The 115343-nt window shown below is 47.9% G+C and carries 89 protein-coding genes and 2 tRNA genes (2 of these 91 running past the window's edge); 45 read left to right on the top strand and 46 right to left on the bottom strand.

What is annotated here, in order from left to right; translation table 11 throughout:
- Positions 1-558, top strand: the 3' portion of a protein-coding gene (gene trxB / locus K0H60_RS10335) for a thioredoxin-disulfide reductase (protein ID WP_220055655.1). It extends 396 nt beyond the left edge of the window; the window shows 558 of its 954 coding nt (coding positions 397-954); its start codon lies beyond the left edge, outside the window; it ends in the stop codon at positions 556-558.
- 193 nt (positions 559-751) lie between these two features.
- Here trxB and rplT read toward each other — a convergent pair whose 3' ends face one another.
- The 4 genes from rplT to thrS form a co-directional block, all read right to left on the bottom strand.
- Entirely contained in the window at positions 752-1108 is a 357-nt protein-coding gene (gene rplT, locus K0H60_RS10330) for a 50S ribosomal protein L20 (protein WP_006081652.1), read from the bottom strand.
- 16 nt (positions 1109-1124) lie between these two features.
- Entirely contained in the window at positions 1125-1319 is a 195-nt protein-coding gene (rpmI, locus tag K0H60_RS10325) for a 50S ribosomal protein L35 (protein ID WP_011072303.1), read from the bottom strand.
- An 84-nt stretch (positions 1320-1403) separates the two neighbouring features.
- Positions 1404-1946: a translation initiation factor IF-3 gene (gene infC / locus K0H60_RS10320; protein ID WP_084294816.1), complete on the bottom strand. Its 543-nt coding sequence runs from the start codon at positions 1944-1946 to the stop codon at positions 1404-1406.
- A gap of 3 nt (positions 1947-1949) precedes the next feature.
- A complete protein-coding gene (thrS, locus tag K0H60_RS10315; protein WP_011622724.1) occupies positions 1950-3878 on the bottom strand; it encodes a threonine--tRNA ligase in 1929 nt (642 codons plus the stop codon).
- Between the two features lie 373 nt (positions 3879-4251).
- On the opposite strand from thrS, the gene K0H60_RS10310 reads away from it, so the two are divergent.
- A complete protein-coding gene (locus K0H60_RS10310) occupies positions 4252-4512 on the top strand; it encodes a hypothetical protein (protein WP_258405731.1) in 261 nt (86 codons plus the stop codon).
- Between the two features lie 219 nt (positions 4513-4731).
- On the top strand, positions 4732-4932 hold the full coding sequence (locus K0H60_RS10305; RefSeq protein WP_011622722.1) for a CPXCG motif-containing cysteine-rich protein: 201 nt from the start codon (positions 4732-4734) through the stop codon (positions 4930-4932).
- Between the two features lie 9 nt (positions 4933-4941).
- Here the strand turns inward: K0H60_RS10305 and K0H60_RS10300 are convergent, their stop codons facing one another.
- Positions 4942-5562, bottom strand: a complete 621-nt coding sequence (locus K0H60_RS10300; RefSeq protein ID WP_220055654.1) for a riboflavin synthase subunit alpha — start codon at positions 5560-5562, stop codon at positions 4942-4944.
- A gap of 33 nt (positions 5563-5595) precedes the next feature.
- Between K0H60_RS10300 and K0H60_RS10295 the strand changes: the two genes are divergently transcribed.
- The 4 genes from K0H60_RS10295 (at position 5596) to lacZ (ending at position 11198) form a co-directional block, all read left to right on the top strand.
- Positions 5596-6975 (top strand): MATE family efflux transporter, encoded by a 1380-nt coding sequence (locus K0H60_RS10295; RefSeq protein ID WP_220055653.1) that lies wholly within the window; start codon positions 5596-5598, stop codon positions 6973-6975.
- 251 nt (positions 6976-7226) lie between these two features.
- Positions 7227-7303, top strand: a tRNA-Val gene (locus tag K0H60_RS10290).
- A 50-nt stretch (positions 7304-7353) separates the two neighbouring features.
- Positions 7354-7430, top strand: a tRNA-Val gene (locus tag K0H60_RS10285).
- Positions 7431-8060: 630 nt separating this feature from the next.
- Positions 8061-11198 carry a beta-galactosidase, LacZ type gene (gene lacZ, locus K0H60_RS10280; RefSeq protein WP_220058095.1) on the top strand — a complete coding sequence of 1046 codons (3138 nt, stop codon included), beginning with the start codon at positions 8061-8063 and terminating at the stop codon, positions 11196-11198.
- A 94-nt stretch (positions 11199-11292) separates the two neighbouring features.
- Here lacZ and soxR read toward each other — a convergent pair whose 3' ends face one another.
- The gene (gene soxR, locus K0H60_RS10275; protein WP_086904318.1) at positions 11293-11733 is read right to left on the bottom strand and encodes a redox-sensitive transcriptional activator SoxR; all 441 of its coding nucleotides are present in this window, start codon (positions 11731-11733) and stop codon (positions 11293-11295) included.
- 195 nt (positions 11734-11928) lie between these two features.
- Here soxR and K0H60_RS10270 point away from each other — a divergent pair, with 195 nt between their 5' ends.
- The 3 genes from K0H60_RS10270 to K0H60_RS10260 are packed head-to-tail and all read left to right on the top strand — an operon-like array spanning position 11929 to position 17568.
- Positions 11929-13056 (top strand): efflux RND transporter periplasmic adaptor subunit, encoded by a 1128-nt coding sequence (locus K0H60_RS10270; protein ID WP_220058094.1) that lies wholly within the window; start codon positions 11929-11931, stop codon positions 13054-13056.
- A 5-nt stretch (positions 13057-13061) separates the two neighbouring features.
- Positions 13062-16139 (top strand): efflux RND transporter permease subunit, encoded by a 3078-nt coding sequence (locus K0H60_RS10265; protein WP_220058093.1) that lies wholly within the window; start codon positions 13062-13064, stop codon positions 16137-16139.
- Positions 16132-17568 (top strand): efflux transporter outer membrane subunit, encoded by a 1437-nt coding sequence (locus tag K0H60_RS10260; protein ID WP_220058092.1) that lies wholly within the window; start codon positions 16132-16134, stop codon positions 17566-17568. The genes K0H60_RS10265 and K0H60_RS10260 overlap by 8 nt, the downstream gene beginning before the upstream one ends.
- Positions 17569-17749: 181 nt before the next feature.
- Here K0H60_RS10260 and K0H60_RS10255 read toward each other — a convergent pair whose 3' ends face one another.
- From K0H60_RS10255 to K0H60_RS10245, 3 genes are all read right to left on the bottom strand, one after another.
- Entirely contained in the window at positions 17750-18661 is a 912-nt protein-coding gene (locus K0H60_RS10255; RefSeq protein ID WP_220058091.1) for a LysR family transcriptional regulator, read from the bottom strand.
- Positions 18662-18904: 243 nt separating this feature from the next.
- Positions 18905-19858 carry a TIGR03571 family LLM class oxidoreductase gene (locus K0H60_RS10250; protein ID WP_220058090.1) on the bottom strand — a complete coding sequence of 318 codons (954 nt, stop codon included), beginning with the start codon at positions 19856-19858 and terminating at the stop codon, positions 18905-18907.
- An 8-nt stretch (positions 19859-19866) separates the two neighbouring features.
- On the bottom strand, positions 19867-20349 hold the full coding sequence (locus K0H60_RS10245; RefSeq protein ID WP_220058089.1) for a nuclear transport factor 2 family protein: 483 nt from the start codon (positions 20347-20349) through the stop codon (positions 19867-19869).
- A gap of 432 nt (positions 20350-20781) precedes the next feature.
- Between K0H60_RS10245 and K0H60_RS10240 the strand changes: the two genes are divergently transcribed.
- Positions 20782-22413, top strand: a complete 1632-nt coding sequence (locus K0H60_RS10240; protein ID WP_220058088.1) for a methyl-accepting chemotaxis protein — start codon at positions 20782-20784, stop codon at positions 22411-22413.
- A 231-nt stretch (positions 22414-22644) separates the two neighbouring features.
- Here the strand turns inward: K0H60_RS10240 and K0H60_RS10235 are convergent, their stop codons facing one another.
- From K0H60_RS10235 to K0H60_RS10225, 3 genes are read right to left on the bottom strand one after another with little or no spacing between them, the layout of a single operon-like run.
- On the bottom strand, positions 22645-24123 hold the full coding sequence (locus K0H60_RS10235; protein ID WP_220058087.1) for a sigma-54-dependent transcriptional regulator: 1479 nt from the start codon (positions 24121-24123) through the stop codon (positions 22645-22647).
- An 8-nt stretch (positions 24124-24131) separates the two neighbouring features.
- Positions 24132-27491, bottom strand: coding sequence for a PAS domain S-box protein (locus K0H60_RS10230; protein WP_220058086.1), 3360 nt, complete (start codon positions 27489-27491; stop codon positions 24132-24134).
- A gap of 1 nt (position 27492) precedes the next feature.
- Positions 27493-28395, bottom strand: a complete 903-nt coding sequence (locus K0H60_RS10225) for a phosphate/phosphite/phosphonate ABC transporter substrate-binding protein (RefSeq protein WP_220058085.1) — start codon at positions 28393-28395, stop codon at positions 27493-27495.
- A gap of 310 nt (positions 28396-28705) precedes the next feature.
- On the opposite strand from K0H60_RS10225, the gene K0H60_RS10220 reads away from it, so the two are divergent.
- The 12 genes from K0H60_RS10220 to K0H60_RS10165 all read left to right on the top strand — a co-directional run bounded on the left by K0H60_RS10220 (position 28706) and on the right by K0H60_RS10165 (position 43233).
- Positions 28706-29941, top strand: coding sequence for a PP2C family protein-serine/threonine phosphatase (locus K0H60_RS10220; protein WP_220058084.1), 1236 nt, complete (start codon positions 28706-28708; stop codon positions 29939-29941).
- On the top strand, positions 29938-30333 hold the full coding sequence (locus K0H60_RS10215) for an ATP-binding protein (RefSeq protein ID WP_220058083.1): 396 nt from the start codon (positions 29938-29940) through the stop codon (positions 30331-30333). Before K0H60_RS10220 ends, K0H60_RS10215 begins: the two co-directional genes overlap by 4 nt.
- 211 nt (positions 30334-30544) lie before the next feature.
- Positions 30545-30886 carry an STAS domain-containing protein gene (locus tag K0H60_RS10210; protein WP_086904305.1) on the top strand — a complete coding sequence of 114 codons (342 nt, stop codon included), beginning with the start codon at positions 30545-30547 and terminating at the stop codon, positions 30884-30886.
- Between the two features lie 35 nt (positions 30887-30921).
- Positions 30922-32190 (top strand): polysaccharide biosynthesis/export family protein, encoded by a 1269-nt coding sequence (locus K0H60_RS10205; RefSeq protein WP_220058082.1) that lies wholly within the window; start codon positions 30922-30924, stop codon positions 32188-32190.
- 81 nt (positions 32191-32271) lie between these two features.
- On the top strand, positions 32272-33684 hold the full coding sequence (locus K0H60_RS10200; RefSeq protein ID WP_220058081.1) for a GumC domain-containing protein: 1413 nt from the start codon (positions 32272-32274) through the stop codon (positions 33682-33684).
- The gene (locus K0H60_RS10195; protein ID WP_258405813.1) at positions 33639-34973 is read left to right on the top strand and encodes an O-antigen ligase family protein; all 1335 of its coding nucleotides are present in this window, start codon (positions 33639-33641) and stop codon (positions 34971-34973) included. Before K0H60_RS10200 ends, K0H60_RS10195 begins: the two co-directional genes overlap by 46 nt.
- 217 nt (positions 34974-35190) lie before the next feature.
- Positions 35191-36519 carry an oligosaccharide flippase family protein gene (locus K0H60_RS10190; protein WP_220058080.1) on the top strand — a complete coding sequence of 443 codons (1329 nt, stop codon included), beginning with the start codon at positions 35191-35193 and terminating at the stop codon, positions 36517-36519.
- Positions 36516-37571, top strand: coding sequence for a glycosyltransferase family 2 protein (locus K0H60_RS10185; RefSeq protein ID WP_220058079.1), 1056 nt, complete (start codon positions 36516-36518; stop codon positions 37569-37571). Before K0H60_RS10190 ends, K0H60_RS10185 begins: the two co-directional genes overlap by 4 nt.
- Positions 37572-37963: 392 nt before the next feature.
- Entirely contained in the window at positions 37964-39913 is a 1950-nt protein-coding gene (locus K0H60_RS10180; protein ID WP_220058078.1) for an exopolysaccharide biosynthesis polyprenyl glycosylphosphotransferase, read from the top strand.
- A gap of 10 nt (positions 39914-39923) precedes the next feature.
- On the top strand, positions 39924-41417 hold the full coding sequence (locus tag K0H60_RS10175) for a sugar phosphate nucleotidyltransferase (protein WP_220058077.1): 1494 nt from the start codon (positions 39924-39926) through the stop codon (positions 41415-41417).
- Complete coding sequence (locus K0H60_RS10170) at positions 41414-41842, top strand: adenylyltransferase/cytidyltransferase family protein (protein ID WP_220058076.1); 429 nt, start codon at positions 41414-41416, stop codon at positions 41840-41842. The genes K0H60_RS10175 and K0H60_RS10170 overlap by 4 nt, the downstream gene beginning before the upstream one ends.
- 50 nt (positions 41843-41892) lie before the next feature.
- Positions 41893-43233: a CDP-glycerol glycerophosphotransferase family protein gene (locus K0H60_RS10165; protein WP_220058075.1), complete on the top strand. Its 1341-nt coding sequence runs from the start codon at positions 41893-41895 to the stop codon at positions 43231-43233.
- 61 nt (positions 43234-43294) lie between these two features.
- On the opposite strand, the gene K0H60_RS10160 is transcribed toward K0H60_RS10165, so the two are convergent.
- Positions 43295-43732, bottom strand: coding sequence for a hypothetical protein (locus K0H60_RS10160; RefSeq protein ID WP_220058074.1), 438 nt, complete (start codon positions 43730-43732; stop codon positions 43295-43297).
- 337 nt (positions 43733-44069) lie between these two features.
- Here K0H60_RS10160 and eco point away from each other — a divergent pair, with 337 nt between their 5' ends.
- Positions 44070-44621, top strand: a complete 552-nt coding sequence (gene eco / locus K0H60_RS10155; protein WP_220058073.1) for a serine protease inhibitor ecotin — start codon at positions 44070-44072, stop codon at positions 44619-44621.
- Positions 44622-44704: 83 nt separating this feature from the next.
- Here the strand turns inward: eco and K0H60_RS10150 are convergent, their stop codons facing one another.
- The 3 genes from K0H60_RS10150 to K0H60_RS10140 all read right to left on the bottom strand — a co-directional run bounded on the left by K0H60_RS10150 (position 44705) and on the right by K0H60_RS10140 (position 47748).
- Positions 44705-46681, bottom strand: coding sequence for a RecQ family ATP-dependent DNA helicase (locus tag K0H60_RS10150; RefSeq protein ID WP_220058072.1), 1977 nt, complete (start codon positions 46679-46681; stop codon positions 44705-44707).
- A gap of 82 nt (positions 46682-46763) precedes the next feature.
- On the bottom strand, positions 46764-47090 hold the full coding sequence (locus K0H60_RS10145; protein WP_220058071.1) for a hypothetical protein: 327 nt from the start codon (positions 47088-47090) through the stop codon (positions 46764-46766).
- Positions 47091-47247: 157 nt separating this feature from the next.
- Complete coding sequence (locus tag K0H60_RS10140) at positions 47248-47748, bottom strand: hypothetical protein (RefSeq protein WP_220058070.1); 501 nt, start codon at positions 47746-47748, stop codon at positions 47248-47250.
- Between the two features lie 627 nt (positions 47749-48375).
- Between K0H60_RS10140 and K0H60_RS10135 the strand changes: the two genes are divergently transcribed.
- Both K0H60_RS10135 and K0H60_RS10130 read left to right on the top strand, forming a co-directional pair.
- Positions 48376-49485 (top strand): tyrosine-type recombinase/integrase, encoded by a 1110-nt coding sequence (locus K0H60_RS10135; RefSeq protein ID WP_220058069.1) that lies wholly within the window; start codon positions 48376-48378, stop codon positions 49483-49485.
- A 198-nt stretch (positions 49486-49683) separates the two neighbouring features.
- Positions 49684-51741, top strand: coding sequence for a PhoX family protein (locus tag K0H60_RS10130; RefSeq protein WP_220058068.1), 2058 nt, complete (start codon positions 49684-49686; stop codon positions 51739-51741).
- A 50-nt stretch (positions 51742-51791) separates the two neighbouring features.
- Here K0H60_RS10130 and K0H60_RS10125 read toward each other — a convergent pair whose 3' ends face one another.
- From K0H60_RS10125 to K0H60_RS10110, 4 genes are all read right to left on the bottom strand, one after another.
- On the bottom strand, positions 51792-53279 hold the full coding sequence (locus K0H60_RS10125) for an efflux transporter outer membrane subunit (RefSeq protein ID WP_350354859.1): 1488 nt from the start codon (positions 53277-53279) through the stop codon (positions 51792-51794).
- On the bottom strand, positions 53272-56439 hold the full coding sequence (locus K0H60_RS10120) for an efflux RND transporter permease subunit (RefSeq protein ID WP_220058067.1): 3168 nt from the start codon (positions 56437-56439) through the stop codon (positions 53272-53274). The genes K0H60_RS10125 and K0H60_RS10120 overlap by 8 nt, the downstream gene beginning before the upstream one ends.
- Complete coding sequence (locus K0H60_RS10115; protein ID WP_220058066.1) at positions 56439-57695, bottom strand: efflux RND transporter periplasmic adaptor subunit; 1257 nt, start codon at positions 57693-57695, stop codon at positions 56439-56441. Before K0H60_RS10115 ends, K0H60_RS10120 begins: the two co-directional genes overlap by 1 nt.
- Before the next feature lie 262 nt (positions 57696-57957).
- Positions 57958-58722, bottom strand: coding sequence for a tRNA-uridine aminocarboxypropyltransferase (locus K0H60_RS10110; protein WP_220058065.1), 765 nt, complete (start codon positions 58720-58722; stop codon positions 57958-57960).
- A gap of 410 nt (positions 58723-59132) precedes the next feature.
- Here K0H60_RS10110 and ampC point away from each other — a divergent pair, with 410 nt between their 5' ends.
- Positions 59133-60350 carry a class C beta-lactamase gene (ampC, locus tag K0H60_RS10105; RefSeq protein ID WP_258405812.1) on the top strand — a complete coding sequence of 406 codons (1218 nt, stop codon included), beginning with the start codon at positions 59133-59135 and terminating at the stop codon, positions 60348-60350.
- A gap of 374 nt (positions 60351-60724) precedes the next feature.
- Positions 60725-61969, top strand: coding sequence for a multidrug efflux MFS transporter EmrD (gene emrD / locus K0H60_RS10100; protein ID WP_220058064.1), 1245 nt, complete (start codon positions 60725-60727; stop codon positions 61967-61969).
- Positions 61970-62024: 55 nt separating this feature from the next.
- Here the strand turns inward: emrD and pssA are convergent, their stop codons facing one another.
- Positions 62025-63338 (bottom strand): CDP-diacylglycerol--serine O-phosphatidyltransferase, encoded by a 1314-nt coding sequence (gene pssA, locus K0H60_RS10095; protein WP_088211159.1) that lies wholly within the window; start codon positions 63336-63338, stop codon positions 62025-62027.
- A gap of 11 nt (positions 63339-63349) precedes the next feature.
- A complete protein-coding gene (locus tag K0H60_RS10090; RefSeq protein WP_011622704.1) occupies positions 63350-63682 on the bottom strand; it encodes a DUF1904 domain-containing protein in 333 nt (110 codons plus the stop codon).
- A 391-nt stretch (positions 63683-64073) separates the two neighbouring features.
- Between K0H60_RS10090 and K0H60_RS10085 the strand changes: the two genes are divergently transcribed.
- Positions 64074-64250, top strand: a complete 177-nt coding sequence (locus tag K0H60_RS10085) for a hypothetical protein (RefSeq protein WP_011622703.1) — start codon at positions 64074-64076, stop codon at positions 64248-64250.
- Positions 64251-64276: 26 nt separating this feature from the next.
- Positions 64277-65818 (top strand): D-alanyl-D-alanine carboxypeptidase/D-alanyl-D-alanine endopeptidase, encoded by a 1542-nt coding sequence (dacB, locus tag K0H60_RS10080; protein WP_220058063.1) that lies wholly within the window; start codon positions 64277-64279, stop codon positions 65816-65818.
- Positions 65819-65926: 108 nt separating this feature from the next.
- Here dacB and K0H60_RS10075 read toward each other — a convergent pair whose 3' ends face one another.
- The 10 genes from K0H60_RS10075 to aroA all read right to left on the bottom strand — a co-directional run bounded on the left by K0H60_RS10075 (position 65927) and on the right by aroA (position 75989).
- On the bottom strand, positions 65927-67684 hold the full coding sequence (locus K0H60_RS10075) for an acyl-CoA dehydrogenase family protein (protein ID WP_220058062.1): 1758 nt from the start codon (positions 67682-67684) through the stop codon (positions 65927-65929).
- A gap of 217 nt (positions 67685-67901) precedes the next feature.
- Positions 67902-68444 carry a DUF2058 domain-containing protein gene (locus K0H60_RS10070; protein WP_220058061.1) on the bottom strand — a complete coding sequence of 181 codons (543 nt, stop codon included), beginning with the start codon at positions 68442-68444 and terminating at the stop codon, positions 67902-67904.
- A gap of 59 nt (positions 68445-68503) precedes the next feature.
- On the bottom strand, positions 68504-69331 hold the full coding sequence (locus K0H60_RS10065; protein ID WP_220058060.1) for an SDR family oxidoreductase: 828 nt from the start codon (positions 69329-69331) through the stop codon (positions 68504-68506).
- 71 nt (positions 69332-69402) lie between these two features.
- Positions 69403-70098 carry an orotidine-5'-phosphate decarboxylase gene (pyrF, locus tag K0H60_RS10060; RefSeq protein WP_220058059.1) on the bottom strand — a complete coding sequence of 232 codons (696 nt, stop codon included), beginning with the start codon at positions 70096-70098 and terminating at the stop codon, positions 69403-69405.
- A 42-nt stretch (positions 70099-70140) separates the two neighbouring features.
- The gene (lapB, locus tag K0H60_RS10055) at positions 70141-71301 is read right to left on the bottom strand and encodes a lipopolysaccharide assembly protein LapB (RefSeq protein WP_023267046.1); all 1161 of its coding nucleotides are present in this window, start codon (positions 71299-71301) and stop codon (positions 70141-70143) included.
- A gap of 1 nt (position 71302) precedes the next feature.
- A complete protein-coding gene (locus K0H60_RS10050) occupies positions 71303-71578 on the bottom strand; it encodes a LapA family protein (protein WP_011626213.1) in 276 nt (91 codons plus the stop codon).
- A 123-nt stretch (positions 71579-71701) separates the two neighbouring features.
- Positions 71702-71989 carry an integration host factor subunit beta gene (ihfB, locus tag K0H60_RS10045; RefSeq protein ID WP_011072380.1) on the bottom strand — a complete coding sequence of 96 codons (288 nt, stop codon included), beginning with the start codon at positions 71987-71989 and terminating at the stop codon, positions 71702-71704.
- Between the two features lie 73 nt (positions 71990-72062).
- A complete protein-coding gene (rpsA, locus tag K0H60_RS10040; RefSeq protein WP_011622695.1) occupies positions 72063-73730 on the bottom strand; it encodes a 30S ribosomal protein S1 in 1668 nt (555 codons plus the stop codon).
- Positions 73731-73832: 102 nt separating this feature from the next.
- Positions 73833-74525 (bottom strand): (d)CMP kinase, encoded by a 693-nt coding sequence (gene cmk, locus K0H60_RS10035; RefSeq protein ID WP_011716971.1) that lies wholly within the window; start codon positions 74523-74525, stop codon positions 73833-73835.
- 183 nt (positions 74526-74708) lie between these two features.
- Positions 74709-75989 carry a 3-phosphoshikimate 1-carboxyvinyltransferase gene (gene aroA, locus K0H60_RS10030; RefSeq protein ID WP_220058058.1) on the bottom strand — a complete coding sequence of 427 codons (1281 nt, stop codon included), beginning with the start codon at positions 75987-75989 and terminating at the stop codon, positions 74709-74711.
- Positions 75990-76424: 435 nt separating this feature from the next.
- Between aroA and K0H60_RS10025 the strand changes: the two genes are divergently transcribed.
- Positions 76425-77615: an amino acid aminotransferase gene (locus tag K0H60_RS10025; RefSeq protein WP_220058057.1), complete on the top strand. Its 1191-nt coding sequence runs from the start codon at positions 76425-76427 to the stop codon at positions 77613-77615.
- 242 nt (positions 77616-77857) lie between these two features.
- Here K0H60_RS10025 and serC read toward each other — a convergent pair whose 3' ends face one another.
- Positions 77858-78949, bottom strand: coding sequence for a 3-phosphoserine/phosphohydroxythreonine transaminase (gene serC, locus K0H60_RS10020; protein ID WP_220058056.1), 1092 nt, complete (start codon positions 78947-78949; stop codon positions 77858-77860).
- Between the two features lie 105 nt (positions 78950-79054).
- Complete coding sequence (gyrA, locus tag K0H60_RS10015) at positions 79055-81811, bottom strand: DNA gyrase subunit A (RefSeq protein WP_220058055.1); 2757 nt, start codon at positions 81809-81811, stop codon at positions 79055-79057.
- 385 nt (positions 81812-82196) lie between these two features.
- On the opposite strand from gyrA, the gene ubiG reads away from it, so the two are divergent.
- The 6 genes from ubiG (at position 82197) to K0H60_RS09985 (ending at position 88616) form a co-directional block, all read left to right on the top strand.
- The gene (gene ubiG, locus K0H60_RS10010; RefSeq protein ID WP_220058054.1) at positions 82197-82907 is read left to right on the top strand and encodes a bifunctional 2-polyprenyl-6-hydroxyphenol methylase/3-demethylubiquinol 3-O-methyltransferase UbiG; all 711 of its coding nucleotides are present in this window, start codon (positions 82197-82199) and stop codon (positions 82905-82907) included.
- Position 82908: 1 nt separating this feature from the next.
- Complete coding sequence (locus tag K0H60_RS10005; protein WP_220058053.1) at positions 82909-83583, top strand: HAD family hydrolase; 675 nt, start codon at positions 82909-82911, stop codon at positions 83581-83583.
- A gap of 485 nt (positions 83584-84068) precedes the next feature.
- Positions 84069-86357 (top strand): class 1a ribonucleoside-diphosphate reductase subunit alpha, encoded by a 2289-nt coding sequence (gene nrdA / locus K0H60_RS10000; RefSeq protein ID WP_220058052.1) that lies wholly within the window; start codon positions 84069-84071, stop codon positions 86355-86357.
- A gap of 61 nt (positions 86358-86418) precedes the next feature.
- Positions 86419-87549 carry a class Ia ribonucleoside-diphosphate reductase subunit beta gene (nrdB, locus tag K0H60_RS09995; RefSeq protein ID WP_088211170.1) on the top strand — a complete coding sequence of 377 codons (1131 nt, stop codon included), beginning with the start codon at positions 86419-86421 and terminating at the stop codon, positions 87547-87549.
- Between the two features lie 16 nt (positions 87550-87565).
- Positions 87566-87976 (top strand): class I ribonucleotide reductase maintenance protein YfaE, encoded by a 411-nt coding sequence (gene yfaE, locus K0H60_RS09990; protein WP_220058051.1) that lies wholly within the window; start codon positions 87566-87568, stop codon positions 87974-87976.
- A gap of 184 nt (positions 87977-88160) precedes the next feature.
- Complete coding sequence (locus tag K0H60_RS09985) at positions 88161-88616, top strand: nuclear transport factor 2 family protein (protein ID WP_220058050.1); 456 nt, start codon at positions 88161-88163, stop codon at positions 88614-88616.
- A 100-nt stretch (positions 88617-88716) separates the two neighbouring features.
- Here K0H60_RS09985 and K0H60_RS09980 read toward each other — a convergent pair whose 3' ends face one another.
- A complete protein-coding gene (locus K0H60_RS09980; RefSeq protein ID WP_220058049.1) occupies positions 88717-90735 on the bottom strand; it encodes an oxidoreductase in 2019 nt (672 codons plus the stop codon).
- A gap of 165 nt (positions 90736-90900) precedes the next feature.
- Here K0H60_RS09980 and sppA point away from each other — a divergent pair, with 165 nt between their 5' ends.
- Both sppA and ansA read left to right on the top strand, forming a co-directional pair.
- Positions 90901-92745 (top strand): signal peptide peptidase SppA, encoded by a 1845-nt coding sequence (sppA, locus tag K0H60_RS09975; RefSeq protein WP_220058048.1) that lies wholly within the window; start codon positions 90901-90903, stop codon positions 92743-92745.
- Between the two features lie 111 nt (positions 92746-92856).
- Complete coding sequence (gene ansA, locus K0H60_RS09970) at positions 92857-93870, top strand: asparaginase (RefSeq protein ID WP_011716958.1); 1014 nt, start codon at positions 92857-92859, stop codon at positions 93868-93870.
- A 70-nt stretch (positions 93871-93940) separates the two neighbouring features.
- On the opposite strand, the gene K0H60_RS09965 is transcribed toward ansA, so the two are convergent.
- The 11 genes from K0H60_RS09965 to K0H60_RS09915 all read right to left on the bottom strand — a co-directional run bounded on the left by K0H60_RS09965 (position 93941) and on the right by K0H60_RS09915 (position 108441).
- Positions 93941-94222, bottom strand: a complete 282-nt coding sequence (locus K0H60_RS09965) for a YeaC family protein (protein ID WP_011716957.1) — start codon at positions 94220-94222, stop codon at positions 93941-93943.
- The gene (locus K0H60_RS09960; protein WP_039977219.1) at positions 94219-94536 is read right to left on the bottom strand and encodes a hypothetical protein; all 318 of its coding nucleotides are present in this window, start codon (positions 94534-94536) and stop codon (positions 94219-94221) included. Before K0H60_RS09960 ends, K0H60_RS09965 begins: the two co-directional genes overlap by 4 nt.
- Before the next feature lie 8 nt (positions 94537-94544).
- Complete coding sequence (locus K0H60_RS09955; protein WP_011716955.1) at positions 94545-95672, bottom strand: M14 family metallopeptidase; 1128 nt, start codon at positions 95670-95672, stop codon at positions 94545-94547.
- Positions 95673-95852: 180 nt separating this feature from the next.
- Positions 95853-96533: a response regulator transcription factor SsoR gene (gene ssoR / locus K0H60_RS09950; protein ID WP_220058047.1), complete on the bottom strand. Its 681-nt coding sequence runs from the start codon at positions 96531-96533 to the stop codon at positions 95853-95855.
- A gap of 197 nt (positions 96534-96730) precedes the next feature.
- On the bottom strand, positions 96731-99268 hold the full coding sequence (locus K0H60_RS09945; protein WP_220058046.1) for a TonB-dependent receptor plug domain-containing protein: 2538 nt from the start codon (positions 99266-99268) through the stop codon (positions 96731-96733).
- Positions 99269-100243: 975 nt separating this feature from the next.
- Positions 100244-101248 carry a Holliday junction branch migration DNA helicase RuvB gene (ruvB, locus tag K0H60_RS09940; RefSeq protein ID WP_220058045.1) on the bottom strand — a complete coding sequence of 335 codons (1005 nt, stop codon included), beginning with the start codon at positions 101246-101248 and terminating at the stop codon, positions 100244-100246.
- A gap of 120 nt (positions 101249-101368) precedes the next feature.
- A complete protein-coding gene (gene ruvA, locus K0H60_RS09935; protein WP_220058044.1) occupies positions 101369-101986 on the bottom strand; it encodes a Holliday junction branch migration protein RuvA in 618 nt (205 codons plus the stop codon).
- Positions 101983-102504: a crossover junction endodeoxyribonuclease RuvC gene (gene ruvC / locus K0H60_RS09930; protein ID WP_011622671.1), complete on the bottom strand. Its 522-nt coding sequence runs from the start codon at positions 102502-102504 to the stop codon at positions 101983-101985. Before ruvC ends, ruvA begins: the two co-directional genes overlap by 4 nt.
- A gap of 201 nt (positions 102505-102705) precedes the next feature.
- Positions 102706-103452 (bottom strand): YebC/PmpR family DNA-binding transcriptional regulator, encoded by a 747-nt coding sequence (locus tag K0H60_RS09925; protein ID WP_011622670.1) that lies wholly within the window; start codon positions 103450-103452, stop codon positions 102706-102708.
- 215 nt (positions 103453-103667) lie between these two features.
- On the bottom strand, positions 103668-105443 hold the full coding sequence (gene aspS / locus K0H60_RS09920; RefSeq protein WP_220058043.1) for an aspartate--tRNA ligase: 1776 nt from the start codon (positions 105441-105443) through the stop codon (positions 103668-103670).
- A gap of 184 nt (positions 105444-105627) precedes the next feature.
- The gene (locus K0H60_RS09915) at positions 105628-108441 is read right to left on the bottom strand and encodes a transporter substrate-binding domain-containing protein (RefSeq protein ID WP_220058042.1); all 2814 of its coding nucleotides are present in this window, start codon (positions 108439-108441) and stop codon (positions 105628-105630) included.
- A gap of 148 nt (positions 108442-108589) precedes the next feature.
- On the opposite strand from K0H60_RS09915, the gene cmoA reads away from it, so the two are divergent.
- From cmoA to K0H60_RS09885, 6 genes are all read left to right on the top strand, one after another.
- Positions 108590-109321 (top strand): carboxy-S-adenosyl-L-methionine synthase CmoA, encoded by a 732-nt coding sequence (cmoA, locus tag K0H60_RS09910; RefSeq protein ID WP_011622667.1) that lies wholly within the window; start codon positions 108590-108592, stop codon positions 109319-109321.
- Positions 109318-110310, top strand: a complete 993-nt coding sequence (gene cmoB / locus K0H60_RS09905; protein WP_220058041.1) for a tRNA 5-methoxyuridine(34)/uridine 5-oxyacetic acid(34) synthase CmoB — start codon at positions 109318-109320, stop codon at positions 110308-110310. Before cmoA ends, cmoB begins: the two co-directional genes overlap by 4 nt.
- 83 nt (positions 110311-110393) lie before the next feature.
- The gene (locus tag K0H60_RS09900) at positions 110394-111215 is read left to right on the top strand and encodes an ATP-dependent zinc protease family protein (protein WP_220058040.1); all 822 of its coding nucleotides are present in this window, start codon (positions 110394-110396) and stop codon (positions 111213-111215) included.
- Positions 111216-111425: 210 nt separating this feature from the next.
- Positions 111426-112934 (top strand): UUP1 family membrane protein, encoded by a 1509-nt coding sequence (locus K0H60_RS09895; protein ID WP_220058143.1) that lies wholly within the window; start codon positions 111426-111428, stop codon positions 112932-112934.
- The gene (locus tag K0H60_RS09890; RefSeq protein ID WP_133182382.1) at positions 112934-113878 is read left to right on the top strand and encodes an alpha-L-glutamate ligase-like protein; all 945 of its coding nucleotides are present in this window, start codon (positions 112934-112936) and stop codon (positions 113876-113878) included. Before K0H60_RS09895 ends, K0H60_RS09890 begins: the two co-directional genes overlap by 1 nt.
- A protein-coding gene (locus tag K0H60_RS09885; protein ID WP_220058039.1) for a M3 family metallopeptidase crosses the window boundary here: on the top strand, positions 113853-115343 show its 5' portion. It continues 447 nt past the right edge of the window; 1491 of the gene's 1938 nt are visible here — the first part of the coding sequence; the start codon lies at positions 113853-113855; the stop codon falls past the right edge of the window. The genes K0H60_RS09890 and K0H60_RS09885 overlap by 26 nt, the downstream gene beginning before the upstream one ends.

The raw sequence follows: 115343 nt of genomic DNA, 5'->3' as shown, positions 1-115343 counted from the left end.
GTATCGGCTTGTGCGACCTGTGATGGTTTCTTCTATCGCAATCAGAAAGTTGCAGTCATTGGTGGTGGTAACACAGCCGTTGAAGAAGCGCTTTATTTAAGTAACATCGCCGCGGAAGTGCACTTAATTCACCGCCGCGACACTTTCCGCTCAGAGAAAATCCTTATCGATCGTTTAATGGATAAAGTGGCTAACGGCAACATTATCCTGCACCTAGACCAAACCATGGAAGAAGTGGTTGGTGATGCTATGGGTGTAACGGGCCTGAAAATGAAGAGCACCAAAGATGGCGTGATCACAGATCTAGCAGTTGCCGGTGTGTTCGTGGCCATTGGTCACAGCCCAAATACTGGGATTTTCGAAGGCCAGTTAGAGATGAACAACGGCTATCTGAAGGTGCAAAGCGGCCTTCAAGGTAATGCGACCCAAACCAGCATCGAAGGTGTGTTTGCCGCGGGTGACGTTATGGACCAACATTACCGTCAAGCGATTACCTCTGCGGGTACAGGCTGTATGGCGGCATTAGATGCCGAGCGTTACTTAGACGCTAAAAAGTAATCACGCGCAGAAACCATCGGATCTGGTTCTTAGTTTTAGCGTGATTCAAATAGAAATAGCAGGCATCAGCCTGCTATTTTTTTATCTGTATTTTGTGACTCGCCTGAAGCAAGCCTCAACGCTATTTGGGACGGGTCACAGCAACAAAAAAAGGGACCAAATGGTCCCCTCTTAAGTGCGAAAAACTAATTGCTTAGTTTAACGCTTCTTTTGCTTTTTCAACTAAAGTTGCGAATACAACTTTGTCGAATACAGCGATGTCAGCCAAAATCTTACGATCGATTTCGATAGACGCCTTTTTCAGACCGTTGATGAAACGGCTGTAAGACAGACCATTTTGACGAGCTGCAGCATTAATACGTGCAATCCACAGTTGACGGAATTGACGTTTTTTCTGACGACGGTCACGGTAAGCATATTGACCAGCTTTAGTTACTGCTTGAACAGCAACGCGGTAAGTACGGCTACGAGCGCCATAATAACCTTTAGCTAATTTTAAAACTTTCTTGTGACGAGCACGTGCGGTTACACCACGCTTAACTCTTGGCATTTTCTAATCTCCTAAATTAAGCGTATGGTAATTGACGCGCGATTGCTGGAACGTCAACTTTAGCAACTAAACACTTGTTACGTAAGTGACGCTTACGCTTAGTGCTCTTTTTGGTCAGAATGTGACGTAAATGGGCTTGCTTGCGCTTGAAACCATTAGCGGTTTTCTTAAAACGCTTCGCTACACCTCTGTCGGTTTTCATTTTAGGCATTACTAAAACTCCGCATTGGGATGTTAAATAAAAAGCAAGGCGAGCGAAGGCATATAGCCTTCGCTACTTTATCGGTTGCCCTACTTATTTCTTTTTAGGCGCGAGCACCATAATGGCTTGTCTGCCTTCCATTTTCGGGAAGGATTCAACAATTGCATACTCATCCAAATCTGTTTTGATACGGTTCAGAAGATCCATACCTAAGTTTTGGTGAGCCATTTCGCGGCCTCGGAAACGCAGCGTAATTTTCGCTTTGTCCCCGTCTTCCAGAAAACGTATCAGGTTGCGTAGTTTTACCTGATAGTCGTTTTCGTCAGTTCCAGGACGGAATTTGATTTCCTTAACCTGAACCTGTTTTTGCTTCTTCTTTTGTTCCTTTTGAGCTTTCGCTTTATCAAATAGGAACTTACCGTAGTCCATAATGCGACATACTGGAGGTTCAGCGTTTGGACTAATTTCGACTAGGTCTACACCCGCTTCATCTGCCAAATTCTGAGCATCTCTGATGCTCACCACACCAATAGCTTCACCATCAATGCCGGTTAAGCGTACTTCTGGTACACCTGTGATTTCTTCATTGATTCTATTAGGGGCCAGCTGACGCCCTGCTGTTTTCTTGATCTTTATGACCTATTCCTCCAACAATTTGAGACTACGGAGCGAAATTTGTTGATGGATCTTAGCGGCGAAATCTTCAATTCGCATCTTACCTAAGTCAACGCCATCACGTGTACGCACCGCAACTTCCTTATTTTCCATTTCCTGATCGCCAACGACCAATAAATAAGGAACACGCCTTAAGGTGTGCTCGCGTATTTTAAAGCCTATTTTCTCATTCCTCAAGTCAAATGAGGCGCGAATACCTTGTTCTTTGAAGAATTTGACCACTTCTTCAACATAATCAGCCTGTTTGTCGGTGATATTCATCACGACAACTTGCATTGGAGCCAACCAAGTTGGGAAACGACCTGCGTATTCTTCGATCAAAATACCTAAGAAACGCTCCAACGAGCCTAAAATCGCACGATGGATCATCACAGGCGTTTGACGGCTGTTATCTTCGGCGACATAAGTTGCACCTAAACGGCTCGGTAATGCGTAGTCTAATTGTACAGTACCGCATTGCCATGCACGGTCTAAACAGTCGTGCAGCGTGAATTCAATCTTAGGACCGTAGAAGGCACCTTCACCCGGTAAAATGGTGAATTCGATATTGTTCGCACGTAAGGCTTGCTTGAGTGCTTCTTCGGCTCTGTCCCACATTGCATCGTCACCGATACGTTTTTCTGGGCGAGTCGACAGTTTTACAACGATGTTCTCAAAGCCAAATGTCGAGTAAGTGTCGTATACCATTTGGATACAAGAGCTAACTTCTGCTTGAACTTGATCTTCAGTACAGAAGATATGGGCATCGTCTTGAGTAAAACCACGTACGCGCATCAAACCGTGCAGTGAACCTGATGGCTCATTGCGGTGACAGCAACCAAATTCCGCCATACGCAATGGTAGATCACGGTAAGATTTCAACCCTTGGTTGAAGATCTGTACGTGGCCTGGGCAGTTCATTGGCTTAACCGCGTATTCACGGTTTTCACTGCTGGTTGTGAACATGGCTTCTGAGTATTTATCCCAGTGACCAGAACGTTCCCACAGTACGCGGTCCATCATCAACGGACCTTTCACTTCTTGGTAAGTGTATTGATTTAACTTACGGCGAATAAAGCGTTCTAATTCGAGGAAGATGCTCCAACCATCGTTATGCCAGAACACCATGCCTGGTGCTTCTTCTTGCATATGGTAGAGGTCGAGTTGCTTACCAATCTTACGGTGGTCACGTTTAGCCGCTTCTTCGAGGCGGGCTAAATGGGTGCTCAGGGCTTTTTTATCCGCCCATGCAGTACCGTAAATACGTTGCAGCATCTTGTTTTCAGAGTTACCGCGCCAGTAAGCGCCGGCAATACTCATCAATTTGAAATGGTGACAGAAACGCATGTTTGGCACGTGTGGACCACGACACATGTCGGTGTATTCTTCGTGATGATACAGCGCTGGAGTTGCATCTTTGCTGATGTTTTCATCCAGAATCGCGATCTTGTATTCTTCACCGCGGGCGGCGAAGGTATCACGGGCTTCTTGCCAGCTCACAACGCGTTTCACTACGTCGTAATTGGTTTTCGCCAGTTCCAGCATACGTTTTTCGAGGGCTTCGATATCTTCTTGAGTTAGCTTGTGCTCAAGATCGATGTCGTAGTAGAAGCCGTTATCGATCACAGGACCGATCGCCATCTTGGTTTGTGGCCATAATTGCTTGATTGCATGGCCTAATAAATGCGCGCAAGAATGGCGAAGGATTTCAATACCTTCTTCGTCTTTAGCGGTAATAATAGAAAGTTCAGCATCGGTTTCGATAAGATCGCAAGCGTCTTTGAGCTCGCCATTCACGCGACCAGCGATACAGGCTTTAGCAAGACCAGGGCCGATATCAGCGGCAACATCGAGAGTCGATACGGGATGTGCAAACTCGCGCTTGCTACCATCAGGAAGTGTAATTACAGGCATGAAATATCCTTGTCCAGTGGTGACCCACACGTAGGGCCACATGGTGATTAAGTAAAAAGAGAATGCTCGCGAGGTTAAGACAGTACAGGAGTCTTAGCCGCCTTGCGTAGCAGACAGTTATTCTACGGGATAGTCTTTAAGGCGCGCAAGTTAAATGGCCCAATTGCGAGGCTTAGTACTCAAATCAGCTTCTTTATTAATACCAATACACAAAGTTTACCGTGAATTCATCATTTTGCAGTCAATCATTCATGTGGCAGTCATTTAAAGCCCCTACGCTATGCGCGTTAAATGATTGCGGGTGGGTTGGAAGATTCCACCATATCTATCGAGCAGTCACATTGCTGTAAATAATGAAGCCAAAGGAGTTGGTATGTTCACGAGTATCCTATTGACGGTTGCACTTAGCCAAGTCGCCCAGAACCCAATCGCAGTTAGCCCCACGCCACTCACTCAACCTGAACCTCGAGCGGTTCAACGCCAAGCCGTACAATTCGACGCCATAGGCTTACAGGCCGATATCCACGCAGAGCTTTTGCAGCAGATAGAGCAACTATCGCAAGCCATTAGTGACAATATAGAGGAAGGCATACTACCGACGGCGCCTGTCGAACTGATGACAGTAAAGGATTGAGTTAGCTTAGCCGGTACGCATTGCTCGACGATTCTTACGCGAGGTAAATCTCAATGAAAAGTATCCAGCGCTGAGCGGAACGGAAAAATCTAGTTACAGAGATTTTGATACCGACTTTATCTAAGTTGCCACGGCACATTCTTGTATACTCAACTAAAGCCAGTGTGAAGGCTTAGCGACAAGTGTCATCCCTAGCATTCGTTAGAGAGGAGTTGCGCCATGAGGATCATGAATAAAGTGATTGCCTGCCCCCACTGCGGACACCATCAACATATTAGTATTGATGCCAGCAGCGGCGATCAGGATTATTACGATGACTGCCGAATTTGTTGTAATCCCATCCACCTGCGTTTACATGTGGATGATGCCCGCCGAACCATAGAGTTATATATTGACTCGGACGACGAGCAAATTTACTAGGCATGTTAATTAAGATTGGCCGCTAAAACGTTTGGCCAGCACACGCTCGACGGTGTCGACGATGGCTTGGGTTTGGCTGTCAATTTCGATATTTAGCTCATCTCCAAGCTGACACTGGCCTAAGTTGGTCAATTTGAGGGTTTCTGGGATCAAGTGCAGCATAAAAGTGCTCTCGGTCACCTCGCCTACCGTTAAGCTGCAACCGTTTACCCCGACAAAGCCTTTATAAAGGATATAGTTCATCCATTTAGGCTCGACACTTAAGGTCAGATCATAATGCTGCTCGGTGTGACTAATATGGCTCACTTTCGCCTTGGTATGAATGTGTCCCGAGAGGATATGACCGCCGATTTCACTACCGAACGTCAAAGAACGCTCAATGTTCACCCGCTGACCAACGGTCAAATTGGCAAGGTTTGTCAACCTTAAGGTCTCTTCCACTACATCGAAAAATACCCTATCATCAACGACCTGAGTCACCGTCAGACATACCCCGTTATTTGCCACACTTGCGCCAATCGCAAGTCCCTCATGCAAATCAGGTTTAAACGCTACCTCAAGGGTATTTAGGCCATCTTTCTTATGTATTGCAACCACCTCACAGGTGGCTTGAACTATACCAGTAAACATTTTTTGCTCGCTTATTCGTTAAAGGCTGTATTTATGAATCATTCAGGCTTTCAGGCCAAACGCTTAATTCAACTCGCACTCCCTGTGTTGATCGCCCAAGTAACCCAAACCATGATGGGGTTTATCGATACTGTCATGGCGGGCCGCGTCAGTGCTGTCGATATGGCTGCCGTGGCCGTAGGAACCAGTCTTTGGTTACCCGCCATCTTATTCGTCCAAGGGTTGCTGATGGCGTTTACGCCGTTATTTGCCCATCATAATGGCGCAAATAATCAGAAAGCGATTCAACCGCTGGCGTTTCAAGGCGCTTATCTGGCCTTAATTGGTGGCATTGGCGTGATGGCGTTTCTTGCATCCGCCCCACTCGTGCTCAGCCATATGAATTTAGAGCCCCAATTGTACAACTTAACCATAGGATATATCGACGGTATTTTATGGGGCGCGCCCGCATTTGTGCTCTATCAGGTATTACGCGGTTGCAGCGAAGGAATATCTTACACATTACCGACCATGATCATCGGATTCGTGGGATTAGCGGTGAATATTCCGGCGAACTATATCTTTATCTATGGTCATTTCGGCATGCCTGCCATGGGCGGCGCCGGTTGTGGTGTCGCGACAGCTCTAGTGTTTTGGGCCATGTTGATTGCCATGACGATTTATATGCAGCTACATAAAAAGTTTGCCGCATTGGCGCCCTTTAGCCAGTTCCATCGCCCTGATTTTGCCACCATGAAGAAGATGACTAAGCTTGGGATGCCGATTGCGATGGCGCTCTTCTTTGAGGTGAGCCTATTTGCAATTATTGCCCTGCTGTTGGCGCCATTAGGAGCGACTGTGGTGGCCAGTCATCAGATTGCGCTGAACTTCTCCGCCATAGTATTTATGTTGCCACTCTCGATTGGTATTGCCGTCTCGATTCGTATTGGCTACTACCTTGGCCGCGATCGCGCGGATATTTCTGCCGTGGTGGCAAAGGTCGGATTGTGGTTGGCGCTTTCATTGGCCTTGTCGACGGCAATCTTAACGGTGTTATTCCGCTTCCAAATCGCCGAGTTGTATAACAGCGACCCAGAAGTGGTGGTGCTTGCGGGCAGTTTGATGCTGATGGCCGCGCTGTATCAATTATCAGACTCAGTCCAAGTGGTCGCCGCCGGCGCCTTGCGTGGATATAAAGATACCCGCAGTGCGTTTTATATTACGCTGTTTTCCTACTGGGGCATAGGCATGACATTAGGTTATACCTTGGCGTATACCGACTTTATCGTACCCGCCATGGGCGCCCATGGTTTTTGGACAGGATTAATTGCCGGCCTCACCTCGGCGGCGCTGTTGTTTTTCATCCGCCTTCGTTATATTCAAAAGCATGGTGTGCATTTAAGTTTGATTGAAGGCGACAGCGTGCATCATTAAGCAGATTGAAAGATAAAACGGCGAGCATTTGGCTCGTCGTTTTATCTCGCGCGGGGTGATTTTGGCCCGCATCACAGTCTAACTTGCCGTTTTATCAACAACTTTGCTGAAACACTGGACAAGTTGCACAGCAATTCACCATTTGGCAATAAAATTCATTTTTTTGCTTGCCAGCCTTTCGCTATCCCCCTAATATAGCGCTCGTTCCGAAGCACAACGCAAAGTTGTGTTGAGGCAACGATTAAAACAATGCACCCGTAGCTCAGTTGGTTAGAGCACTACCTTGACATGGTAGGGGTCGGTGGTTCGAGTCCACTCGGGTGTACCACTCTCTTCACAGAGTCTAAAAAGTGAATTACTTATTAAAAAGTAAACAGTGCACCCGTAGCTCAGTTGGTTAGAGCACTACCTTGACATGGTAGGGGTCGGTGGTTCGAGTCCACTCGGGTGTACCATTTCTAGCTTTAACTCCCTTTAAAACCTCAATTTTATATAATCTTCCATCAAGATTCTTAATTTTTATTTGTGCCTGAGATAAAATCTTCGAGCCTGTTTTAGTTTTTTTGCAAAAACATTCAAACATGCCCCACCCTTCGGCTCAGCCTGATTTTGCCTTTATTGTTTGGTCCACATTTACCGCTGTTCCCCCACAATTCGCCGTTTTTCTAAATTTGTGCCCATTTCGTGCCAAACATCTCGACACCATCTGCTGTTGCAATTTTAAGCTGAAACGACAATCACATTAGGCTTTCAATCCCACCTATTTTGTCAGCGTAAAGCATTCACTGATCAATGCCTGCTGACCGATAAGATAAGGACATTTAAGTATATTGAAGTTGATTCCTAGTAAACCAGACGGCATAGTGTTTGCGGTTATTCGATCTAACAAGGGGAAAATTCAACAATCATCTTTGACAAAAAATCCACTATAACTGGCTCAGATCAAGTGAGTGGAAGCCAAAATACTGGCTTACAAGTTGGCTTACGGAATAGTAAAGCAAGTGTATAACTTCAAATAATAATACAGGCACAAAACCTGACCTCATAGTTACACACTAGTGAACGCTTAATATTAGGGAAACTTTATGATTAGCCATCTTTTCAAGCGCAGTAGAGCGTGCACTGTGGTGCTCGGCTTATTGTCATGTGTGCCGTACCAGCAACTACAAGCAAAAAATCTTAATGACTGGGAAAACCCAGCGGTATTTGCCATTAACTCATTGCCCGACAGGGCTTATTTTATCTCCTACCCTAGTAAGTCATTAGCCATGGCTGGGGAGGAGCAAGCCTCAGATCAATACCATTCTCTCAACGGGGAATGGCACTTTAACTTTGTCAAAACTCCCGCCGAGCGGCCATTGGACTTCTTCAAAGAAGATTTCGATGTGTCTCAGTGGCCATTAATCAAAGTGCCATCCAACTGGCAACTGCAAGGCTATGATTATCCTATCTATGTTAATCACGGTTACGGCTTTCCCAAAAACAAACCTTTAGCACCAGAATATGATCCTGTGGGCTCTTATCGCCGTGATTTTACGGTTGCCGATGATTGGCAGGACAAACGCATCATTTTGCACTTTGGATCGGTCAAGTCCGCCTTCTATGTCTGGGTAAACGGCAAAAAAGTCGGCTACAGCCAAGATGGCAAATTGCCCGCAGAATTTGATATCACAGATTTCGTCAAAAAAGGTCAAAATAGCCTGTCATTGCAAGTCTTTCGCTGGAGCGATGGCAGTTACTTAGAAGACCAAGACATGTGGCGCATGAGTGGTATTCAGCGCAATGTGTTCCTGCAAGTTGTCCCCAAAGTACAGTTGTGGGATTTCCATGCCGATACTTCGCTGAAAAACAGCTATCAAGATGGTTTGCTTGATCTTAGCGTCCAACTGCAAAACAGCGATAACAAAGCCCAAGATGTGTCACTGCACGCTGCGGTATACGACGGTGATAAATTGCTGTGGCAAAACAAAACCGATGTCACCATCGCGGCGGGGAAAACCGAGACCATCGACAAGACTCACGAGTTTGCCAAAGTGGCTGCGTGGTCGGCCGAAGCGCCCAAGCTCTATGACTTAGTATTAACCCTTAGCCGTAAAGGCGAAGCGGACCAAGTCGTGCGCCAAGGTTTGGGCTTTCGCAATGTAAAAATCGAAAAAGGCCAGCTGTTAGTTAACGGCCAACCCATCATAATCAAAGGAGTTAATCGTCACGAGATTGAGGCGAAACACGGCCAAGTGGTTAGTCGTGAAAGCATGCTGCGTGACATCGAGTTGATGAAGCAATTTAACGTCAACACAGTGCGTAACTCGCATTACCCCAACGATCCTTACTGGTACCAACTGTGCGACCAATATGGATTGTATGTGGTGGACGAAGCTAATATCGAATCTCACGGATACGGCTTCACCCCGGAGGGCAATATCGGCAACGATCCGCAATTTAAAGCGGCGATTCTTGACCGCGTGCACGGCATGATTGCCCGCGATAAGAACCATCCATCCATTATCTCTTGGTCACTGGGGAATGAGATTGGCCCCGGCCCGAATATGTCTGCGGCCTATCAGTACGTGAAATCCATTGAAGACAATCGCATCGTGCAATTTGAAACTCGCGAAACTTGGTTCAAAGAGAAGATGACCGATGTGATTGGTTGGATGTACGCCGACCGAAATGAAATCAGCACTCAATACTTGGGCAAATATCCTGAGCAACCGTTTATCTGGGTGGAATATGCCCACACTATGGGCAACGCTGGCGGCAATCTCAAGGAGCTATGGGACTTTGTCTACGAACATCCGCAAGTGCAAGGTGGTAGCGTGTGGGATTGGGTAGACCAAGGGCTAGAGCAAACCGATGCCAACGGCAATGTCTACTACGCCTACGGCGGTGACTTTGAACCCAAAGGTACCCGCAACGCCAACAACTATCTAGCAAACGGTTTAGTAGGTTCCGATCGCGAGCCTCACCCATCGTTATATGAGCTGAAAAAGCTCTATCAAAACATTGTGGTGACCCCAAAAGATAACGGCCAATATGAAGTGCTTAACCGTAACTTCTTCAACGATTTAAGCAATGTAACAGGCAAATGGACATTGCGAGAAAACGGTGTCGCGGTACAGCAAGGTGAACTGCCAACGCTGCTCACTAAACCTCAAACCACGAGCACTATTAGTGTCGATGCGCTGAAAGCGTATCCGTATCAAGATGATAAAGAGTATCTGTTGGACTTTAAGTTTGTCAGCAAAGCGAAACAAGGGGTGATCCCAGCAGGCCATGTTATGGCCGCCGATCAGTTCCTCCTCAAAACGCCGATGGCAGCACCGGTTTTAGCTAGCGCCAAACAGCTCGAACTACAACAAACTGCAGATGAAGTGAGCGTCATTAGCGATGCAGTTAAAGTGACCTTTAACAAACAAACTGGCCGCCTGCAAAGCTATCGAGTTAAGGGAGTTGAGCTGGTGAACGTGGGCGAAGGGTTATTCCCGAACTTTTGGCGTGCCCTGACCGATAAAGACTATGGCAACCGCCTCGGTGAACAATCAGTCGTTTTTAAAGCCGCCGTAGAGACCGCCAAAATCACCAATGTGGATGTGCAGCAAACGAATGGTAAAGCAAAGGTTACTTTCTCTATTAACTTCCCTACCCTACATAGCGATGCCAGCATCAGCTATCAAGTAGGAGCCAAAGGCGAAGTGTTAGTGGATTACCAAGCTAGGCTTGCTAAAGATCTGCCAGAAATGCCGCGTTTTGGCCTTAAAATGCAGCTGCCCGATGGATTTAATCACGTCAGTTGGTATGGCCGTGGACCGTGGGAAAACTATCAAGACCGCAAATATGCCGCTGATTTAGGGATTTACCATGCTAACGTCAGTGAACTGTACACCCCGTACATTCGCCCACAGGAAAACGGTAACCGCAGCGATACCCGTTGGCTGACCATCACCAATAAAGCTGGTGTGGGTTTGAAAGTGATTGGCGATCCACAGTTTGATTTCACTGCGCACCACAACACCATTGCTGATTTTGATTATCCAAAAGAAGCACAGCGTCATATCAACGATATTCAGCCACGACCGATGACCGAGTTGATCCTTGATTTACGCCAACGTGGTGCCGGTGGCGATAATAGCTGGGGAGCAACACCGTACGATAACTACCGTTTATTGCCAGAACAACAGCAAGACTATCGTCTGCAGCTATTACTGCAACCGATTAACCAATAAAAACCAAAAGAAACGACCCATTAGGGTCGTTTCTTTTAATCCATTGTGCTGATACTCGCGACAATCACCATTTAACCAAGCATGAGCCTTTGAATCAAAGATCATCGAGTAGGTGTGCACCCGGGCCTTCTTTTGCCAACTCATCGTCAGGGTTTCTAAGCGGACAGTCACTGAGTGATAAACAGCCACAGCCGATACAACCTTCCATTTTATCTCGAAGCATTATCAATGTTTGTATACGTTTAGTGAGCATCGCGTGCCACTCTTTGCTGAGTTCACTCCATTCCTTTGCTGAAATAGCGCTATTAGGCAAGGTGTCGAGGTGCGCTTTAATTTCGTGTAGAGGGAGTCCAGCCTGCTGTGCAACACGGATAATAGCAATTCGGCGTAGGACACTTCGCTCATAGCGACGCTGATTTCCACCATTACGTGTACTAGTGATCAACCCTTTGGTTTCATAAAAATGCAGCGCAGATACGGCGACACCGCTGCGTTTGGCTACTTCACCCACAGACAAAGCTCCGGTGTTATCCATGATGTAAAATTCCTTATTGACCTCAAGTATACTTGAGGAAATATTATTCGCGTCGGTTAACGCAATCAAGCGTTTATTCATCTCTGACAACTTATTCAGGAGCCGACATGGGTAACAATTCTTCCCTTCGTCATGACTTTTTATTCGCAAGCAGTATTGATTCTTTGACTATTTCTTTCGCATTGGGAGGCCAGCATGAGTAATGGCGTTCAACTGCCTCCTGCCCCTGTCGAAGACAACCAGCACTTAAAAACCACATTGCTTATCACGGCGGTTTTTCTCGCCCTAGTGTTAGGTGGCGTTTATTACTGGAAGGCCTACCTCGCGGGTCACCAAAGCCATTGGCAGCCGCAAACTGTGCCAGTCAGTGCAATGCAAGTCACTGCGGGGCCGTTACCTATGCAATTGACTGCTGTCGGTGAGTTAACCGCGGTGCAGCAAGTGACCTTATCCGCTGATGTAGCTGGGCGCGTAGATGCGATTAAGTTTCACTCGGGTGAACACGTTAAACCACAGCAGCTACTGGTGGAGTTATATAACGGCCCCGAGCAAGCCGCACTGCAAGCGGCGCAGGCGCGCCTCGCATATGCCAAGCATCAACTGGCGCGCTCGCAGCAATTAGCCCCATCAGGTGCAGAATCATTGGATGTGTTGCAAGAGCGTCAATCGGCATTTGTCCAAGCGCAAGCCGATGTGCAAGCCGCACAAGCACAACTGCGCCAAAAGCAGATCTTAGCCCCGTTTGCTGGTGAGTTAGGGATCCGCCAAATTGACCTTGGTGAATACATCAATCCCGGTGCAGCGGCTGTCACACTGACCGCGCTCGATAAGTTGTATGTGGAATTTACCCTGCCACAGCAAAACTTTGCCGCCATTAAGGTGGGCGGCGACATTATGCTCAGCAGCGATGTCTATCCGCAGCAGCAATTCAGCGCTAAGGTTCATGCCGTTGAACCGCAACTAGACAGCGATACCCGTAACATTCGCGTACAGGGTGAGTTTAATAATGCCGAGCAACTGCTACGCCCCGGTATGTACGTCAATGCAGCGCTGCAATTACCCGCCGAACAAAACACCATAGTGGTCCCTGCTACGGCCGTACAAACCTCAGCCCAAGGCTACAGCATGGTGGTGGTTCGGGGCGATAACGCCAAACAAGGCAAAGCCGATATCGTTGCGGTGGAGATTGGTAAACGCATCGACAATCGCATTCAAATCACCAGTGGTATTCAAGCGGGTGACGTGATTGTCGTGACTGGCCAAAACCGCGTGCAACCCGGTGCTGACGTTGTAGTACAAAATCTACTGGCCGCAGGAGAGTAAGCACTATGCACTTTACCGACCTCTTTATTCGGCGGCCGATATTATCGATCGTCGTCAGTTTGATGATCCTGCTGATTGGGATCAGCGCCACCTATAACCTGCCCATCCGCCAGTATCCGCAGATGGAAAGCGCCACGATTACCATTGATACCGCGTTACCCGGTGCCACGCAGGACATGATGCAAGGTTTTGTGACCACACCGATTGCCCAAGCCATTTCTACCGCAAGTGGCATCGAGTACATCACCTCGACCTCAAGCCAAGGTAAAAGTCATATCTCGGCCAAATTGGTGCTCAATGCCGATGCGGACCGCTCTATGACTGAAATTCTGTCCAAAGTGCAAACGGTAAAATATCGTCTGCCTGAAGGCGTGACCGATCCAGTGATCGCCAAAATTACCGATGGTGCCTCAGCCATTCAATATCTGGCGTTTGTCAGTGACACCTTGTCACCGCCACAAATTGCTGACTTTATCTCCCGTGTGGCACAACCACTGATTACTTCGGTTCCTGGTGTCGCATCGGCTAACGTCGTTGGCGGCGCATCATTCGCCATGCGTATTTGGGTCGACCCAGTCAAACTGGCCGCCCGAGGAATGACGGCGAGCGATGTTGCCAGCGCCTTGCGTAGCAACAATATCCAAGCATCACCGGGACAATTAAAAGGCGACGCCACTGCATTAAATATCACCGCGGGCACCGACCTACGCAGCGTCGATGCCTTCCGCCAGATGGTGCTCAAGCAAGGCAACCAAGGTGTTGTGCGCCTACAGGATGTGGCAACCGTCGAACTTGGTGGGCAAAACTACGATTCCGCCATGCTGGCCTCTAACCGCCGCGCGGTATCTGTGGCGATTTCACCAACGCCTGACGGCAACCCGCTGGATATCGTAGCTCAGATCAATGACTTGATTGATGATATGCAGAAAGTTGCTCCGCCCGGCTTAGAAGTGATTAGCCAGTTCGATGTGGCGCATTTCGTCGATGCCTCTATCGAGGAAGTCGCCCATACGCTGGTTGAAGCGATTGCCATCGTGGTGGTGGTCATTTTCCTATTCCTCGGTACGTTCCGCGCGGTCATTATTCCCATCGTTACCATTCCACTGTCATTGCTCGGTACTGCCGCACTGATGTTAGCCTTTGGCTTCTCGCTGAATCTACTGACCTTACTGGCGATGGTGTTGGCGATTGGTCTGGTGGTGGATGACGCGATTGTGGTGGTAGAAAACATTCACCGTCATATTGAGGAAGGATTATCCCCCTTTAACGCCGCCCTTAAAGGCGCACGCGAAATTGTTGGGCCAGTTATCGCCATGACCATCACTCTCGCCGCTGTGTATGCACCTATCGGCATGATGGGCGGTTTGACCGGCGCCCTATTCCGTGAGTTTGCCTTTACCCTCGCAGGCTCTGTGATCGTCTCCGGCGTGGTGGCACTAACCCTCTCGCCAATGATGAGTGGCAAGTTATTGGAATCGCGTCAATCCGAATCGAAATTGGCGCAGTGGATTGAGCGTTACATGGAAGGCCTCACCACCCGTTACGTCAAACTACTGGATAAAACCTTAGTGTCGCGCCCTGCCGTGCTGCTGGTCGGTGTGGTCATTCTGGCGGCGATTGGCGTATTGTTCAGTGGTGCGAAACGTGAGTTGGCGCCCGCCGAAGATATGGGTTACATCTTCGCGCAAACCAAAGGGCCGCAATATGCCAACGTAGACTACACAGCCAAATACAGCACCCAAGTAGACAAGCTATTCCAAGACTTACCTGAATTTGAACGCAGTTTCTTTGCCATTGCCAACGATGAAGCTAACGTGGGCTTTGGCGGCGTCATTCTCAAAGAATGGTCAGAGCGTGAGCGTAGCGCCGACGAAATCCAAGGCCAATTAGCGGGCATGACCGCAGGCGTGGATGGCGTGTATACCTCGCTATTCCAAGACAGTCCGTTGCCAGCGTCGACTGGTGGTTTGCCGGTACAGATGGTGATCCGCTCCTCCGGTGAATTTGGTGAACTGTACCAAACACTGATGGGGCTTAAAGGTGCGGCTTATGGCAGTGGTTTATTTGCCTTCGTTGATAGCGATTTAGCTTTTGATAGCGCCGAAGCCCATATTGATATCGACCGCGATAAAGCTGGTGAACTCGGGATCAGCATGGCCGAAATCGCTGATACGCTGGCTATTTTGGTTGGTGAGAACTACATCAACCGCTTTAACTGGTTTGATCGCTCATATGATGTGATCACGCAAGTGCCACAAACTGAACGCCTCACACCAGATAATCTTGGTAATTACTACGTGCGTACTGGCGCTGGTAAGTTAGTGCCGTTATCAACTGTGGTTAGCGTTGAGATTAAACCGCAACCGAACAAACTGCCGCAATTCAACCAGATGAACTCTGCGACACTCTCTGCGGTATTGATGCCGGGCGTCACCATGGGTCAAGCCGTAAGCTTCTTACAGCAGCAAGCGTTGCCAGATGGCACCACAGTCGATTGGCTGTCTAACAGTCGCCAATTTGTGCATGAAGGCAACCGCTTGACCGTGTCGTTCGCCTTTGCCTTGATTGTGATTTTCTTGGTACTGGCAGCGCAGTTTGAGAGCTTTCGCGATCCCTTGGTCATTCTGGTGACTGTGCCACTGGCAGTTTGTGGTGCATTAGTGCCTATTTATCTTGGCTTTACTACGCTCAACATCTACACCCAGATTGGGCTTGTGACACTGATTGGTTTGATCTCAAAACACGGGATTTTGATGGTGTCGTTCGCTAACGATATGCAGTTGCACGAGAAGATGAGCAAGCTAGACGCCATTCGTCACGCTGCGGCTGTGCGGATGCGACCCGTATTGATGACGACAGCGGCCATGGTGGCGGGTTTAGTACCGTTGCTATTTGCCGCTGGCGCGGGCGCGGCGAGCCGTTTCGCTATCGGTATTGTGGTCGTGATGGGCATGTTGATCGGTACGCTGTTTACCTTGTTTGTGCTGCCAACGATTTACACCCTGCTGGCAGCGAATCACCAACATGACCAACATCACGATGTTGCCACAACTGATAACACCACGGAGGTGGCCCATGGTTAAGTTACATTCAGCTCATAAGCTGCGTCCGTTAGCGTTATTGCTACCGCTCGTGCTTAATGCATGCAGCACTGCGCCTAATCCACAAGATTACGCACCGCACGCGGTTAATGTCGGCGAGTTTGTCAGCCTTGTTGATGGCCAAGAATCGGTGCAACCCTTGCCAAATGATTGGTGGCAGCTGTACCACGACCCGCGCTTAAACCAGCTAGTGACACAGGCGCTAAGTGCCAACAATGATCTACGCGTTGCAGAGGCAAATCTTCGCCGTGCGCAAGCCGTGCTAAAACAGTCAAAATCAGACAGATTGCCATCGACTAACCTATCCGGCGGCGCCAGTTATGGCGATGCCGAGCCAACGGTCACGGATGAACAATGGACGGAGTCGACTGGCTTGTCAGTGGCATGGGAAGCGGACTTTTGGGGCCGCATCAGCCAAGCCATTGATGCGGCCAATGCCGATGTCGCTGCGGAGCTAGCCGCACGCGATTTAGTGCGAGTCACCGTTGCGGCGCAGACGACCCGCGCTTACCTCAATCTGTGTGCCTACGGCAATCAGTTACAAGTGGTCCAAGACTCACTCGCTAACAGCCTACAGCAGCGGGACATCGTGGCGGCACAGTGGCAAGCAGGCAAAGTGACCGAATCTGCGCTCGCCAGTGCTGAATCAGTAGTGGAAACCGTGAAGTCGCAGCTTCCGATGGCGCAGGCAGCAAAGCAGAATGCGCTGTTTGAGCTAGCAGCGCTGCTGGGGGTAACGCCAGCTGAAGCCCCCGCTAACTTACAAGATTGTCGGTTACCACCGAGCGTGTCGCTGGCGTTGCCCGTGGGTGATGGTTCAGAGCTACTGCGTCGTAGGCCCGATCTGCGCCAAGCGGAACAGGCGTTGGCGGCGGATATCGCCCGTGTTGGCGTGGCCACCGCTGATCTGTATCCACGTATCACGTTAGGCGCATCGGCCAACTATCTGCATAACGATGTAATCAAAGGCAGCGATAGCTTTAGTTATGGTATTGGGCCACTCATTTCGTGGAATTTTCCAAACACTTCAGCGGCAAGAGCACGTTTAACTCAAGCAAAAGCCCAAGCAGATGCTTCGGTAGCGAGCTTTGATGCGCAGGTGTTAAACGCGCTAAAAGAAGTGGAGCAAGCATTGACCTCGTTAAACGCGGTGACCGAGCAGCAACAGGCGTTAGCACGTGCAGAACAACAAGCTAACCGTGCTTACACGCTCGATAAAGCTCGCTTTGATGTGGGAGCGATTGCCCATGTGCAGTTGTTGGTGAGTCAGCGCAACATGCTTGATAGCCGCGCTGCAAATGCTGAGTCGCAAGTCGCGTTAACCAACGCACAGGTCGATCTGTTTAAGGCATTAGGTGGTGGTTGGCAGCCGATATCATCGGCAAGTATTGATTCAGCTAAAGCGGATTAACGGATTGTCTGTTAACTAACATAATTAAAAGCTCGATCTTAAACACAGGATAGAGCTTTTATTTTCTGTAAAGCATCCTACTTATTGCTATCAACTTGGATCTCAGCTTAGCTCTCAAACGGTCACAGCCTATTTAACCACGCTATTAAAATGACTGGTATTAAGCGACTGGCGTTCAACGTTAATCAAGCACCCCACGTTGACTCGCATCGATCAGCATATCGACAACATGCCGTATCTTGGGCAACATTTGGCGATTTTTAGGCCATAAAGCATGGATTGGCATTTCTCCACCAGAATGTCCCTCGAGCACCTCACAAAGATTTCCTTGGCACAGTTCTTCTCCCACCAACCACAAGGGTAATTGCGATAAACCACAGCCAGCAAGCACTGCCGATAGCATAGCATCGCCATCGGATAATTCATGGGTCGGTGGCGGCGTGTATCGAGCCACTTCGCCAGTCAGTTGTTTCAGTAGCCAAGAGATGGGTTGCCCACGGCGAAAGCCAACAATACATTGATGTTGTTGTAAATCTTCTAGTTTTTGCGGTGCACCAACGCGCTTTAGATAATTGGGCGACGCGCAGATCACTAACTTTTGTGAGGTTAATCGCCGCGCAATTAAGCCGCTACTGTCTGCCAACTCGCCGATACGTACCACGAGATCGATCCCCTCTTCAATCAAATCGACAAAGCGCTCGCTGAATGTCACAGTTAAGCTCAACTCAGGGAACTGCTGCGTCATCTCCAATAGCAAAGGCAAGATACGCTTGCGGCCATAAGCTGCGGGTAAATCAATACGTAATCGGCCAGAAGGACGGCTAATGTGGGAGGTGAGTTCTGCTTCGGCTTGTTCAAGAATTTCCAATGCATTCAAACAGCTTTCAAGATAACGTTCCCCATCAGGAGTCAAACTTAAACGCCGCGTCGAACGTTGAAACAAGCTTAACCCTAGCCGTTCTTCCAAGCGCGCTACACTTTTACCTACTGCGGATTTTGTCAGTCCCAAGCGTTCTGCCGCAGCGGTAAAACTGCCATGTTGCGCTGTCATCACAAACGCATTGATACCGCCCATATGGTCATTTTTTCGCATGAGAAGCCTTATTGCTGGGTCATCAGTTTGGTCATTTGAGTTTACCGGAGTGGCTAGCGTTTATTGTAGAATGAGTTTCCTCGCTGACCTAAGATTACATTCTTATTCATATTGAGTAACTTAACTAGGCCGAACTGTCACTAAGTCCACTTAAGAGCATGGGCGCTACCGTCTATGATGTAATGCCAAATCATGTAGGCATAAGATTTCGCAAACCCATTGCCCCAGACCTACCCCCTTTCCTTAACGCATTTCCAGCGCTGGAATGACATAACTCCCAAGCTCATCAATCACTTCAGTGGCTGGGCGCGATGAGGGTTTTAGGTTAAGTGCTACATGTTGAACGCCCAAGGCTTGATGACGTCGTAACCTCTCGATGAGTGCATTACGGCCAATACTCACCACATTATAAAAACGCTGATATGGTGCATTTGGATTCTTGTCCAAATCAAAAAAGGTCGAGTAACCATAAGCGGGCGCAGGCAACTCACCCGCAGCCTGTTGCAGCGACGCAATAATATCTGTAATGGCGTTATCATCATCGACCGACCAGAGCCACGCATCCACATTTTTGGCTAACCATTCAATGGGCTGCCTCGAGCGCCCTACTGCCATCATCGGCAACCGCTGAGTCATTTTAGGATATAAATCGAGCTTGCCACTCAGTTGGCCATAATGGGTCGTTTGCACTCGAGGAAAGGATTGCTGCTGCAGATAACGAATATATTCAACTGCTTCACGATACAGCTCGCCACGGGCATCATAGTCAACACCAAAGGCGGGATATTCTACCGGGCGATCCCCCGTTGATAGACCGAGTACAAACCGCTGATGGCTAAGCAAATCTAGTGAAGCGGCTTGTTTTGCGACCGCTATAGGTTCACGCAGCGGAAGTACAATACCAGCGGTACCTAGGGTAATTTCTTTGGTCACTGCCGCTAGAAATCCTGCATATACCATGGGGTCGAGCATTTGCGCGGCATCACCAAAGTTGGGGTCGTAAAACGGTACGTCTCTTAGCCAAATACTGGAGATGCCCGCCTCTTCAGCCAGTTGTGCCAAACGCTGATGTTCTACCAATGTTGGAAAGGGTGAGTCAGGATACGCCTCAAGTGGCGTTAATAAACCTATGGTTAGCCGCTGTGGCGAAAATACCCGGGTAAAACTGCGAGGCGCTTCATCTAATTTAGCGTACATGCCGCCTCCTATCGGTCTTTATTGGTTTTTACATCGCTTTCTGCGTGCGGCCAAATGACATCTAATATCGTTTTAGCAATACGCCACTCACCATTTACACGCTGATATTCATCAATATATCGCCCTACCAACAAAAATGGATGCTGGGCGCTTGGCCGGTCTGTAACAAAATCGAGTAAGTAACAACTACCCGTAGCTGTGTTATCGCTTGTCAGCGTGATCATGTGATTGGTTATCGCATGCATAAATGGAAAGTGGCCGCGTTGCTGACTATCAAACTCTTGGTAGGCCGCGGCAAGGCTGTGTTTGATTGCAGGCAACCCCTGCATTGACCCAACGGTAACCACCACTTCAGCATCTTCGGTAAAGACTTCGCCCATACGCTCGGCATTGTTACCGTCGAGCAGGTTACTGTAGTGCTGGCGCAGCGCACGGATCTCTTCGCGATCTAATAACGCCTGAATACGCTGACTATCGATATGATTTGACATAATTACTCCCATTAGCTCATGGGTCTGTGCCGTGTGATTACGAACCACAGACGGGTGACTCAACTGATTGGCATAGTTTATTGCTTTATTTAAGTGAGATAATCATTCTGCAATTCGTTTCATTTGCGAAAAAAACTCTACAATCACCTTGCGTAAGAAGGCACACAGTTAGGTGAGCACCAATTTTTCCTGCTACTTAAAGCGCTAGTGTGCTTTGGCACTGCCCCACATTTATCGCTGTTACTTTAAATCATGTATTAGCCAAGGTTACCTCCGTTAAAACCCAGCAAATAACTACTGTTAATTCAGCGATTAATTATCCGTTGGCATAGCGAAAGTTGAATGTCTGGCTTATATATTTATGGAGGGAATAAGCCAGCTTCAGGCGTCGGATAAACACATTTGAACAGAATCATCATTGCTGGGGTTTACATGCGTAATCTAAAGATCAGTCACCTATTACTTGGCGCTTTTGCGATTCCAATTATTGCAATTCTAGGGTTAACCATGATGGCAATGAGCAAAATGCAAGTCATCAATGACCAGTCCACCGTCATATCCAATGACTGGTTGCCAGCCGTGCGTGTCATCGAGCGACTCAACGGTCAAACCGCAGATCTTAGGGTATTAGAATCCCGGCATATTCTCTCGCTGGATGAAGGACAGATGCGAGATACCGAGCGAGAACTGGAGAAAACCAAAACGCAAATCGATGACTCTATCCGCACTTACGAGCAACTGATCAGCGGCAATGAAGAACGAAATATCTTCAATGATTTTCAGCGCTTATATAAGGAATATCTGGTCGTTCACCAGAAGCTGCTTATACTGTCACGGGCAAATAAAAACGAAGATGCGAAGCAATTGCTGCTGACGGAATCACTCGACGCGTATAACGAATACTCGGATTTATTGCTGAAATTATCAGACCTGAATTACAAAGGCGCGCAGGACGCAAGCAACTATGGCGATGTGATTTACGATGAATCGATCAAAATAATGTTATTCATTTTGGTCATAGTGTCATTGCTGGTGTTAGTGACGTCGACGGCTATCTCAAAATTTATTATTACATCGATTAAAACCGTGCAGAGTTTTATGGCGAAATTGGCTAATGGCGATCTTTCGGATCGCATTGCCGATATTGGCAATAATGAATTGGGTGTTTTGGCCCAGGGCTGTAATGAGACAGCCGATAAAATCTCTGAAATGACCGAGCAATTAATTACCGTTGCCGATAATACCGCGATTTCGGCCGAAATACTCGCCTCCACCATGAATCAGGTTGAGCATAATTCCCAGCAAATGTTGGTGCAGGTAGAACAAATCGCGACGGCGCTCAATGAAATGTCCAGTACGGCACTCGAAGTGAGTAAAAATGCGACTGAAGCGGAAACCAGTGCCAGTGAGGCGATGGGCAATGTCTCTGAAGGCAATAAATCCCTCGGCGAGTCCGATAATATTTCAGTCAAAATTGGTGCGGCGATCCGAGATTCAGGCACCATAGTCAATCAGTTGAAAGATTATTCCATCGAAATTGGCTCGGTTATTGATGTGATTACCAGTATTTCCGAACAAACCAACCTACTGGCACTTAATGCGGCGATTGAAGCGGCAAGGGCTGGAGAAGCGGGTCGCGGTTTTGCCGTTGTTGCCGATGAGGTTCGCTCTCTTGCGGCTAAAACCCAGCAATCCACAATTGATATTCAAGAAATTATTTCAAAATTACAGTCTCAGGCGGAAAAGGCCGACCATTATATGAAGGCCAATACCAGTTTATTGGATGAGTCACAAATGGTATCGGAAAAAGTGCGTAGTGCTTTCCAAGGTATTTCGGCGTCCGTCAATGCGATTTCTAATGTTAATACCGTGGTTGCCACTGCCTCGAGCGAACAATCCAGCGTGACCGAAGACATTTCCAGAAATATCTCATCGACGGTTGAAATGGTCGATCAAAACGTGGTGGGAGTCGGCAACGCCAGTAAGGCTTGCCATGATGTGTTATCTGAAGCGGGTAAACAAAAACAGCTACTTGCCTTCTTCAAAACCAAGCGCAGTTATTGATTAGAGAATAGATGTATCCAGTGGGGCGATTGTGAGTTAAAGCGAACCACTGAACGTTAGCACACTTGAGATTTAACGCAGCCTAGGTTAGTGGAGTCTAGGTTGCGCTACAAAAGAGGATAAACACCTAACCGCAAACACTGTTGACGTTCAATGCGAAAGCTCATTGTTTAGCTATCTGTTGAAGCTCTGTCTTAACGCAAGTGTCAGCGGCTCAAATACAGCGATTTATTAGCTTGAACGTTCCGCTTGTTCTTCCCATGTCATGCGTTTGCGATAAATGGTCGATGGGCTAATGTCCAGCAGTGCGGCCGCTTTAGGAACATTACCATCACACAGGGCAATCGCTCCTTCTATCGTTTGCTTCTCGGTTAACCAAAGCGGTTGGATCCGCTGTTGCTCAGCAGTATGTGAATGCGCCTCTTGCGTGGACTCTGACAATAATTCGCGGCTCGCGACTTTAACGGGTGTATCAATGTCCAGTTTTGTCGTTTCGACCTGCATCTTAGTCTGCAGCTGAACTTTTGTTTGAAGCTGTGCTAGCGGCCTTAGCGGTGCGGAGAACATACTTGGCTCGACATGGCTTGCGTCATTGAGTACCACAATCTGACGGATCACGTTCTGTAGTTGCCTTACATTTCCAGGCCAATCATAGGCTTGCAACATGGCTGCAGCCTGAGGATTAAAGTCGATAAACTTTTTACCTTCTTCTTTGCTGTAGGTTTTTAATAATTGTTTGGCCAGCAAGAGCACATCATTTCCCCGTGCGCGCAGGGGCGGCAGTTCGATAGGAATAACATGCAGGCGATAAAACAAATCCTCACGGAAATGCCCAAGTTTGACTTCTTCCCAGGGCTCACGATTGGTGGCACTGATAAAACGAATATCCACATGCTCTTCTTTAGAGCCGCCCACCCGTTGAAAGGTCCCCGTTTGGATAAACCGCAGTAATTTGCTCTGCAGTTCTAAATCCATTTCGCAGATTTCGTCGAGGAACAAGGTGCCGCCGTCGGCTCGGGTCGCGGCGCCATCACGATTGTTATGGGCGCCAGTGAATGCCCCTTTGCAGTGGCCAAAAATTTCGCTTTCAATCAGTTCTTTCGGGATTGATGCGCAGTTTAAGGCGATAAAGGGTTTGTCGGCGCGATTACCGACTTGGTGAATGGCCTGGGCGCAGACTTCTTTACCCGTACCACTCTCCCCCATAATAAAAACCGATGCCTTACTGTTGGCGACACAATCAATGGTTTTGTACACACTCTGCATTGCCAGCGAATCGCCGATAAACCCTTGGTAATGCCCTTTTGGTAAGCTGTTTTCATACTGAGTCACAAGCTCGAGTAATTGCTTTTGTTTAAGGGCATTACGCACCGTTATCGCTAGTCGCTTGGCATCGAAGGGTTTAACTAAAAAGTCGAACGCCCCTGAGCGCATCGCATCGATGGCAATATCGATGCTGCCGTGGGCAGTGATCATAATGGTGCTGATATGGGGATGACTCTGCTGCACTTGCTTAAGGATGTCGAGCCCCGACATATCCGGCAGCTTAATATCGAGAATTAACAGATCTGGCTGCCAGTTCGATAATTCCTTTAGGGCATCCGCGCCGTAATGCACATGGGTTACGTTAATGTCCTCCGCGCGTAAATACTCCGTATAGAGCGCACCGAGTGACATACTGTCTTCAACCAATAATGCTGAATAATTCATAGCTATCCCTATTGAATAAATCGTTCCGTTAATAGGCTGTGAGTCTGTTTTCCGAGGACATCAATCTGTGCCATCAGCTCGGGAATGGCACCGAGCTGTTGCTGACGGGCACAGGCTTCTAATTTCTGAGCTAATAAGAACAGCGCCGTCGCCCCAAAACTGCCTGAACTGCTTTTTAGAGTGTGCGCTTGATCTTCAATCTCGTCCACTTGCGTCGATTCGAGTTCGCTCAACTGATTAAGCCGCTGCGCCAATTCATCGCAGAAGATCGCCATCATGTTCGATAGACTCGCTTTACCTAAGGTATGTTCAAGCTCCGCAAGGAGCGGCTCATCGAGTAAACTCGCTGTATTTTCCGCGGGTTTCGGTGAGTTTTGTAAGCTGACAACGGCATTGGGCAACCATTTTTGAATGGCATGCAGTAAGGTCTTTTGTTTGACGGGCTTAGCGATAAAGTCCTTCATCCCGACTCGATAGCAATGCTCTATCTCTTCTTTCATCACATTGGCCGACATCGCCAAAATAACTTGTTCAGGGTGATTTTGCAGGATGACTTCCGTGGCCTCGAGCCCATCCATCTCGGGCATACGCACATCCATCAAGACGAGGTCGAAGGGCTTTTCGGCGACCAACTTAACCGCTTCAAGCCCATTGCAAGCATAAGTGACATCGAACCCTGCCTTGGTGAGCATGGTTCCGGCAATAATTTGGTTCGCGGGGCTGTCTTCGGCGAGGAGGATATGACCTTGGAATTTCTCTTGGGCCACATATTCCTCTTCAAACTCATTCGCCAGCGCATCTTTACTCAAGAGTGCCAACTGCATGGCGCGGCTTAGGGGCTTATTGACGACTTGATCTAATCCTAAAGTAGCGAGCGAATGGGTTATTTCGGTGCTCATACCCGATACCAAGGCCACCATAGAACCATCGGCGGTTAAATGCGCTTGCCTTAAGCGATTGACATCCTGTTCATTCACATCCAAAAAGAAACTTTCGTCGAGCAAAATCAGGTTGAATTGACCTTTTATTTTTTTCGCCCGTTTTATTGATGGCCAGTCCATCACTTCAACCGTCTCAACACCGTATTGCGAATATTGTTTCGAGACGAGCGATAGCCAGATTGCATCATGATGAGCGAGCAGAACCCGAGAATGGGCGGGGAAATAATGACTGTGGCAGAAATTCCCCTCAAGCAATTGCAAAGACACATAAAAAGTAAAGCGACTGCCTTGACCAAGTTCACTTTGCAGCTCAATCGTGCCGCCCATCATAGTGATAAGCTCGCTACAGATGGCCAAACCAAGGCCCGTACCCTTGTAGTTTGTGTTATGGGTATCGTGTACTTGGCTAAATTCTTTGAATAGTTTGCTTTGCGCTTCCGCTGAGATACCAATACCTGAATCTGTGACACGGCAATAGAGTTGCACCTCGGTTTGGTGATTGTCGGGGATCCACATTTCCACTGTGATGGTGCCGGATGCAGTGAACTTAATCGCATTATCGACGAGGTTATGCAGCACTTGGCGTAAGCGCTGCTGATCGCCAACCACGGTTCTTGGCACATTTCGATTCACAAAACTGACCAGCTCTAACCCCTTTTCGAAGGCTTTGGGCTCAAGAATTTGCAGCACTTGAGCGACCAGTTTATCTGGCTCAAACTCATGGGACTCGAGCACCATCTGCCCGGCTTCAATCTTCGAAAAGTCCAAAATATCGTTAATGGTATGCAGCAAAGCACTGCCCGCTTCCCGCGCGATATTGGCGTGAATGCGTTGATCTTTGCTTAAGGATGAGTCGAGCAACAATTCCACCCCGCCTAAAATCGCGTTCAGCGGTGAGCGGATCTCATGGCTCATGGTGGCTAAGAAACGTGACTTCACCTTACTGCCCTGCTCGGCTTGTTCCTTTGCCTGCTGCAGTTTTTGCTCGTTGGCTTTGCGCTCAGAAATATCCCGCAAAAATGCCGTAAACAGCACTTCATCTCCGAGTTGGATCGGCACCACCTCAAGCTCAATGGGGATTAGATTTCCCGCCTTGCAGCGCGCGAGTAATTCGACCCGTTTATTGAGAATATGGCCTTTCTCCGTTTTCCGATAACGCGCCATCCCCTGTTGGTGCCCATGATGTTTGTCTTCGGGGATAATTAAATCCTCCAATAAGGCGCCGACAGCCTCCTCTCGGCTATAACCGAACAACCTTGTGGCCGCGAGGTTAAATTCAATGACTTTGCCCGACATATCGATGGTAATTAAGCAATCTTGGCTCGCCGCTAAGGTGGCAAGCAGCACTGACTCGGTTTTCGCTGCGGCGATTTCTTTGCGTTTCGCTTCTGATAAGTCTTTGACTAAACCGATAAACATCGCGCGATTATCGATGCTCATTTGCGACACGGATAAAGCAATGGGAAATAGTTGGCCGTCCTTACGTTGCGCCGTTAACTCGCGGCTGGTGCCGATGATTTTGGCAACATGGGTCGTGAAGTACTGCTGAATGTAGCCATCGTGCAATGGCCTTTGGTCGAACGGCATAAAAATCGAAACATTCTGGCCAATCAGTTCATTATGGGCATAACCAAAGAGTCGACTGACGGCGGGGTTGATGTCGGTAATAATGCCGAATTCATTGATGATCACAAAGCCATCGACCGCCGACTCAAGAATGGTATTGAGACGGATATTTGCCGCCTCTAATGCCTTAGTCCTAGCATCGACTTTATCGACCATATTGTTAAAGGCGCGGGTCATCTGGGCGATTTCATCCTTGCCTTTGACAGGCACCCTCACCCCAATCTCGCCCGCGAGAATGCGTTTAGAAGCGCTGGTTAGCTGAGTTAAGTTTCCGGTGAGGTAATGCCCAAGCAGCAATGAAAACAAGGCCACCAGCAGCATTTCAACCCCAGCGATTGAGAGGATCTGTTGTGTCACCGTATTAACCAGATTTTCAAGGCTCTGGGTCTCAAACCCCATGTTCACTTTGCCAAACAGATAGCCATTCACTTCAATGGGATATTCGAGATCGAAGATCCCATCCTTAACTTGATCCAGATGTTTATCCGCTTGATGCGAAACCTGAATGTATTTATCGGCGCCGCCATAGGCCAAAATGCGGCTCTGATCAGACACAGTTACATACAAGACTTCGCTGTGGCTTAACAGCTCTTGAATTAACGAATGTAATGTCGCCAGATCGTTACTGATCACCGCATCCTGCGCCGCCACAGAGAACAGCGTTAATGTGGTTTCGGCCCGTTTTTCAATTTGCGACTGATTAGACAACTTAAGGTAGTTAATGCTGGTATACACCAGCAAAAACAGTAATAAACCTTCGATTAAGGCGATCCCTAAAATTGTTTTCAGTCTAAACGACACACTATTTCTCCCCGAGCGGTTTGGTTAAGGAGCCGAGTTTGAGCGAGCGGACATCATCCCAATCTTGATCTTCTGCCGCGGTAAATGCTGAAAAGTCCACCGATTCTAATAAGGCTTTGCCCTGCGCTGTTGTCGAGAGTGCCATTAACCGCTCGAGCAGCATTTGACGCTGCGCCGCCGAGACTCTTGGATGCGTTGCGATAGCATGGGGCGTATAGGTCGGTGTTTGCCACAATACTGTTAATTGCTGTTTTTGCGCCTCGCTCAGATTATTAAAGGTGCGCTGCACACCGCCCCCCGCATCGACAAGCCCTTGCAGCACGGCTAAATATACTGAGTCATGGGAGCCTACATATTTTACCTGCACATTAAGATTGGCCTGCTGCAGATGTGCCCTTGGTAACACACTGGCTGCAAATGCGGCTGGCGCTGGAAAAGCCAAGGTTTTTCCCTCTAATTGGGCTAACGATTTGATCGGAGAATCCTTGCGCACCACAAGCAAGCCTTTGAGCTTTTTATCCTTTTCACGCGCTAAGGCCAAATAACCCGGGCTGTCATGAAACACCACATAGTGGTAGGGATTCATGTAGGCAATATCGTATTCCCCCGCCTTGAGCCGCCGCTCAAAGGTGGGAATGTCGGGCGCCGTTGCAAATTGCAATTGATAATTTGCATTTTCGGATAAGGCGGCGAGGATCGGTGGCCACAGCTTTGCGAGTTGAGTGGCTGACTGCTGGGGTACTACGCCAAAAACTAGCGTCGGTTTTGGGGTATCAGGGGGATTGCTATCCTGCGCATGAGTCGGCGATACCCAAGCCATTACGAATATTATCAGATAGATAAGCTGCCATTTTATGGCATTGTTAGGCGCTGCCTTGACGCACAATCTGGAAAACTGAGCCATGCTAAATGTCCTTTTCTCAATGATATGCATTCTACATATAGGGCATAAAACACTTTGCCCCTATGCTGCATCAGCAACCCCTGTGCCATAAAAAATACCATCAATAAAAACAATCACCTTGGAGAACATTTTGCCTGAGATAAACTCACTATGGATGAGGGTTTTGCATTTTGCAACAAGATGGCAAAAATCAGTCTTAAGCCTGCGCTTTTCGGCGATGCTTTGCAGTATCAACCTCAATTAGTTGGCTTTTTTTAAATGGGCATAGCTCTTGCTATCGAAGAATATTCGCCATTATCGGAGCCAGACTATGCCGCTCTCTTCGTTGTCATCGATGCAAGCCGTTACCTTGTCTGTGCTGGTCGTGGAAGATACGGACAGTGAGCGCCTTTATATCACACAGCTATTGAGGCAATTTGGTTGGTTAGTTCAGAGCCTAAGCAATGGTCAGGAGGCGGTGGATTATCTCGCTCACAACGAGGTACATATTATTGTCAGCGATTGGCGCATGCCCAAGATGAATGGTATTGAGCTGTGCCAAATCGTTAAAAATCATCAGTTACCGCCCTTTGTGATCCTGTTAACTTCTAATAATCAGACCGCAGACATAGTGCTGGGTATTGAAGCCGGCGCCGATGATTTTATCTGTAAACCGTTTCACCCGGAGCTACTCAAGGTCAGAATGTTAGCCGCGATGCGTATCGTGCAGCTGCAGCACCATCTGAGCCGCAACAATCAACTGTTACAGCAAGGGCTAGCTAAGGAATCCGCCTTGCTCAGTACCCTAAAACAAGATTTAGTTTCTGCCGCAAAAGTGCAGCGGGAATTGTTGCCCCGCAGTAAAACCTTGCCAAGGGGCTGGCAGTTACACCATGAGTTTCAACCCGCCCATTACCTTGCCGGGGATTTATATCAGTGTTTTGATTTGGGTGATGGTGAACTTGGTTTTTTCCTGATCGATGCCGCCGGCCATGGCGTTGCCGCCGCGCTGCAGAGTGTCAGCCTTGCCCAGCGTTTGTCGCTAGAGCGAACCGATTGGCGTGGCTTGTCGCCGCAGGAGATTGTCAATCAGCTCAATCGTGAGTTGAGCGATCCTGATAATACTGGCCGTTTTGTGACCCTACTACTTGGAAAGATCCATACCCAAACTGGCGAGCTGCGCCTGTGCAGCGCAGGCCATCCTGCGCCGTTACTGCTGAGTGAAACTGACTGCGCGCCTTTGTCTCTTGATACCGAATTACCCCTTGGGATCCACGCCGCCGTGCAGTATCAAGATCAACTCATAAGGCTTGCACCTGGGGCTCGACTCTTGCTGTTTTCCGATGGTGCCTACGAGTGCCAACACCCTAAATTTGGTTTTTTTGGCTTAGAACGATTACAAACCCTGTGCCGTAATGCCTACAGCCTAAACGACCAAGACTTGCTGCGCCATCTAAGCCACGCCTTAAAGCTGTGGCAAAGCGGCACAACCCAAGATGATATTTCCATGATGTTAATTACTTACCCATCTGCCAACTATGCCAATACGGCTCTGGAGGCCCTATGAACAGCTTGCAGTTTAATCTCACCCATGAACAGTGGCGTCAACATCCATTCTGTGACGAGTTAGAGCAGTTTATGCTGATACAAAATGTGCATGAGCGCCAACGCTTTAAAGTGATTACCTGCGTACTCGAAGCGGTAAGTAATGTGATTAGCCATACTCAGGATACCCATGAGCCTATTGTGTTGATCGTGCATTGTAACCACGACCGTATCGTCGTCGATTTACTCGATCATTCCCCCACAGTGCCCAAGGTTGCCTTCGAGGAGTGTCCAAACCAACTGAGCGAGCATGGCCGTGGCCTGTGGATCATGTACAACTGGATGGATGCGGTGCGTTTTCAAACCACAGTGCTTGGCTCACACTTAAGATTAACCTTAATGCGTCATCATTAAACCCACTCGATATCAAACCTAGCGAACCGCTAGGTTTGGTTTTCGCGTTACACAATCCCCATTGCAAATTGCAATGCATTTTCAAATCTGACTATAGCGCCCAGTTAATAAGCAAATTAACCACCTGATTTTAATCAATAAAAATCTTGGCCTGATAAATGCTGTCTGAAGATGCGGTTTCAATACTAACTGGCAGGCAGAGGTGATTATCATGAAATTCTTCCCACTTGAAAAATACAACGCGAGCCTAGTGATATTTCCAACCGAGATGATGATGGCCAACACAGCTACCCATAGAGCCGCACTATTGCGCCATATGGAGCAGAATACCAACCGCTTAATCATCAATCTTGAACAAGTGAAATATATCGACTCTAGCGGGCTGTCGGTGCTGATCTCCGCCCTTAAGCGGGCGCAGCAACAAGATGGTGAAATTCTGCTGTTATCACCCTCGGCCCATGTGCGTGCCCTGATCGAACTAACGCGCTTACATCAGATATTCAGTATTTATGAAGATCAAGACGCAGCCATCGCGCACTTTAGTTGCCACTAGTCGGGCGTGAGCATCAGCTAAGAGGGAGTGACATCATGGAAACCTTATCACACCGCCATGTAGGCAAGATTGAATGCAAACGCCGTTTTTCCTTGAGCCTAGCAACCCTAGGTGCCTCTATTTGCATGTTAACGGCCTGCGTCACTCCCCAGCGCACCACTCAGGACCAACTCTGTCAGCAACAGGCCGGAGAATATTGCCACTACTTTGGGCCGCAAACCTCCTATCTGCGTCAGGCGGATCAACAGTTGTTAACCGCGCAAACGGAAAACATCAGTCTTAATCCAACAGCAGTTCAAAACGTTAGCGCCACATTCAGCGATACTGCCAGCTTAGATGTGCAGCTCTCAGTGGGTGATAAATTGCGGGTAGGCGTTTTACATGGCGAGGATTTCAGTGCCGATGTCGAGATTGATGCCAACGGTCAAATCTATCTGCCCTACTTACCGCCCATCAATGCCCAAGGCTTAACAATCGCCTCCCTCAAGCAGCGCATAAGTCAAACCTTAGTGAGCGAGCAATTGATGCAGGCCAGCAGTGTGCGCGTCAATATCAGCCCCATCGCCTGGGCACCGATTGAAGTGACAGTATTAGGTTCAGTGTTTGAACCTGGGCAGCACTTTATCAATCAAAAATCCGATACCGAAATTAAGGATGACGATAAAAGTCATAGCGGCGATCAGGCCAGTGATAGAACCATAGCCGCCGCCCTTCGCGCATCCGGAGGTGTTAGACCCGACGCCCAGATCCGCCAGGTACGCGTGATCCGCGGCCAGCAACATTTTTTACTGGATTTATCCGGGGTGATTAGCGGCACCCAAGTGCCACGCTTCCTCTTAAGTGCTGGCGATCAAATCTTTGTCCCAAGTACCCGCCGTTTTGAAGATAAACTGGTGCGCCCTTCGCAGATCACCGCGCCTGGGATCCGCGTGTTTATTTCAAACTTAACTCAACCGGCGAGCAGTAACTCGCAATCTGCCGTCGATACCGAAGCGACACGTTTCCCCTACGGCACGCGTCTGCTCACAGGTGCTATTGCGGCCAACTGTGTTGGCGGTGCCCAAAGCACCAATGCCAGTCGCCATGTGTTACTGGTGACCCGTAATCCGCTCTCGGATCAAACCGATATCGTCGAGCGTTCATTGGACAGCTTGATCCGTGAGTCTTGGCAGCCACAAATGAACCCCGTGCTGCTCCCCGGCGATGGCATTGCCTGTTATGACTCTGGCGTGACCAATGTGCGTGAGATTGCGCGCAGCTTAACCGACTTACTGGTGCCCGCAAGTTTACTCGGTTTGCTGTAGTACGGAATTTGTAGTTCGGAACCAGCGCTTGGGTGACAGGTTACGTCACCCCTAGGATGATTCGACGAGGGGACATTGATCATGAAAGCATCTCAGGAAGGCTACCCTCTACTGTGGTTAAAGCGTGCGCTGGTCAATGGCAGCAGCCTGCCCGCCCCCGCCCGCCGTAAGTTATATCTAAAGACAGTGTTATCGGCATTAGCGGTGATTTGGCTGATCACAGGTCTTGTCATCGTTATCACTCCAACCCGTTACACCTGCAAATGGGTGTTGATTTTACCCGGTGCGGGCGCAGGCGCCGTCGTGAGTTTGGATAGCCTAGGTCAAGCCAGCAGTTCGAGCAGTTCTCCATATCTGAGTTCTGCCATCGATCCGCGGGAAAACTACAAGGCCATCGCCCTAAGCGACAAGCTATTAAGCGATGCCGCAGCGCAATTAGACCTTAAGGCCTCAGCGCTGGGCACGCCTAAGTTAAAGCTCCCCAGCCAAACAGGGCTGATGGAATTCAGCATCAGCGCCAACAGCGCCGAACTTGCCGAGCAAAAGGCATGGGCACACTATCGCACTCTGCAGGGCACACTCTCACACCTGAGAATCGATGAAATCCATATCCGTGAAAACGGCGTCAGAATGGGACTGGAGAGCTTTGCCGATAAAGTGCATCAGAGTCAGGCTAATATTGTCGCCTTCCAATCTAAGACTGGGCTGGTCTCGTTGGATCAATTTAAGGAAGTGGCGGTCACCATTGAGCATTTACGCCAAAGCCAAGTCAATCTTACCGCTAAACTCAATGGCGGCCTTGCCAGCCAGCAACTGCTGGAGGCCGATTTATCCCTGACGGCAACCCAATCCACTGACTTGCTCAAGCTGAAAAACGATCAGCTGTTCCAACAACTCTTACTCAAATATACCGAATCGACCGCGCTACTTGTGGGCCTTAATGGTCATTATGGCGAGCAACATCCACAAGTGCTGAGCGCCAAGACAGAGCAAAAAACCATGTTGGATGCATTGCATAGCCGCTGCCAAAAATTGTTGGCGCGCTGCGATCCAAAGTTGATGTTGGTCCTCTCCGTCGATGATATCGATGGCCGCGCCGCGCTGATGCAAAAACTGATTAATATCACCACAGAAAACGAAGGCTTATCCCATGAACTGGCGTCCTTGAGCACCCAGATTGATGAATGGGAAACCCGGCTTAAACACAGTAATGACGATGCCGCTAAGCTTGAGGATTTACACCGCGACCATCAACTTGCCACCGCAGTGTTTACTTCCGCGATTGCTAAAATTGATGTGGGTAAGGCCGACATCTTCTCCGCTTACCCGTTATTACAGCTGTTTGCAGCCCCGACTCGCCCCGAAAAGCCTGACAAGCTGGGCTTGATTCTAACCTTAGTGGGTGGCATTGCCGCCTCGATGATGGTCATTGTCGGATTGAGCATACTATGGATACGCAAACCTATACTCCAGAAAATTCTGACGAACGACTAGTCTGGTTCGCCATTACGGGCACTTACTTTTTTTGGTTCTTAGGTGCCATGTATTTGATTGCGCCAGTGATCGGTTGGATCTTAGTGCTGCGAATGCTCGGCAGATTGCTGTTTTACGCCGAAGGATGCCGGATATCGTTACCGATAGTAAGTTGGATATTTGCCATGTTGTTGATGCTACTGGCATTAGTCATAGGCCATCTGGTAGAGCATTTAGGCATAGCCCAACTGATTAAATCCTCCATTGGTTGGGCTAAGGGCTGGGCGCTGCTGGCGGTATTTCCACTGATTGGCGGTCTGCACATTCGGCCACAGCTGATTTACCGCGCCTGCTGCGTGGTTGGCAAACATACCTTGATATTGTTTCCGCTGTTTGTACTCGCTTGGCTGCTTCACTTGCCGACAACCTTGTATGTCTCTCCCTTAAGTATTGTCGGCGGACCTGGGCCTGAGTTTTTCGCCGTTAGTCTGTATGAAATCGACCCTGGCAGCGGCATGCCAAGATGGCGCCTATTTACCCCTTGGGCTCCTGCACTTGGCATGGTGGGCAACTTTTATTTTCTATTTGCCCTGCAGGAGACCAATAAGCGTTATCGCTTCTATGGCTTAGCTGGCAGTATCTTGATGGTGCTTATCTCCCAATCCAGACTCGCCATCCTCTGCTGTCTCGCTCTCGTCTGTTATTTCAACTTTATTCGCTATGCCAAATCCCCTTGGCTGTACTTATTGGTGAGTCCGGTATTTTTATTGGCGGGTATTTTTGGCGAGTCGGTACTGTCTAGCATCGAAGCCAGTATTCACAGTGTAAAAGCCGCCAGAGCCGATTCGACTCGGGTGCGTGAGGCCCTCGGCCAAATTGCCCTCGAGCGCTGGGCAAACGAGGCGATTGTCTGGGGCCATGGCATTGTCGAGCGCGGCCCCCATATGGTGGAGTATATGCCGATTGGCTCGCACCATACTTGGTACGGTCTATTGTTTGTGAAGGGAATCGTTGGCGCCTTCGCGCTGGCGGTAGCCTTGTTTGTCAGCGTGTTATCTCTACTGCCTAGTTTGATGCAGTCCAGACTGTCGGCGGTTGGAATGGCGGTACTGATGATTTTGCTGCTTTACACCTTTGGCGAAAATTTAGAGATCCTCGCCTATCTCTTCTGGCCAGGGTTAATCGTGCTAGGGATTGCCCACAATCAGGCAAAGCAAGTGGCAAGTCTTCGCCATAAGAGCTTATTACAGCAACCATCACTACAACCATCACAGCAATCATCAGAAACCACTCAACCAAGTGCTGACTGAGCTCCCTTCGTTAGTTTTTTCCTCGTCCTTTCAATACACACGGCCGTTGCAACTTGATTTGCATTTTGCAATCGGCCGCAAATCAAACCGCCGCCCTAATATGCATTTACATTATAAATAATCTAACAATATGTTTTTAAATGGAAAAGTAAACCGAGAAAAGCTGGCATAGAAACTGAATAGTCAACATAGGCACTCTTAACTAATAGGTGTTGTGATGAGCAAGTGGGCATGGATACAAACCCTTAAGAACAACCAAGGTATTCGCCAATTGGTTAGCAGCATACTGTGGTTAGGCTCAGCCCAAGTCGGCGGTCGTATAGTGCGTCTTGGTTGCAGCATTATCTTAGCCCGTTTACTCACCCCCGAGGTCTTTGGCCAAATCGCGATCATTCTGACCAGTTTTGAAATAGTCAGCATTTTTATTCGCAGGATCACCTCGGCATCGCTGATCAAAATGGACGATAACACCTTTGCTTCTCATCTCGCCAGCGCCAATCTGATCAACATTTTTGTATGTGTACTGTCTTTTGTTGCCTTGAGCTTACTCAGTGGCCTGTTAGCGATTTACTATCAAGATGCACAGATAGTGAAGCCTATGATACTCATGGCAACAAGCTATTTGCTCCTCCCCTTTGGCATGCTGCATGCCGCCGCCAACCTACGCCAAAATAAGATGCGTATCGTCGCCAAGGCCAACCTGTGGCAGACGGTGGCCGACAGTGTGCTCACCGCTATCTTAGCGTTATGCGGTATGGGGATCTGGGGGATTATTCTACCTAAAGTGCTGGTGGTGTTGATTTGGGTAGCCGTGCATCGGCAGCATTCTGGCATCCAAAATATTCACACAGCCCCATTCGCGCGTTCTTTCTCCCAGATAAACTTAACTCAATGTAAATCACTATTTCGCTTTGGCACTCAGGTGGCGCTTGGGGATCTTTGCCTCGCCCTAAGACAAAATATTGATTATTTATTAGTGGGTTATTTTTTAGGTGTCGAGGCGCTTGGGATCTATTTTTTTGCGGTCAATACCAGCCTTGGCATTAGCTTAGGGTTAATTCAAAGCTTTGGTACCGCTTTTTACTCTCATCTTTGCCAGAGTGATGGTGAATATGCGCTGCTTAAATACCGCCACGGCCTGCTGAGTATCATGCTAGTGACTTTACCTATCATAGGCTTACAAAGCGCGCTCGCCCCTTGGTATTTACCCTTGGTGTATGGCCAACATTGGCTTGAAGCTGGCGCGCTGCCGGTCTTTATTCTGCTCTGTTTGAGTGGTTTAACGCGTCCCTTGGGTGAAGCCGCGAGTCAACTACTGATCTCCTGCGAGCTGAGTAAGCTGAACTTAGTCTCAAATGTCGGCTTTATTGGCCTATTGGCGTTGAGTATCAGCCTAGGCACCCTGTGGGGGCTGAAAGGCGTCGCCATGGGCATCTTCCTCTGTTACCTGATTTGTATGCCGCTATTTGCCTACTTTGTGATGAAACCCATAGCACTCAAATTGAGTTTACCCACCTTATCCCCTTCATTAGGAGGTTCATTATGATCCCTACCGTCTCTGTGGTGATGCCGGTCTATAATGTGGAAGCTTTTGTCTCAAAAGCGATTTCCTCTGTATTAGCTCAAAGTTTTACGGATTTTGAGCTCATCATAGTCAATGACTGCGCCACCGATAATAGCCTCGCCCGCTGTAAACAATTTTGCGACAGCCGCATTCGTATCGTGCAGCATGCCGTGAATAAGGGCTTAGCCGCCGCACGTAATACTGGTATACGCCATGCGATTGGTCGCTATGTGGCCTTTATCGATTCGGACGACCTCTGGCATCCGGATAAGTTAAAGCTGCATGTGGATCATCTGCAAAAATCGCCCAAGGTGGGGATCAGCTTCTCGCGTTCAAGCTTTATCGATTACCGGGGCAACCCGATCAATTTTTACCAAATGCCGCAACTTACCGACATAGATGCTGGCCATTTGCTGTGCCGCAATCCGGTGGGCAATGGTTCAGCGCCGGTGATCCGCCGCGAAACCTTAAATGATATTCGCTTCCAAGCGCTGAACCACAGCGAGCATTACACTTGTTACTTCGATGAACAATTTCGCCAATCGGAGGATATTGAGTGTTGGTTTCGCATTGTGGCGACAACCGAGTGGCAAATGGAGGGGATCCCCGAGCCATTAACTTACTACCGCTTAAATCACGGCGGCCTTTCAGCGAATTTAGTGAAACAGTTGGCATCCTGGGAGCAAATGGTCACTAAGGCACGCCGTTATGCCCCTAAGATCCTGTTAAAGCATGAAAATGCTGCCAGAGCCTATCAGCTTCGCTACTTAGCCAGGCAAGCCATTCGCCTAGGCGATGGTCGTATGGCGAAAAACTTAGTCAATCAAGCGCTGCTGACTTCACCACAGATCTTATTCAAGGAAACCAATCGCACCCTTACCACGCTGATTGCGGCCTATTTGCAATGGTTAATGCCCCGAGGTTTATACCAAATGTGCGAAACCCTTGGGCAAAAGTACCTAGGTTATCGCCAACGTATGCAAATCAAACGTGATGGTGTGACGGCAAGCTTACTCACCACCCAATTAAAATAAGTCAAATAGACGCGACAGCAAACGTTGCATATTCATCGTTTACAGATTCAAGGCGGCTACCTCAGCCGCCTTGCTTTTATCGAAGGTTAGTCTCTATTACATTGCGCTCGTTCTGCCACGTTATTTGCGAGCGTTTGAGATTGAGATTGTTAAGACAGTAACAGCGCCTGAGATCGCCACACCCTAGCCTAACTTCCATCTCAAACGGATTTGCAGCTTGCAAAGCAAACTGCAAAAAACCACTTAATCCATAAAGATAAAATTCCTTAGCGATTGTTTTTAAATGATTTATCAATCTGGCCTGCATTATGCTTTGTGACTCTTGCCAAGCGCATCTATAAGCCGTTATCAAGCGTCCCTCTTGGCATCAAGCAAATTGCATGGAGGTCATGATGAATACTCAGAACTCGACTCAAGTACGCTGGTCTATTCGATTATTCGATAGCGCCGTTGCGGTGCTGGCCTTATTGCTCTGCTCACCTTTTATTCTTGTGGTTTATCTTTACCGCAAGTCACAGGGACAAAAGGTGTTCGAACGGGTGTATGTGCATGGTGGCCGTAATCAAATTGGCCTGTGGCAATTTACCTATCAAGGCAAAGGATATCGTCTCCCCCAACTGTTTAATTTACTCAAAGGAGATATCGGCCTATTAGGTGTTGAAGCCCAATTTGCCTTCACGCCTTTAGTCGATTTACCTAAAGCTAATCGTATTGCTCGAGTGGGTATATTTTCCATCAGTGCTATGCAGCGCCGGATGGGGATTGACTTTGAATCCAGCGAGCAAAGCTTAAGCATCGCCTATTCGAGCTTAAGCCGTTACTTTTTCGCGCTGCTAAGCGCTATTTTGAATAGCCTTTTGACCTCTGCTTCACGCTCGCACACTAACCAAGTCACGATTTTTGACGTGACTATGCGTAACCTCAGCATGACAGGCATGCTCGACATGCTAGTACAACAAGCACAACATCCTAAACACCACTTAACCCCATTTGCCTTTGTGAATGCCGACTGCTTAAACAAAGCCTATTGCGATCCCCAGTACCATCAGATTTTGAATCAATGTGAAGCCATTTTTGCCGATGGGATTGGTGTACGTATGGCTTGCCGGTGGCAAGGCGTGGATCTTAAAGGCAATTTAAATGGCACAGATATGTTGCCACTCTTATGTGAGCGCCTGATTAAGACCAATCTGTCGCTCTATCTTTTGGGCGGCGCGCCAGAAGTTGCCCACCAAGCCGCCGAACAGCTTCAGTATCGTTTCCCACAATTAAAGATTGCAGGCACCCACCATGGTTATTTCCATGAGGCCGATACCAAGCAAGTGATTAAAAAGATTAATCAATCTGGCGCTGCCGTGCTGTTGGTGGCCATGGGCGCCCCTAAACAAGAGCTTTGGCTTAATCAGTATCAAGCAAAACTTACTCCTGCGGTCGGTATTGGTGTGGGCGGATTGTTCGACTTTTACTCCAACCGTATTAGCCGCGCGCCACTTTGGTTAAGGCAAATCGGTATGGAGTGGATCTGGCGCTTAATGCAAGAGCCCAAGAGAATGTGGCGCCGCTACATTATCGGTAATCCCCTGTTTTTATATCGGGTATACAAAGAACTGCGTGCTAACGCCAGCCTTAATACGAAGACTCAAGCTGACGTACAACAAACACCCGTTACGCCCCAATTTCCTAACTTAAGTGACTCAGGTTCACTGAAACGCTGCAAACGCATCCGCTTGCAGCTGCTATTGAACCGCATCGTTAAACGTTGCCTCGATATCTTAGTCGCGGCCATCGCCATGCTGTTGTTATCGCCTCTACTGTTGATCGCCGCACTGCTTATTCGATTGGAATCCCCTGGCGCCGTGCTGTTTTGCCAGCAGCGCGTCGGCAAGTGGAATCAACCTTTTACCATGTGGAAATTCCGTTCCATGTATCAAGATGCCGAGGCGCGACTGGCCAGCTTACAACAGGCGAACGAAATGCAAGGCGGCGTCCTATTTAAAATGAAACAGGACCCCAGGATCACCCGTGTCGGTCAATTTATCCGTAAAACCTCCATCGATGAGCTGCCACAGTTATGGAATGTTTTAAAGGGCGAGATGTCACTGGTTGGCCCGCGCCCCGCGCTGCCACGAGAAGTCGCGCAATATAGCCCAAGCGATCGCCGCCGCTTAGAAGTTAAACCCGGCATTACCTGCATCTGGCAAGTATCGGGTCGCTCCGACATTCCCTTTGACCGTCAGGTCGAGTTGGATGTGGATTATATCTACCAACAATCCTTAATGGCGGATCTGTACTTGCTTATCAAGACCATACCCGCCGTGATTTTCAGCCGTGGTGCCTACTAAGGGGGTTACTATGCAAGCCATTATTTTCGCCAATCGCCATGGACACGAACTGGCACCGCTGGATAAACAATACTGCCCAGCATTACTCCCCATGGGAAACCGTGCCCTGATTGAATACACCCTAGAAGATGTCGCCAATGCCGGGATTGTTGAGGTAAAACTGATTATCTCAAGCCATGCCAAAGAACTCGAAGCGCATCTTGGCGATGGTAGCCGTTGGGGAGTGAAGATTGATTACTTCCTCAGCAGAGAACAAGAGTCTGTCAATTGCGTGATGTCACGACTAAAACTGGATTTCGAACAAGACTATCTTGTTGTGAGGGGCGATATGCTGCGATCCCCCTGCATTAAACGCTTTATCGATTACAGTCTAAAGCGACCTTTACACTTAGTGTTACCCATAATGGCCGACTGCAATCCTGGCATGCTGTTATTGCCCAGCGCCTGTAACCATCTGTATCTCCTCGATTGGCCCTTAGAACGAGATCCAACGGTTACCAATGCCATGATGGAACCGCTACCAGGGCAGTGCGCCATGTTGGACTCCTTCGAATCCTATCTTAATGCCAATTTAGCCATCGGCGATGGCAGCTTTACTGGAATCTCTCCTTCTGGTCGCCCCACTCCCAGTGGTCGCAATGCCAAGTTTTTTCACCTAGGGGCTAAGGCACAAACGGGCAAATTGGACCAACATACCGCCTGGGGCGCGATTGGTGAGCAAACCTGGATAGCCCCCGATGTAGATATGCACGAGCAACTGATAATTGGCGATCAATGTGTTATCGAGAAAAACTGTCGTTTGAGTAACAGCGTGATCCTGACCAATAGTTTTGTCGGTGAAGGACTGAATGTCGATAACTGTATTATCAGCAAAAATCTACTGATTAATGTCGGATTTAACACCGCCATCGAAGTTGATGACCCTAGGCTTATCGCCTCAACCGAGCAGAATTTACACGCCCATGTACCTTGGTCAAGTCGTCTTATTGCCTTGATATTGCTAGGCTTAAGTTTGTCCTTTTGGCCATTACTCTGGCTGTGGAGCTTATGCCATTCATCAACTCTAGGCCAGTCTAGACCAGCGCTGAGTATTGCGTATCAGCCCATTAAGCTGTGGCGCGTTAATTTGCCGCCATCAGGCATGGGATTAGCGCTGCTACCACAGCTCTATCAAGTATGTTTGGGGCGATTATTCCTGTTAGGCGGTCAATCCCCTGAGATGCATTCAGCATCCGCGGTTAGCGAAGCTACGCCACTATATGGTGTTTACGGCCCGCTGCAACTGCTTGGCGCCGAACTGCCAGAGGAAGAACAAGGGCTGATTGAGCAGGAGTTTCTTAGTAAGCCTAAGGCATCGCAATGCTATCAAGTGGTCAAACTGTGCTTTCAATTAGTTTCAAAATCAGTGGCTTCAACAGGCTCTGCCACGCCAAAACAGCCCAGCACAAATCAACTTAGTACAAGCCAGCCAGATATCGCCAATGAATGGGGGAACGGACAATGAAAACCATCATCACTTATGGCACATACGACTTATTCCACTATGGTCATGTGAGGCTGTTTCAGCGCTTAAAAGCCATGGGCGATAAGCTGATCGTCGGCGTATCGACCGATGAGTTTAATGCGCTTAAGGGCAAAGCAGCCTTTTTCAACTATCAACAGCGCGCCGAAATGGTGGCCGCCTGTAAGTACGTCGATTTAGTGATCCCCGAGACGCACTGGCAGCAAAAACCTCAGGATATTGTGGCGTTAGATGTCGACATCTTCGGCATGGGCGACGACTGGCAAGGCAAATTTGATTACCTCGGCACCCTTTGTCAGGTGATTTACTTAGGCCGCACCGAAGCGATTTCGACGACGGAAATCAAAACCAATCTGGCTATGCCACACACTAAGATGGCGCTAGCGATTCCCCAATTGATTAAGTAAGGCCGAGATTGAAGGAAATCATCGAAATCAAAGGGTAAGTGAGGGATATCATGGGCACAAATCTAGCATTAGCCTTACTGAAGAAATGCATTTTCACCCTCTCTTGGTTGATGCCAAGAAACGCTAACAAGGCGGTATTAGGTTGCTACAAGAACCGTTTTGCCGACAATAGCAAATACCTGTTTTTGCATTGGCAGCAGACGCACTTTATGCAAACCATTTGGATAAGCGGCGATAAAGCCCTTATCCATACTCTCAAGCAACAAGGCTATACTGCCCATTCGCGCTGGAGCCTGCTGGGCATTTACCATGCGCTCACGGCCAAATACTATGTATACAACAGTTATATTGGCGATATTAATCAGTGGTTTGCAGCGGGTGCGGTTCGCATTAACCTCTGGCATGGTTCGCCGCTTAAAAAAATCGAGTTCGATATCACCACAGGCCCGTTAGCCCCCAAGTATCAAACCCAGTCCCTTTTGCAAGCTGGACTCAAGGCGCTGCGTTATCATCAGGAATATGTCCGTCCGAGTTTGATGCTAAGCCCAAGCCCATTGGTCGGTCAGTGCTTCAAAGCTGCCTTTCGTTTAAACGACGATTCGCTGCTACCAAGTACTAATCCGCGCACCGATTACTATCTGCGTTACCCGGAGCAGCGCCAAACGCTACCCTTAAAGGCGGATGGGACGGCCTATCGCCGAGTCATTCTCTATGCGCCTTCTTGGCGGGATGCTCTATGGCAAAACAGTCAAAAATTAACTCCACATTTAACGAGAGGTAATAACGATTCGCCCTACCAAGCGGCTTTTGACTGGCAAACCTTGTCCCAACATTTAGTCGATACAGATTCTTTATTACTGTTACGCCTGCATCCCAATGAACGCCACTACGCAGCACAGTTTTGTGCCAATCCCAATGTGCTTGATATCAGCGAATGGGATGATGTTTACGGGATTTTGCATCGTGTCGACCTGCTGATCACCGATTACTCGTCGTTATTCATCGATGTACTGCCACTTGAGATCCCTGTTCTCTTTTACCGTTTCGACCATGAGCAGTATCTCAATCAGAGCCGCGATTGCTACGATATAGGTCAAGACCCGCTCACTATTGGCCAGGTCGCCTATCAATTCGATCACTTATTAACATTGCTGCTGGAGATGAGTCAGCTTAACGCCAAACCGCAGCCAAATAAGGCTTACAAACAATTACAGTGTTTATATTGGTCGCAGAACGCTAGCTGTTTATCAGCGGATAACTTAGCGACAGATGCTATATCTGTGGATGAAAGGCATGATGACAGTTTTGCACGCTTAGAGCAGCACCTGCGCCAAGGGCAAACTCAGTCGTTTAAGTTTACCTTTGGCACTGATATCAAGCCTCGGATATGAAAGTTAGATATAAAAGCTCTGATATAAATAAATCCGCCATCGGACCTTGGTATAAAGCCATTTATAAGAAGGTGTCTTTAAACCAATCCCAGATTCCAAGTGAGGTTTCGGGTAATAAATCGATACCGAGCGCCGATTTCAGCAGATATAACAGCAAGAGGCCGAACAAGGTACACAGCAAGATAAAGGCAATAAAGAACAGGCTAAACATCACCAAGGAGAAGCGTTTTTCTCGGCGGGTATAAGCGCGTCGGTTTTTGCCTAAAAGAAATACATAATAAAAGCGCCATTTAATAAAAGGCAGCGCAAACGTACCTCGGTTATCAATAAAGTGTTTACCCCAAGTTCTGTCCCCCAAGGCAACACGTATCCCCATTAATTGTTCTTTTGTATAACTGTCGGCAATCTGTGGTGGTAATTTGGCCAATAACTTGAGAATGGTCGGATCCTGTTTAATCTTATCTAGCGTTTCTTGATCCCATGGCTCAAATTCATTCATGCCCTATTTCAACCCGATATTTATTATTTCTGAACAGATTATAGTCAACAAATTAAGCCATTTAGAGATATTACCATCAATCATTCGGTGGATATTCCCGCGCTATTCAGCTCAGGTTAACCGCGGCGCGGGTATCATAGCGCCAGAAATTCACGCAGAGTTTAAGTTTTAAAAGCTATTATTTTCATGACGTTGTAGGAAAGTCCGATCTTTTTTGAAAAAATTTTCAAAAAGATTAACCCTTTTTTGCAGCTACTACGTTTACAAAGATAAGAATACAGCAAATGATGGTACAACCATCTGTGCTATGCCTTATCAACATCACTAGGAGACTATTATGAAATTGACTCACCTATTTAACACTGCGGCACTTCCCCTTGCCTTTGCATTATTGTCTTTTAATGCCGCAGCAGTGAGCCCACCACATCCAACGGGATTAAATGCACCTATGATCAATGTCGCGAGTTTCAACCATAAAAATTATGCCGAGCAAGAAGCCACTAAAATGTTTCCGGCACCTGAGGCGGGTATGGTGCAACATATTTTGACCTTACCAAAGCTTGAGAATGAAGACGACTACATGGTTGAAATCCAAATTGGCCAAACCCAATTAGTCGACTGTAATAAGCATGGTCTGAACGGCGAGTTAAAAGAACTCTCGGTTAAAGGCTGGGGTTATAGCTATTATCAAGTATCAGAAGTCTCTGAAGGTCCAAGCACTATGATGTCCTGTTTAGATATGGCGAAAAAAGAAGCTTTTGTCCGCATTCCAGGTGAACTTAAAATGCGTTACAACAGCCGTTTGCCTAAGGTATTTTATCTACCGGAAGGCACAGAGCTACGCTTTAGAACCTGGAAAGTCGATTCAACGTATCACTACGCTAAATAAACTCGCATCAATATAAGTTGTTTATTTAATTGTATTACTACGGTGATATAAAGGGCATATCTCACTAGATATGCCCTTTTTTATCAGCAAGCTTCGTCGGCTAACTGCACTAATTTGGCTTTAATCTCGGCATATCTAAGGTGTTCGCAGCGACCAAAACCCGATAATTTCCGTACTTGTAGGCGAGTAAACAACGGTAGTGTCATGCCAGCCAAAAACCGACAACGAGTATCTAGGGATAATGAAGCTAAACCTTTCGATTCCGCCACTCGCTCTAGTTCATGTAAATCGGCCTTAAGCTGAGCATCATCAGGCCACTTTGGCACTTCGGAATACGCCAATTTAGCCATTTGGCCACGGCATACACTGCAATGACCACAGGATTGAGGCGCGGCGTTATCATCAAAGTAGCGGGCCAAATTGTAATTTAAGCAAGTCGTTAGCTCAAAAAAACGCACTAACTGGGCAATACGGGCGACTTCTTTCGCCTCTTTGTCGGTAAAGTATTGATGGAGCTCGTTGGCTAAATGCCCCTGCGTTAACACCTCAGCATCCACTTGATAGACATCCGTCACCCGCTTGGCTTCCAATTCGATAAGCTGTTGACTGGCAAGATATTCTAATGCCGCTAATACCCGAGTACGTTCCGCACCTGTGGCTTGGTAGAGCGCCGAAAAATCTAAACTGCCCCATACCCGCTTCATCTGAGTATGGGTAAAAATGTCATTTAAAAATGCCTGACGCTCTGGGGAAAACTGACTCAAGATCTGCGCCTGTGGCTCAATAAAACGGTAACTGATATCGGCGTAATATGCATAAAGCGGTTTAATCACGCCCAGCATTTCAAGCTGAACCAGCAAGGTTTTAAGGGGGAGTTGTCTGATATTACTCACATTTGACAGTTGATGAAGTTGCAGCTCCCAACGTCCATTGTGGGTTTCTTCGCGAATGTTATTAATCACGGCTGCAATACTGGCCAGTTCCGGCGTATCGCCGTAAACAAAATTTTCGACCGTGTTAATGCCATCTAAATTGGCCAAGGTCACGCAGTGGGAGAGTTGACCATCCCTTCCTGCACGGCCGATTTCTTGGCAATAATTCTCAATGGATTTAGGCAGATCGTAGTGGACCACAAAGCGAATATTGCTTTTATCTATGCCCATTCCAAAGGCAATGGTCGCAACCACGATGCGGATCTTACCTTGCATAAAATCCTGCTGAATTAGCTGACGTTTTTCATCCTCAAACCCCGCATGATAGGCACTCGCATCAAAACCCATTTGGCAAAGTTTTGCCGCAACATCTTCCGCAGTATGCTGCAAAGTCACATACACAATCCCCGCGCCAGTAAAGTGATTAAGCTGTTGTTGCAGCGCCGCCAGTTTGTGTTGGCTTGCCACAGGCAAGACGGTCAAGTCGAGGTTTGAACGATAAAAGCCTGTTTGAACAATATGTTGTGGCTTGATATCGAAGCGTGCCGCCATATCCAGTTTCACTTTACGTGTCGCCGTAGCCGTGAGTAACAGCACCAATGGAATCGCTAATTCGCGGCGATAATCGGGAAGCTTTAAATAGTCGGGGCGAAAATTATGTCCCCATTCCGAGATACAGTGTGCTTCGTCGACAACCAACATAGAGATAGGAATGGATTGAATAAATTGCCTAAAGCGCTCATTTTTAAAACGTTCAACCGACACCATCAGGAGTTTTAACTCGCCAGAGCGAGCATCACGCATCACCTGTTGGGTCAATTCAGGCGTTAAGGTTGAATCGATACTTGCCGCTTTAATGCCCTTCTCATGTAGAAAACTCAGTTGATCTTTGATCAATGCCAGTAGAGGTGACACTACTAAGGTTAAATGGGGAAGTTGCAGCGCGGTAAATTGGTAACAGAGTGATTTTCCTGAGCCGGTGGGAAAAATAGCAAGGCTCGAATGGCCCGACAACAGTTGCGAGACAACCTCCTGCTGCCCTTGCCTAAATCCATCAAAACCAAACTGTTGCTGTAATAATGACGCATAATCAGTGGCATTAGCTGACGGCGTTATTGAATAAGACATAAACAAATCCTTATGCCACCACAAGGGTGGAGGCGACCACGCAAACTGATGAATGTGTGAATGAATGCGAGTAAGCGTGTCGCTATGATTTTCTGGCTAAATATAAATTGATAAAGGCGGTGAGTTTGTCGTTGAAGGCTTCTTCAAAGGCATCAACATTTTGACCTAAGGTATTGAAATACTGTGTTACTTGCGCGCGAGACAGGCTTTTATTGGCGACACTGTATTCCATTTCAGGCAGCGTTTTATCGTACCTGGGCACAAGCGTCCAAGTCACCACATCGGCGGCGAAGTGCTTCATCGCTTGCTGCGCTAAGGCACAAAAAGCTTCAATATGCTCACGCCCATCGGGCCCCAAACACCCGGGTTCGACGCGGCAAAGGACGGCAACCGTTCTATGCTGTGACATGCTGTTTCCCTGTATAAAACGCATCAAAAATAGATAGTTACTTAAGAGTTGGCGAAAGCGAATAAGTCATCTTTGCGCTTAAGCTCCCTCTCTTTGAGTGTATGTGACACGCGTAAGAAGTCACATACGCTAAGGTTAAAAATCATATATCGATATTTTAAGCCTCGCTATCATCTTCAGCCATGGCAGCGACGGTCGCGGCATGTTCCGATAATAACGTATCGAGCGCTTGATCAAAACTGTCCAAACGTTCGAGTTCCATATAACGCTTCAAACGCAAAATAATATCTTTGCTAACTTCGATATGGGATTTTTTCTGGCGCTTCTTAATTTGTGAAAGTTCTTTTCGCACCATGCGCCAACCCAAATCACTGAAATATTGATTCAGCATTCGATTTACGAATTGCAGTTGTTGGTCAACGGGCTGATTTTTTTTACGCAGTTGAACCAGAAAATTTAAATTCGCAATTAATTCGGTATAACTGGATTGGGACAGATTTAACTGAAACCACTCTGCCCGTTCGGCGACACTCTCGGGATGAATCATGCGATAAATTAACGGCAAGGCAAACACTAATTCAGTTTTATCTAACAGTAATAATTTTCGGCCCGCGGTAGGCGCGGTGTGATGATATTCCCATAGCGTGTTTGTCGTCATTGGTATGGTTTTATACTTACTAATAATGGGTTATGAATAGACTATGATACCGACAAACAGCACAGATTAAAAGAATGGTTACACCATTTTATAAGCTCATTTATACCGCACATCGGTAAATGATCCATCCCAGAAACAAACGAGCTTGAGCACATACTTATCTTGTCCACTAATCCACTGTTTTCGCATGGCTAAATCGACATCAGTTTGACATCACTAAACCATAAGATAAATTTTGGCTGCTAGTTTTTAACCGCATAAAATGGTTAAACCATCTTTTAAAAATAAAGCTACTCATCTACAGAGTTAAGCGACTAGCTAAATAAATGCAGATTATTTTCTCGCCAAATTTAACTTAGATTATTGAAGTTGGCTAAATAACAAACAACAAAACTAAGCACCTCTTTATCTCTTATTAATGTGTTATTTGAACGCATCTTATACTTCGAGTTAGTTTTGTGCCCGCCTTCATAACAGCTTCACGTTAAACAATGCTTTCTTTTTAATCGATATGATCAATTAAAACACAAATAACACCTCTACCAGTGATAATGACGATTATCACTGGTAGATAAAGGTTGGTTTTACGTATAATTGCGCCAGTTTTATCGGCGGCAAAATACTCCCATGTCTAAATCGATTATCCATTATTCCACAGGTGGAAGTACTACTAGCCGCTCCTCTGGCATAGCATCGAATATCACGCCAAACAATAGAGAAATGGATCCGCCATTTTTTGAGGAAAGCTCATTACCCCAATCGGTTCACAGTGATTTTTTTAACGCGGCGGCCGAAACTGAATACGAAATCTCCAGCAATACCCGTCGGGTTTATCGGACCAGCTTTGGCCTATTTGAGCAATATTGCGCGACACATCAGCTGCAGTCCTTACCCGCCGATCCGCGCAGTATTATTTCTTTTATCGGTCATCAAAAAGAATTGCTCCAAGCTAGCAGTGGAACTCAGCTTTCAAAGCAAACTTTAACGACTCGGCTAGCCGCGATCCGTTACTATCATATTCAAGCAGGATTGCCATCCCCCACTGAACATCCGCTAGTGATCCGTGTGATGCGTGGTCTTAGTCGTAATCACCATAGACAAGTTCAAGATTATGATCAGCAACCAATCATGTACGATGAGGTCGAACTACTGATCCAAGCGATAGAGCAACAACCCCATCCACTGCTACGCTTGAGGGATAAAGCCATCATTCAACTCGGACTACAGGGCGGATTTCGCCGCTCTGAATTGGCAAACTTAAAAGTACAATATTTAAGTTTTATGCGGGATAAATTAAAAGTACGGCTGCCTTTTTCTAAAAGCAATCAACAGGGATTAAGGGAATGGAAGAATTTACCCGACTCAGAACCCTTTGCCGCCTATAATGCCGTCAAGGACTGGTTACATGAAAGTAAAATTACCGAAGGTCATTTATTCCGCTCAATTTCGCGAGATGGAAAAACCTTAAGACCTTATCAAGTCAGTGATAAGGTCACATCTAAATCATCACTCGTCCGAAATAGTGGATTCTTAAATGGTGATGATATTTATCGGATCATTAAGCAGTATTGTTTAAAGGCGGGATTACCGGCGCAATATTATGGCGCCCACAGTTTGCGCAGCGGATGCGTAACACAACTACATGAAAATAATAAAGATACCTTGTATATCATGGCAAGAACAGGACATACGGATCCCCGCTCATTACGCCATTACCTCAAACCAAAAGAGGATTAACCACAGCATTAGCACTTAATTAATAATACTGTTTTTAATATTTATGTTAAGAATAATTTTATTTTTTAAGTTATTTTTAATAAATAAGAAAAATTATTATATTGCAGTATTACTGTCATATAAACTCAGCTTTAGTGTCATATTGCTACTTTAGGCTTAGCTTCGAAATTTAATTCTTCGAACTAGCTGGAGTGAAATATGAGCAAGGCCACCTTTGATCCAACACTTTATAATAAAAGTAATAACGAACCTTTTAATCAAGTGTTGGATAAACATTTATCCCGTCGTAATTTTGTTAAGAGTGGATTAGGCCTAGGTGCGATGACCGCCTTTGCAGGCATGGGATTAGTCGGTTGTGGTTCGGACAATTCCCCTGCCCCAACACCTATCGATCCCATACCACCATTACCACCGACTCAAAGTAGTGCCAAATTAAACTTCACATCAGTCGCCGGCGCCCGCTTGGATGCGGTTGTGGTACCCGAAGGTTATAGCGCGCAAGTACTTGCCCCTTGGGGAACACCATTAAATGCGAAGGCCGCACCTTGGAAAGCCGATGGCAGCAATACCGCCGATGACCAAGCAAACTCTGTCGGTATGCACCATGATGGCATGCATTTCTTCCCATTGAATGATGTAGGCGATGACGGTTTACTCTGTATCAACCATGAATATATCGATGAGATAGCCCTGCATCCTAATGGCCCAACCGTAGATGAAACCACTGGATTGAGGACCATTATCGATGAAATCCGTAAGGAAATTAATGCCCACGGCGTGTCGGTGGTAAGAATTAAACTCGTTAATAATCAATGGGAAGTTGTTTACAACGACAGTCATAACCGCCGCTTTACCGGCGCAACTGTGATGGATATCGCTGGGCCACTCGCTTATTCGCCACTACTAGAAACCCGTTATTCGCCCGATGGCAGTCAGGCTCGTGGCACCTTAAATAACTGTGGTAATGGTTACACGCCTTGGGGCACCTATTTGACCTGTGAAGAAAACTGGCCGGGGTACTTTGCCAACCGTGGCACTTTAGCCGCCGATCAAGCCCGCATCGGGATCAGCAAAAGCAGTACCCGCTATGGCTGGGATGATTTAGCGGGTCACGCCGAGGAGCGTCTCGATGAATTCGCGCGTTTTGATGTCACGCCAAAGGGTAATAGTGCACAAGATGATTACCGCAACGAGGCTAATGGTCACGGCTATATCGTTGAAATTGACCCCTATAATCCAAGTTCACGCGCCATCAAACGGACTGCCCTTGGTCGCTTCCGCCACGAGGGATGTACCTTCGGGAAATTAACCGAAGGTAAACCTGTGGTGTTCTACTCTGGCCACGATTCTCAATTCGAATACTTATATAAATTTGTGTCGAATGCAGTGTGGGACCCACAGGATGCAAACAGCACAAATCGCCTGCAAATGGGTGATAAATATATGAATGAAGGAACATTGTATGCCGCTAAGTTTAACGAAAATGGCGCTGGTGTATGGTTGCCTTTAACCTTAGACAGCCAAACGACAGACGGTAAAACCTTAGGCGATAGCTTTGCCAGTCTGGCCGAGATTATCTTAAATACTGCAGGTGCGGCGGATTTAGTCGGCGCAACGCCTATGGACCGCCCAGAGTGGTGTGCGGTTGACCCCTTCACAGGTTCAGCCTATTTAACCCTGACCAACAACTCTAAGCGTACCGAGGCAAACCCAGCTAATCCAAGGCTTAAAAACTCCTTTGGGCACATTATTCGTTGGGATGAAGGTGATAAAGACACTGAATTCACATGGGATATTTTTGTCTTTGGCTCACCGAGTGATGGCAATGCCGAGACCAACCTGTCGGGCTTAACGGATCTAAACCAATTTGCCAGCCCCGATGGATTGGCCTTCGACGCCCGCGGTATTTTATGGGTGCAAACCGATAATGGTGCCAAAGAAGTCGCCGAAGAAACCAATGATCAAATGCTGGCAATTGTGCCATCGACCTTAGTGGACAGCGCAAACAAGCAAGCCAGCGTCACGGCCGAAAACCAAATGGAATTGAAGCGTTTCTTTGTCGGGCCAAACGATTGTGAAGTCACAGGCTTTGCTATCAGCCCCGATTACACTTCAGTTTTTGCCAACATCCAGCATCCGGGTAACTGGCCCTATTCGAATAATGCGGCCGAAATAACGCCTGCTGGTACAGTACTGCGCCCACGTGCGGCAACTGTGGTGATCCGCAAACTCGATGGTAAAGAAGTAGCGGTCTAATCACTCATCCAACCTAAACCCGATAAAAATCCCCGCCATGCGGGGATTTTTTATTCACTCACGGCACCACCACCCAGCGCTCGATACAGGGCGATTTTGGCCAATTGCTTATCCCTTAAGATCTCGCTATAGGCCAATTGGGCGCTAAACAATTGCCGCTGCGCATCCATTAAATCCAGCGAAGTGGCCACACCATTTTGGTAACGCAGTCGTGCAAGACGCGCATAAGCCAATGAAGATTCAACTAATTCCTTTTGCGCTTTGATGGCCTCTTGGGCACGTTTAAGATTATTTAGCGCATCGTTTACATCAAAGTAAGCGGTCAGCACCACATTGCGATAACTTAACATCGACTGTTTCGCGGCTTCGGTGGCGATATCATATTCGGCAGCAATCTTTCCGCGGTTAAAAATCGGCGCACTAATGCCGCCAAGGAGTGACCAAGTGACACCACTACTGTCGAAGATATCTTTAAGATGATCGTTCTCCCGACCATACACACCCGAAATGGTAAATTTAGGGAAAAAGGCCGCCTTGGCGATACCCACTTCCGCATTCGTTGCAATCATCTGCTGCTCGGCAATTTTGACATCGGGTCTTAATGTCAGCAATTCAGAAGGAACACCTGTATTAAGTTCATAGGGTAAACCCATATTTTCGGGTAAACCTTGGGGAGATGGTAAAGCATAATCATATTCACCGAGTAAGATATGCAACTGATTTATTTTATATTTTCTTTCGTAGTCTAATGTCGGCAAAGTCACTTTTGTGCTTTGAAGCTCAACTTCTGCCTGACGCACATCGAGGCCCGAAATCACGCCATTGGCATGGCGAAGCTTGGCGATATCCAGCTCCTTCTGCCGTAATCCCACGGTGTCGATAGACACACTATAACGCTGCTCGATATCGAGCCATTCGTAATAACGGCTAGCAATATCACTGATAAGGCTGACATGGCTGAGCCTGAGCTTTTCAACCTCCGAAAGATAATCGGCCATAGCGGCCTCGCTCGCCCTGCGGTTTGCGCCCCAAAGATCTAGCTCCCACGAAACTGCGCCGCCTAAATCCAAGGTGGTACTCGGACTTGGATTAGTGCTGGTTGCACCGCTATCTAAACTGCGTTCATACCCCGCCTTGACTGAAACCTCAGGCCAAAGCGCACTGTCGACCACAGTCATTTTTGAACGTGCAGCGAGAAGACGCGACTGCGCCATTTGCAAATCCAGATTGTTCGCCAGCGCATGTTCAATCAAGGAAATCAGCACAGGATCTTGATAAAAATGCCGCCATGATAGCGCCGAGACTTCCTTTACATTCCCCTGCTCGGCAGTGGTTTGCGACAACATTTGCGCTTGATACTGGCTCGGTAACGCCAGATCTGGCCGCTGGTAATCTGGCCCCATGGCGCAGCCTGCAACACTCAATGCCGTCACGAGTCCCAAATAAAGCGGCTTTAAACGCAAACCCACTGAAACAGACTGCATCACAGGCTGAGTCACCGTCGATTGAGAGTCAGATAAAGTATGGCGATTAACCACGGCTCACCTCCTCGACAGTTTCTTGATCTAGGAGTAATTCCTCTTTTGTTCTAATGGGTTGTTTAACGACTCTCTTTTTAACCCAGCCTGCTGTCGTCACAAAGAACAGTGGCACAAACACTATGCCTATGGTGGTTGCCAACACCATGCCGCCCAGGATGGGTAACGAAATCGATTGCCGACTCACGGCCCCAGGCCCTTCGGATAACACCAACGGCAACACCCCAAGAATAAACGCCATGGAGGTCATTAAAATCGGCCTAAAGCGCATGGTCGCAGCTTCGAGCGCCGCCGAAATTCGCGTCCGACCTTGCTGGTGCAACTGATTGGCAAACTCGACAATTAGAATCGCATTCTTCGCCGCCATACCGATTAAGGCGATAAATGCCACTTGGAAGAATAAGTTACTCTGCATGCCACTGATTAAGGTCGTCACCGCCGCGCCTAAGAGTGCGATGGGCGCGATCAGCAATACCGCGACTGGGATACTCCAACTCTCATAAAGCGCGGCTAAAAACAGGAATACAAATAACAGTGCTAACCCAATGGCAATGCCAGTTTGGTTCGCCGACTGCACCTCTTGGTAGGTAATGCCTGTCCATTCGTATTTAAACTCATCGGGCAAAATCGGCGTTGCGACCCGCTCTATGGCTTGGATAACATCGCCAGTGGCGTAGCCTGTTGCGGGCGTGACATTGATGGAGGCGCTGGAGAATAAATTGTAGTGGGTCACGGAAGATGGCCCAACCGTATAATCATACTTCGCCAACACGCCAATCGGCACCATAGCACCGCTCGATGAGCGCACATAATAATCTTTGATCTGGTGCGGGAATTGACGGTAGCTTTCTTCCGCTTGGATCTTCACCCGATAGACACGACCAAAGAGGTTAAAGTCATTCACGGTTGAGGAGTCGGTTAAGGTTTTGATGGTGCTGTAAATATCACTCACATTCACCCCAATCGCCATCGCCTTTGCCTCATCGACCGTCAAATGCAATTGCGGAATTGCACTCTGCAGTGACACGCTGGCACTGGCGACTTCAGGTTGCAGTTTTAGCTGCTCGACTAATTCGTTGGCGGTCTCAATTAAGCCATCAAAATGGGTGCCAGAGGTGTCTTGGAGCTGCATTTCCACCCCTGAGCCATTGCCTAAGCCGGGGACGGCCGATGGCAAATACAGATTAAACTCAGCCTCTAAGACGTTTTTCAGCTCCTTATCTATTGCCTTCATCACGGATTGTACCGTGGCATGACTGGCTTCGCGCTCAGCCCAAGGCTTAAGCACCACTTCAAATTGACCGTTGGCCTGATTCGCCCCCGAGCGGCGGTTTTCCCCCGCCAGCGTAAATGAATAGGCCACGGCAGGATTAGCACGCACATATTGCTCGGCTTTCTTTAAAATCGCCTCGGTACGATTCACCGTTGAGCCATCGGGCAATGTCATATCGATAAAGAATCGACCTTGGTCCTCATCGGGCATAAAGCTGCTCGGCAAATGGGACATGATGAAATAGGTGCCACCGAACATAATCGCAAAGGCTAAGTAACTGCGTTTGGCGTATTTATTGGTTAAGGCGACTAAGCCAACATATTGATTGGTTCCCAAGTCGAGTTTGCGATTCAGCCAATGGAAGAATCCCCTTTCTGGTGACTTGCTGGGTTTTAATAATAAGGCGCACAGTGCCGGACTTAAGGTCAGCGCGACTAGGGTGGAGATCAATACCGCGACCGTAATCGCCACCGCAAACTCACGGTACATGATGCCGGTGATCCCCGCTAAGAATGATACTGGCACAAATACCGCGCAGAGCACTAAACTGGTGGCCACTAATGCGCCCGACAATTCCTTCATCGCAATTCGGGTTGCATCTATCGCGCTCATACCCTTCTCATGGATTAAGCGCTCCACGTTTTCGACCACCACAATGGCATCATCAACCACAATGCCGATGGCGAGAACCAGCGCGAGTAAACTCACGGTATTAATAGTAAATCCAAAGGCCAGCATGGCCGCTAAGGTCCCAATTAAGGAAACTGGTACCGCAATGGCCGGGATTAAAGTGGCGCGCACATTTTGCAGGAATAAGTACACCACCAACACCACAAGCACTAAGGCTTCTATTAGGGTGTGGATCACCTCATCGATAGATTCCTGGATAAAGATGGAGGCATCGTAAAACACCTCCCATTTCATCCCTTGGGGAAACTTTTGTGACAGCTCTGCCATCGTCTGTTTCACCTTGCGGGTCACTTCTAAGGCATTCGCGCCCGGCAATAAATAGACCTGCAAGATGGTGGCATTTTCACCATTTAACTGGGATTGCAACGTATAAGCAGATGAACCTAGTTCTACGCCGGCAATATCCCGCAGCCGGATAATTGAACCGTCGGGATTGGCGCGCACAATGATCTCGTTAAATGCCTGCACCGAACTTAATCTGCCCGCCACACTGATGGGCAAGGTTAAACTGATGTCGTCATTATTGGGTTGAGTACCAATGGTGCCTGCGGGGGATTCTTTGTTTTGTGCCTTGATGGCGTTGATCACATCTGTGGTGGTTAAGCTGTAACCCGCCATGGCATCGGGTTTTAACCAAATCCGCATCGCATAGCTGCGTGAACCCGTGTTACGGGTGCGGCCCACGCCGGGGATACGCCTCAGCGCCGATTCGATATTGATGGTGGCGTAATTACTCAGGTAAATCTCATCGAACCTTTCATCGTTCGAGGTTAACGCGAGTTTTAGCAATTCCACCGACGCATCTTTGGAGACGGTCACCCCTTCGGTTTGCACATCGATTGGCAGCCCCCCCGAAGCTTGCTGAGCGGAGTTTTGCACATCCACCGCCGCCAAGTCCGCATTGGTGCCCACATCGAAGGTAATGGTCACACTGGTGCCGCCCGAGTTGGTGCTCTTGGAACTCATGTAAATCATATTGGGCACACCATTCACTTCCTGTTCGAGCGGTGTGGCGACAGATTCGGCGGCTGTGGTAGAGCTCGCACCAGGGTAAGAGGCAGAAATGGTCACCTGTGGCGGCGTGATGTAAGGATACTGATCGACGGGCAGCTTAAACATCGCAATCACCCCGAGCAGCACGATAACAATCGAGATGACGCTGGCAAAAATCGGCCGATTAATAAAAAACTGCGCCATTATTTTTGCTCCTGCTTTTGCTGCTCCAAGGCTTGGCGCTTAAGTGCCTCGGCTTTTGACATCTCATCTTCCTTCTCGGCGTATTCCTTCGCGCTTAACGGCTCGGCAATCTGGCCGTGGCGTACACGGTGCATGCCTTCGGTGATCACCATCTCGCCAGCTTTGAGGCCACTTTTAACCACAACCCCTTCAATCCCTTGATGATCGATCACGATAAAACGTCGCTCGACCGTGTTATTGGGCAATACCACCATCACGTACACCCCACCCTGATCCACTTGGGTCGCTTTTTGCGGGATAACAATCGCATTGGGGATTTCGGACAGTTTAATCCGCACATTAGTATATTGGCCGGGTAACAGCTCTTTTTCAGGATTAGGCAGAATGGCGCGCACCTCAAAGGTGCCAGTGTTAGGGTTTACCTGGGGATCGGTAAAACTCACATCCCCGAGGTAGCGATATTCACTGCTATCAGGAAGCGTTATCCGCACAAAACCCGCGAGTGCTTTACCTTCGACCTCGGCTTCTTTTTTCGCCGAATAACTGGTCAGGCGGCGCTGGGCATTTAAATAATCCAGTGCCGACATATTAAAGCTGACATAAATCGGATCGACTTGTTTAACGCGGGTCAGTAGCGATTGGCCCTTACTGCCCACAAGTGCACCAATATCGACCTCGGAGCGACTCACCAGTCCGGCTATTGGCGCCTTAATTTCGGTATAGCTGAGTTCTAATTCGGCCTCTTCCACCTCGGCGCGACTCGCGGTGAGGTTAGAACGCGCCTGAGCCAAGGTGGAGAGCGCATTATCGTAATCGAGCTGACTGGCTGCATCCTGCTCATACAGCGGCTTTAAGCGTTTCACATCTCGCTCGGCCTTATCGAGAATAGCCTGCTGAGAAGACAGCTTGGCCTTTAAACGATTCACCACCGCCACATAGGGTTTATTATCAATCTGATACAGTAGTTCACCCGCTTTGACAGCACTACCTTCGACAAAACGCTTCTCCTCCACAAAGCCATCGACACGCGCCCGAACTTCCACATCTAAGGAAGCTTGGGTCACGCCAATATAATTGCCATAGAGTGGTACGGTTGCCGTGGTGACTTTTTCCACCACCACCATTTTGGGGGAGATTTTAATTTCAGGATCTTGGCAGCCACTCACCGAGAGACAGAGCAAAACACCACTCAGATAAAGGGGAAATGAGCCTAAGCGTGGAACAAAAAAACGAGCTGTAACAGATGGTTGAGGCATATGCGAATCCCGCACTCTAAAGACAGTGGAACCACTCGCAAGGGCAAAGTGGTTTTAACAATTTTAGTCGGTTCTAGGTAACGTCCTGTGACCAATGCAAATTCAGTGTAAGGCAAACAGCATAAAATTGAAATTTTAAAATCAATAAGTTCAATGATTTGTGATGGGAATGCTAAAGCGAGGATTTACAGCGGATGAGAACAAGTGAAATCACTCCCCAAGAGTGTCAGTGTACTCTTGGGGGATTAAAAACTATCTAGTGTTATACACTGGTTGGCGTTGCGGCGCAGTAAGCCGCTTCGAAGGCGTCGGTAAACTCGCTGATGGGTAAAATATCCTCGCGGCAGCGGCGATTGCGCCCGAGCAATGAGGACTCCACAAACAGATCGAACCAAGCCGTTAGTGCCTTACCATTAGCCTCCTCGCCGATTGCCGCCAGCGCAAGTGAGGCAACTTCTGCCGTCCCTAATTGAAAGTCATGACTGCCCTTACGTAAGGCATAGGTGGCTAAGGTATCGGGGTCGAAGGACAGCATAGGCAACCCCTGCAAATAAGTGCTTTTGCGAAACATCTTAATCGCTTCACGCCAACTGCCGTCGAGCATAATCAGCAAAGGTCGTTTACCCTCGGCAAGACTGTCCATGGGCACTTCAGTCAATACGGTTTGCCCTTGGTCGGCATATTGCGCCGGAAAGACTAAAAAGGGCTGATAGTCGCTTGAAGCTAATAGCGCCAACAGCTCAGGGGCGGGTTCGGTGCGCGACCAGAGAAAGGCATGGGTATCCGGGATAAGATCGGCAATTAAGCGACCGCTGTTGGTCGGCTTTAAGACCTCATCGTTATACATCAGCAGCAGAAAACTGGCCTGAGTGGTCAACTGTTTACGCAGTGAACAGGTACAAAATTGCTCGCCCAATAGGCAAAAATGACAGCGGATCAGTTTTTTACCGCGGGCGCCAAAGGGCTTAGTCGATATGGATTTACGGTATTCATATAAGCGATGTACAGCGTGGGGGGCTAGAGCCATGGCAGCCAATTCTCAGTCTATTTCGGTCAAACTTGTTTTTAGAGGCGCGACTCAGTATACGCCATTTATGCGTGTACTTACGTGCGGTGGCGCAGTGTATCCTTTGGCCATGAAAGGCGCAATTAGCCTAGTGTAAAAGTGGCATCGCCACTAAATTTTCTTTTGGATATTTCACTACCCGACACAACAAAAACACCATTAAATCAGATCAAAAACTCAGCATTGTGTTATAAGCATCAACCTCTTGTTCACCCTTTACTAAAGTATTGCCGTTAATCCTGTCACCCAAGTGAAATTAAATGGCGAGTCGAGCCTAAATCATGCTAAACCTTTCATCATTATCGAGTTTCAAACGGCGCAGATTGTTAACCCATGCCGTTCAATCATCCCATCATCGCGAAAGGAATTGTATGCCAGAGTCTCTTCAGCCAGCCGTAAAAACAGCAAGTATTCTACGCTTATCGACCCCATCACCCCTTCTCGGTTTAGTGCTGCTTACGGCTGCACCATTAGTGGCCAATGCAGCACCAGAGGTGCAGACAGAAGCCATGCAATCCCTTGTCGATTCGGCGGTTAATCCGTTAATGAAAGAATATGGGATCCCTGGGGCTATTGTTGGGATCAGTATGAATGGTCAACAGTATTTCTTCCCCTATGGTGTGAGCTCAAAAACCACTGGGCAAGATGTCAGCGTGAATACCCTGTTCGAGATTGGTTCTATCAGTAAAACCTTTACCGCGACACTCGCAAACTATGCTCAAGTCGAAGGTAAACTCACCTTGACTGATAAAGTAAGCCAATACCTGCCCGAATTAAGGGGCAGTGCCTTTGACCAGATAAATCTTATCAACCTTGCGACCCATACCGCGGGCGATTTGCCCATGCAAGTGCCAGATAAAGTGACCAACAATGCAGAATTGATGAGCTATTTTAAAGAATGGCAACCCGCCTACGCCGCGGGAACACACCGCAACTATGCCAATCCCAGCATTGGGTTACTCGGTTTAATTGCGGCTAAACAGTTAGGGCAAAGCTTTCCAAACGCAATGGAGCAAACCCTATTTCCACAACTGGGTATGACTCACAGCTATCTTCAAGTGCCAAGCAACAAGCAGGCCGATTATGCCCAAGGGTATAATAAGCAAGATCAGCCTGTACGCCTGAATCCCGGTGTATTAGCCGATGAGGCATACGGGATAAAAACCTCGGCCGTGGATTTGCTGCGTTTTGTTGAAACCAATATGCAGCTACATCCAGCCTCTTCCGCATTGCAACAGGCTATCGATGCAACTCACGTTGGCTACTTTGATGTCGGTATGATGACCCAAGAGATGATTTGGGAGCATTATCCCTATCCTATAGCCCTCGATAAGCTGCTTACGGGACATACCCAAGACGTGGTGTTTGGCAGTGTGCCAGTGAAACCAATCGAGCCGCCGCAAGCACCACAGCCGGATTTATGGATAAATAAGACAGGTTCAACTGGTGGTTTTGCCGCCTATGTGGCTTATATTCCCGCGAAGAAACTGGGCATGGTGTTACTGAGCAATAAAAATTATCCCGTACCGCCTCGGGTAACTGTTGGCTACCAGATATTAACGGGCTTAACAGCACTGCCAGCGAAATGATCCCTTAGCCCCCCTCATTCGATGGAAGGCAGATTCTGCTTTCCATCTTTTTAATTGTTAACTCGCATAACGCTTTACGCCTCTATCTCTGTACTAATCTGAACGATAACTCTTTTATCCACATCGGATATAAAAAATCTTGTTAATAAATAACTTGTGTTGATTAATTTAAGCTGCCGCTATTTATCAAAATCAAAACCCAATTAACAAGTTACTCACTAAGTGTACGCTTAGTTTGACAATGATAATTCGATAGAAAAACTTATGAATAAGATTAAAAAATATTCCTGTAAATCAATATGATTGCCACTTGAACTGAAATGTTTTGGGGGTAAGATGCGCGCCATCGTTCAACTCAGCTTTTTAATGGAATTATGATGTCAGACGACATACCGTCTTTAATCTCACAAAAAGCGCCGACACCCGCCGCAGGCAGCGCCACTCAGTTACTCTTTATGCTGGTATTTATGGTGGCCTGTGGGCAGATGGCACAAACTATTTTTGTCCCCGCACTCCCCCTTATCGCCCAAGGCTTAGCTGTGGATGCCAGTAAATTGCAGGCGGTTATGGCCAGCTATCTGCTCGCCTACGGCCTATGTCAGTTTATCTATGGCCCATTGTCCGACCGCGTTGGGCGTAAAATGCCGCTGCTCATCGGCATTGGGATTTTTATCCTTGGTGCGTTGATGGCGGCAAATGCCACAAGTTTTAGCCAATTGATTTTCGCAAGCCTGCTACAGGGGCTAGGTACCGCGAGTGCGGGCGCCCTGTGCCGCAGTATTCCAAGGGACCATTACTTCGGCGATAACTTAGTTAGATTTAACAGTTATGTGTCCATGGCCGTGGTGTTCTTGCCCTTGGTTGCCCCCTTCTTAGGCAGCTTTGCCTCCGCTTACTGGGGGTGGCAGGCCGTTTATTGGGTGCTGTTTGGATTTGGCGCCTTGGTTTGGCTACTGCTCTGCTTTGGCTTTAGAGAATCCTTACCCAAGGATAAGCGAGAGCAACAACCCATTTTGGCATCCTATCGTCATGTACTGCGCCACCGCAGTTTTAGGGCCTATTTGCTTTCCCTTATCGCGACATTTGCTGGCATTGCGGCCTTCGAAGCCATTGCAGGCGTACTCTATGGCCAATATTTGCAACTCTCACCGTTTATGGTGAGCTGTTATTTTGTCGCGCCCATCCCTGGATATTTACTCGGCGCCCTGATTGCGGGTAGACAAAAACAGGCCCAGCGTACGGTGTTGCAAGGCGTTGCACTTTTGGGCGCAGGCGCCTTGTTTATGTTGATCCCCGGTATTTTCCAGCTGGTCGTGGGTTGGAGTTTATTGATAGGCTCAATTTTGTTTTTCAGTGGCGCTGGCATGTTATTTCCGACATTAACCTCGGCGGCGCTAGAGCCATTCCCACGCCAGGCAGGTATTGCGGGTGCCCTACTCGGAGGCTTACAAAACTTCGGTGCGGGGCTTGCCGCCTTAACTATGTCGCTCGTGCCAATGGGCGGCCAGTTAAGTATTGGTTTGCTGAGCGCCCTGATGGTGCTGTTAGTGATTGTCGCCTTGCATTATGCAAAAGACCAAAACGATACCCACCACACCCTGTTGCCACAAAATCCATAGTTGGCAAAACACCCAATAAAAAAGCCCACATTCGTGGGCTTTTTTATTGCTTAGATTAGAGAATGCGTCTGAGCAGGAAATCTGCCTTTAATCTTCTAATGCGAGTCATAATCTTCTTCACTGGCGCGGGATAGCTTTGCAAGGTATCCACTTGACTGTAGTGATAAAGTCTTTGCGTGTGTTCGAGGATATGGCTTTGCTCGGCCTCGAATTGTGCCTTCCAGCTACCGCTTTCGTCGTGAATCAGTAAACCATTCTCTAAATCCAGCGCCCATGCTCTTGGGTTTAAGTTTGAGCCCGTGATCAAATGCTTACGGCCATCGGCGCTGATCCCCTTGAGGTGATAGCTATTGATGCCGTGTTTCCACAGGTGAATATTAAGCTGCCCATTATCGATTGCCCATTGCTGACGCTTAGCAAATTTACGCAGCGATTGCTCATAGAGATACGGCAAGGCACCAATGGTAGAGAAATCCTGCTCGGGCGGAATGTAAAAGTCATTCGCCGTTTTATCCCCAACCACTATGTCGATTCGCTTGCCTTTACGCAGGTGCTTTGCCAAGGCACGCACCAAAATATAGGGTGGATTAAAATAAGGCGTGCAAATAAATAACCTGTCTTTTGACTCTTCCACCATGGCAATCACGGCTTTATTCAGCAGGTTATGTTTGCGGCCTAATCCCAGTAAAGGGGTGACACGGTTACCACTGCGGGTGGCGTTAAACTCGTACTGAGCCTGCGATAACCTAAGTTTGAAGCTGCGCACATCGGTTTTGGGTGGCAAAACTTCTTGCTGCGCATCTTGAGTAAGCGAGGCAACGGCTGGATCGGCAATAATATAGCGCTGGATCATAGTGCGCATACTACGTGCTAACTCGGCCGACTCAATCACATGGTAACGGTCGAAACGGTATTTATCGTTTTGCTGCAGATAAATGTTATTCAGGCTGGCACCGCTGTAAATCACGGCGTCATCGATCACAAAGCCCTTAAGGTGCAGTACGCCCATAAACTCGCGGGATTTGACCGGCACGCCCATAATGTCGATAGGATGCTCTGCCTCAGCCATAACCTTACGGTACATCAGATAGTTACCGCTGTCGCCCTTGTGACCAATCAAGCCGCGTCTGGCGCGGTGAAAATCGACCAAAATCTTGACATCTAACGCGGGGTTATTCGCCTTAGCCGTCATCAAGGCCTGTAAAATTTCGCGCCCCGCCTCATCGTCTTCAAGATAGAGTGCGGCGATATAAATGCTGTCCTTGGCATTTTCGATACGGCTAAGCAATTCTGCCTTAAATCGGCATGGCGTAAGCAACCACGTTAAAGCCTCGGGTTGAACGGCTATTCCACCAAGCTTATCTAGCAAGGCATCCTCCTTTAAACATGCTGACCACCCCGATAGGAAGCGCTTGGGGTCAGTGACAAAAACATCACAGCAATTTGGGTTAATTCTGGATAGGCTTCTGTCACTGCCAGCCTGATCGTTTGTTCTACTTTAAGATGGATATCAGGGTCGACCGGAAACCAAAGCAATTCGATTTGGACAAAGCGTTGATCAATTCTGCCATTACGGTAGCTGATGCTTGGGATCCAATCTAATGTAAAACTCTCTGCATTACCTTTACATATAGCCGCCAAAGACTGCAGTAATGTTTGGCTAAGCTCTGCAACAACTGCCTGTGGCAAGCCGCGCATACTAATATGAGGCATGGTTTTAGTGGTTACCTGAGATCCTAAAATCGTAAGGGGTAGAAATTACCGACTTCACTGCAACTCGGCAAGACTTTTCGGCGAAAAGCACGCGGGATAGCGCCTATTTTGCTGGTAATTTGACCTGAAACGACGCATTCCACATCAATGGAACTAAAATGCAGCAATTTAGTCCGCAAATGGCAGGCTTCTATGCCTGTATTTTCGGCTAACTAAATGCTTTTACTGTTTTTCCCTGAATCTATTGTCCATGATGATTAACCAACACTAATCAGGTCATAAACAAAATGGTGTGTGAGTCACAAAACAGGGCTTCTACCTTAGGCAAGCGTGCCTGTCATCGTTGTTTTAGCGTAAACTAAAACATCTTAAGTCCCAATTGCCTAACACCATGAACAAAAAAATCCTACTGACCCTCGCCCTCACCTTAGCCTTAGCTTGGGGCATTTTTCATTTTAAAGCGCAGCTCGGCTTACTCATTTTGCCGCTTTTTATTGGTTTGGTTTTATTTGTCACCCTAAGGCTGTATCGTCTAATGGAAAAAGACGATGGCAGCAATGACCGCTAATGGTAAAAATGATATTCAGGACACCTATGACGCACTCGGTAAACAAGGATAAGTTACAGGCATCATTCACTCGCCCCAAGATTAAAGGGTTACTCTTAGGTAGCTTGGTAAGCATGCTGCTGTCAACCCAAGCCCATGCGGCAATTCATCCGATAGATGAGTCGATATTGGCCAAGCAAATCGCCGATATTGCTCCGCGTCATTCGCAAGTGGCTTTGTTGGCCCGTGATTTAAGTACCAATACCCTGTTATACAGCCAGCAAGCCGATACCTTATTTATCCCCGCCAGCACACAAAAAGTGCTGACCGCCGTTACCGCTATGGCCACCCTTGGCCCAGATTTTCGCTATGTCACTGAGCTGTGGAGTGATGCGCCTATTCGCCAAGGTCATATTGCGGGCAGTGTTTATCTGCGTTTTAGCGGCGATCCGACGCTAACTCAGGACGACCTTAAGGCCTTGTTTGCCCATCTACAAAAGCAAGGCATAACAAGCATTGAGGGACATCTCTATCTTATCGGGGATAAACAAGAGCAATTACAAGCACCTGGCTGGGTGTGGGATGACCTTGGGATTTGCTTTGCCGCGCCGGTGTCGAGTTATATCATCAACCAAAACTGCGTGTACGGGCAGTTTGCTCCAAGCTCAGCCAAACATGCTTCTGAGGTCAAATTAAGGGCATCGAGTTTTGGGGTGAAAGTGAGTAGCGACGCCATATTCTCCCCCAAAGCAGGCCATGATTTTTGCCAACTCGATTTAGTGCGCCTTGGCCAGAATCAGTATCATCTACGGGGCTGCTATCCCGGCAGTGAAGCGATACCACTGGCGATTGCCATTAGCGATCCCGAAAAATTTGCCATGGACACCCTAACGGCGACGCTCAAGGGTGAAATGTCGCTCTCTGGTAAAGTGAAGATAGGCAACGCCATCCCTGCCAAGGCAAAACTCATTGCCAGCCATAGCAGCGCGCCCTTGCCTGAGCTGCTCAAAATCATGCTGCTGAAGTCGGATAACCTGATTGCCGACAGTTTGTTTAAGCGCGTGGGGCAAAGTTATTACAAAACCCAAGGCAGCTTTACCCATGGTGCAGCGGCGATGCGCCATATTCTGACTGAACTCGGGATTGATTTAACCAACGCCAATATTGTCGATGGTTCAGGGCTTTCTCGCTATAACCTGTTGAGCGCAAAGCAATTAGCCGATGTCCTAGCACTCATTTACCAAGATGCACGCTTTCACAGCCTCATTGATAGTTTGCCCGAGGCCGGTGTCAGCGGCACACTGCAATATCGATTGGGATACACTAAACCGCCCTTAAAACATCTGGTGTTTGCCAAGACCGGCTCGATGCAAGGCGTCGCCAATTTAGCAGGTTTTATGCGTTTAGCGCAGCAGCGGGATATTCTCTTTGTGGTGCTCGAGAATGGCATTAGTCCTGAGACCAAAAAGCAACGTAAGCCTGCCTTTAGCGCCGACTTTTTAACTCGGCTAATGAGCGCTGTCGAAACTCAAACTCAGACTAGCCAAACTACTACCACAGAGCTCAACACCGTTAAGTTAAGTGATTAACTCCCAATAGCACGTATAGCAATATGCAAAGTATTAAAAAGAAAAAGCACTGAATATCAGTGCTTTTTTATTCGATTAATTCGAACGTTTAACGCGATTAAGCTTGGGTTAGAACAGCTCTGCAGGCATCGCCATAGTGCTGGTATCCCCCGCACGCACTTGCGCTAAGTGATAGTCAGCCTTAGGCAGCAATTTGTCGAAATAGAATTTGGCAAGGTAGGATTTTTGCTCGGCAAACTGCTTATCTTCAGCGCCCACCGCTTTATCTAACATGGCTAACCAATAGAACCCATAGAGAGTGAAACCAAAGGCATCTAAAAAGTCGACCGCACTGGCGTTAATGAGTGCTGGTTGAGTCAGCTTTTGCTCATTGATGGTTTCGGCTACATTGACTAAGGCATCCAAACGGGCACAAACAGCGGACACTTTCACCGCATCGACCTGAGTAAACTCACGCATTTGCGCCTTTAACTCGGCCACAAACTCCTTGAGCGTTGCCAAGTTATCGCCAGTGACTTTTCGGCCGAGGAAGTCGATAGCCTGAATACCGTTAGTGCCTTCGTAAATCTGGGCAATACGGGTATCACGCACTAACTGCTCAATACCAGTTTCACGAATATAGCCATGACCACCAAACACTTGCTGCGCCATGATAGTGGCATCTAAACCGCGGTCGGTAAAAAACGCTTTTGCCACGGGAGTTAACAAGCCCACATAACGAGCAGCCTTAGCTTTAACCTCACCCTCGGCATATTTTGCTAAATCGAGTTGTTTACCGGTAAATACCGAGAGTGCGCGCCCCGCTTCCGTCATCGCACGTATGGTCAGCAGCATACGACGCACGTCGCCATGAACAATAATAGGATCGGAGTCGCTACCCGTGGGCGAGCCGCCAGCGGCAACGCCTTGGTTGCGCTCTTTAGCATAATCGGCGGCCATTTGATAAGCGGCCTGCGCACTGCCAAGCCCTTGAATACCGATGGCTAAGCGCTCGTAGTTCATCATAGTGAACATACACACTAAACCTCGATTTGGCTCACCAATTAGGTAACCTTTTGCCTCATCAAAGTTCATCACACAGGTAGCCGAGCCCTTAAGCCCCATTTTATGTTCGATGGAACCCACGCTCACGCCGTTAGCCTGGCCTAAACTACCATCGGCATTGACCGTGGTTTTAGGCACGAGGAACAGTGAAATACCTTTGCTTTCAGGAAGCTTTGCCAACACTAAGTGAATGACGTTCTCGGTCAAATCATGATCGCCACCCGTGATAAAGATTTTGCTGCCGCTAATGGCATAACTGCCATCATCCTGTGGGATCGCACGGGTGCGGATATTGCGTAGATCTGAGCCTGCCTGAGGTTCAGTCATATCCATGGCCCCAGCCCATTCACCGCTGTAAAGTTTTGGCAAATAGGTTTCTTTAATCTCTTCACTGCCGTGGGCATTAATACATAATGCCGCCCCCGCCGTAAGTGAACCATACAGAGTGAATGCATTACAGGCGCTGTAAGCCATTTCATCGACTAACACCCCCAGCATTTTCGGCATGCCCATACCGCCAAACTCGGGTTCACCACACAGGCCTACCCAGCCGCCTTGGGAATATTGATCGTAAACAGCTTTATAACCATCAGGGGTAATCACTCGATTATCCTGATGAAGAACGCCTTGCTCATCGCCAGCACGGTTAAGCGGATGGATTAATTCAGCACTGATTTTCGCGGCTTCTTCGAGAATCGCGCTGGCCGTATCCATATCGACCATTTCAGCAATATCAGGGAGTTGTGCCCAAGTATTTGGTGCATCAAAAACCTGTTCCAATAAGAAACGCATATCCGCTAACGGAGCTTGGTAAGGATTCATGGGTAGACTCTTAAACGTAGGATTTAAACAGTTGTTTTAATTTATACCAGTTCAATACAGAAAACAATCTCATTACAAATTCACTTTGCAACTCAGAACCAGCAAAACCGTTAATGTGAAATACGGGCAATAAAAAACCCTTAAGTTGCCTTAAGGGTTTTAGTGTAGCCAGAGATAAGCAATGCGTCGTCGGCTTAGCTCACGATTAACGCATTGATTACCACATTAAATCGTCTGGGATCGCATAATCGGCATAGGGATCATCTTCGACCTCAACCGCTTTCCTTTCATCTTGTTTCCACAAGTAACCGCACCATTGTGGCACCAATAGATTGACGCGCTCGGCCAATTTATGGGGGACTAGGTAGCTCTTATCTTCATATCGAACAATCCCTAACAGGCCTTTAAGCAGTTCTGATTGGATCTTCTCATCGATATAGACTGAATAGATTTTATTGTCGAGGGTATAGTTAAATTTTACCTCGGCATGGCTTGGGATCTTAATCGCAAATTGAGTGAATTCACTCACTAAGCCACGCACTTGCCCACGGGCCGTCGCTTCGGCAAAACGCTGCTCGTTCAATGCCTTATCTTTTTCAGCTTGGAGTCGTTTTTGCTCGGCAATGTCACTCTTCAATGCGCTCGAACCATCATCCACCCGCGCCTTTTTGTCGCGACGTTTTTGCGTCTTCACATCACGCACTTTTTGTTTACTGGCAAGGCCAGCCTTAAGCAGCTGCTCTTGTAATGCATTCGCCATGGATTTTCACCCGATTTCTCTATCAAATAAATAAGTTACAACGTTTTAGCAATGAGTTATCACTGCTGAGCTTTAGTCGCCAACTCGCCTAATGCCGTCATTGCAATGCTCGCACCGCCAAGTGACCAGCCACCATCGACGGGTAACACAACCCCTGTGATGTACGAGGCATATTCTGATCCTAAAAACATCGCGGCATTAGCAATATCTTGCCCTTCACCATTGCGTTTTAACGGTACAGACTGTGCAACTTGCTGTTGCAGCGCAGCGCTCGGTGCTAAACGGTTAAATCCTTCAGTGTCCGCGATTGGTCCAGGAATAATGGAGTTTATGCGGATCCCTTCGCAGCCCCATTCTATCGCCAGTGTCCGAGTGAGCATGTCTACGCCCGCTTTGGCGGCGCACACATGGGCTTGCATTGGCATGGCTATCGATGCCTGCGGCGCCGAGATTTGAATAATATTCCCTTGGGGGCAACGCAGTAAAGGATAAGCCGTCTTTAGCACTTGAAAACTGCCCAACAAGTCAATATCCATCACGGCCTTAAAGCCATTAGCAGAGAGTTTTGCCGCAGTCGCCGGAAAGTTGCCTGCCGCGCCACTGACCAACACATCGATAAAGCCAAATTCGGAGGCGATGGCTTCAAAGCCCTGCTCAACCGCAGCCAAATCCCTGACATCAAAACTCACCCCGAGGTGGATCCCATCTGGATTTGACTGTTTTAGTTGCAAAACGGCGGCATCAATCTTGTCTTGACTGCGACTCGCCACCGCCACATTCGCGCCAGCCTGCGCAAACGCGTTGGCTATCGCGAGGTTAATTCCACTCGTACCACCGACAACGACAACATTCTTACCTTGATAATTAAACATCGTAGTATTCAGCATGGGCATTCTCCGTGAACGGTCAAATTAACGTGCGAATAAGTGCTTAGCCGCAATGGTTGTTATCATGCCTCTCAAGCGAGAGATTGATGAATCGCCTGCAGCGCCGCCAGAGGATCGACGGCTTTAGTGATTGGTCGACCAATCACTAAATAATCAGAACCGGCGGCAAGCGCCTCCGGTGGCGTCATCACCCGGTGTTGGTCACCCACGTCACTGCCCACAGGGCGGATCCCCGGGGTGATAAGTTTAAAATCTTGACCTAAGAGTGATTTAAGTACGCTCGCCTCTTGCGCCGAACAGACCACACCATCAAGCCCCGCCTGTTTGGTGAGTTTAGCGAGACGTTGCACATGCTCAAAAGCTGGTACATCAATGCCGATGAGTTTTAAATCCTCATCGCTCATGGAAGTGAGAACCGTTACTGCGATTAGCAGAGGTGCGTCATTACCATAGGGCAGCAATGCTTTTTTCGCCGCTTCCATCATGGCCAAGCCACCGCTGGCATGCACGTTTGTCATCCACACACCAAGTTCTGCCGCAGCCGCGACCGCTTTGGCGACCGTATTAGGAATATCGTGAAACTTTAAGTCGAGGAAAAGATCGAAACCACGGTCGTGAATATCTTTCACCAATTGTGGGCCAAACAGGGTAAACATTTCTTTGCCCACTTTGAGGCGGCACATGTTGGGATCGAGTTGATCTATCAGTTGTAAGGCGTGGTTTTTATTATCGTAATCAAGCGCTACGAGGATAGGTTTGGTCGTCATCATCTCTCCAACTGGGTTACACTAACAAGGTATTTCTAAAGGTTATTCACCGTCTAAGCCACGGATCCGTTTAATGGTGCCCCATTTTTTACAGGAGGGGCAATGCCAATACAGGGTGTGGGATGGGAAACCGCATTCTTTACAGCGATAACTTGGACGGAATTTAATTTGTTGTTCAACAAGTTGCTCAAGCATAGTCAAACTTTGTTTGGCTTGCCCTTCTTCTGCTTGACGCAGGTGCATCTGCATTAAGTGCTGAAATCCCTTCATGGTGGGATGGCGATACAGAGCATCCAACACCATGTTTTCAGCAGCTTTTATCTCATCGAGACTAATCATATGTTGAGCAAGCGCTACCACCACTGAGGCGCCCGCCCCTTCGGCCATCGCGCCCGCTAATAATTCTTGATAGCCCTCTTTATCTTGGGTATCACGATACACTTGCTTGGCCGTTGGTAAAGCATCGGCAAAGAGTTCTATGTCAGCCTTTTTCAGTGCCATCAGCATAGATTTACACTGGTTGTAATCCTTGGCGTCGAGGAATTTTTTAGCAAGTGTGAGTAAGGCTCGGCCGCACTTAGGATCTTGTTTTAATGCTTGTTGTAATAACTTGATCTTGTCGGCATCGTCGCTGGTTTCATCCGCAAGCTGGCAATAAAAATGGGCGATAATCGGTTTAAGCACCTGCTGACGCTTGCGACTCAAGCGCTTGGTGATATCGATAGCTTTTTGCCATTCCTTAATGACCTGATAAATGGCAATCAGCTGCGTCTCTGACTCTTCACTATGGTCATCTTGACTCACCAAATTCAGGAAAATCTCTTCTGCACGGTCGTAAAACCCCGCGGCAAGGTAATCTTTACCCAGTTCCATCATCGCGATATCGCGCTGCTCATTGGTGAGTGTGGGACGTGCGATTAAGTTTTGATGGATACGAATGGAGCGGTCAACTTCACCGCGTTTGCGGAATAACGACCCGAGGGAAAGATGGGTATCGATGGTTTCATCGTCCACATCGAGCATACTGATAAACAAGTCGACCGCTTTGTCTGACTCGTTTGACAACAGGAAATTCAAGCCGGTGAAATAATCACGACTTAATTGCTTACGCTGATTACTCTGGTTTTGCCTTATGCTCCGCCGCCCCATATACCAACCGTAACCGGCAGCAATAGGAAGCAACAGGAAGAGGATCTCAAGCATATTAGGCGTCTACACCTTGAGGAGTTTTAGCGGTTTGGACCGTTAATTTCTTTCTGGTCGCCGCTAAAGCCAATTTAAGTTTGACAATATAATAGCTGGCCACGAGCCAACTCAACATAAAGCCTGCAAAGAAAACCACGGCTAATACTACGGGTAAACGGTACTCACCCTGAGCCACAAAGTAGCTGATCGTCACTACTTGTTCATTACGCGCACCAAAAATCAATGCCACGATAAATAACAGTGCCACAAGGACTGTCGCTACAAAAGATTTCACGTCGCACTCCCTTAAACGCCTTTCAATTTTCTGATTATCCAAGAAATTTACTGAGCTGACCAGCTTTGCCTTGCATTAGATATAAAAAAGCCCCCTTACGGAGGCTTTTTGTAATGCGGTCAATTATACATTAACTGCGTCAACGCGTTCGCGCAGTTCTTTGCCTGGCTTAAAGTGCGGGACGTATTTGCCTTCCAATTCAACTGATGAACCAGTCTTTGGATTACGGCCAGTACGCGGTGCACGATAATGAAGCGAGAAACTACCAAAGCCACGGATCTCAATACGATCACCGCTTTCTAATGTCGTTGCCATTTGCTCCAACATCTCTTTGATTGCGCCTTCAACCTCTTTCGCCGACAGCTGCGACTGCCTGGTGGCGAGTTTTTCGATCAGTTCGGATTTTGTCATCCTAGCTATCCCCTATTATCAAGCCAAACACAGTCACCTAATGGGGAGAAAAAACTCCCCATACAACAGGCGATTATTTGCGAGCTGCTTTAAACGCTTCAGCCATTGCATTACTAATAACAGCGTCTTCTTGTTTATTCAAGGTCGCCATTACTTCTTTTTCTTCAGCTTCGTCTTTCGCTTTGATTGACAGGCTGATAGAACGGTTCTTACGGTCAACACCCATGAACTTAGCTTCGATAGCGTCACCTACTGAGTAAACAGTAGATGCATCTTCGATGCGCTCACGGCTGATGTCAGCTACACGGATGTAACCTTCAACAGTGTCAGCTAGTTCAACAGTCACACCTTTAGCGTCAACAGCAGAAACAGTACCGTTTACGATAGTACCTTTCTTCTTGTCAGCTAAGTAAGCGTTGAATGGATCGTCTTCAGTTTGTTTAACACCTAAGCTGATGCGCTCGCGCTCTGGGTCAACAGACAGAACCACTGCGTGGATTTCGTCGCCTTTCTTGTACTCAGATACTGCGTCTTCGCCAGTGCCGTTCCAAGAAATGTCAGACAGGTGAACTAAACCATCGATACCGCCGTCAAGACCGATGAAGATACCGAAGTCAGTGATTGACTTGATCTTACCAGAAACCTTGTCGCCTTTGTTGTAACGAGTTGCGAAGTCATCCCATGGGTTGGTCTTACATTGCTTCAGACCTAGAGAAATACGACGACGCTCTTCATCGATGTCCAGAACCAGAACTTCAACTTCATCACCTAAGTTAACCACTTTAGATGGGTGAATGTTCTTGTTAGTCCAATCCATTTCAGAAACGTGAACTAAACCTTCAACGCCTTCTTCGATTTCAACGAAACAGCCGTAGTCAGTCAGGTTAGTTACGCGACCAGTTAACTTAGTGTTTTCTGGGTAGCGCTTGCTGATTTCTAACCATGGATCTTCGCCAAGTTGTTTCAGACCTAGAGACACACGAGTGCGCTCACGATCGTACTTCAGAACTTTAACGTTGATTTCGTCACCAACGTTTACGATTTCAGATGGGTGCTTAACGCGTTTCCATGCCATATCAGTGATATGTAACAGACCGTCAACGCCACCTAAATCTACGAATGCACCGTAGTCAGTCAGGTTCTTAACGATACCTTTAACTGCTTGACCTTCTTGCAGGTTTTCTAACAGTGCATCACGCTCAGCGCTGCTTTCTGATTCGATAACTGCACGACGAGAAACAACTACGTTGTTACGCTTCTGGTCTAGTTTGATAACTTTGAATTCTAATTCTTTGTACTCTAAGTGAGCGGTGTCGCGAACTGGGCGCACGTCAACTAGAGAACCTGGTAAGAAGGCACGGATACCGTTTAATTCAACAGTGAAACCGCCTTTCACTTTACCATTGATGATACCGATTACAGTTTCAGCATCTTCGTAAGCTTTTTCCAGAACGATCCAAGCTTCGTGACGTTTTGCTTTTTCGCGAGACAGTTGAGTCTCACCGAAGCCGTCTTCAACAGAGTCAAGAGCTACGTCAACTTCATCACCAACAGCGATTTCTAAAACGCCTTGAGCGTTTTTGAATTGTTCAGCTGGGATTGGGCTTTCAGACTTCAGACCTGCATCAACCAGAACCATACCGTTTTCGATAGCAACTACAGTACCACGAACGATAGAGCCTGGACGGAATTCCAGAGTTTGAAGGGATTGTTCAAATAGATCAGCAAAAGATTCAGTCATGTTTAAGTTACTTTAATGTAATAAACCACAGTCAATCCTAGACGTGGAGTCAGTCAAATTATCCGTATCATCCTTAATACGAATACCTATCCAAACAATAACTTAGTTATTGTGGGATAATTTTTGGTTGATGTAGTTGAGCGCAAGCTCAAGTACTTCATCAATACCTTTATCGCTAGTATCGATAACGAGCGCATCCTCGGCAGGGACCAAAGGGGCCACTGGACGATTCATATCGCGGTCGTCACGCTCGATAATTTCAGCTAAAAGGCGCTCGATATTAACATCGAAGCCCTTGTCCTGCAACTGATTATAGCGTCTTTGAGCCCGCTCCTCTGCAGAAGCAGTTAAATATAATTTAGCCGATGCCGTTGGGAAAACAACCGTGCCCATGTCGCGGCCATCGGCGATTAATCCGGGTGCCGTTCTAAAGGCACGTTGACGACGTAATAAGGCTTCCCGCACACGGGGAAATGCCGCCACTTTAGAGGCCGCATTTGAGCATTCTTGAGTACGTATCGCAGTAGTGACGTCTTCACCTTCTAAGATCACTTGAACTGGGTCTTTCTCGTTGCCGGTTAAAAATTTCACATCAAGGTGCGCAGCAAGGAGGGTGATGGATTCTTCATTTTCCAGTTCTACATCGTGGTGAATTGCAGCTAACGCAAGCACTCGGTAAATAGCACCACTATCAAGTAGTTGCCATCCGAGATGTTTAGCCAACAATTGGCTAATTGTCCCTTTACCAGCACCACTTGGGCCGTCGATTGTGACTACAGGAGCCCGTTCAGACATACATTCCTCCGCAAAAAATAATCATCATCCGTGAGTTCTTAACTAGAGCCCCGAAAATGAGCGCGCCGCATTGTACAATACTATACAAATAAAATCCGTGGATTTTTTATGAAGTTTAGAAGCCGCTCAAATGCGGCTTCATCATCTTGATATGACCCTAAGTCAGTCTGTTACAGGAAGCGGTTAGGCTTTGAGACTGGCAAATTGGGCAAAATAGTCTGGAAAGGTTTTCGAGGTGCAATCGGGATCATTGATGGTGATCCCGCAATCGGCAAAGGCCATCATGGCGAAGCACATCGCCATGCGATGATCGTTATAAGTATCAATCTCTGCGGTGTTGAGCACCGCTGGCGGGGTGATTTGAATATAATCATGGCCTTCTTCCACTAAGGCCCCCACTTTACGCAGCTCGGTGGCCATCGCCGCTAATCGGTCGGTTTCTTTAATGCGCCAGTTATAGATGTTACGAATGGTGGTTGTGCCCTTAGCAAACAAGGCCGCGGTGGCAATGGTCATCGCCGCATCGGGGATATGATTCATGTCTAAATCAACCGCGGTTAACGCTGCGCCACGGGCAATAATGTAATCATCGCCCCACTCAATATCGGCGCCCATTTTTTCCAGCACATCGGCAAATTTCACATCGCCCTGAATGCTTAAACGGCCTACACCCGTGACTTTCACTTCGCCGCCTTTAATGGCTCCTGCGGCTAAAAAGTAAGATGCCGAAGATGCATCCCCTTCCACTAACACTTTCCCCGGAGACACATACTGCTGCCCGGCAGGGATTTCAAAGCGGGCATAGTCATGGTTAATCACCTGAACGCCAAACTGTGCCATCAGCGCTAAAGTAATGTCGATATAAGGCTTTGAAACCAGTTCACCTTTGACATGAATATTCACACTGCCCTTAGCGAGGGGGGCAACCATTAACAGCGCGGTTAAGAACTGGCTAGACAGATCCCCTGCAATTTCCACATCGCCACCGTTAAGACCGGTTGCATTGATGGTTAGAGGCGGAAATCCTTCATTCTTAAGGTAAACAATATTGGCGCCCAATTGCTTTAAGGCATCGACCAAGTCACCAATGGGGCGCTCTTCCATGCGCGGTTCGCCGGTTAAGGTAAATTCGCCGCGGCCTAAGGTGAGCGCAGCGCACAATGGACGCATCGCCGTGCCCGCATTGCCTAAAAACAGCGTTTGCGCGGTATCTGATGAAATCACGCCGCCTAAGCCAGTCAGTTCACAGACAGTATTATTTTGCGATAAGCGGTATTCGACGCCCAACTGCTTTAAAGACGCCAGCATATGACGAATATCATCGGAGTCGAGCAAATTGGTTAGCGTAGTGGTGCCTTTGGCTAAGGTCGCTAATAATAACGCGCGGTTAGAAATGCTTTTTGAGCCCGGAATGTTGATCTCACCGCGGACTTGCACAACAGGTTCAAGACGTAATTGCTTCATGAATAAATCTTCTTTCTCTTAGGGCGTAACCATCGACGGTACGCTGATTGAAAATAGGTAAATGGCAACCTCACGCTACATAGCGTCAAGTTAAGATTACAAATTAAAGGAGATTGGGGACCTTGTTGGTGCTTCGTCGTTATAAAATTACCGATAGTGACGCAGGATTCAACCGTTTTTTGCTAAAAAACGGCTTTTTAAACCGGAAAATTACTCAAGTCAGTCTAAAAATAACAAAAATATAAAATATCAGCGGTTAAATTGTGATCTAAAGCGTTTTTTGGCAGGCTTTTTTGCCAGATTAATTGGCCATAGTTCACAGTTTTTGCTTTAAATTTTTCATCTATCCACGCTATTCTAGGTTTCAAACGATAAATCACGCATATTCTTTGCAATTCATGTTGTCGCAATATAACCAAAAAGGTAGATGGAGCCATGTTTAACTCACTCGTCGCAATGCCTGCGGATCCTATCCTCGGCCTATTAACCCAATACCGTGAAGACTCACATCCTCAAAAAGTCGACTTAGGTGTGGGCGTATATAAGGATCCCGCGGGAAACACTCCCATCCTTAATTGCGTGAAAAAAGCCGAAAAATTCCGTTTAGACACTGAAACTACCAAAGTGTATATCGGCCCAACCGGTTCGCCTCAGTTTAATACCCTGATAACAGAATTAGCCTTTGGCAGTGATCACAGCGCGATCATCGCCAACCGCATTCGTACTGTATCCACTCCTGGTGGTACGGGCGCCCTGCGCGTTGCCGGTGATTTTATTAAACGCTGCAATCCTAATGCGGTGCTATGGGTAAGCGATCCCACCTGGGCGAACCACACAGGTTTGTTTGAAGCGGCAGGCATTACCGTTAAAACCTACCCTTACTATAATTACGACACTAAATCGTTAAAGTTTGATGAGATGCTCAGCGCGCTTGCGCAGATTGGTCCGAACGATGTGGTGCTGTTCCACGCCTGTTGCCATAACCCGAGCGGGATGGATTTAACGACAGAGCAATGGGATAAAGTGGTTGCCCTCACCAAGGAGCAAGGTTTTACCCCGCTTATCGACATGGCTTACCAAGGTTTTGGTGATGGTGTTGATATCGATGCCTATGGCGTGCGTAAAATGGCCGCTGCTGTCGATAATATGATCCTGTGTAGCTCTTGCTCGAAAAACTTCGGTCTGTACCGTGAGCGTATCGGTTCATGCTCTGTGGTTGCAAAGGATGCGAACACGGCAAACATCGCGCACTCTGTACTGCTTTACGTGGTTCGCTGTCTGTACTCCATGCCACCAGCCCACGGCGCGGCAATTGTTGAAACCATTCTCGGTTCGGCAGAATTAAAGCAAGAGTGGTTAGATGAGCTCAAAGTGATGCGTGACCGCATCAATGGTAACCGCGCGATTTTAGTCGAAAAACTCAAAGCCAATGCCGTTGAGCGTGACTTTGGCTTTATCGCACGCCAAAAAGGTATGTTCTCCTTCCTAGGGGTTAATCCTGAGCAAGTGGCACGTCTGCAGAAAGAATTCAGCATTTATATGGTGGGTTCGAGCCGCATTAGCATTGCAGGCATAAGCGAAGACAATGTGGATTACTTAGCCAAATCGATTGCTAAAGTACTGTAACGAGACAGTTGGGATGAAGCGCCTGAGTTGGCCTAAGTCCCCTAGCCTTACACTTCTGCTATTGCTCAGTGCTAGTTTTGACATAAGTACCAGCTTTAAATAAGTATTAAGCTTTATGCAACCAATAAAAAACGAATGCCTAGGCATTCGTTTTTTGTCTCACCTTAGGCTGTTAAAACTGACTTTATTCGACGCGTATCAGTCAGCGAGTTAAGCAAGTTAGGTAAACTTCATTACTTGGCTTAGCTATGCTTTGCCGCAAATTCGTTCATAAAGCTCACCAGCGCGGCGACACCTTCAAGTGGCATCGCATTGTAAAGGCTGGCACGCATGCCACCAACGATTCGGTGCCCTTTTAAGGCCACTAGGCCCGCCGCTTCGGCCTCTTTTAAGAAGGCGCCATCAAGGGATTCATCCGCCAGTTGGAAAGTCACGTTCATTTGTGAGCGGTTTGCCGCGACGACACCATTTTTATAGAAAGGATTGGCATCGATACAGGCATACAGCATTTGCGCTTTTTGCTGATTGATTTTCGCGATACTTGCCACACCACCTAAGGATTTGAGCCAGGCAAACACTTCGGCCGCTAAGTACCAAGCAAAGGTTGGCGGCGTGTTGAACATGGAGTCATGCTCCACCGCTAAACGGTAATCCATGATGGATGATTGGGTTAAACTCGGCAGTTTCAACATATCATCACGCACTATCACAATTGATAAGCCCGAAGGACCAATGTTCTTTTGCGCACCAGCATAGATTAAGCCGTAACGACTGACATCGATTTCGCGAGACATAATGGTAGATGATAAGTCGGCGACAATCGGCCATGGACTGTCTAACTCATCAAAAATTTCGATACCATCAACTGTCTCATTTGGGCAATAGTGCACATAACGGTAATCGGCATCTATCTTATGCAGAACAGGCAGCACTACTGCATTGAGTCTATTCTGTTTTTCAACAATGTTAAGGCTATCAATTTGCGCGTCGCCCGCTAGCTTTTGTGCTTCGGCTAATGCTGCAGAAGACCATTGACCACTGACTAAATACAGGGCTCGGCCTTGGTTGCCTAAAAAATTATTCACAACGGCAGAGAACTGACCGCGACCACCACCGTGCATAAACAACACATGATAGTTCTGTGGAATGTGCATCAGCTCGCGTAAATCCGCCTCAGCTTGCTTGGTCAGCGCGATAAATTCCTTACCTCTGTGGCTGACTTCCATCACGGAGACACCTAGCCCATTCCAATCGAGTAATTCCTGTTGTGCTTTTTTCATTACCGCTGCGGGTAACATCGCAGGACCTGCACAGAAATTATAAATCGCGCTCACTACCACTCTCCTTATTTACAAACCATGATATTAGAATTCATAAAATAAAACGTTGCCATGAAAAAAACGAGCGTCCAATTGGACGCTCGTTTTCATACTCTCGAATTAGTCTTCGTCTTGCTCGTCGTCAAGCTCTTCGTCTTCGTCTAATTCTTCTTCCAGTTCATCTTCTAAAGGCTCTTCTTGAACAGAGTCACCTTCAACAACAACTGGGACGATTGGCATACCGTTTTCATCCAGCTCGACTTCATCTTCGTCGCCTTGGATCTCATCGATACGTTGCAGACCAACCACTTTCTCGTCACTTGCGGTACGGATAATGGTCACACCTTGGGTGTTACGGCCGATGATAGACACACCGTTCGCAGGCGTACGGACTAAGGTACCTTTATCGCTGATCAGCATGATTTCGTCATTACCGCCAACTTGTACCGCGCCAACCACCGCACCGTTACGCTCGCTCACCTTGATCGATACCACACCTTTGGTCGCGCGGCTCTTCGATGGGTATTCAGACAGTTCAGTACGTTTACCGTAACCGTTTTCGGTCACGGTTAAGATAGCGCCATCGCCCTTAGGTACGATGAGAGACACCACTCTTTGACCTTCTTCGAGCTTAATACCGCGAACACCGGTCGCGCCACGGCCCATTGGACGCACGCCCTTGAAGTTGATCTGTGGGTTACCTTCTTCGTCCAGCACTGGGTTGCCGTTTTCATCGAGAACAGCCACTTCTTCGCCTTCTTTAAAGCGAACCACTTTACCTTCGTTCGAGAACAACATGATCTCATCATCACCATTGGTGATATCGACACCGATCAGCTGGTCACCGTCTTTCAGATTCACGGCGATAATGCCGTTAGCGCGTGGGTTGCTGTAAGCCGTCAATGCAGTCTTCTTCACGGTACCGTTAGAGGTCGCCATGATGATGTACTTATCTTCTGCGTATTCACGCACTGGTAGAATCGCCGTAATGCGCTCACCATCGGACAGCGGCAGTAAGTTGACAATCGGACGACCGCGCGATGTGCGGCTCGCAAGCGGTAATTGATAGACCTTGAGCCAGTACATCTTACCGAAATCTGAGAAGCACAGAATTGTATCGTGGGTGTTCGCAACCAGCAGTTTTTCAACGAAATCTTCGTCTTTCACCTTAGTAGCGGCTTTACCCTTACCACCACGACGCTGGGCTTGGTAATCGCTCAGCGGTTGGTACTTGGCGTAACCTAAATGTGACAGGGTCACAACCACGTCTTCTTCGTTGATTAAGTCTTCAAGACTCATATCAATTTCGTTGGCGTTGATGACAGTGCGGCGTGCATCACCGTATTCGGCCAGAATTTCTTCCAGCTCTTCTTTGATCACTTCCATCAAACGCTCAGGGCTGCGCAGAATAAACAGCAGACCCGCGATGAACTCGAGCAGCTCTTCGTATTCAGCGATGATCTTGTCGTGCTCAAGACCAGTTAAGCGGTGTAAACGCAGCTCTAGGATTGCCTGAGCCTGCTGCTCAGTCAGGTAATATAAGCCATCACGGATGCCGAATTCTGGCTCTAACCATTCAGGACGCGCCGCATCGTCACCTGCTTTTTCAAGCATGCCCTGTACATGGCCAAGTGCCCAACCCTGTTCAACCAGTTTGACTTTGGCATCAGCTGGGGTTGGCGAGGCTTTGATCAGCGCAATAATCGGATCGATGTTGGCGAGTGCGACCGCTAATGCCTCAAGGATATGGGCACGTTCGCGCGCTTTACGCAGTTCGAATACGGTACGGCGGGTCACCACTTCACGGCGGTGCAGGATAAAGCATTCGAGCATTTCTTTTAAGTTGAACAACTTAGGCTGACCATTGGTCAAGGCCACCATGTTGATACCAAAAGAACATTGCATTTGTGTCTGGGCATAGAGGTTGTTCAGAACAACTTCGCCCACTTCACCGCGTTTGATTTCAATAACGATGCGCATACCGTCTTTGTCAGACTCGTCGCGCAGGCCGCTGATGCCTTCAATCTTCTTATCTTTGACTAACTCAGCGATTTTCTCGATGAGTTTAGCCTTGTTCACCTGATAAGGAATTTCGGTGACGATAATGCGTTCACGGCCGTTATCTTCGGTTTCGACTTCAGCCAGTGCGCGCATCACTGCGCGGCCGCGGCCCGTCTTATACGCATCGATAATGCCTTTACGGCCATTGATAATCGCCGCCGTTGGGAAGTCTGGGCCTGGAATATGTTCCATCAACTGTTCGATAGACAACGCAGGATCGGCGATCAGTGCTAAACAGCCCTTAACGACTTCGGTTAAGTTATGAGGCGGAATGTTAGTCGCCATACCGACCGCAATACCCGATGAACCGTTGATTAACAGGTTAGGGACACGTGTCGGTAATACAGCGGGAATTTGTTCTGTGCCATCGTAGTTGGGCACATAGTCAACGGTTTCTTTTTCAAGATCGGCGAGGAGCTGGTGCGCTAACTTGTCCATACGGATTTCGGTATAACGCATTGCCGCTGCGGAGTCACCGTCAACCGAACCGAAGTTTCCTTGACCGTCGACTAAGGTGTAACGCAGAGAGAAAGGCTGAGCCATACGTACGATAGTATCGTAAACCGCCGAATCACCATGGGGGTGATATTTACCGATCACATCACCAACCACACGGGCAGACTTTTTGTACGGCTTGTTCCAATCGTTCTTCAATTCACTCATGGCAAACAGCACGCGGCGATGCACAGGCTTAAGGCCATCACGCACGTCTGGTAATGCACGTCCCACGATGACGCTCATGGCGTAATCAAGGTACGAATTCTTTAGTTCGTCTTCGATATTAATTGGCGAAATAGATGATGCCAGATCAGTCATAAACTGCTCGTTCCCCTGAAAATTAGCCGACAACGTATAATCCGTATCATTGAGCGGCCCAAAAACGTGATTTGGCATTCTAACACAGTTATTTAATGTCGCCAGACCTATCCTACGTGAATTGCGAAGGATGTGGCTTAATAGATGAAAACACTGTCAATTTGCCCTTTTAAACCCGATAAAACCCGTTGTTAATGGCGAAATTGAAGCCAAGACTTGATTAATCTCTGAGCAGAAAAACCGCTCTGCTTCACAAAGTGTTTAAGAATTAATGATAATTGCTGAAATTTCACTCAACCACAAAGACTTAGGATCAGCCAATACTGTGTTTATCCCCCATTGTCGTTATAATAGCCGCACAATGACAGCCGTAATAGGTAATAGCATGCAACAGAATACCAACGTAGACCCGCAGGAAATCGCAAAGTTTGAACGTATGGCCGAAACTTGGTGGGATCTCAACGGCGAGTTTAAGCCGCTGCATCTATTAAATCCCCTGCGCCTTAACTATATCGATCAAACGGCAGGCGGGATTTTTGGTAAGAAAGTGCTCGACGTCGGCTGCGGCGGCGGCATTTTATCCGAAAGCATGGCGCGCATCGGCGCGGTCGTTGACGGCCTCGATATGGGTGAAGAACCATTAGAAGTCGCGCGTTTACATGCACTGGAAACTGGCGTGAGCATCAACTATGTCAAAAACACTGCCGAGGCCCATCGGGAAGAACACCGCGAATACTATGATGTGGTGACCTGTATGGAGATGCTCGAGCATGTGCCGGATCCGCAATCGGTGATTCAAGCCTGCTGCGATATGGTTAAACCCGGCGGTTTTGTGTTTTTCTCAACCATCAACCGTAATATTAAGTCTTTCGTCGAGACCATTATCGGCGCCGAGTACCTATTAAAGATGCTGCCCATTGGCACCCATGACCATAATAAGTTCATCAAGCCATCGGAACTCATGGCCTTAGTCGATAACACCGATCTTCTCTGTAAAGATGCACTTGGGATCACCTATAACCCACTGACGGGGATCTTTAAGTACACGCCAAAGGTCGATGTTAATTATATGATTGCGACGCAAAAGGTAGATTAAGATGAGCTTAGCTGAGGTTAAAGGGGTCTTATTCGACCTTGACGGTACCCTTGCCGATACCGCGCCGGATCTGGTTCAAGCCCTTAACCTCAGTTTGTCTGATGTCGGTATCGCGGCAAAACCCATCGCAGACATGCGAAGCGCCGCCTCCCATGGCAGCTTTGCCTTAGTTGATGCAGCGATTCCCGGTGCGGATGACGCCCTGCGCACTCAAGTACAGCAAGGACTCCTCGCCCACTATCAAAGGATCAATGGCGACCATTGCCAGTTGTTTGATGGTATCGCTCCTCTGCTCGATTGGCTCGATTTATGCCGAGTACCGTTTGGGGTGATCACCAATAAACCCGCCCGCTTTACACGCCCTCTATTGCATAAGCTGAAGCTCAACTTGCGTATGCCAGTGATGATCAGTGGCGATTCGACTCGTTTCCCTAAGCCCCATACTGCACCAATGCTATTGGGCGCGCAGCAGCTGCAGTGCCAGCCACAGCAAATACTCTATTTAGGTGATGCTGAGCGGGATTTACTCGCGGCTCAAGCGGCGGGCATGCTCGGCGGTGTGGCGTTGTGGGGATACTTAGGCGAGACCGATACGCCCGATGCATGGCCTGCCTATGCGCAGTTTAACTCGCCATCGAGTTTACATTCGGCCTTAAGCCAAGCATTCGCAAAATAGCGGTAACGAATTGACTCGTGCTAATTGCTCAGCTTAACCATTAATGGTGAAATAATGCTCCTTTTGCGGGTAATGCAATTTAGGCTAAGGGTCAATCCTTGCGATCGCGATCGCTGCTTATTTTAGCGATCGATCACACAGTGAAATTTGCGCAAAAAAACGTCATCAATGTTGCACGCTAATCTCAATTTGAGCTTCAGGGTTAGTCATCACTAACGCTTTTCTTTATCCTCAAGATATCCACAAGATACCCCCTGAATTGAGACTTGCAAATGGCGGCAAACCTCACTATCTTGTATCTCAGATTATTTAAAACACCATATCTTGTGTATAGGTAGCAATCAGACACACTAGAAGTTCCCCGTTAAATCGACTATCTCCTGCATAGTCAGCAGTATTAAGGGTTTTCAGGTTGATTGTTTTACAAGGAAACGTACGGTGACTTAGTTCACCTGAACAGATATCAGAACCAAGGCCTCTCTTCAATGAATAGCAATATGACAGTCACAAAACGCTGTGGTGCACGTGAGACAATCGATCTCGACAAAATACACCGCGTAATTACTTGGGCAGCCAAGGGATTAAAAAACGTTTCTGTTTCTGAAGTTGAACTTCGCACGCATTTACAGTTTTTCGACGGGATCCCAACCGAAGCTATCCACGAAACGATCATCAAATCTGCGGCGGATTTAATTTCCCCAGAATCACCGGATTATCAGTTTCTGGCTGCGCGCTTAGCCGTATTCCATTTACGTAAGAAGGCCTTTGGTCAGTTCGAGCCGCCAAAGTTATACGACCATGTGACTAAACTGGTCGAGCTTGGCAAGTATGATATGCATATTCTGCAGGATTACACCCGCGAAGAACTCGATATCATGGACAGCTATATCGACCATTGGCGCGATATGAACTTCTCCTACGCGGCGGTAAAACAGCTCGAAGGTAAGTATCTGGTACAAAACCGTGTGACCCACGAGATCTACGAGAGCGCCCAGTTCCTCTATATTCTGGTGGCGGCCTGTTTGTTTGCCCGTTATCCAAAAGAAACGCGCCTGCAATACGTGAAAGATTTTTACGATGCGGTATCGACCTTTAAGATTTCTCTGCCCACGCCAATCATGGCGGGTGTACGTACGCCAACGCGTCAATTCAGTTCATGCGTTCTGATTGAATGTGGCGACAGCTTAGATTCTATCAACGCGACCGCCTCTTCTATCGTGAAGTATGTGAGCCAACGCGCAGGTATCGGTATCAACGCGGGTCGTATCCGTGCACTAGGTAGCCCAATCCGTGGCGGCGAAGCCTTCCACACCGGTTGCTTACCTTTCTACAAGTATTTCCAAACGGCGGTGAAGTCTTGCTCGCAAGGCGGCGTTCGTGGTGGTGCTGCGACCCTCTTCTACCCCATTTGGCACTTAGAAGTGGAATCCCTTCTGGTACTGAAAAACAACCGCGGTGTTGAAGATAACCGTATTCGCCACTTAGACTACGGCGTGCAGCTCAACAAGCTGATGTACCAACGTCTGATAAAAGGCGAAAACATCAGCCTGTTCAGTCCATCGGACGTGCCAGGTCTTTACGATGCCTTCTTCGAAGATCAATACGAATTCGAACGTCTGTACCTGCAATATGAGCAAGACAGCAGTATTCGTAAGAAGACATTGAAAGCAGTTGAACTGTTCTCATTGATGATGCAAGAGCGTGCTTCAACGGGCCGTATCTACATTCAAAACGTCGACCACTGTAATACTCACAGTCCATTCGACTCGAAAGTTGCCCCGATCAGACAATCTAACCTTTGTCTTGAAATCGCGCTGCCGACCAAGCCATTGAACAACATTGACGATCCAAACGGTGAAATCGCACTGTGTACGCTGTCGGCGTTAAACTTAGGTGCGATCAAAAACTTAGCCGAGCTTGAGCCATTAGCCGATTTAGCGGTGCGAGCACTGGATAACCTACTGGATTACCAAGATTATCCAATCAAAGCGGCCGAAATTTCATCGATGAACCGTCGTACCTTAGGTATTGGTGTTATCAACTTCGCTAACTACTTAGCGAAGAATGGTATGAAGTACTCCGATGGTAGCGCGAACAACCTGACTCACAAGACCTTTGAAGCGATTCAATTCTATCTGCTCAAGGCGTCAATGAATCTGGCGAAAGAGAAAGGTGCGTGCCCATTATTTAATGAGACCACTTACGCTCAAGGTATTTTACCTATCGATACCTACAAACGTGATTTAGATAAGATTTGCAGCGAGCCATTGCATTTAGACTGGGAAACACTGCGCCAAGACATCAAACAGCACGGTTTACGTAACTCGACCCTGTCTGCATTAATGCCGTCTGAAACTTCATCACAGATCTCAAACGCGACTAACGGTATCGAACCACCACGCGGTTTGATCAGCGTTAAAGCGAGTAAAGATGGCCAGTTAAAGCAAGTGGTACCTGATTTTGATGAGCTGAAATACAACTACGAGCTGCTATGGCAAATGCCAAGCAACGAAGGTTACTTACAGCTCGTGGGTATCATGCAAAAATTCGTTGACCAAGCGATTTCGGCCAACACTAACTATGACCCAACGCGTTTCGAAGGCCGTAAAGTTCCGATGCAGACTCTGCTGAAAGACTTACTTAATGCCTATAAGTTAGGTGTAAAAACGCTGTACTACCATAACACTCGCGATGGTGCATCGGATCAACACGATGACATTACCAACATAGAGAAAGAAGATGACGGCTGTGCTGGCGGCGCCTGCAAAATCTAATCTTCAATGTTAACGGTTGCGGGATCCCTTTGGGATCCCGACTTATTGGAATACTCGTACCATGACCTACTCTACTTTTTGCCAAACACCCAACGATGCCACCCGTGAACCTATGTTCTTCGGACAATCGGTTAACGTCGCTCGTTATGACCAACAAAAATATGAAGTGTTTGAAAAACTGATTGAAAAGCAATTGTCTTTCTTCTGGCGCCCAGAGGAAGTTGACGTGAGCCGCGATAAAATCGACTACAACTCACTGCCAGATCATGAAAAGCATATTTTTATTTCGAACCTGAAATACCAAACGCTGCTCGATTCTATCCAAGGTCGCTCGCCTAACGTGGCGTTTCTGCCTTTAGTGTCGCTGCCCGAATTAGAAACTTGGATTGAGACTTGGTCATTCTCCGAGACCATCCACTCGCGCTCTTACACGCACATTATTCGCAATATCGTGAACGATCCTTCGGTGATTTTTGACGATATCGTGGTGAATCAAGAGATCCTGCGCCGCGCGACTGACATTGCCGAATACTACGATCACTTGATCAAGCTGACGCAGGTTTACCACCTGTTAGGCGAAGGCACCCATGTGATCGATGGCGAGCCGATTGAAGTCAACACTCGCACGCTAAAAAAAGCGTTGTACCTGTGCATGATGTCAGTTAACGCCCTCGAAGCGATTCGCTTCTACGTCAGTTTTGCCTGCTCATTCGCATTTGCAGAGCGTAAGCTCATGGAAGGTAACGCGAAAATTATTCGTCTTATCGCCCGTGACGAAGCACTGCACTTAAACAGCACCCAGCATATCTTAACCATTATGCAGGGCGGCAAAGACGACCCTGAAATGGCTGAGATTGCCGCAGAATGCCAACAGGAAGCGTACAACCTGTTCCTCAAGGCCGCCGAGCAAGAAAAAGAATGGGCAAAATATCTGTTCAAAGACGGCTCAATGATCGGTCTCAACGAGCAGATCCTCTGCCAATACGTTGAGTACATCACCAACCAACGGATGAAGTCCGTTAACCTGCCACTGCCTTATGCCGAGCAGTCTAACCCACTGCCTTGGATGAAGAACTGGTTAGAGAGTGACGCGGTACAAGTGGCGCCACAGGAAGTCGAAGTGTCATCTTATCTTGTCGGTCAAATCGATTCGGCCGTCGACAGTGACGAATTCCTCGATTTCGATCTCTAACGGGATTTGATTGCTCATGGCTAAATCGAATCTGCTGTTAAACAACCCCTTTGCGAAGGCGCCCATTGTGCGCCTTCAAGGGCAACCTGTGCTGCTGTTTACCGAGCAGCACAATTCGTTGTTGCAAGCACTTGAAGCCAAAAAAGTGACCATTTTCTCTGAGTGCCGCAGTGGTTTTTGCGGCGCTTGCAAGACCCGTATTATTAGCGGCAGCGTCAGCTATTTAACCGAGCCTTTAGCCGAGCTTAATGCCGACGAATGTCTGCCCTGCTGCTGCATTCCTAGCGAAGATTTAGAACTCGATTTATCCCCCGAAGGTGCTGCCGTGGTGACCTATCACCGCAGTAACAGTCGCGCCCAAACCCCATCGACGCGTAAAACCGCCAATCTTAAAGCCGTGCCACAGCAAGAAGTGGTTGAAGACTAACAGAGTCGTCTGCAAGGGATTGGTATTTCCTGCACAACATCTGCTGATTAAGTAAAAGACTACATTTTTCGACTTCCAAAATGCTTTACCACTCGCCCTTGTTAGCTTGCCAAAAGATCATTATGTTATTGCTTTCCACTTACTTTTACTTTGCTTTAATGGACTAGTATTTTCAAGGAGATTTATGGGACAGCTAATCGCGATCATCTTGCTGCTTGTGTCAATGAGTGCGTTTTCGAGTGAAGATAACCTCGTTGCCGAGATGAAAGACATGGATAGCAAGGTATTTGATTCATTTAATCGTTGTACCGATGAGCAACAACTCAAGCTTCATGAAAGTTACTTTGCGGAGAAGGTCGAGTTTTACCACGACAATGGTGGTGTCACTTGGGACCGCCAATCGATGATCAACAACACCAAAAACTATGCCTGCGGCAAATACACTCGTTCACTGGTTGAAGAAAGCTTTCAAGCCTATCCGATCAAAGACTTTGGCGCGATAACTGAGGGCATTCATAAATTTTGCATCCTAGAAACAGGCAGTTGTGATGGCAAAGCCAATTTTTTAATGCTCTGGCAACGCACCAATGACCAGTGGCAAGTCACGCGGGTCGTGAGTTATGGGCATTTACCCAACTAAGCAAATGACCCACTCATGCAGATAGGCACTTATCTTCATATCAATCAACAAAAAAGCCCGAGTTAAACTCAGGCTTTTTATTGGTGAAATAGCTTTACAACTAGAGTCGCATGGCAAGCTCGGCGCCTTGGCGAATGGCGCGTTTTGCATCGAGTTCGGCGGCCACATCGACACCGCCAATCAAATGCACCGGAATCCCCGTTGCTTTCATCTCATCGACTAAGGTGCGGTTAGATTCTTGTCCGGCGCAGAGGATCACATTATCCACGGCTAATACTTCAGTTTGCTCGCCAACGCGGATATGTAGGCCAGCGTCATCAAACTTGTCATAGTTGACACCGGTTTTCATCTTCACATCGTGCTGTTTTAACACTAAACGGTGGATCCAGCCGGTGGTTTTACCTAAGCCTTGACCCATCTTAGAGGTCTTACGTTGCAGCAAGTAGACTTGTCTATGGTCGCTATTATCGACTGCAGGCTCGGCTAACCCACCCGCATGTTGATATTGTTTATCTATGCCCCACTGCTTTAACCATTTTTCAGGATTGAGGGTGCTCGACTCAGATTCGCAGAGGTAATGCGCCATATCAAACCCGATGCCGCCGGCACCAATCAGGGCCACTCTGTTGCCAATCGTGGCTTGGCCCGTCAGTACCTGTTGATAATCCACCACTTTGGGGCTATCAAATCCTGGCAAGCTTAACTCGCGCGGGACCACGCCCGAGGCGATAACGATTTCATCAAAGGTTTCGGTTTCCAGCACCTTAGCATCTAAACGGGTATTTAAGCGCAAATCGATTTTATACAGTTTGATTTGATTGAGGAAATAACGAATCGTCTCGTTAAACTCTTCTTTTCCTGGGATTTTACGTGCCAGATTAAACTGCCCACCCACCTCAGATTTCGCCTCAAAGAGCACCACCTCATGGCCGCGCATGGCCGCATACACAGAGAATGCCATCCCAGCGGGGCCCGCGCCCATCACAGCGATACGCTTCTTGTTGCTGGTAGGTAAAAAGTTAATTTCGGTCTCATAACAGGCACGAGGGTTGACCAAACAAGTGGCACGTTTAAGTGAGAATGTATGATCCAAGCAGGCCTGATTACAGCCAATACAGGTATTGATAAGCTCTGGCGTGTTGGCCGCCGCTTTATTCACAAACTCAGGATCGGCTAGGAACGGCCGCGCCATAGACACCATATCCGCTTGACCAGAAGCAATGATTTGCTCGCCAATCTCAGGCGTATTGATACGGTTTGTGGCAATCAGAGGCACTGAAACCGACTGTTTAAGTTTTTCAGTTACCCAAGCAAAGGCGCCGCGGGGCACGCTGGTCGCAATCGTTGGCACACGGGCCTCATGCCAACCAATTCCTGTATTGATAATCGACACCCCCGCATGCTCGAGCCACTTAGCCAATTGCACGACTTCATCCCAAGTGGAGCCGTTATCGACTAAGTCGAGCATAGATAAGCGGAAGATAATAATAAAATCTTTGCCCACTTTGGCGCGAATGGCATTCACAATCTCTATCGGAAATTGCGCGCGTTTTTCAAAACTGCCGCCCCATTCGTCGGTGCGAGTATTGGTGCGCGAACTGATAAATTGGTTGATCAAATACCCCTCAGAGCCCATCACTTCAACGCCATCGTACCCCGCTCTTTTCGCTAAGGCGGCAGAACTGGCGTAATCCTTAATAGTGGCGCGAACTTGACGGCTCGACATGGCCGAAGGTGTAAAGGGAGTGATAGGCGACTTGATTTTACTCGGCGCCTGCGAAAAAGGATGATAACCATAGCGCCCCGCATGCAGGATTTGCATACAGATTTTACCGCCAGCCTCGTGCACTGCTTGAGTCACAATGCGGTGTTTACCCACTTGCCAAGGGAAACTCAGCTGACAAGCATGGGGAGTCAAGCGACCACGTAGGTTTGGTGAGATACCGCCGGTGACAATTAAACCGACGCCGCCTAACGCGCGCTCTTTATAAAACGCTGCCAGTTTCTCAAATCCGCCCTTTTCTTCTTCTAAACCCGTGTGCATGGAGCCCATTAACACACGATTTTTGAGCTGGGTGAATCCCAGATCTAAGGGTTCTAATAAATGGGGAAACGACATTCAAACATCCTTTTTAAACAAGTGATTTAAATGAGCATACCTTGAGTCAAATGTAAGCTCAACTGTTGCTAGGGGGTTAAAAGTTAAAATCCTTTACAATTGTGTTTAGCCAGTGAGGGGATTTTCAGTTAGCATTGGCAGATTCGATAAGCAAAGGAGTGGCTAATGTCCGCTAACCCATCGTTTTTCAAGAGAATATGTTTATTTATATGGAACACCCTCAACGGGATCCGTAAATTCACACTCAACCTGATTTTTTTTGGCTTCCTGGCCATCATTCTCATTATTATTGGCAGCAGTGAGGATATTCAGGTCGAAGAGAACTCAGCATTGGTGCTTAATCTGGCGGGTTCGATTGTCGATCAAAAACAGCAGGTCGACCCAATTGAAGCCGCACTTAAGCAAGGCAATAACGGCAGCAGCGATGGTGAAATCCTGCTGGCGGATATTATCTATGTGATTGATAACGCGACGCACGATAACAGGATCAGCACCATAGTCTTAGACTTGGCCGAGCTGAAACGCGCAGGGATCAGTAAATTACAATCGATTGGCGATGCCTTGAATCGTTTTAAAGAAAGCGGCAAAAAGGTGGTGGCAATTGGAAATTATTACGAGCAAAACCAATACTTTCTTGCCAGCTTTGCCGATACCATTTACCTCAATCCCCAAGGCAGCGTCTCCCTCGATGGCTTGAGTATGTATAACCAATACTTCAAGTCCGCCCTCGAGAAGCTCAAGATAAAGGCACACATTTTCCGCGTCGGCACCTTTAAATCGGCAGTAGAACCATACATGCGTGACGATATGTCGGATGCGGCCAGAGAGGCCAGCAGCGCCCTACTCGCCGATGTTTGGCAGAGTTATACTCAAACGGTGGCAGAAAATCGCCAAATCGATGCCAATACCTTAGTGCTCGACTCGGCAAATTACCTCGCGCAACTGGATAAGGCCGAAGGCGACTCCGCCACTATGGCCATCAATATGAAATGGGTCGATACCCTAGCGACCGATGAAGAGTTCCGTAAAGTCATGCTCGATAGCGTGGGTAAAGAGAAGTCAGGTGACAGCTTTAAACAGGTCAGTTTCTACGACTATTTAACCTTAGTGACGCCTTTGCCAAGCTTTGTTGAGCAAGACAGTGTCGGCATTATCGTTGCCAGCGGCACCATTTTAAATGGCAGCCAACCCGCCGGCCAAATCGGTGGCGATAGCACCGCTGAGCTGTTACGCAAGGCACGATTTGATAAACATATCAAAGCGCTGGTGCTTAGAGTCGACAGCCCTGGCGGCAGCGCCTTTGCCTCAGAGCAGATCCGCCAAGAATTACTCGCCCTCAAAGCGGCGGGTAAACCTGTGGTAGTGAGTATGGGCAGCCTTGCGGCGTCCGGTGGCTATTGGATTTCGGCCAGCGCCGATTATATCTTCGCAACCCCAACCACGCTGACAGGCTCTATCGGGATCTTCGGGATGATCACCACTTTCGAAGATTCACTCGCCAGCTTAGGCATCCATACCGATGGTGTATCGACCTCCGAATGGGCGGGATTGTCTGTGACTCGCACCCTTTCGCCACAAATTGAATCGGTTATCCAGCGCCATATCGAGCGTGGCTACTTAGACTTTATCTCACTGGTCGCTAAGGAACGTAAAATGACCTTAGAACAAGTGGATAGCATCGCTCAAGGCCGTGTGTGGAGTGGTAAAAAAGCCCTAGAGTTAGGTTTAGTGGACGAACTTGGCGATATAGACCAAGCCGTTGCCAAAGCCGCTAAACTTGCAGATTTAAGCCTGTTCGATACCCGCTTAATTGAACAAGAGCTCACGCCTGAGCAGCGTTTTGTGCAGCAAATGTTTGCCTCTGTGTCGGCTTATTTACCCGCTTCACTCAACCATTCAACACTGCTTGAGCAAATGCTGGCTCAATGGACTGGCAGCTTAAAGACCATCGCGGCCTTTAACGATCCTAACCATGTGTATGTGTATTGTGACAGCTGTGCGATCAACTAACGCAGACTCAAGATGAAAGACACAAAAGCCCGATTGCCTCGGGCTTTTTTATTGGGTTTATGCCTGCAAAATCGTATAATTAGCTCACTTGCAGCTAAGATAACGACAAGAATGACTAAACGCTCCATTTACGTCGCCTATACGGGCGGCACCATAGGCATGCAAAAAACCGCGAATGGCTTTGCACCGGTGGCAGGTTTTTTGACCCAATGCGTCCAATCCATGCCCGAGTTTTACCATGATGAAATGCCTGAGTTTGTGATCCATGAGTACTGCCCGCTCATCGACTCATCAAACATGGCACCAACCGACTGGCAAATGATCGCCGATGATATCAAGGCCAATTACGACAAGTACGATGGCTTTGTGATCCTCCACGGCACAGATACCATGGCCTATACCGCATCTGCCTTATCCTTTATGCTCCAAGGCCTGTCAAAGCCAGTTATCGTCACCGGCTCTCAAATTCCTCTGGCACAGCTGAGATCCGACGGTCAAACCAACCTGCTCAACTCTTTGTATATCGCCGCCAATTATCCAGTGGCTGAAGTGTGTTTATTCTTTAATAACAAACTGTTCCGCGGCAATCGATCCACCAAAGCCCACGCCGATGGCTTCGATGCGTTTGCCTCGCCTAACTTCCCCTTACTGCTTGAAGCGGGGATTAAAATTAATCTGCGTGCAGGTAAAATTGCCACGCCAAGCGATAAGCCGTTGGAAGTGGCGAATATCAGCCCGCAGCCCGTTGGCGTAGTGACTCTCTACCCTGGTATTTCGACACAAATTTTTGAGAACATTCTACAGCAACCTGTAAAGGCGCTGATTTTACTAACCTTTGGCGTGGGCAATGCACCACAGGATGCGGCATTACTCGATACCCTAAAGCAAGCGGATGAGCGTGGAATTGTGTTAGTGAACCTAACTCAGTGTTTCCAAGGCAAAGTGAATATGGGCGGTTACGCTACGGGCAATGCCCTCGCCAAAGCGGGGGTGATCAGTGGTGCAGACATGACCATTGAAGCCGCACTGGCTAAGTTGCATTATCTGCTATCGAAAAACTTAAAGCCGAGCGAAATTAAAACTGCCATGCTGCAAAACTTGGTTGGTGAGCTCAGCCCCGACTAAGTATCGAAACGTTACGCATGAAAAAGCCCACATTCGTGGGCTTTTTGTTGTTTAAGCATTAACACAACAATTAGAGTTCGTCAGCTTTAAACTCAGCAATAGACTCGCCACGGAATTGTTTCTTCAACTCCGCCTTCGACAGCTCATTTAATTTGCCACCGGCCGCTATGGTGAAATGCTCAGTTTGATCTAAGCGGCGCGCCTGATAGAGCATCACCACTTGAAGGGTCGATTCACGCTGGGCTTCGGTTAATACTGTACCATCTTCCCATTTGCCTAATTCAGCGGCGCTACGCAGCCTTTCATAGACTTCTTCGGGCATTTGGTCGATCACTTGATTAATGTCGGTCATACACTCTTTCGCTTATGTAATACGATTCTAACGCGGGTAATTAAATAGCCCACAAAACCAAAGACAAAACAGATGGCACCAATGGTCGCGCGCAAACCTTCGGCGGGCTCGCCGCCCCAAAACCAAATCACCACCCCCGCAATAAACAGCGTCATGGCGACAAAGCTTTGGTTCATTAAGCTGCTGGATTTTTGGATATGACTGATCCGTGCGAGCGAGCTATTGTCACCATTGGTTTTTGCCTCACAATGCGGGCAAGCTGGTGCTTTGCTCGACATCCGTTTACGGCAGATTGGACATTCGATTAATGCCATAGTCGCACCTATCTTAACTTATCAACCACGGCGAGCATGGCAATCAATGACGCTTCGCCTAAATAAATGCTGCGCTCTGGTGACCAACCCACAAACGGATCCTGCAGGTTGTTGTTGTCTTTAAAAGGCATTTCTAAGGTGTTCGATAAGCAATCAAAGGTTTGTGCTACCCAATTAGAGGCCACGGTCAAGTTGGCTTGACCTGGCTCGTCTTTAGCGTAACCAAACTCGGTTTGGAAATCGGCACTGGCCAAGGTTAATGCCTGACTAAAATCCGCTTGCAGCTGTGCCAATCGCTCATTGTAAGCGGGAACGCCCTCACAACCCGCGAGGAATACATAGGGCAGGCCTTCATCGCCATGGACATCGTAAAATAAATCTACGCCCGTCTGCTGCATTTTATGCACTACATGGTAGACCTCAGGGCTTCTTTCTAAGCTTGGAGTTTGCCATTCACGGTTAAGGTTAACCCCAATCGCATTGGTACGCAGATGGCCTCTTACGCTGCCATCCGGGTTCATGTTAGGCACTATGTAGAAGTTCGCTTTATCGAGCAGCGCTTTTGCCGTTGGACAATCGTTATCCAGCAGACGATTCACTAAGCCTTCGACTAACCATTCCGCCATGGTTTCACCGGGATGTTGTCTTGCTGTGATCCAGATATTGCGTTTATCAGGATTGCCATCGCCCACTTTCATCAGTGTGATATCGCGGCCATCTAAGGTCAGACCTAAATGCTCAAGATTAACATCGGGATGCAATTGTGCGTTGCTGAGTAGATCTAAGTGACGCTCGTAGCTGTAGGGCGCAAAGTAGGCGATTTGAATCGCATCACAATCAAGCGCTAACTGAATGCTCAGTTTGCCATCGATATATTGGGTTGGCACACGGAACCAATGCTGGCGATCGTAACTGGCGACCGCATGGTAATCTTGCCAGCCCTTAGGATAGGAAGCGGTGCCCGCATTGATGATATTTAAGGTGTATTGATTACCCACCTCACCTTCGAATCGGAAGTTGAACCATTGATAAAACTCACCGCCCGCATCGGGACGGATTGCCAGTTGAATATCGTCTTTATTATCAAGATTAATGACTTGGATATTTCCGCCATCAAAATTGGCACTGATCCGCATAATGATTCCTACTTGGTTATTCATGTGAGGGTAATGATGCTGAATACGCATCTACTATAATGCCCATTAGAATAAACCAAATCCGTATCAGGGGAAAATGAAAGCGACTAAAATTGCCTAAGAAGCCAGCAGTCGCGCTGTAATTCATCAGTGCCTAGTTTGTTAACCTCTCGCAACACATCAAGCGGAAAAACTGTATCCTTGACCACGGACCGTATTGATTAATGTCCGCGGTAAACGGGTATTCGCCAGCTTGCGCCTTGTATTACTGATATGCATATCCAAGTTACGATCGAAGCGGCCTAAGTCCTTCTGCAATACGGATTTTTGCAGTTCTTGCTTAGTGATCACTTGCCCCTTACGCTCGAACAGATATTTAAACAACCTAAACTCGGTTTGGGTGAGGTCCACGGCATTTTTGCCAATAGTGATCCTATAGGCAGCCTCATCGAATTTGACTGGCTGGATTGTCGCCTGCTCGATTGCCATTGGCTCTATGGCGCGCGGAATTAATCGCCGCTCTAAGGCATGCAAACGCACCAATAACTCTTTAATGCTAAAGGGTTTCGTTAAGAAATCATCCGCACCAAGCTCGTAGCTTCGGATCCTGTCAGCCTCATTATCACGGGCAGATAACATCATGATAGGTGTCATACAGTCTCTCGCCTCTAATAGTGAGAAACCATCCATTTGCGGCATCACCAGATCGAGCATAATAATATCGGGCATAAAGCTGCGGATACGTTTGAGCCCTTCAACGCCATTTACGGCACATTCAACTTCATGTCCCTGTGTTTTCAGCGCCTCGGTTAACCAAACTCTGAATAATGGATCATCATCGACTAACAGTATTTTACTCATCCCTAAACACCAAACGAGAATCAATATCATTTATGTTACCATAATTAAAAATATGTCTCTAGCATTAGAAGATGATTAAAAATCAGTATTCACTTAATTGTGATCAAGTTGGCAGCGATAGATAATGGCTTGTAACCTTTTGCACCAAAACAAAAAAGCACCCGAAGGCGCTTTTTAAAGGTTGGTTCTATTTTAGATTAGAACTTAACTGTTACACCACCGTAAATAGTACGGCCGATAGTGTCGTAAACTTCTGGAACAGTACCACCATCACTACCGTTAGATACGGTTAATGGTTTTTCGTCGGTAAAGTTCTTCACGCCTAAGCTAACAGTTGCCATATCATTAATATGGTAAGTACCAGAAATGTTGTGATACAGGACATCACCCACTTTGTTACCTTCGCCTAGGTCACGCATATCACCAATATAACGGTTGAAGTACATTACACTCCAATCGTCTTGACCAGCAGAAATGCTGAAGTTGTTACGTACGCGTGAGTATGCACCGAAGTTACCGTCAATAGTACCAGTGTAATCAACACCGTCCTGCTCGAATTGCACTAAGTAAGTCGTATCGTTGCTTACTTTCCAGTCTAAACCGATTAACTCGAAGTTATAGGCTAAATTGAAGTCGATACCGCTAGTGTCTTGTGAGCCTACATTAGTTAACGCATTGGTTAAGTTATCTAAGTCACCACCTGCGCCAATATTGAAGATTTCACAAGCAGCAGCACCAGATGGATCACCTTTAGTTTGAAACTTATGGCATGAATCCAAGCCAACTTGAGTGTCCATACGCGCAATGGCGTTATCTAATTTAAAGCGCCAGTAGTCAAGCGTCACTGACATGCCATCTAGGTAGCCTGGTGAGTACACTAAACCAGCGGTGTAAGATTCTGACTCTTCAGGTTTCAAATCTGGATCTGAAGTACGATTTACGAGAATTTGTGCGTCTTTAATCTTACCCCATGGGTCAGTCAAATAATCGAATGAGCCAGAGTTACCACCATACAATTCAGCAACGCTTGGAGCACGGAAGCCCGTAGCAGCCACGGTACGAACCATCAGCTCGTCTGTTGCATTGTAAGTTAAACCAATTTTCCAAGTGGTTGCTTTACCAAAAGTAGAGTAATCGTCAAAACGTAGCGCAAACTCACCTGTCAATTTTTCGGTGAATGGTACGCTGACTTCTTGGAAGAAAGAAATAACGTTGTAGTTACCTTCAGTTGGGTCTTGCTGAGCTGAAGTACTCTCACCTGCAATCACTTTTTCATCTGGTGTATAAAAACCACTTTCACGACGGTATTCAGCACCAATAGCGAAGCCTACTGCTCCTGCGCTCAGATCGAATAACTCACCATTTAGGCCAGCAGACAGTGTTTGTTGCTCGTTACCACCTTTAGCCTCTTCAGCATAGCTAATCGCATCTGTCATTTGCTGAGTTAATGGTGCACCACTGAACCATGCATCTGGATTAGCATAGATGGAAGCCGCCATATCGGCGCCATTGATTGAGTTTTCTACTGCAGTTTTAGCTTGGTTTTTACCATAGGTGTAAGTCACATCCCAGTTCATACCAGTATGTACATCTAAAGTACCCGCTAAACCACCAGATAAACGCCAAGTATCAGTATCTTGAGTATAGATACGTGGACCTACATCATTGGTACGGCGACGATAATTCACTAATCCTTTATCGTTGGCTTTGATTCCTGCTGCGATCATCTCACTATCTAATGTCAAACATGGGGCACCAGCTGGAGTATGAGAATCACCACAAACATTTAAACCAATATTTGCGGGTTGTGCGGCCATTTGCTGATTTGAACGACGATTAGTGTAGATAGCATCAGCAGTTAATACTACATCGTTACCTAACTCTTGAGTCATATTTGCAAATAAACTGCGGCGTTCACTTGGAGTTTGGTAGTAACTATCCTGTGTATAATCGTATGTATTCTCTTGGTCTACCCACTTACCATTGGCATCTTTAACCATGTAATCTAAAGCGCCTGTTGGGATCGTCCAACTTTCACCAGCAGGTGTCCAGCTACGGTCGCTCTGGATCACACCACGACGATCTGAATAAGCCGCACCAAAAGTGTAGTTACCGCCATCGGTGTTAAAGCCATACAGTGCACTCACATCACCGTTTTGACCGTCACCTTTGTCGGTACCGCTGCCGTTGAAGTCTAATTGGAAACCATCGAAATCTTTCTTAGTGATGATGTTCACTACACCGGCAATCGCATCAGAACCGTATACCGCTGAAGCACCGTCTTTCAGGATTTCAACGCGAGCGATCATAGCAACTGGGATAGAGTTTAAATCCACAGCACTGTCTGCACCCGAACCTGAGTTCACCATGCGACGGCCGTTTAATAGCACGAGAGTACGTTGCGAGCCCATACCACGTAAGTCAACTTGTGCAACACCGTCTGCACCGTTGTTAGTGGTTGAACCAATCGCAGCACCTGCCATTGAAGTTTGCACTTGTAGCATTTGGTCTACAGAGGTAAAGCCTTCGGCTTTGATTGCAGCAGCATCAATAACGGTAACAGGAGAAGCTGTTTCCATATCTTGACGTTGAATACGTGAACCCGTGACTTCAATACGCTCAACTTTTGCAGTCTCTTCAGCTGCAAATGCGCTTGATGCTACAAAGGTACCAGCTGCAATTGAGCTAACGACAGCTAAATTAATAGCCGACGCAACTTTGGTTCTTTTGATCATGAATGAATGCTCCCTAGATCTTACTATTATTTTTATGCTTACAGCTTGTACAACAATTTGCTGTACGACTGTTGCGCTTGATACTGAGGATTCACTTTCATTCAGTCAATGTTCATTTTTTTAACCTTAAAAACTGTTTTGTTTATTATTTTACTTCTTATTGTAAAATATTTGTTTATTTAAAATCTTGAATGCTAATTCACTTCTATTTACAGCATTAAAAACCGTATATCCCAGTAATTAACAGCGATTAAAACTGTTAAAGAAATAACATTTAATAAACATGTGACAACCTCAAAAGTGTGATTTATATCACACTTTATCAGCGAGCGACTATCTGACGCACAGAATAATGTGTCGATTAATTATAAAGAAATATGCATATCAGTAATCATTGCAACAGAAAGAAACGTGTAAATATCAGTGATTTCACAGTGCGCATTGATACAAAATGAATAAGTTGTGATTTTTATGCACCGCAAGTGTGCAATAAACACAAATGCAACAATTCATCGCCAATTTAGAACAAGCATAAAAATGAGGTGATTCAGGATGAGATAAGGGCTACAAAGGAGAAATAAACAGCATCAATGGAATAAGAAAACGTTGAGCAACATCACTCTAGATGCTGTTTTTATAAGCAACACAAATGCCTTTTCGAGTTGTTTTAACTCAACATATAAATACATTTGTTTTATTATTGTTAATTAACTAGATTAAATATTATTTACAAACCAAAATAAGAGCATTATTTAGCCGAATAAATTTAAATAAAAACAGTATTCCAGTGACGAACCTGCTCCACAGCCCATTTAATTAAGTCGTTATTCATTAAATAATATTCATTTAACGATACAGATGTGGATACTCCTAGCGGCAAGTAATCTGGTGACAAAAAGTAGCAATAACAAATCGATAAAAACAAAAAAAGCGGCCGAGGCCGCTTTTTGTTAACAAGGTCATCCTTCTTGGATGTTACTCTGGTTTTATCATGCCGAAATGTAGATAGGCTCTGGTTGTGGCAATGCGACCGCGTGGCGTTCGTTGGATAAAGCCTTGTTGGATGAGGAAAGGCTCCAATACATCTTCAATGGTTTCACGCTCCTCGCCAATAGCTGCGGCGAGGTTATCAAGCCCCACAGGGCCGCCCATAAACTTATCGATAATGGCAAGCAGCAGTTTTCTGTCCATGTAATCGAAACCTTCGCCATCGACATCGAGCAAATCAAGCGCCTGCTCCGCAACTTTTTGCGTCACAGCGCCGTCGTGTTTCACTTCCGCATAGTCACGCACTCGACGCAGTAAACGGTTGGCGATCCTCGGTGTGCCCCGTGAGCGTTTGGCAATTTCGATGGCCCCTTCAGCATCAATGGCCAATCCCATCACCTGCGCCGAGCGGGTCACAATGGTGCTTAAATCTTTAACATTATAAAACTCGAGCCGCAGTGGAATGCCAAAACGCGCCCTTAGCGGAGAGGTTAACGCCCCTGCCCGCGTGGTCGCCCCCACTAAAGTAAAAGGTGGAAGGTCCAACTTAATTGAGCGTGCAGCTGGCCCCTCACCGATCATAATATCCAGCTGATAGTCTTCCATCGCAGGATACAGAATTTCTTCGACGACGGGACTTAAGCGATGAATTTCATCGATAAAAAGCACATCACCCGCCTCAAGATTGGTGAGTAGTGCCGCCAAATCCCCGGCTTTCTCAAGCACAGGCCCCGACGTCGATTTAATATTTACGCCCATTTCATTGGCCACGATCATGGCTAAGGTGGTTTTACCTAACCCCGGCGGGCCATAGATCAACATATGATCTAAGGCTTCTTCACGATTCTTTGCCGCTTGAATAAACACTTTTAATTGGGCACGCGTATCATCCTGCCCAGTATATTCATCGAGCAATTTAGGGCGCATCGCCCTGTCGATAACATCATCTTGACCTTGCAGCTGCGGCTGGATCAGTCTATCAGCTTCAATCATTTACCTATTCCTGTTACCGCATCGGCATACGGCACTTGCTATTTTGGTGCAGTTGCAACCTAACTGGCTGCAAAAATCGCGTACCGCAATATAACACCAGCCTTGATAAAAACCATGCCATTAGAGCATCGATTTTAACGCGGCCTTAATCAAGGTCTCACTGTCCATGCCTTCTTTATAGGCGGCGGAAACGGCTTTACTCGCCTGTGGTGGTTTATAGCCGAGGGAAATCAAGGCTGAAATCGCATCCTCTTCGGCACTGTTGATCGTCGGTGCTGGTGAGTAGTTGGATTGCAGCACAAACTCACGCTCAGAGCCTACGGATGCCTCCATCAAGCTCTTCAGTTTATCGCGCATCTCAACCAATAAACGCTCGGCGGTCTTTTTACCGACACCGGGTAATTTCACCAGCGTTACGATATCATCGCGCTCGACGCAGCCGACAAACTCGCTGGCGGTCATGCCTGAAAGAATAGTTAACGCCAGTTTAGGCCCCACACCATTGGCCTTGATAAGTAATCGAAACAGTGAGCGCTCTTGTTTAGTGATAAAGCCATAAAGCAGCTGAGCATCTTCACGCACCACAAAATGGGTATACACTGTGGTCGGTTGATTGACCTCGGGGAGCTCATAAAAGCTGGTGAGGGGCATCTGTAACTCGTAGCCCACACCATTGACATCAATCAACACCTCTGGCGCTTGCTTTTCAATTAACACGCCACGTAAACGACCTATCATCTGTACCGTCCATATGTTCTTGTTGTCGCTCGGCCACTTAAGGCGACCAAACTTTGATTGGTGTGATAATGACATACCGCAACGCCGAGTGCATCCGCAGCGTCGGCCTGTGGCGCCGCGGGCAGCTTAAGCAATTGCTGGATCATATGTTGAACCTGTTCTTTCTTAGCCCGCCCCGTCCCGACCACCGCGTTTTTAATTTGGGTGGCACTGTATTCGGCAACGGGCAAATTGGCCACTGTCGCAGCCACGATAGCCGCACCACGGGCTTGGCCCAATTTCAAGGCCGAGTCGGCATTTTTGGCGAGAAACACCCGCTCAATCGCAAATTCATCGGGTTGGTATTGCCGAATAATTTCACTGATCCCATCAAAGATTTGCTTGAGTCTTAATGGTAAATCCTCACCCGAAGTGCGAATGCAGCCGCTGCCCAAATAAAGTTGCTGTCGCCCTTGGCATTGGATAACGCCATAACCTGTGATCCGTGAACCTGGGTCAACCCCTAAAATAATTGCCATGCTATCCCTAATGCTTGTTCCCGACTTAAGACAACCCATTCAACGGATAACTTAAGCACTAGCAACAGTGCAAAAAATCATAAATCTCACTAAGGTGGTCCTAAAGCAAAACACAGACGCTAAGCTCAATCGCTGTCTCAAGCTTTGTAGCTAAGTTTGTCAGCAGACTCTAGGCCACCTAACTCAGGTTAATGCTAAGACCTAACCTAAACTTTCCATAATCTCATCGGAGATTTCGGCATTATGATACACCTCTTGCACATCATCGTGCTCTTCGAGGGTATCGATAAGACGCATAAACTTCTCCGCGGTCTCGGCATCTAACTCGGCTTTCGTTGAAGCAATCATCGCGATTTCGGCGTTATCACTGACAAATCCTGCCGCATCGAGGGCATCTTTTACCCCGTAAAACTCGGTCGGTTCGGTAAATACATCAATTGCACCATCATCGTAGCTCACCACATCTTCGGCGCCCGCTTCCAGCGCCGCGTCCATCAGGGCGTCTTCATCTGTGCCCGGCGCATAGGACAACACCCCGCGCTTAGTGAACAAATAGGCAACCGAGCCATCGGTCCCTAAGTTACCGCCGGATTTACTAAAGGCATTACGTACGCCACTCACGGTGCGGTTACGGTTATCTGTCATGGTTTCGACCATCACAGCGGTGCCACCCGGGCCGTAGCCTTCGTAAATAATGGTTTCGAGTTGTTGCCCTTCAAGCTCACCGGCGCCACGTTTGATTGCGCGCTCAATGGTGTCGCGGGTCATGTTGCCGCCAAGTGCTTTATCAATGGCGATACGCAGACGTGGGTTTGAATCGGGATCCGAGCCACCTTCACGGGCTGAAACCGTTAACTCACGGATAAATTTAGTAAAGAGTTTACCGCGTTTGGCATCTTGCGCTGCTTTGCGGTGTTTAATGTTGGCCCATTTACTATGACCTGCCATGGGAGTTCTCCTCTACACATAGCCATTGCACATCTTATCAATAGCCTAAGGTAACCTTGACGGCGCCTCTTGTGAGGTTCCTATACCTATGTTCCTTTACACAAAGATTGACGGCAAATTCAGTGACGTCGATAACGCAGATATTGATAAGAAATGAAATGACGGGGTAAAAATAGACCGAGGCTTGCGCCTCGGTACTCGATAATCACTAAAGATTAGTCTTCAGTCTTCGCGGCTTTCACCACGGAAATACCTAGCTCAGCTAATTGTTGTGGGTTAGCAAAACCTGGGGCATTGGTTAACGGACACGCCGCAGTGGTGGTTTTCGGGAAAGCCATCACATCACGGATTGAGCTTGCGCCCGTCATCAGCATGATAATACGGTCTAAACCGAATGCCAGACCCGCATGTGGTGGCGTGCCGTAGCGCAGCGCTTCGAGTAGGAAGCCGAATTTTTCTTTCGCTTCTTCATCGGTAATGCCGAGAATACGGAATACTGCAGACTGCATCTCTTGATTGTGGATACGCACCGAACCACCACCTAATTCACAACCGTTTAGTACCATATCGTAGGCATCTGACACACGGTTCGCCGGATTGGCTTCCAGCTCTTGTGGTGTCACGCCGCGTGGCGCAGTGAACGGATGGTGAACCGCGTGGAAGCTGCCGTTGATCTTCTCAAACATTGGGAAGTCAACCACCCACAGTGGACGCCATTGACCTTCGAGCAGGTTAAAGTCTTCACCGGCTTTAAGACGCAGAGCGCCCATAGATTCGGCAACCACAGTCGCGTTATCAGCACCAAACAGGATGATATCGCCCGTTTGTGCGCCAGTGCGGCTGATAATTTCGTTCACAATGCCTTTGTTTAAGAACTTCAGCACAGGTGATTGAATGCCTTCTAACCCTTGAGTCAGATCGTTTAGCTTCATCCACGCTAAACCTTTAGCACCGTAGATACCGACAAACTTAGTATAATCATCGATTTGCTTACGGGATAAGCTCGCGCCACCAGGAATACGCAGCGCCGCAACACGGCCTTCTTCGTCATTAGCTGGGCCTGAGAATACCGCAAACTCCACTTCTTTCAGTAAGTCAGCTACGTCAACCAGTTCTAATGGGTTACGTAAATCTGGCTTATCTGAACCGAAACGACGCATGGCTTCGTTATAGGTCATACGTGGGAATTCGCCTAAATCGACGTTCAGCATCTCAAGGAACAGTCCGCGCATCATCTCTTCAGTCTTAGCCATCACCTGCTCAGACGTCATAAATGAGGTTTCGATATCGATTTGAGTAAATTCTGGCTGACGGTCAGCACGTAAGTCTTCGTCACGGAAGCATTTCACGATTTGATAGTAGCGATCAAAGCCTGACATCATCAGTAACTGTTTAAACAGCTGTGGTGATTGTGGCAGTGCGAAGAATTGCCCTTTGTAGGTGCGGCTTGGCACTAAATAGTCACGGGCACCTTCTGGCGTCGCCTTGGTCAGGATAGGCGTTTCGATATCTAAGAAGCCGTTTGAGTCGAGGAAACGACGCACAGCACTGGTCACTTTCGCGCGGAACATTAAGCGCTGCGCCATTTCTGGGCGACGTAAATCTAAATAACGGTACTTTAGACGCTGCTCTTCACTGTTGTTTTGATAGTTATCTAAGCTAAGCGGCAGCGGCTCAGAACTGTTGATAATTGTCAGTTCTTTACCTAATACTTCAATTTCGCCGGTCTTCATTTGCGCGTTGACTTGGCTATCAGGACGGGCACGAACCACGCCTTTTACCTGCACACAAAACTCGGCGCGCAGCGTACTGGCCACATTGAACACCTCAGGTAAATCTGGATCGTAAACCACTTGGACCAGACCTTCTCTGTCTCTTAAATCTAAAAAGACCACGCCACCCAAATCACGGCTACGATTAACCCAACCTACCAAGGTAACTTCTTGTCCAACGTGAGACTTATTGACGTCTCCACAATAATGACTGCGCATCTAACTCTATCCTTTATCCGGAAACCGGTGCTTTGGAAATAATCAAAACGAGATAAAAGCGGCATTATAGTCAAATAATGCCGATTACCAAAGTACTTCACTTTTAGGCGGTGAAGTATCAAACAGTTTTACGCCCTTGACTAGAGGCGAACGCACTATCTGCGTATAAACGTTCAAAAAACCATCAAGCCACGCGGTAGCAACGGCCGCCAGCCGTTTTGGCTTGATACATCAGTTGGTCGGCTTGCTTCATTAACTCGATGGCCGTATCGCCATCGCGGGGATAAATGACCACACCAATGCTGACCGCAACCTCCACCATCACTCCTTCTACGCTGAAAGGCGATGCAAGCGAGTGCAGAATATTATCAGCAACTTGGGTCGCGGCATCGAGATCTTGCACACGATTTAGCAGGATCACAAATTCATCGCCACCGAATCTTGCCACTGTATCAGAATTGCGAATGGCTTTGCTCAATAATCCCGCCACTTTTAATAGCAGAGCATCCCCCACAGGATGACCATATTGATCGTTAATTTGTTTAAAGCCATCTAAATCGATAAACAATAAGGCGAAATGGCTATGATCCCGACGATGGGCAAGTAAGGCCTGTGACAGCCTATCATCTAATAAAGCACGATTCGGTAGCTGAGTTAAGGCATCGTGACTGGCAACATGTTGCAAACGTTTTTCGGCGGCAAGTCGGCGGGTGATCTCCACGTTTAAGCGACGATTGACCACTAACACCGCCACCATCACCGCAGACAACACGAGTGCACCCATTAATAGATAACGGATCCATTGCAGATACTGACTATTGTCTGAGTCGAGGGAAAAACTGACCCAATGGGAATAGATTTGCTGCTGGGTGTGTTGATCGATTTGCGCTAACACGCGATTGATTAACGGAATTAACTGAGCATATTGCGGATTGAGCCCAAAGTGGCTGTGCTGATCGGCTAAGTCACTAAGGAGTGACATTTTAAGCAACGGATATTGACCTGTTTTTAACTCAGAAGCCAGCGTCACCACCTTATCGATAAACACATCGGCATGGCCGTCGTTGACCGCCGCGAGCCCTGATTGGGTATCAGGCACTAGCACCAGCTTGAGCGAGGGCTGTAATGCCATCAGTTGTGCCACCAGATGATAACCTTCCACCACAGCGACCCTCTGCCCCGCCAATTGTGCCAGATTAAACACCGACACCTGCTCAAGCTGCGACACCATTCCCCACGGCGATGGCCAGTAGGGATCGCTAAAGGTTAAAAATTGCTGGCGCTCGGCGGTTTGCGCCACGCTGCCAGCCAGAGCAATGTCCCCTGAACGTAATGCACTTATTAGTGATTGCCAATCATCAAAGCCAACAGGTTCTATCTTGATCCTTAATTGCTCTGCCAAAATGTGGGTAATGTCGCTGTTGATCCCCGCAAACTGGCCTTGCTCATCGCTAAACTCCATCGGCGGCCACTGTTTTAAGTAACCGAGTTTAAGTTCACCGAGTTGTGAGAGGTAATCTTGCTCACCGTTTGAAAGCTGAATACCGTGTAATCCCTTTTGATTAAAAATGCGATCCTTAGGGTTAAGCATCCATTTCTGCTCTACCTCGGCAAACTCTTGCATGCTGATACTGCGAAAACCATTGGCGATGCGCTGGGTTAAGCCGGGATCGTCACTGCGGGTCAGGACATACACATCGGTCGGAAACTCAAGCTCAGGGTATTGATGAAATTCGGACCAAGCCTTATTTTGCAGCAAATAGTGGGAAGTCCATGCCCCCGCGGCAACAAAGCCAGCAATCTCACCTGACCGTGCGCCCGCCACCATGCTGTCCATATTTTCGTAATAACGCAGCGTGACATCTGGCAGCGCTTTACGCAGCGCAACAAGATAAGGCGCTGTCGGCACAACACCGATACGTTTGCCTTTTAAACTCTGTAAATCGGTCAGTTGTTGCTGATATAAGAACAGCCGACTCTTCACCGTATAGAGTTGCCATGCGCGGGTTAAGCCGGTTTTCAATTCGTCACTTTCAGGGTAACCAATATGCGCATCGGCTAGACCCTGGCGCACATCATTGACACTGGCATTCATGTCGCCCGAGATAAAATCCACATTAATGCCGGTCTTAGCCGACCATAGTTGCCAGAGATCCACATAAAATCCATGGGGCAAGCCATCGACGCCTAAATCGACAAAGGGCTCAACGCCTAGCTGCATCGCCACCACAAGCCCCGCCTTTTGCCCGTGATAGCCTAACCAGCGGCGCTCGGTTTGTTGCACAAAACGTGCATCGAGTGAATGAAACCCCTGATTAATCTTCTCAACTAAAGCCTGATTGCCTTTCATCACCGCGGGAACAAACTGCATGGCCTTGATTGGAATACGCGCACTGATGGGAAAACTGCCCGCAACCGCTTGGCTTGATGCAGGATCGCGCAGATAGCCATCGAGTCCTGCAAAGACAACCGTTTCGCCCGCTGCAACACCCGCCAGCAATTTTTCACGGCTTTCATAATATTTGAAGACTAAATTCGGCTCGATACGGCGAAGCTCAGCCTCATGGGATGAGCCACTCACGATCCCGATTTGATAAGGAACAAGTTCCTTAATGGACTTTTTACCCTGTAAGGATTTATGCAGGTAAAGATAGGTACTGACATCGGCGATAGGCTCTGCGAAATCAAACAGCTGCTCACGCTCAGGCGTCTGGCCCATGCCGATATGCACTTGGGCTTTGCCCTGCTGCAATTGCTGCAGCGACTCATTCCAGTGCCGCGCCACAAACACTAATGGTGTATTGGTGCGCTTGCCCCATTCCTTCCAGAGATCGACTAATAAACCCGTGGCTTCGCCGTCGTTGTCGACAAACTGATAGGGGAAACTGTCTTCCCCCATCACCACGATGAGCGATTCAGTCTGTCCTTGACTGGCGTTTACTGCGTTACTCAACATGCTGCAACACAGGATCACGATAAGCTGGAGCACTAACTTCAACTGGGGTCCCTAGTACTTGATGTACAATGTAAATACTTTGTTATTGATGCATATTAGACAGAAATTTCGGGCAAATTACTAGCCGAGACTTGCTGCTAGTCGACGGGATTCGTTAAAATGCATGGCTGAATTTTCGAGATATTCCCAGATGAACGCTTCCCAAGATACTATCTACGCTCAAGCGAGCGAACACATTAGCGATTTCCAGTTTGATAACCGTGTCGCGGGTGTCTTCAGTGACATGATCCGCCGCTCGGTGCCTGGCTATACGCAAATTATCAATACTATTGGCGATTTTGCGGATCGTTTCGTCAAGCCTAATACCCAAGTATATGATTTAGGTTGTTCTTTAGGTGCAGCGACCTTAAGCATTCGCCGTCAAATCCAAGGCCGCGATTGCCGCATCATCGCCGTGGACAATAGCGAATCCATGGTGACGCGCTGCCAAGAAAACCTCAATGCCTATGTGAGTGATACCGAGGTTGAGCTGATCTGCGGCGATATTCGCGATATTCACATCGAAAACGCCTCTTTAGTCGTGCTTAACTTTACTCTGCAATTTTTACCGCCAGAGGACAGAGAAGCGCTGATCGCAAAGATTTATCACGGCTTGAATCCCGGCGGTCTGTTAGTGCTGTCGGAAAAAATTCGTTTCGATGATGCGCCGATTCAAAGTGTGCTCGAAGAGCTGCACTTAGACTTTAAACGTGCCAATGGCTACAGCGAGCTCGAAATCAGTCAAAAGCGCAGCGCGCTTGAAAACGTGATGAAGCCCGATACCTTAACTCTCCACCAGCAACGTTTGACTCGCCAAGGGTTTAGCCACTTTAGCTTGTGGTTCCAATGTTTTAATTTCTCTTCCATGGTGGCTATCAAGTGATCAGTTTCAGCTCCTTTTACCAACAAATCGCCGATTCCAATTTGCAGCATTGGCTCGAGACTTTGCCCGCCATTCTCGGCAAATGGCAGAGAGAACATAAACACGGCAACTTACCCAAGTGGGAAAAAGTGCTCAATAAGCTGCACTATCCCGCCCCAGACCAAGTGGACTTTGTCAGCAGTGTCACCGTCGGCACAGGTGAGCAACTCACGCCCGGCGAAAAGGAAAAGCTTGAGAACCTACTGCGCCTGTTTATGCCTTGGCGCAAAGGCCCTTTCCATATTCACGGCATTCATATCGATACCGAATGGCGCAGCGATTGGAAGTGGGATCGCGTGAGCCCACATATTTCTCCCCTGCAAAACCGCACTGTGCTCGACGTCGGCTGTGGCAGCGGCTATCACATGTGGCGCATGCTTGGCGCGGGCGCCAAACGCGTGGTGGGCATCGACCCTTCGCCATTATTTTTATGCCAATTTGAAGCGATTAAGCGCCTAAGCGGTGAAAATCATCCCGTACACTTATTGCCGCTAGGCATTGAAGAGCTGCCACCGCTGGATGCATTCGATACGGTTTTCTCCATGGGCGTCTTGTATCACAGACGTTCGCCTATTGATCACTTGTTACAATTACGTGATCAGTTACGTATGGGTGGGGAGTTAGTGTTAGAGACTTTGGTAATAGATGGTGATGAAAACGCCGTACTCGTCCCTCAAGATAGATATGGGAAAATGAATAATGTATGGTTTATTCCATCCGTCGCGGCCCTGATGCTCTGGCTAAAGAAGTGTGATTTCACAGACATACGTTGTGTCGACACCGATGTCACCGCATTAGCCGAACAGCGCCGAACCGATTGGATGCCGAATGAGTCACTGGTTGAATATCTTGACCCTAACGATATCACTAAGACTATCGAGGGTTACCCCGCGCCGAAACGCGCAACGATTATTGCGGTGAAAAATCAACCCAATCAAGATTTGACCTAACGAGTTAACTCCAGTGGCCTAATACGCTTATGCCTAGGTAAACCCTAGGCATAAAACCCGTTTTAACGCCAATAGGAAGTACTATGCTAAAGCAGTTGATCGCTATCGCCGTTGCCAGCAGCTTAATGGGATGCGCAGCGACAGAACCGACCGCCCACGCCCCCAAACCACTCGATACTGATACCTTTAATACTCGTCTTAATCAGCAGCAAGATCAGTTAGTCGCTGCGATTAATCAGCAATGCCAACCGGCGGATTTAACCTCGCTTGCGACCATGAGCAGCCAAGTCGAGCAGTTAAGTCAGCAAATCAATCATTTAAATCAAGCAGCGAAAAACCTCACCGCGCAAAAGCAAGCCGCGGTGGTGACGCCTGCGCCGAGCCAATGCCCTAAATCCGCCCTTGGGGACAAGTTTTTACTCGGTGAAATCGAAAATGTGTTTATCGATGAACTCAATGCCAGTTTTGCCACTCGCATTGATACCGGCGCAGAATCTTCCTCCATCGATGCCCGTAATATCACCCTGTTTGAGCGCGATGGCGCCCAATGGGTACGCTTCGATGTGTTTACCCAAGGGGAAAAACAGCCTGCGACAAATTTCGAATCTAAGGTCGTGCGTTTTGTACGCATCAAGCAGGACGCCAATGAGAAGGACGATCGCCGCCCCGTGATCCACGCGCACCTTAAGATTGGCCAATATTCCGCAGAGACAGATCTTAACCTCACCGACCGTAGTCACCTCGACTATCCCTTATTGCTCGGCCGTAAATTTATCAAAGATATCGCCGTTGTCGATGTCGGCCAGCGATATGTGCACGGTAAAGCCAAACAGCCCAAACCCAAACAACCCGATCCTGAGCAACCAAAAGCAGAGTCAGCCATCGTCTCCAGCGGCAAAAAATAACCGCTTGAGCCAAGTCGTTCACAAGCTTAAGCATGGAGCCGCTTGCGCTTATTGGTCTGTCAGCTTGTGACATCGCCGCTCAATCTGACGCTGCCTGATATAGCTAATATCCGCCACGCGACAATCTTACGCGTGACGTCGAGTTCGAACCGCCAATGCCCTGGGGTAATCCCACGCTTTTCGGCCATTGGCGCAACATGGGAAACACGTATGCATTCACGTAAACCTTTTTACATTTTGGTGGCATTACTTTTTATTGTCGGTCTAAGCGCCAGCATCTACCGCGGCGTTAAGCATCAAGTGCCTTTTCTACCCGGTGAGCAAGTGCAAAGCTGGGCGGTAGACGCCAAGATAAGCTTCGATGGCACAGGCGATGCAGCCGAAGTGTCCTTCTCTTTACCACAGGATCCCGCCTATGAGGTCTTGGTCGAGAACGCCAGCTCCCCGGGCTTTGGGTTATCGGTGAGTGATGATAAGGACGCGCGCCGTGCCAATTGGTCGATTCGCGAGGCCTATGGCAGCCAAGATCTCTACTATAAAGTGACCCTAGTGCCGACGGGTGTGACCCAAATCCACAGCGACAATATTCCAAGTCAACCAGAGCCTTACCTCTGGCCCGCGACCGAGAAGACCGCCGCAGAGCAAGTGATTAGCGAAACTTGGGTGCGCAGTGCATCGAATTTGTCCTTCGCCCAGCAATTAATGAATGCGATTACCGCCACTAAGCGCAGTCAGAATATGGAGCTGTTGTTATCAAGCCAAACTGCGACGCAAGTGTTTTTGCATATGCTGCAAACTAAGGGCATTCCGGCCCGTGAAGTCAGCGGGCTCTACCTTGAAGACCAACGTCGCCGTCAATCCCTTTCGCCCTTTGTGGAAGTGTTCCATAACGGCGAGTGGGTCTTATTTGATTTGGTTAAAGGCAAGCAAGGTCGTCCAGAGAACTTACTGCTGTGGGAACGCTCGGGCCATTCCGTGCTCGATGTGATGGGCGGAGTGAACTCGCAGGTGCATTTCTCGATGTTGCAAGACACCCGCTCGGCATTGGCGACCTCCATCGATATGATGATGAATAACAATGCTTTGGATTTCTCACTCTACCAATTACCGCTAGAGGAGCAGAGTCTATTCAAGGGCATTTTATTGATCCCTATCGGGGTACTGATGGTGGTGTTTTTACGGGTGATCATTGGGGTCAAGACCTCGGGCACCTTTATGCCTGTCCTTATCGCCCTCGCCTTTATTCAGACCAGTTTAGTCACGGGTTTAGTCGGCTTTTTACTGATCGTGGCCTGCGGCCTAATGATCCGTTCTTATTTATCCCAATTAAATCTGTTGCTGATCTCGCGAATATCGGCGGTGATCATCGTCGTGATCGGCATTATTGGCGTCTTTACCTTGCTGTCTTATAAATTCGGTTTAAGCGAAGGACTGACGATTACCTTCTTCCCGATGATTATTTTGGCCTGGACCATCGAACGTATGTCTATCCTGTGGGAGGAAGAAGGCCCGAAAGAAGTGATAGTGCAAGGCGGTGGCAGTCTAATGGTCGCCACCCTTGCCTACTTAGCTATGAGCGCCAGTTGGGTACAACACTGGGTATTTAACTTCCTAGGGATCCACTTAGTGATCTTGGCCTTAGTGCTATTAATGGGCCAATACACAGGTTATCGCCTACTGGAACTCAAACGCTTTAAACCACTCGCGGGGGATGCCTAATGAATATTGCTTGGCCATGGGAGCTTCGCGCGCGCGGCGTGCTCAATATGAATAAGCGCAATATCGATTACATTGGTCGCTATAATCCGCGTAAATTTTATAAGCGAGTGGACGATAAGCTGCTGACGAAACAATTAGCACTGGCCAATGATATTGCCGTGCCCGATTTAATCGCCGTTGTGCGCGAGCAGCACGAAATCGTGCATATTCCCGAGCGCGTTAAAGGCCGCACGGGGTTTGTGATTAAACCCGCCAAGGGCTCTGGTGGTAAAGGGATTTTAGTGATCACCCATATCGAACAGGGGCGTTACTATAAACCCAGCGGACACGAGGTCAGCCCATCGGAATTGGATAGACACGTGTCCAATATCCTCAGCGGTTTATTCTCCCTTGGCGGCAAACCCGATGTGGCGATTGTCGAGGGGTTGATTGAATTCGATCCCGTGTTTGACGGTTACAGCCATGAGGGCGTGCCCGATATCCGCTTGATTGTCTTTAAAGGGTTTCCTGTGATGGGGATGCTCAGGCTCTCCACCGCCGCCTCCGATGGCAAGGCCAATTTGCACCAAGGCGCCGTGGGTGTGGGCGTTGACATTGCCACGGGAAAAGGGTTACATGCTGTGCAATTTGATGCTCCAATTGAGTTTCATCCAGACACAGGCAAAAAGCTCACCGATATCGTTGTACCCCACTGGGACAGCTTGCTGCATACCGCATCGAGCGCCTTTGAAATGTGTGAGATGGGTTACTTGGGCACGGATATGGTGCTTGATCAGACTAAAGGCCCGCTGTTATTGGAACTCAATGCACGCCCGGGACTGGCGATCCAGATTGCAAATGGAAAAGGCATTTTGCCTAGACTTAAGCATGTCGAAGCCATGTCATCCCATTCAATGACAGTTGCAGAACGTGTAGCCTATGCAAAAATCCATTTTAACGGCTAGCCTGTTTGGCTGGTGTTTATCCTCCCTCGGTGCAGCCTATGCTGCGCCAAGTCCCATGCCGCTGCTGGTAGAACAGTGTTTGCGCCAACCCAATATCGATTTGGCTGACGCCTTCGCCAGTTACGCCAGTACCCACCAGATCCAAAGCTTAACACTGGCGGATAAGGCCCTAGTGTTAGAGCAGCAAACCATTGGGCTGAATAATGTCAACGACAGACTCACCTACTACCGTGGTTTACCGCTGTCGGGGGCTGAGCGCCAAGGTTTACTGCAGTGTCAGTTGCGCTTAGCCGACACTCTGAGCGACTTACTAAACCAAACTGAATTTGTCCAACTGACGTTTGAGCTGACGCAAGCAGCATCGATAAATCACAATGCAGCAAGTCAGGAACAGGCTTTACTCGGTGAGCAATTAACGGCTTTGTTGCGCCAGCATTTATCCATTATGGATAAAGCCAAGCTGCACACGGCGCAGGCCAGCATTCGCCAAGGCTTGGGCAACCAGCAGTTTCAACTGGATATTCAAGAAGATAAATGCCAGCTTACGAATGAAGGAGCCGAGGTTAATACGGCCAATAACGAGGAAGAAACATCGGATAAGACTGGTGATCCTCAAAGCCGCTTCTCAGGGACTATTGCCAGTTATCTGTTAAAGCAACCCGATGTCGAATGTCGACAAACCCTGTGGCAAGCCTATCAAGGTCGAGCTAGGGAGCATAATCAAGTCGCTTTACACCGTATTGCCGAGCTGCGTCAGCGCCTCGCCAATGACGCAGGTTTTAGCGATTACGCCAGTTACAGCCTCAAGGATCAGCTACTCAATACCCCTGAGTTAGTTAAAGCGTTTCTCGACAGTCAAACCGAAGCGATTCAAGTTGCCCCTTGGGATCTTGGCCGCACCTTATCGCAATTACCCAGTGCACAAGCCACCGCTCTAAATACCCGAGAGCTACTCGACAAGGCCTTAACAACCTTAGGCGAGTTTGGTTTACGTTTTGAGGTGATTGGCGAGCATCTCGATTCAACAGCCACTCAAACGACACTGTCTCAAACGGCACTTTCTCAAACGGCACCAGCACAAGCGCAGCAACAGATCCTCCGCGTTTATCATCAGGATAGATTACTGGGAGAAGTGTATCTGGCCATTGGCGCTCAGGATGCAGTGAATAAGCCTAGCAATGCCAACCAACACACCCTCAGACAAAGTGTGATTGGCCAGCAATTTGGTCAACAGGCGCTCGAGCTGCCCGCGACACTCAATAATTTCAAAGATATCGAACGCTTTACCCAAGCCCTTGCCGATGCGATAACCTCGCTGGCACGCGGCAGTCATTTTTACCTAAACAACACCTTAGGCCCGACGCTCGATACCAATCAATTACCGAGTCTTTGGCTCGCTAAGGTATTACGCCAAGCGCTATTTCCCCAATTTGATACCCAATATATTCAAACGAGGGAAACGCTT

Source organism: Shewanella mangrovisoli (assembly GCF_019457635.1).
Lineage (GTDB): Bacteria > Pseudomonadota > Gammaproteobacteria > Enterobacterales > Shewanellaceae > Shewanella > Shewanella mangrovisoli.
The sequence above is the reverse complement of the archived record's forward strand: the minus strand, read 5'-3'. Positions and strand labels throughout refer to the sequence as shown.

Coding starts and splice junctions, on each gene's coding strand:
- K0H60_RS10190 (WP_220058080.1), top strand. CDS start 35,191: ATGAGCAAGTGGGCATGGATACAAACCCTTAAGAACAACCAAGGTATT.
- K0H60_RS09945 (WP_220058046.1), bottom strand. CDS start 99,268: ATGATCAAAAGAACCAAAGTTGCGTCGGCTATTAATTTAGCTGTCGTT.
- K0H60_RS10110 (WP_220058065.1), bottom strand. CDS start 58,722: ATGGCTCTAGCCCCCCACGCTGTACATCGCTTATATGAATACCGTAAA.
- K0H60_RS10150 (WP_220058072.1), bottom strand. CDS start 46,681: ATGTCTTATTCAATAACGCCGTCAGCTAATGCCACTGATTATGCGTCA.
- K0H60_RS10070 (WP_220058061.1), bottom strand. CDS start 68,444: ATGGCGAATGCATTACAAGAGCAGCTGCTTAAGGCTGGCCTTGCCAGT.
- K0H60_RS10185 (WP_220058079.1), top strand. CDS start 36,516: ATGATCCCTACCGTCTCTGTGGTGATGCCGGTCTATAATGTGGAAGCT.
- K0H60_RS10135 (WP_220058069.1), top strand. CDS start 48,376: ATGTCTAAATCGATTATCCATTATTCCACAGGTGGAAGTACTACTAGC.
- K0H60_RS10120 (WP_220058067.1), bottom strand. CDS start 56,439: ATGGCGCAGTTTTTTATTAATCGGCCGATTTTTGCCAGCGTCATCTCG.
- K0H60_RS10085 (WP_011622703.1), top strand. CDS start 64,074: ATGAACAAAAAAATCCTACTGACCCTCGCCCTCACCTTAGCCTTAGCT.
- cmk (WP_011716971.1), bottom strand. CDS start 74,525: ATGTCTGAACGGGCTCCTGTAGTCACAATCGACGGCCCAAGTGGTGCT.
- dacB (WP_220058063.1), top strand. CDS start 64,277: ATGACGCACTCGGTAAACAAGGATAAGTTACAGGCATCATTCACTCGC.
- K0H60_RS10310 (WP_258405731.1), top strand. CDS start 4,252: ATGTTCACGAGTATCCTATTGACGGTTGCACTTAGCCAAGTCGCCCAG.
- K0H60_RS10130 (WP_220058068.1), top strand. CDS start 49,684: ATGAGCAAGGCCACCTTTGATCCAACACTTTATAATAAAAGTAATAAC.
- rpsA (WP_011622695.1), bottom strand. CDS start 73,730: ATGACTGAATCTTTTGCTGATCTATTTGAACAATCCCTTCAAACTCTG.
- K0H60_RS09955 (WP_011716955.1), bottom strand. CDS start 95,672: ATGCGGATCAGTGCCAATTTTGATGGCGGAAATATCCAAGTCATTAAT.
- ruvA (WP_220058044.1), bottom strand. CDS start 101,986: ATGATAGGTCGTTTACGTGGCGTGTTAATTGAAAAGCAAGCGCCAGAG.
- K0H60_RS10225 (WP_220058085.1), bottom strand. CDS start 28,395: ATGGCTCAGTTTTCCAGATTGTGCGTCAAGGCAGCGCCTAACAATGCC.
- K0H60_RS10210 (WP_086904305.1), top strand. CDS start 30,545: ATGAAATTCTTCCCACTTGAAAAATACAACGCGAGCCTAGTGATATTT.
- ssoR (WP_220058047.1), bottom strand. CDS start 96,533: ATGAGTAAAATACTGTTAGTCGATGATGATCCATTATTCAGAGTTTGG.
- K0H60_RS09900 (WP_220058040.1), top strand. CDS start 110,394: ATGCTAAAGCAGTTGATCGCTATCGCCGTTGCCAGCAGCTTAATGGGA.
- K0H60_RS10240 (WP_220058088.1), top strand. CDS start 20,782: ATGCGTAATCTAAAGATCAGTCACCTATTACTTGGCGCTTTTGCGATT.
- K0H60_RS10145 (WP_220058071.1), bottom strand. CDS start 47,090: ATGTCACAGCATAGAACGGTTGCCGTCCTTTGCCGCGTCGAACCCGGG.
- ruvC (WP_011622671.1), bottom strand. CDS start 102,504: ATGGCAATTATTTTAGGGGTTGACCCAGGTTCACGGATCACAGGTTAT.
- K0H60_RS10195 (WP_258405813.1), top strand. CDS start 33,639: ATGGATACGCAAACCTATACTCCAGAAAATTCTGACGAACGACTAGTC.
- ruvB (WP_220058045.1), bottom strand. CDS start 101,248: ATGATTGAAGCTGATAGACTGATCCAGCCGCAGCTGCAAGGTCAAGAT.
- K0H60_RS10200 (WP_220058081.1), top strand. CDS start 32,272: ATGAAAGCATCTCAGGAAGGCTACCCTCTACTGTGGTTAAAGCGTGCG.
- K0H60_RS10115 (WP_220058066.1), bottom strand. CDS start 57,695: ATGCCTCAACCATCTGTTACAGCTCGTTTTTTTGTTCCACGCTTAGGC.
- K0H60_RS10175 (WP_220058077.1), top strand. CDS start 39,924: ATGCAAGCCATTATTTTCGCCAATCGCCATGGACACGAACTGGCACCG.
- K0H60_RS09980 (WP_220058049.1), bottom strand. CDS start 90,735: ATGTCGTTTCCCCATTTATTAGAACCCTTAGATCTGGGATTCACCCAG.
- lacZ (WP_220058095.1), top strand. CDS start 8,061: ATGATTAGCCATCTTTTCAAGCGCAGTAGAGCGTGCACTGTGGTGCTC.
- K0H60_RS10260 (WP_220058092.1), top strand. CDS start 16,132: ATGGTTAAGTTACATTCAGCTCATAAGCTGCGTCCGTTAGCGTTATTG.
- sppA (WP_220058048.1), top strand. CDS start 90,901: ATGTCCGCTAACCCATCGTTTTTCAAGAGAATATGTTTATTTATATGG.
- cmoA (WP_011622667.1), top strand. CDS start 108,590: ATGAACGCTTCCCAAGATACTATCTACGCTCAAGCGAGCGAACACATT.
- lapB (WP_023267046.1), bottom strand. CDS start 71,301: ATGCTTGAGATCCTCTTCCTGTTGCTTCCTATTGCTGCCGGTTACGGT.
- K0H60_RS09960 (WP_039977219.1), bottom strand. CDS start 94,536: ATGGCATTAATCGAATGTCCAATCTGCCGTAAACGGATGTCGAGCAAA.
- gyrA (WP_220058055.1), bottom strand. CDS start 81,811: ATGACTGATCTGGCATCATCTATTTCGCCAATTAATATCGAAGACGAA.
- ubiG (WP_220058054.1), top strand. CDS start 82,197: ATGCAACAGAATACCAACGTAGACCCGCAGGAAATCGCAAAGTTTGAA.
- rpmI (WP_011072303.1), bottom strand. CDS start 1,319: ATGCCTAAAATGAAAACCGACAGAGGTGTAGCGAAGCGTTTTAAGAAA.
- K0H60_RS10245 (WP_220058089.1), bottom strand. CDS start 20,349: ATGTCAAATCATATCGATAGTCAGCGTATTCAGGCGTTATTAGATCGC.
- ansA (WP_011716958.1), top strand. CDS start 92,857: ATGACTAAACGCTCCATTTACGTCGCCTATACGGGCGGCACCATAGGC.
- K0H60_RS10235 (WP_220058087.1), bottom strand. CDS start 24,123: ATGAATTATTCAGCATTATTGGTTGAAGACAGTATGTCACTCGGTGCG.
- K0H60_RS09895 (WP_220058143.1), top strand. CDS start 111,426: ATGCATTCACGTAAACCTTTTTACATTTTGGTGGCATTACTTTTTATT.
- K0H60_RS10090 (WP_011622704.1), bottom strand. CDS start 63,682: ATGCCTCATATTAGTATGCGCGGCTTGCCACAGGCAGTTGTTGCAGAG.
- K0H60_RS10220 (WP_220058084.1), top strand. CDS start 28,706: ATGCCGCTCTCTTCGTTGTCATCGATGCAAGCCGTTACCTTGTCTGTG.
- K0H60_RS10255 (WP_220058091.1), bottom strand. CDS start 18,661: ATGCGAAAAAATGACCATATGGGCGGTATCAATGCGTTTGTGATGACA.
- nrdB (WP_088211170.1), top strand. CDS start 86,419: ATGACCTACTCTACTTTTTGCCAAACACCCAACGATGCCACCCGTGAA.
- K0H60_RS09890 (WP_133182382.1), top strand. CDS start 112,934: ATGAATATTGCTTGGCCATGGGAGCTTCGCGCGCGCGGCGTGCTCAAT.
- K0H60_RS09985 (WP_220058050.1), top strand. CDS start 88,161: ATGGGACAGCTAATCGCGATCATCTTGCTGCTTGTGTCAATGAGTGCG.
- yfaE (WP_220058051.1), top strand. CDS start 87,566: ATGGCTAAATCGAATCTGCTGTTAAACAACCCCTTTGCGAAGGCGCCC.
- ihfB (WP_011072380.1), bottom strand. CDS start 71,989: ATGACAAAATCCGAACTGATCGAAAAACTCGCCACCAGGCAGTCGCAG.
- K0H60_RS09965 (WP_011716957.1), bottom strand. CDS start 94,222: ATGACCGACATTAATCAAGTGATCGACCAAATGCCCGAAGAAGTCTAT.
- pyrF (WP_220058059.1), bottom strand. CDS start 70,098: ATGACGACCAAACCTATCCTCGTAGCGCTTGATTACGATAATAAAAAC.
- rplT (WP_006081652.1), bottom strand. CDS start 1,108: ATGCCAAGAGTTAAGCGTGGTGTAACCGCACGTGCTCGTCACAAGAAA.
- K0H60_RS10075 (WP_220058062.1), bottom strand. CDS start 67,684: ATGAATCCTTACCAAGCTCCGTTAGCGGATATGCGTTTCTTATTGGAA.
- aspS (WP_220058043.1), bottom strand. CDS start 105,443: ATGCGCAGTCATTATTGTGGAGACGTCAATAAGTCTCACGTTGGACAA.
- K0H60_RS10160 (WP_220058074.1), bottom strand. CDS start 43,732: ATGAATGAATTTGAGCCATGGGATCAAGAAACGCTAGATAAGATTAAA.
- K0H60_RS10025 (WP_220058057.1), top strand. CDS start 76,425: ATGTTTAACTCACTCGTCGCAATGCCTGCGGATCCTATCCTCGGCCTA.
- aroA (WP_220058058.1), bottom strand. CDS start 75,989: ATGAAGCAATTACGTCTTGAACCTGTTGTGCAAGTCCGCGGTGAGATC.
- K0H60_RS10140 (WP_220058070.1), bottom strand. CDS start 47,748: ATGACGACAAACACGCTATGGGAATATCATCACACCGCGCCTACCGCG.
- K0H60_RS10305 (WP_011622722.1), top strand. CDS start 4,732: ATGAGGATCATGAATAAAGTGATTGCCTGCCCCCACTGCGGACACCAT.
- K0H60_RS10215 (WP_220058083.1), top strand. CDS start 29,938: ATGAACAGCTTGCAGTTTAATCTCACCCATGAACAGTGGCGTCAACAT.
- eco (WP_220058073.1), top strand. CDS start 44,070: ATGAAATTGACTCACCTATTTAACACTGCGGCACTTCCCCTTGCCTTT.
- K0H60_RS10295 (WP_220055653.1), top strand. CDS start 5,596: ATGAATCATTCAGGCTTTCAGGCCAAACGCTTAATTCAACTCGCACTC.
- K0H60_RS10005 (WP_220058053.1), top strand. CDS start 82,909: ATGAGCTTAGCTGAGGTTAAAGGGGTCTTATTCGACCTTGACGGTACC.
- K0H60_RS10270 (WP_220058094.1), top strand. CDS start 11,929: ATGAGTAATGGCGTTCAACTGCCTCCTGCCCCTGTCGAAGACAACCAG.
- K0H60_RS09925 (WP_011622670.1), bottom strand. CDS start 103,452: ATGGCAGGTCATAGTAAATGGGCCAACATTAAACACCGCAAAGCAGCG.
- soxR (WP_086904318.1), bottom strand. CDS start 11,733: ATGGATAACACCGGAGCTTTGTCTGTGGGTGAAGTAGCCAAACGCAGC.
- ampC (WP_258405812.1), top strand. CDS start 59,133: ATGCCAGAGTCTCTTCAGCCAGCCGTAAAAACAGCAAGTATTCTACGC.
- K0H60_RS10165 (WP_220058075.1), top strand. CDS start 41,893: ATGGGCACAAATCTAGCATTAGCCTTACTGAAGAAATGCATTTTCACC.
- K0H60_RS10265 (WP_220058093.1), top strand. CDS start 13,062: ATGCACTTTACCGACCTCTTTATTCGGCGGCCGATATTATCGATCGTC.
- K0H60_RS10300 (WP_220055654.1), bottom strand. CDS start 5,562: ATGTTTACTGGTATAGTTCAAGCCACCTGTGAGGTGGTTGCAATACAT.
- K0H60_RS10180 (WP_220058078.1), top strand. CDS start 37,964: ATGAATACTCAGAACTCGACTCAAGTACGCTGGTCTATTCGATTATTC.
- nrdA (WP_220058052.1), top strand. CDS start 84,069: ATGAATAGCAATATGACAGTCACAAAACGCTGTGGTGCACGTGAGACA.
- thrS (WP_011622724.1), bottom strand. CDS start 3,878: ATGCCTGTAATTACACTTCCTGATGGTAGCAAGCGCGAGTTTGCACAT.
- K0H60_RS10250 (WP_220058090.1), bottom strand. CDS start 19,858: ATGTACGCTAAATTAGATGAAGCGCCTCGCAGTTTTACCCGGGTATTT.
- K0H60_RS10065 (WP_220058060.1), bottom strand. CDS start 69,331: ATGCTGAATACTACGATGTTTAATTATCAAGGTAAGAATGTTGTCGTT.
- K0H60_RS10205 (WP_220058082.1), top strand. CDS start 30,922: ATGGAAACCTTATCACACCGCCATGTAGGCAAGATTGAATGCAAACGC.
- emrD (WP_220058064.1), top strand. CDS start 60,725: ATGATGTCAGACGACATACCGTCTTTAATCTCACAAAAAGCGCCGACA.
- K0H60_RS10170 (WP_220058076.1), top strand. CDS start 41,414: ATGAAAACCATCATCACTTATGGCACATACGACTTATTCCACTATGGT.